The following is a 113,538-nucleotide window of genomic DNA, read 5'->3' as shown; positions in this document are numbered from 1 at the left end:
GCCGGACCGGTCCGCGTGGCGCGCCCGCTCCCGGCCGCGCAGGTGCGACGCCCGCTCCGACTCGCTGCCGGGCCTGATCGGTTCGGCGGCCCGCTTCAGCCGGGTCGGATCGAGCCGGACGTCCCCGCCCAGGCGGAACTCCACGCCGTCGATGATGGCGCGCTGCCGCCCTTCCAGGTCACGGCCCACCTGGTGCAGGATCGAGTACGCGCCCCCGCCCGGCCCCTTGGCCAGGGTCCGTCCGTCGATGGTCGGCCCCTGTGTCCAGCCCACGCCGTAGTGGGCCAGCGGATCGGTGGCGCGGTGCGCCGGAGCGGCCCGCGTCACGCGCGCGTTCTCCTCGGCCAGCCGGTCGTCCAGCCGGTGCAGGGCGGCCAGGACGGGTTCGATCGCCCCCGGGGCCAGGCGGTCGAGGTCGGTTTGGGCGCGCGCCGACAGTTCGAGGTGGGCGAACGCCTCGACCCGGCTCCGCGCGGGCCGCTGGTCGAGGTAGTAGGGCTGATGGGTGGCGAACCGGTCGGGCGCCAGCCAGCGCCGCCGTTCCGTTGCGTCGGGTACGCGCTTGGACTCCACCCGCCCCCTCCTCGTCGTGTCCGCCGGACCGGTGGCCGCTTCGGACCGGCAACGTAGTCGTCCGGCCGCACCGGGTCAACGCCGCGTCAGAGTCGCGGCTTCCGCACGGGCGACTCATTGCGCTCCGCGCGGCGCCCGGCTGCGTGAGGCTCCGGCCGCGGCAGGCGGGGATCGTCGGACTGCCCCGATTTCGGACTGCGGTGCTTGACGAGGCTCACCCGGCCGGCGCGGAGGGCTTCGGCCGCCGTCCGCGCCGGCGACACGGACGTGACCGGGCCCACCGCTGGGGCCGGCCCCTCGGCACGGGCGGGAGCGGGCGGACGGGAGGCGGCGCGGCGCTGCGCGGTCTCGGCGGAAACGTGTGCCCGCGCGGTCTCCTGCGCCGCGGCGAGCCCGATCCGCCACGCCGGCTCCGGGTGCGGCTCCCCCTTCTTCCGCTTCTGCCACGGCTCCCGCATCTCCGCCGCCACGGCGCGCACCTCCGGCGGGTCGACAAGGCGGTCCTTCACCGAGAAGAACTGGTTGACGGCCACAACCCAGCCGTAGAGGGCCGCGAACACGGTCGCGACGAGGGCCCCCACCATACGGAGCCCGGTGTTCAGGGCCGCGGGGATGGCGCCGACGCTTTCGAGCGCGACGATGGGAAAGGAGATCCCGAGGATGCCGCCTCCCACGCCGAGCACGCGCACCCCCCTGCGGGCGTAGCCCCTCCGGGCAAGGCGCCGTGCTATCCGCTGCTTCTCCCCGGAGGGGTAGCGGAACCACGCGTCGGCCAGTTCCTCCTTGAACCGCCGGTAGTCCGGATCGGTCTGTGCCTCAACCATGCGACTTCCCCTCTACGCGTCCTTGCGCTGCCGGTTCAGGAGATCCGCCTGGTGGCGGGGCGCGCGGTGGCCCTGCGGCGAGCGGCCACGGTTTGAGCGGCCGCGCCGGTCTGGGCGGCGGCTCCGGCCGCCTGCGCCGCCGACCGCCGGCGTGCGCCGGAGGGGTGGTCGGCGGTGGGGTGGCGCACGGCGACGCGGTCGACCACGGCGCGCTGGAAGGCGACCAGGTTGGTGCCGATCCGGTGCTCCACCACGACCAGGCCGGGGGCCTTGGCGGTACCGGTGAACTTCTGCTTCAGCGCCTGCGGACTGCTCCATTTCACGTAGTCCGGATGCTGGGCCATCGCGTCGTGGTACCCGCCTCGGCTGAGATCCAGCAGGTGATTCGTCCGGCCGACGCGCTTGTCGAGTTCGACCAGGGCGTTTACGGCGCGGGCGCGCTCCCGGGGCGCCAGCTCCGCCAGGTCCGCCTGAGCACGCGGGGACAGTTCCAGGTTGGCGAACTCCGTGGACCCGTGGCGGTCGGCGTGCGTGGCCAGTTGCTCGGCGGTGAGCCACCGCGCCCGCTCCCGGTGCGGGGGGGCAGTCCGCCGGGGTGCCAGCGCCTTCTCCCACTCGACGTAGTGGACGCCGGCCCACAGCAGACCCCGCTCACTGGCACTCTGCCGGTACCCCAGTTCGACGGTCCCCCATCCGGCCTCACCCGCCCAGACCTCCTCGCTGCGTATCGGCGCGAACCCGTGCCTGGGCACGGCGTGGGGGCCGGGCGGGACGTTCGCGTTGTGCTCGGCGAGTTCGGCGTCCAGCCGCTCCAGCATCGCCAACGTCCGCGTCCGGGCGTTGGGCGGCATCCCGTCGAGGGTCTCCCGTGCTGCCGGGCCGATCTCCACGTTCGCGAAACGGGTGCCCGCGTACTCGGGGGTGAATTCCTCGCGGCCGGTGAAGTAGGGGAACTCGTCATTGGGGCGGGAGTCCATGTCCACGGGTGACCTCGCTGTCACATCGGGTGGTTCGCAGGCGGTGCCGGGCGACGGACGGGGCAGGGTGCGGCGAGGCGATCATAGCCCCGCGCGCGCCCGCGCCCCAGGGGGCGGACGCGCGCGGGCGGCGGGGGAGTCGGCGGGGGAGGGGGCGCGGAGCGCCGCCGGGGGCACCTCAGACCGGCAGGCCCGGCATCTTCTCCGTGCGGTTCCAGAACGCCGTGAGCGCCTGGGCCGTGGTCTCGGGCGCCTCCACGTTGGGCGAGTGGGCCGCGCCGGGCACCACCACGCGCTCGGCGCCCAGGGTTTCGGCCATCGCCGCCTGCGCCTCCGGCGGCCAGGCGTCGTCGTTCTCGCCGTAGAGCACCAGCATGGGCAGCTCGGCCCGGCGGGCGAGGTCGGCGGTGCGGTCGGGCGCGGCCAGCAGCGCCTCGGCCATCCGCACCAGCCCCTCGGGGTGGTTGGCGAGCATGCGCCGGCGCAGGAAGGCGTGGATCTCGGGGTCGACGCCGCTGGCGCGGGTGGGCTCCTCCAGGTGCTGGGTCCAGACCTCCTCCAGCCGGGCGCGCGTGCGTTCGGCGCCCAGCGCGGCCACCAGGCCGCCGGCGTCGCGGGCGCGGGAGCCGCCGATGGCCGAGGGCCCCGAACTCATCAGCGTGTAGGACAGCAGCGGTACGGCGCCCTCGATGACGGTCTCGCGGGTGACCAGCCCGCCGAAGGAGTGGCCGAGCAGGTGCACCGGGCCGTCGTCCAGGGTGAGCGCGACCTCGCCGATGACGCGGCCCAGCCCGGCCGGGGTGTACTGCGCGGGGTCGGGCAGGCCGGGGGACTCGTACTGGCCGGGCATGTCGATGGCGGTCACCGACCGCCCGGCCCGCGCCAGGGTCTCCAGCAGCGCGATGAAGTCCTCTTTGCTCCCGGTGTAGCCCGGCACCAACAGCGCGGGCTGGTGCTCGGCGCCGCCCGAGGCCGGTGTGGCCCGGAGCGCGGCCACCGCGCCCAGCGGGGTCTGGATGTTGAGGGGGCGCACGCAGGCCGGAAGGTCCAGGAACCGAGGAATGCTCACATTAGCGACTATATTCGCCGAGGTCCGCGACGCCAGGGGCGGGCCGCGGCCCGTGGCGGCCACTGCCGATACCGGCCACCGGCGCACCGGGACGCCGCCCGCGCGCGTCCCGCGCGGCCTCGGCCGGTCGCGGACGGCCGCGCGCCGCACCGGTCCCTGTGCCACCGCGCCACCCGGCCCCCGCCGAGGGCGCGGCCACGGCGGCCGCCCGTGGGCGAAAACACGGACGGCCCGCGCGGACGCGGGCCGAGGGTCGGCGGAGGCGACCGCGGCCGGCCCCGGGTGGAGGGCCGTGTGCCGCGTGCCGTGTACGGTGCCGCTCCGCGCTGTCGGCGGCCCAAAGGCCGCCGCCGCGCGGGCGGCGGCTGCTAGTCCTGGCTGCTCTGCGGCAGGTCCACCCCGCCGCGGGTGCGCCGGCGGCGGCGCCGGCGGGAGGAGGAGGCGGCCGGAGCGGAGTCGTCGCCCGCGCCCGCGCCACCCGATTCGGTGGCGGCGGCGGGTTCGGCGGCGGCAGGAGCGCCCTGCTCCCGCCCGCCGGAGCGCCGGCGCCGGTTGCGCGACCGGCCGCCGCGGCCGCCCTGGCCGCGCTGCTCGCGCCGGTCGCCACCGCGATCGCCGCCCCGGTGCGGGCCGGTGTCGCCGATGTCCTCGATCTCCTCGGCCTCAAGGCCGGCGCGCTCGCGCCGCTCGACGGCGAGCCGCCCCTTGGTGCCGGCCGGGATCGACAGCGCCTCGAAGAAGTGCTCGGAGGTGGAGTAGGTCTCGGGCGGGTCGCTGTGCGGCAGGTCCAGCGCGGTGTTGATCAGCTTCCAGCGCGCGATCTCGCGCCAGTCGATGAACGTGACCGCCGTGCCCGAGCGCCCGGCCCGGCCGGTGCGGCCGATGCGGTGGGTGTAAGTCTTCTCGTCCTCGGGGCACTCGTAGTTGACGACGTGGGTGACGTCGTCGACGTCCAGGCCCCGCGCCGCGACGTCGGTGGCGACCAGGACGTCGATCTTGCCGCTGCGGAACGCCCGCAGCGCCCGCTCGCGCTGGCTCTGGCCGAGGTCGCCGTGCACGGCGGCGGCGGCGAACCCGCGGTCCTGGAGTTCGGCGGCGACCTTGTCGCAGGCGCGCTTGGTCTGGCAGAACACCATGCTCAGCCCGCGCCCCTCGGCCTGGAGCAGCCGGGCCAGCATCTCGGGCTTGTCCATCTGGTGGGTGCGGAACACGTGCTGGACGATGTCGTTGACCCGGGTCTGGCCCGGTTCGTCGTCGTCGCCCGCGCGCACGTGGGTGGGCCGGCGCAGGTAGCTGCGCGACAGTTGGACGATCTCGCTGGGCATGGTCGCCGAGAACAGCATGGTCTGCCGCTGCTCGGGGGTCTTGGTGAGGATGCGGGTGATGTCGGGCAGGAAGCCGAGGTCGAGCATCTTGTCGGCCTCGTCAAGCACCACGGCCTGGACGTCGCCCAGGTTCAGGTGCTTCTGCTTCTCCAGGTCGAGCAGGCGCCCGGGGGTGCCCACGACGATGTCGATGCCGTTGCGCAGCCCCTCGATCTGGGGCTCGTAGGCGCGGCCGCCGTAGACGGTCAGGATCCGCGCGCCGGTGCGCTTGCCGGCCGTGGTGAGGTCGGCGGCCACCTGGATGGCGAGTTCGCGGGTGGGCACGACCACCAGCGCGCGCGGGCGCTTGGGGTCGGCGGGGGACGCCTGGACCCGCTGGAGCAGGGGCAGGCCGAAGGCGAAGGTCTTGCCGGTGCCGGTGCGGGCCTGGCCGATGATGTCGGAGCCGGCCAGGGCCAGCGGCAGGGCCATGGTCTGGATCGGGAACGGTTCGACGATGCCCTCGGCTTCGAGGGCGTCGGCGATCTCGGCGCTGACGCCGAGTCCGCGGAAGGTCTGTCGTGCTTGGGTGGTGGTTTCTGCGCTGGTCAGGGCTCATGCCTCCATCTGGGCGGGCCGCGATTGTCGGTGCGTGGCCTGGGTTGGTGCGGCGGACAGGGCCCGGGGCGGGGCCTGCTGCTCGGCGCGCCGCGACCGCCTGCGTGGGCGGTGCGGTGCCGGCGCGGCTCGGGGACCGGTTCGGTGTGGTCCCCGGCGCGGTCCGGTCGGCGCGGTGGGGAGCGCTGGGCTGTCCGCTGTCGTGGCGTGGGCGCCCACGGCCCTACGGGTGACGGTCGGCGCGGCTGGGGCGGGTGGGATGATCATCCGCACGCTCACGCTCCTCGCCTGCCGTGGTACCGGCACGTTCGGGCAGTCGACGTCGACGCTCGCTCGGTCACCTTCGGTCGGTGACGGTGTTGTCGTGGTGCGCCGCGGAGCGCCGCGCGGTGCTCCGGCGAAGGAGCCGCGCGGGGTCTGCCGCGCGCGCGAGCCGGCAGGGGCGCCCGCGCCCCGAGGGGCGTGCGCGTCCGCGGCGAGGGCTCCGCGCGATGGCCGACTGGTGGCGGCCACTGAGGGAGAGTGTATCCTGCCGCTCCTTGCGCTGGATATGCCGTGTTTCGCCGCGCGGCGCACGAGCGCTGTCAGCCCCGGCGGTGTCCCACCGGTGGAACACCGCGGCGGCGCGGAATAGTCCGCCCCCGCGCCGGGTCCGCCGCCGGCGCGGGGGCGATAACCTGTCGGCCATGACCGCCCGGACACCGGGCGCCGTCCCCCGGTCCGCAAGGGAGCAGTGGTGAGCGAGCAGCAGACCTCCGCGGCCGCCGGTCCCGCGCCCGCCGCGGGCGCCGGCGTCATCGACCTGCTGGGCCTGCTGGCCTACGCCCGGCTCGTGGCGTTCTTCCGGCTGGCCGGCGACGCCGAACTCGCGCCCACTTTGGCGGGCAAGGGCGAACTCGCCGAGATCGCGGTCTCCGAGCAGGCCAACTACCGGCGGCTGCACGACCGGCTGCGCGAACTGGGCGCCGACCCCGAGGAGGCCATGCGCCCCTTCGTGGTGCCGCTGGACGCCTGGCACGCCCGCACCGAGCCGCAGAGCTGGCTGGAGAGCCTGGTCAAGGCGTATGTGGGCGACGGGATCGCCGACGACTTCTACCGCAGGCTCGCCGAGCTGGCCGACCCCGAGACCCAGGCGCTGGTGCGCGACACCCTGGTGGAGTCCGGGCGCGCGGAGTTCGTGGCCGCCCAGGTGCGCGCGGCCATCGCCGACGACCCCCGGCTGGCCGGCCGGCTGTCGCTGTGGGCGCGCCGCCTGGTGGGCGAGGCGCTGAGCCAGGCGCAGAGCGTGGCGGCGCGGCGCCCCGACCTGGCGGCGCTGCTGGGCGGCGGCGCGCGGGAGGCCGCCCCGGGCGGGGCCGAGGCCGACGCCGCCGAGCCGGGCGACCTCGCGATGGTGAGCCGGATGTTCGCCGACCTGACCGACGCCCACGCGGCGCGGCTGGAGGCGATGGGGCTCAGCGGCTGAGGCCGGGAACCCCAGCGCCGGCGGCGATCGGGGTCGGCGCGGCCCCGCGACCTGCGGGTTCGATCGGGAGGACCCGCGAGGCCGGTCGGCTGCATTGTCACAGTTTCGTCTATCTTCCTTCTATTTTTCGTATATAGTCGGTCCAGTTCTCACCCCGTCCCCGGCTCCGAGGTATCCATCCATGCGTCCTGGGTTCTTCGCGGAAGGGCCGCTCGCCCGGCTGTCCCGCGAGTTCGGACTGCTCGGTCCCCTGAGCGGGGCAACGGAACCCTGGCTCACCGCTGAGCTGGACCAGCACGCCGCGGCCGTGCGGGACTCCCTGTCCGCCGACGGCGGCCGCATCACCCACCGCAGCCTCACCCGGTACCTCCACGGCTTCGTCGACGGCTGCCGCGAGCGCGGCTGGCACTCGGCGTCCGACGGCTACGACTGGGAGACCCTGCGCGTGCTCGCCGTCTGCCGGCTGGCGAAGGAACACGGTTTCGTCCGCTAAGTTTGATCTCACCCTTGGGCGGCGGATCACGTCCCGGCGCGGCGACGACGATCCGCGAAGTCACCCCACGGGTGTGATGACTGAGCGTAGGCTGAGCCATATCCGGGGTGTGGCCACGCCGCTGCTCGCGGCGGCGGAGCACGGGCGCGTCGGCGCACCGGTCCACACCGATGCCCGGCGGCGGTCAACGGAGCCCGCCACGGCGCGAGGAGCACCCCCCGGGACGAAAAACGCGGTGAGATGCTGCCGCAAGAAAGGAAGATCGCATGGGGAGCGGCCGGCATGGGGCGGCGCGTCCACCGATCGGCGTCCTGATTCAGCAGGACCGCGTCGACTTCTCTCTTTTCGCCTCGATCATCGTGATCGCGCTGGCGGTCATGGTCTTCATCGGAATCGACCTCGCGTCGGTGGCCTTCTGGATCGCCATGATCCTGGTCGGGGTCAGCGTCGCGCTCATCGTCCGTCGCCTCAACCGCCTCTCACGCGAGGAACTGGCCGACGACGAACTGCTGTGAGGGCGCCGTGGGGCGCACCGCGCCGCTGAGCGCCGCCGCGGGGGCGGGATGCCCGCCCGCGCGCGGCACCCGCGGCGGTCCGGGAGGACAGGAAGAAGGGGGCGGGCCATCGGCCGCGCCCCCTCAGTGCTTTCCGTAGAGTTCGGTGCTTTCCCGGCGTCCGGCGCATTCGGTGCGGGGCTGTGCGCCCGCGCCGCGCGCCACCCGGGTTTCAGGCCCGGGCCGCCGCGGCCGTCACGCCGGCGGGCGGTGCGGCGGCTCCTCGCCCATGCCGCCCCGGCCCATCGCCGGGCCGCCCGAGGCGCCGCCGGCGGCGTGCGCCCCGTGCTGGGCGGGTTCGCGCGGTGCCTGCTGCGGCGCGCCCATGGCGTCGGAGCGGCCCGCGCGGTAGTTGGCGTCCTTCACCCGGCCGGTCTCGCGCTCGGCGGCCGCCAGCCAGTTGGACCAGCGGTCCTGCATGGGCCGCACCAGGCCGCCGCCCACACCGACCACCAGGATGCCGCCGACGGTGGCCAGCACCGCGATCAGCACCGGCTGGGTGACGGTGGTGGCCACGCCGATCTGGTTCAGCGCGGCGATCACCCCGAGGGCCATGATGAACACGCCCACCGCGTTGGCCAGGAAGCGGCCGTAGCTCAGGCCCGCCAGGGCGCTGGAGACGATGTCGCGGGCGGCCTTGGCGATCATGGCGGCCACGACGACGATCACCAGGGCGACGATCGCGAGCGGGATCCAGCTCACCACGTTGTTGAGGAGCTGGGTGATCGGGTTGGTGGGCCCGAACACGCTGAACGCGAGCTGGAGGACGATCAGCAGGCCGACGTAGTAGACGATCTTGCCGCACAGCTCACTGGCGCTGTAGCGGCTGCGCTGGAAGTACTCGCCCACGCCGCTGCGGTCCAGGCCGCGGTCGAGGCCGACCTTGGCCAGGGCCTTGCCGACCATGCGGCCGACGAACTTGGCGATGATCCAGCCCAGGATCAGGATCACCAGGAAGGCCGCTAGGCGTGGCACGAACGTGGCGACGGCGCCCCAGGCGTCCGACAGCCCTTGCTGGATGTTCATCTCTTCACCCCCGATGGCGCCCCGCCGGTACCCGGGATCCGGCCCGCGTCCGTCCGGCGAAACCGAGACGACTCGTTCTCTTACCGGCGATTACCCGAAAAGGGGCATACCGAATCACCGTAGAGTGACCACTGGCTACGCAAAGTGAGATTTGGGGGTGCCGTTGCCGTCCCTTGGTAAACCCGCGGCGGCCGCCGGACGTCGCCGGGCGGCAGGGAGCGGGAGCGGGGCGGGGGCAGGGGAGCGGGAGGACGAGGGGGCGCGGCCGACCGGCCCCGCACACGCGGCGGCGCGGCACGGGGGCCGGGGGTGCGTGCGAGGGGTGGCGCGCCCGGCGCGGCCGGGTCAGCCGCCCCGGGTGAGGTCCCAGCCGCTGATGCCGCGCCAGGCCAGCCGGGCGATGAGCTGCTCGGCGGCCTCCTGCGGGATGGTGCCGAAGTTGCTCAGCCAGTAGCGGGCGCTGGTCTCGGCCATGCCCACCAGGCCGATGCTGAGCAGGTGCGCCTCCTCGTCGGAGATGCTGGTGTCCTGGCGGATGACGTCGCTGATCAGCTCGGCGCACGCCTGGAGGGTCTGCTCGGTCTTCTCGCGGACCGCCGGGACGTTGCGCAGGTCGGACTCGAAGACCAGGCGGAACGCCTCGCCCTCGCCGGCGACGAAGTCGAAGTAGGCGCGGAAGCTGGCGGTGACGCGCTGGCGGTTGTCGTCGGTGCTCTCCAGCGCCTCGCGCTGCTTCTCGACCAGGGCGTGGGAGTGCTGCTCCAGCAGCGCCAGGTACAGCTCCTGCTTGCCCGGGAAGTGCTGGTAGAGGACCGGCTTGCTGACTCCGGCGCGGTCGGCGATCTCGTCCATGGCGGCGGCGTGGTAGCCGCGCGCGACGAAGACCTCCTGGGCGGCGGCCAGCAGTTGGCGGCGGCGCGCCAGCCGGGGCAGCCGGGTTCCCCGCGGGCGGGCGTCTGAAGGAGCTGTCACACCCACACCCTCCGAACTCCTCGCGGCGTTGTGCGGCTGCCGCGCTCGATGGTCCTGCGATGGGACGCGCCGCCGAGATCAGGGGATCGCCGGCATCACTGGGCGACACCGCCCGGCGCGACACCACCATCCTACTTACTCGCACGTAGCCCGGCGCTTCCGGGCGGTGCGCGGCCCCGGGCGGGCGCCCGAGGACGCGCCGGCGCGGGCACGCCGACCTGCGCGGATCTCCCGCACAGGACGGCCTGCGCGGACGACCTGTCCGGACGGCCCGCGCCGGGCGCGGGGACGCCTCAGCGGTACTCGTCCTCGTCCAGCTCCACCTCGCGGAGCTGCTCCACGGCGTCGGCCTCGGACACCTCGGGGTCGGCGAGCGCGGCGCCGCGGGCCCAGTCCTCCTCGCCGGGGGCGACCTCGGCGCGCTGCTCGGAGAAGTCGGCGTCGGTGGTCTCCAGGGAGCGCTCGTCGTCGTCCTTCGGCGCGGTGTCCTGCGGTTCGGTCACCATTCCCCCTCTGCGGGTCGAGTGCTCCTGACGGTCTGCTCCGCCGCCGCCCACGCTACCCGCGCGGGCGGCGGCGCTGCCGTGCGAACTGCCCCTACCCGGTTGTCCACAGGTGTACGCGGGCGGTTGCGCGGGCGGTGCGCCGCCAGCAGCATGGTCCTGCGGGGCTGGTGCGCGCGGCCGCGCCCGCCGCCACCGCCCACCACCCGACGGGAGGAGCACAGCCATGCCGGAGCCGATCGCGCAGTGGCCGGGCGAACACGTCACGGTGGCCGGCCGCCGCGTCTTCGTCCGCCGCGACCACCCGCCGGCGCCCGGCGCCGGCCTCGACCCCGGCGCGCCCGCCGAACGCCGGCGCACCGTCTACGTCCACGGCCTGGGCGGGTCCTCCACCGACTGGACCGACCTCATGGGCGCCCTGTGCCGCGACTGCGCCGGCGAGGCGCTCGACCTCCCCGGGTTCGGCCACTCCCCGCCCCCGCCCGACGGCGACTACACCCTCGACTCCCACGCCCGCACCGTCGCCGCGCTCATCTCCGCCGGCGACGGCCCCGTGCACCTGGTGGGCAACTCCCTGGGCGGCGCGGTGGCGGTGCGGGTGGCCGCCCAGCGCCCGGCCCTGGTGCGCTCGCTCACCCTGATCTCCCCGGCGCTGCCCGACCTCTGGCCCCGCCTGGTGCCCTACCAGATGGCGGGGGCGCTGGTGCCCGGCGTGGGGCGCGCGGTGTTCACCCTGGTGCAGCGCCGCCCGCCCGAGGTCCGGGTGCAGGACATGTACGACACCACCTTCTTCGACCCCGCCTCGGCGCCGCCGCAGCGCGTCATGGAGGCGCTGGAGGCCCAGCGGCTGCGCGACACCCTGCCCCACGCCCACACCGCCGTGCTGGAGTCCCTGCGCGGAATCGTCACCGAGTACCTGCGCCGGGGCGCGGGCTCGCTGTGGTCGCAGGCCCGGCTGGTGCGCTGCCCCACCCTGCTGCTCTACGGCACCGCCGACCGCTTCGTGAACCCCCGCACGGCGGCGCGCGCGGCGCGGGCGTTCCGGGGCAGCCGCACGGTGCTGATGCCCCGCACCGGCCACGTCGCCATGATGGAGTGCCCCGACCGCGTGGCCCGCGAGGTCCGGCCGTTCCTCCTCAGCGCGCAGGCCCGCACCCACGCCGCCAAACCTCGGCCCGCCCCGGGAATGCCAAACCCCACCCCGTAGGTTGGGTATGAGTGCAAGCTCGTCACGTGCCCGTTCGCCCCAGCGTCCGCCGGCGACGCTCCGGGGACGTGACACCAACGAGGAATGCTGAGGAGCTGCTGTGTCGTTGCCGCCGCTGGTCGAACCAGCCGACGAGCTGACCGTCGACGAGGTTCGCCGCTACTCCCGCCACCTGATCATCCCCGACGTGGGCATGGCCGGGCAGAAGCGCCTGAAGAACGCCAAGGTGCTGGTGGTGGGCGCCGGCGGGCTCGGCTCGCCCGCGCTGCTCTACCTGGCCGCGGCCGGGGTGGGCACCCTGGGCATCATCGACTTCGACGTGGTCGACGAGTCCAACCTCCAGCGCCAGGTCATCCACGGGCAGAGCGACGTGGGCAAGCCCAAGGCCGAGTCCGCGCGCGAGAGCATCGAGGAGATCAACCCCTACGTCAAGGTGATCCTGCACAAGGAGCGCCTCGACTCCGACAACGCGCTGGAGATCTTCTCCGGCTACGACCTCATCCTCGACGGCACCGACAACTTCGCCACCCGCTACCTGGTGAACGACGCCTGCGTGCTGCTGAACAAGCCGTACGTGTGGGGGTCGATCTACCGCTTCGACGGCCAGGTCAGCGTCTTCTGGAACGAGTACGGGCCGCAGTACCGCGACCTCTACCCCGAGCCCCCGCCGCCCGGCATGGTGCCCTCGTGCGCCGAGGGCGGCGTGCTGGGCGTGCTGTGCGCGTCCATCGGCTCGGTCATGGTCAACGAGGCGATCAAGCTGATCACCGGTATCGGCGAGCCGCTGGTGGGCCGGCTGCTCATCTTCGACGCCCTGGAGATGAGCTGGAAGACCGTCAAGGTCCGCAAGGACCCCGAGGGCGAGCCCATCACCGAGCTGATCGACTACGAGGCGTTCTGCGGCGCGGTGTCGGAGGAGGCCCAGGAGGCCGCCGCCGGCTCCACCATCACCGCCACCGAGCTGAAGGAGATGATGGACCGGGGCGAGGACTTCTACCTCGTCGACGTCCGCGAGAAGAACGAGTACGAGATCGTCAACATCCCGGGCTCGGTCCTCATCCCCAAGGGCGAGTTCCTGAACGGCGAGGCGTTCGCCAAGCTGCCCCAGGACAAGCGCGTCGTCCTGCACTGCAAGTCCGGCGGCCGCTCGGCCGAGGCCCTGGCGGCGCTCAAGGGCGCCGGCTTCAGCGACGCCGTCCACGTGGGCGGCGGCGTACTGGCCTGGATCAAGCAGGTCGACCCCAGCCTGCCGGAGTACTGAGGACTTCGGTCACCGGGTCTTCGCAAGGCCGCCGCGGCAGGGTCCGCGGCGGCCTTCGCCGTCTCCGGCGCGCACGGGCGCGGCACGTCGGGTGCGCACGCGCGCCGTTGGAACCGGTCGGGTGTGGGTACGGGAAGGGAGCGACGGCAGGGTTTCCGAGCGGAGCGAGGTGGGGTACACGATGGGATTCATGCGGCGTGCCGGCGACTGGCTGGTCCTGGTGGCCGGGTGCGCGGTGGCGGTGAGCCAGTTCTGGCACCAGATGATCGGGCTGGGCATGGTGACGCTGTTCCTGCTCGGCACCCTGCTGGTCTTCCTGGGCACGCTGTCGGTCATCCACCCCCAGTTGTACGTCACCGAGGCGGTCACCGTGCTGACCGGCATCGGACTGATCGCCCTGCCGTGGATCTTCGACTTCGTGGACACCCCCTCGGCGGCCTGGACGTCCTGGATCGCCGGCGCGATCGCGGTCGTCGTCGGCGCCGTCAACGTCGGCCCGGCCCTGGCCCTGTACCGCAAGGTGGTCCCACCCCAGGCCGGCACCGGCCAGCTCCGCCAGGCCAAGCCCTAGCCTCCGCCGGCCCGACTCCCGGGCCGGCCCGCGCTCACCGGCGGCCCCCCGGTCCGCGACCGGGGGGCCGTTCGCATGCCGCCGCGCGCCGGCGGACGGTCCCGCTATCGTCGCCCCATGTCCCCTTCTCCGGCGTTCAGCCGACCCAGCGAGTACGTGGAGCGCGTGTTGGAGGTCGTGGAGCGGATTCCGCCCGGGAAGGTGATGAGCTACGGCGACATCGCCGAGTACCTGGGCGAGGGCGGCCCCCGCCAGGTGGGCGCGGTGATGGCGGCGTGGGGCGGGGGAGTGCCGTGGTGGCGCGTCATCCGCGCCGACGGCAGCCCCCCACCGGGCCACGAGGCGGAGGCCGCCGCCCACTACGCCGCCGAGGCCACCCCCATGCGCCCCGGCACCGGAAGAGTCGACATGCGCGCGGCCCGCTGGGAGGGGGACACCCCAGCCCACATGGGCCAACCCGAAGAGGACGCGTGGTAGCGCCGGCCCGGCCTCCGCCCGGCGGCGGCCGTAGCCGCCGGGCGAGGGCCGGGGAGCGGTGGTCGGCCCCGGGCGCGTCAGCGCTCGTCGGGGCTGAGGGCGGGGCCGTGGTGGAAGGGTGCCGGTGCCGACCGCAGGGTGGGGACCTGCGGGTAGGGCGGGCGCTGGGGTGCGGGCAGGGCCCGGGTGGACAGCCTCTCCCGCCCGGCCGCCGCGAGGCGGGCGCCGACCTCCTCGCGCAGTTGGGGCAGCATCGCGTACAGGCGGTCGCCCGGGCAGATCGTGGCGTTGAAGTCGCGGTGCCCCGTGATCGCCGCGACCGGCAGGGCGTAGGTCGCGCACAGCCACGCGCACGTCTCCACCAGCGAGTCCCACAGCGCGGCGGTGGGCTCCTCGGTGATGTAGGTTCCCTCGTTCTCGATCCCCACCGCGACGTCGTTGTAGCTCGCGGTGTGGGCGCCCATCACGTGCATGCCCTGGTCGATGGCGTTCAGCGACTCGTTGCGGCCCTCCATGATGTGGCCGCCCCGGCTGATGGTGAGCTGCTGGCCGGTGTCGTCCCACCCGTTGGTGTCCATGTGCAGGTCCTGGATGGTCCGGGACAGGTCGAAGGCGTGGGCGCGGGAGTGGTCGGTGCTGTTCTCCGAGGCCGTGTGGTGCACCACGATGTAGCTCGGGGCGTGCCTCAGGATCTGCGCCGGCTGCACGGGCGGGCGGGCCAGCCAGTGCTCGCGCGTGTAGACCCAGGGCCGCGCGGAGGCTGAGGCCGCCGATGCGCCGCCGGTCGTGCCGACCAGCGCGCCGGCGGCGAGGGCCCCGCCGAGGAGGAGCGCGCGGCGCCGGGTGGTCGCGAAGGGGGTGACGGGGGCGCGGTGCTCCCGGCCGCTGCGAGGGGTGTGCGGGTGGTTCATTGGCTCCTCTGCCGAGGTCGGGGACGTCAGGGAAAACGGTCAAGGGGACGGGAAACGGGTTCGACGCGGACCGGGGTTTCGGGCCCGCCCCGCCATCCTGGGGGAAGTCTGGGGGAAAGATGTGTGCTCACGATGGTGATGCGCCCGCTGTTACCGCTTCGTTTCTTTCCGTCCTCTGTTGAGAGCGCGGTGCGGCCCCGGAGCGGGTGTCCGCTCCGGGGCGCGGGTGAGGCTGGTGGGGACGGGTCAGCGCTCGTGGCGGTTGGAGTCTCCGGCGCCGACGGCGGGGCCGTGGTCGAACGGCTCCGGGGTGGCGCGGGAGGTGGGGACCTCGGGGAACGGCGGACGCTGGCGGGCGGGCAGCTCCTCGGTGGACAGGGTCTGGAGCCCGGCGGCCGCGAGGCGGGCGCCGACCTCCTCGCGCAGACGCGGCAGCATCGAATAGAGGCGGTCCCCCGGGCAGACCGTGGCGTTGAAGTCCCGGTGGCCCCGGATCGCCGACACCGGGCGCCCGTAGGCCGAGCACAGCCAGGCGCACGTGGCCACCAGCGACTCCCACAGTGCCCCGGTGGGCGAGGCCGAGATGTAGGTGCCCTCGTTCTCGATGCCGATCGCGACGTCGTTGTAGCTCTCCACGTGCGCGCCCACGGCGTGGTTGCCGTCGCGGATCGCGACCAGGGAGCGGTTGCGGCCCTCCATGATGTACCCGCCGCGGCTGATGGTGAGCTGCTGGCCGATGTCGTCCCACCCGTTGTTGTCCATGTGGTGGTTCTGGATGGACCGCGACAGCGCGAAGGCGTGCTCGCGCGAGTAGTCGGTGCTGTTGGGCGTGGCCGTGTGGTGGACGATGACGTAGGTCGGCGCGCGGTCGAGGACCTTGGCGTAGAGGACGGGCTTGCGGGCGTTCCACGAGGCGCGGCTGTAGACGTAGGGCTTCTCGGCCGCGAACGCGGGCGAGACACCGAGGCCGGCCGCCCCGAGGACGGCCCCTGCGGCGATGGCGCCGCCGAGGAGCACGGCTCTGCGGCGGCTGAGGTCTGCGGGTCCGGCCGTTCCGGCGGCGTCGCCCTGGGGGGTGAGGGAGTGGTCCATCGGCACCTCTGTCATGGCAGGGAAGTGGGGGACCGGGTTGCGGTCCCCCACAATCCTGGAAGCCAAGTGTCCGCAGGCGGTACCGGTTTTGTGAAGAATTCCTAATGATCCGAGGGGCGGGCGGCGGCCTCCCCGCCGGGGAGGTCGGCCACCTCCACGCAGTTGTCGCGGTCTAGGCAATCTCGTCGGCTTCCTCCAGACAGAGGCTGTTCGACCGGGTACGGCGGCGAGGGCCGTTTCGGGGCGCCTCCGGTGAGCGGCGGAGAGGGCGGGCGGTGCCCGCTCCCATGGTCTGACCTGCGGGGACACCGAATCGGCGAGATGCTTTCGCGGTCGCGTCACACCGGGGTGCGACGCGGCTGATACCGAGGATGGCCCCGGACTGTCGTGGGGATCTGGTGAACTAGGGGAGGTGAACTCATCCCCGTACCGTCTTGTGCGGCGTGTGCTTGCCGAGGCGCCGCCGCCGAGCCTGGATGAGAACCAGCAGCGGGTCGTCGCGCACACGGGCGGGCCGATGCTGGTCCTCGCCGGGCCGGGGACCGGTAAGACCACCACCATCGTGGAGGCGGTGGTCGACCGCATCCAGAACCGCGGGGTCGACCCCGCGCGCGTGCTCGTCCTGACCTTCAGCCGCAAAGCAGCCCAGGAACTGCGCGAACGCATCACCGCCCGCCTCCGCCGCACCACCCGCGAACCCCTCGCCCTCACCTTCCACAGCTACGCCTACGCCCTCATCCGCCGAGAGTTCGGCCGCATCGAGGAGCAGCCGCCGCGCCTGCTGTCCGGCCCCGAGCAGTTGATGGAGATCCGCGAAATCCTCGCGGGCGAGGCCGCCGACGGCGCCGAGATGTGGCCTGAGCGCCTGCGCCCCGCGCTCACCACCCGCGGGTTCGCCGAGGAGCTGCGCGACTTCCTGATGCGCGCCCAGGAGCGCGGTCTCGACCCCGCCGACCTCGACCGCCTCGGGCGCGAGCACCGGCGCGACGACTGGGTGGCCGTGGGCGACTTCATGGACCGCTACACCGGCCGCTTCGACGTCGCGCCCGTCCCCACCTTCAACTACGCCGAACTCGTGCGCGTCGCCGCCAACCTGCTCAACGACCCCGAGATCCAGGCGCGCGAACGCGCCAACCGCGAGGTCGTGTTCGTGGACGAGTACCAGGACACCGACCCCGCCCAGGAGGAGCTGCTGCGCGCGCTCGCCGGCGACGGCCGCGACCTCGTCGCGGTGGGCGACCCCGACCAGTCCATCTACGGCTTCCGGGGCGCCGACGTGCGCGGCATCCTGGAGTTCCCGCAGCGCTTCCCCGCCTGGGACGGCACGCCCGCCCCGGTCGTCGCGCTGCGCACCTGCCGCCGCAGCGGCGCCGCCCTGCTCGCCGCCTCGCGCGGGGTGGCCCGCCGCCTCCCGGCGGCGCCCGCGCCCGGCGGCGGCCCGGTCAACTCCCACCGCGCGCTGACACCCACCGACACCGCCCCCCAGGGCGAGGTCAGCGTGCTGCTGGCCGAGAGCCCCGCGCAGGAGGCCGCCGTCATCGCCGACACCCTGCGCCGCGCGCACCTGGTCGACGGCGTCCCGTGGTCGCGCATGGCGGTCCTGGTGCGCTCGGCCGTCCGGCAGTTGCCCACCCTGCGCCGCGCGCTGCTCGCCGCTGGGGTGCCGGTCGCCGTGGGCGGCGACGAACTCCCGCTGGCCGTGGAGCCGCTGGTGCGGGCGATGCTGCTGCTCATCCGCTGTGCGCTGCGCCCCCACACGATCGATGAGGCCGCGGCGCACGAGCTGCTGACCAGCCCGTTCGGCGAGGCCGACACCATCCGGCTGCGGCGGCTGGCCCGCGCGCTGCGCCGCCTCGACCTCGACTACCGCGCGGCCGAACGCAAGGCCGCCGAGAAGCGCGCCGGGCAGGCGGGGAAGGGTGCGGGAGGCGGCGGCGCCGACTCCTCCGCCGGTGACCTCCCCTCCGGCGGTGCCGCTTCCGCCGACACGTCCGCCGCGACTACGGTCGGTGGCGCGGGCGCCGACCGCCCCGGCGACACCGCTCCCGACGAGCCGACCGCCACCGGCGACCCGGCCGACGACCCCGCCGACCTTGCTACCGACCCCACCGACCTTGCTACCAACCCCACCGACCCCACCGACACCGCGCCCCTCGGCGAACCACCCCACGGTCACCGGCGCGGGCACCGCCCCTCCTCCGCGCTGCTCGCCGACGCGCTGCGCGACCCGCGCGAGCTGACCCTGGTCGACCCCGAGGTCGCCGCCCCCGCCCGCCGCGTGGCCTCCTACCTGCGGCTGATCCGCGATCGCGCCGCCTCCGGCGCCTCCGCCGAGGACGTGCTGTGGGAGGTGTGGCGGGCCAGCGGCCTGGCCGACCGCCTCCTTCGCGCCAGCCAGGCAGGCGGGCGGCGCGGCGCAGCCGCCGACCGCGACCTCGACGCCGTCGTCGCCCTGTTCGAGAGCGCCGCCCGCTACACCGACCGCCTGCCCCCCGGCGTGCCCGAGGGCTTCCTGGACGACCTCGAAGCCCAGGAGATCCCCGGTGACAGCCTCGCCGAGCGCGCGCCCGAGGGCGAGGCGGTGCGCATCCTCACCGCGCACCGCTCCAAGGGCCTGGAGTGGGACCTCACCGTGGTCGCCGGAGTCCAGGAGGGCGACTGGCCCGACCTGCGCCTGCGCGGCTCCCTGCTCGGCGTCGAGCAGCTCATCGACACCGCCACCGGGTTCGCCGACGGCGACACCCCCGGCGCCGCCGTCGCCTCCAAGCTGCTGGACGAGGAGCGCCGGCTGTTCTACGTCGCCGTCACCCGCGCCCGCAGCCGGCTCGTTGTCACGGCGGTCGGCGGCGAGGACACCGAGGAGCGCCCCTCCCGCTTCCTGTCCGAACTCGGCGCCGGCGACCCCGAGCGCGTCACCACCGGCCGCCGCTGGCTGTCCCTGCCCGCCCTCGTGGCCGACCTGCGCTCCGTCGTCACCGACCCCCAGCGCCCCGACCCCCTGCGCCGCGCCGCCGCCGCCCACCTGGCCCGCCTCGCCGACGAGGGCGTGCGCGGCGCCGACCCCGCCGAGTGGTACGCCCTCACCCGCGTCTCCGACGACCGCCCCCTGGTCGAGAACCCCGACGACGGCGCCATCCGCGTCTCGCCCTCCCAGGTCGAGCGCTTCACCACCTGCGAGCTGCGCTGGCTGCTGGAGAACGCCGCCGGTGCCTCCTCGATGGAGATCTCCTCGGCGCTGGGCAGTATCGTGCACGCGGTCGCCGTCCTCGTCGCCGAGGGCGCCGACATGGCAGAGATCCGCCTGCGCATGGACGAGATCTGGTCCGAACTGGACTTCGGCGGCCCGTGGTTCGCCGGCAAGGAGCGCGAGCGTGCCGACGAGATGGTCCGCAAACTGGTCGACTGGCACGAGACGGGCGAGCGCGAACTGGTCGTCACCGAGGAGGGGTTCAAGGTCGACATCGGCGGGATCGAGATCACCGGGCGCGTGGACCGGCTGGAGAAGGACGCCCAGGGCCGCGCCGTGGTGGTCGACATCAAGACCGGCAGCGGGCGGCCCAAGGACGAGGAGCTGGGGCGCCACCCCCAGCTCGGCGTCTACCAGCTCGCCGTGCTGCGCTCGGCCTTCGCCCAGTTCGGCCTGACCGAGCCCGGCGGCGCCGAACTCGTGCAGGTCGGCAAGGCCGCGCTGACCCACAAGGCGCGCACCCAGGGCCAGGGCGCCCTGGGCGAGGACCCCGACCCCCAGTGGTCGGAGCGGCTGGTGCGCGACGTCGCCGAGGGCATGTCCGGATCCCGCTTCCAGGCGGTGCGCAACAGCTTCTGCGACTCCTGCGCCGTGCGGTCCAGTTGCCCGGTCCACGACGAAGGGAAGCGTGTGTGACCGCCACGGAGCACTACGGCGCTCCGCCGGCCGGCCGGCGCGCGCCCGCGTTCAACCCCGCCGAGCTGGCCCGCCTGCTCGGCCAGCCCGAACCCACCGCCGAGCAGGCCGCCGTCATCTCCGCGCCGCTGGGACCGGGCGTGGTGGTGGCCGGCGCCGGGTCGGGCAAGAGCGAGACCATGGCCGCGCGCGTGGTGTGGCTGGTGGCCAACGGCCTGGTGCGCCCCGAGCACGTGCTGGGCCTGACCTTCACCCGCAAGGCGGCCGCCGAGCTGGCCGAGCGCGTGCGCCGCCGCCTGGACCAGTTGCGCGCCACCGAGCAGGTGCCCGAGGAGGTCCTCGACGGCGACCCCACGGTCTCGACCTACAACTCCTACGCCGCCCGCCTGGTCGGCGACCACGCCCTGCGCGAGGCCATCGAGCCCACCACCCGGCTCATCAGCCAGGGGCAGTCCTACCAGCTCGCCTCGCGCATCGTCGCCGACTACGACGGCCCCATGGACGCCATCACGGTCGGCCCGCGCACGGTCACCGACCGCGTGCTGGAGTTGGCCGGCGAACTCGCCGACCACCTGCGCACCCCCGACGACGTGCGCGGCGTGGGCGCCTGGATCACCGAGCGCGTCGCCGCGCTGCCCAAGGTCGGCGCCGAGACCCGCAGGCTGGTGGCCGCGCAGCGCCGCCGCGAGCAGCTCCTGCCGCTGGTCGAGCGCTACATCGCCGCCAAGCGCGACCGCGAGGTCATGGACTACGGCGACCAGGTGGCGCTGGCCGCGCGGATCGCCCTGCGCCACCCCGAGGTCGGGCTGATCGAGCGCAGCCGCTTCAAGGTCGTGCTGCTGGACGAGTACCAGGACACCAGCCACGCCCAGTTGCTGCTGCTGCGCGCGCTGTTCGGCGGCGGCCACCCCGTCACGGCCGTGGGCGACCCCTGCCAGTCCATCTACGGCTGGCGCGGCGCCAGCGCGGGCAACCTCACCAGCTTCCCCACCGACTTCCCGGAGTCGCCCGGCCGCCCGGCGCCGGTGCGCAAGCTGGCCACCAGCTTCCGCAACGGCGAGCGGGTGCTGGCGGTGGCCCGCCGCATCGCCGAGCCGCTGCGCGAGGAGTCCGACTACGTGCCCGTGCTCTACCCCTCGGCGGCGCGGCGCGGCCGGGGCGCGGTGGCCGCCGGGCTGTTCACCACCGAGACCGAGGAGGCGCACTGGATCGCCGGCACCCTGCGGGCCGCCCTTGACCAGCCCGGCCACCTCGCCCCCGACGGCGCGCCCTGGCCGCCCGGCGAGGGCGGCGACGGCCCCGGCGGCGCCATCACCCCCGGCGACATCGCGGTCCTGTGCCGCAAGCGCTCCCAGTTCCCGCTGCTGCGCGAGGCGCTGGAGGAGCGCGGGATCCCCGTCGAGGTGGTGGGCCTGGGCGGGCTGATGACCGTGCCCGAGGTCCGCGACATCGTCGCCACCCTGCGGGTGCTGCACGACCCCACGGCGGGCAACGAGCTGGCGCGGCTGCTCACCGGGCCGCGCTGGCGGCTGGGGCCGCGCGACCTGGTGGCCCTGGGCGAGCGCGCCGCCGAACTCGCCAAGGAGACGCGGCGGGACCTCGCGGCCTCGGCGCCCGAGCCCGACCCCGAGCCCGGGACGGGCGACGAGGACCTGCTGCGGCGCACCGTGCTCGACCTCACCGCCGAGAGCGGCAGCCTGGTCGACGCCCTCGACGACCCCGGCGAGGCCGAGCGCTACTCCGCGACCGGCTACGAGCGGCTGGCCGCCCTGGGCGCCGAGATGCGCGCCCTGCGCCGACTGGCCGCCCAGCCGCTGCCCGACCTCGTCGGCGAGGTCGAGCGGATGCTGGGCCTGGACATCGAGGTCGGCGCCCGGCCCGGCCGCGACCCCGTCGCCGCCCGCGCCGACCTGGACGCCTTCCTCGACGCGGCGGTGCGGTTCGTCGGCAACAGCGAGGACCCCACGCTCGGCGCGTTCCTCAACTACCTGCGCTCGGCCGAGGACGCCGAGAAGGGCCTGGAGCCGGGCGAGCGCGTGGGCGGCAGTGACACCGTCAAGCTGATGACCGTGCACGCGGCCAAGGGGTTGCAGTGGGCGGTGGTGGTGGTGCCGGGCCTGGCGGGCGGCACCGGGTCGCCGGTGTTCCCGACCCGCTCGCGCGACACCGGCGCGTGGGCCCGCCAGGAGCAGAAGCTGCCCTTCCCGCTGCGGGGCGACGCGGGCGGGCTGCCGCGCCTGGTCGACGTCGACAAGGACAGCATCAAGCAGTTCGAGGCCGCCGACCGCGAGCGCCACCTCATGGAGGAGCGGCGCCTGGCCTACGTCGCGGTCACCCGCGCCTCCTACGCGCTGGTGTGCACCGGGCACTGGTGGGGGCACGCCTCCGCGAGCCTGCGCGGGCCGTCGCAGTTCCTGGAGGAGGTGCGCGAGGCGTGCGCGGCGGGCGCCGGACGCGTGGTGCGCTGGGCCGACCCGCCGGAGGAGGGAGCGGAGAACCCGCAGACCGCGCAGGTCGCGTCGGTGGCCTGGCCGCAGACGCCGGAGGACTACGACGACGCGGCGGCCCGCCGCTACCGCGAGATCGTCGAGGGCGCGCGGCTGGTGGAGTCGGCGCGCGCCTCGGCGGGGGAGGGCGCCGCCGGGGCGGCCGGTGCGGGCGTCGGCGGCGGCACGCGGAGCGCGGGCGCCGGTGGTGGTGCCGGCGGTGGGGGCGCTGGCGGGGGTGTCGGCGCTGTCGGCGGTGGTGAGGACACCGCCGCTGCCGAGGGAGCCGGGCAGCCCCCGGCCGAGACGGTCGGCGAGCGCTGGCTGGCCCTGCTCGACCGCGCGTCAATGCCCACCGCCATGCGGCGCCGCCTCGACGGCTGGGAGCGCGACACCACCCTGCTGCTGGCCCACCGCGACCTCCCGGCCTCCGAGGGCGACGGCGCGGTGCAGGTCGAACTCCCCGCGCACCTGTCGGTGTCGTCGCTGGTCTCCCTGGCGCGCGACCCCGCCCTGCTCGCCCGCCAGATCCGCCGCCCGCTGCCGCGCCCGCCCGCGCCGCACACCCGGCGCGGCACGGCGTTCCACACCTGGCTGGAGCAGCGCTTCGGCCAGGAGTCCCTGCTGGTGCCCGACGAACTGCCGGGAGCGGCCGACGACGGCGCCGGAGCCGACGACGACCTCGCCGAGCTGCAACGCCGCTTCGAGGCGGGGGAGTGGGGCGGGCGCGTGCCGCTCGACGTCGAGATCCCGTTCGAGACGGTCATCGGCGACCGCCTGGTGCGCGGCCGGATGGACGCCGTGTTCCACGACCCCCAGACCGGCCGCTACGACGTGGTCGACTGGAAGACCGGCCGCCCCCCGGCCACCGAGCGGGAGCGCCGGGCCGTGGCGGTGCAGTTGGCGGCCTACCGGATCGCCTGGGCCGACCTCGCCGGGGTGCCCCTGGAGCAGGTGCGGGCCGCCTTCCACTACGTCCGCGCCGACGAGACGGTCCGCCCGGCCGACCTGCTCGACGCCGAGGGCCTCGCCGCGCTGCTGGCCGACCTGCCGGTGGTGGAGTAGGCGGCGCGGCACTGCGGCCGCGCCCGGTTGTGGGCCTTGGGTCGGGTTTTGGCGGTTTCTGGTTGTTTGCGACGCTTTTCGGCTGGTTGCGCCCGCCTTCGGCCGGGCGGGCGCGGGGCGTTCCCGGAACCCGCATGCCCGAGCGGGCCGGAAGTTGCGCCGCGCGGTGCCGCCCCGCCGGGCGGCGCCGGGGTTGAGCCGTTCCAGGTGGGTAGTGATCCGGGCTGCCGCTATGGCACAACAGAGTTTGCTACAGAGGAGACCCCCGTGATCGTCAGCGAGTGCCCGTTCTGCGCCATCGCGCGCGGCGACGGCGAGGCCAGCGTCGTCTACGCCGACGACGCGGTCATGGCCTTCATGGACACCGCCCCGGCCGTGCCCGGCCAGGTGCTGGTCGTGCCGCGCGAGCACGTGTCGGGCCTGGAACTGCTGGACGAGGAGCTGGGCGCCCGGATGTGGGCGGCGGCGCACCGGATCGCCCGCGCGCTGCGCCGCTCGGAATTGCGCTGTGAGGGCGTCAACCTGTTCCTGGCCGACGGCCGGGCCGCCTTCCAGGAGGTCTTCCACGTGCACCTGCACGTGCTGCCCCGCTTCGCCGAGGACGGGTTCCGTCTCGACGCACGGCGGGGCAACCCCGCCCGCGCCGAACTGGAGACGGACGCGGCCGCCGTCCGCGCGGGGCTGGCGGCCCTGGCCGCCGAGAAGGGATAGATGGTCGGTCGGTGATGGGCGTTCGGTGGCCAATGGCTGTCCGCCCCGGCCGCTTGCCACACTCGGTGCCTCGTCGCCTGCGCCAGCCACTGGTGCGCGGTTCGATGGGCGCCCGCCCGGACCGTCCGCCGCCGTCGCCGCACCCGTTACCCGCATCGCGGCCGCCCCCACCATCCGCCCCGAGGGCCGACCGTCCCCATGGCCGTATACGATCACAACGTTTAGAATGTACTGAACGAAGCGAACGTTGGTGGCCATGACCGGAATACCACCCGAAGAAGCCGAACTCCTCAACCGCGTCGGCCTGTTCTTCGAGATGGTCGGCGCGCCCCGCACCATGGGGCGGATCTACGGGCGGCTGATGGTGTGCGACCCGCCCGAGCAGTCCCTGACCGAACTCGCCGAGGCGCTGGACATGAGCAAGGCGTCCATCAGCACCGCCGTCCGCCCCATGCAGGAGGGCGGCCTGGTCGAGCGGCTGCCGTCCTCGGGGCGCAGCCACCGCTACCGGATCACGCCCGGCGGGTTCACCCAGGTGCTGAACGTCCAGCTCGCGCGCATGCGCCTGGGGGCCGAAGCGGCGGAGTTCGGGCTGTCGGTGGTCGGCGAGGACCGGCCCGAGCAGCGGGAGCGGCTCGCCGATCTCCGGGACTTCTGCGAGTTCTGCGCGACCGTGGTCAACGACGACTTCCTGCGGCAGTGGGATGAGTACCGCGCTCGGAAGAGGAGCAGCCGATGAGCGACCGGATCGACGCGGACTTCACCGGGGTGGAGTCCACCATGCTGATCACCCTGTACCTGCGCGCCCTGGAGACCCGCTCCGCCGAGCCCGTCCTCAACGACCCCTACGCGGCCGACCTGGTGGACCGGATCGACGTCGACTTCGCGCGGCTGCTGCCGCGCGGCGCGTCGGGCAACCGCTACACCGTGGCCGTGCGCGGGCGCCGGTTCGACGACTGGGCGGCCGACTTCCTGGCCCGCCACCCCGACGCCGTCGTGCTGCACCTGGGCTGCGGCCTGGACAGCCGGGCGTTCCGGCTGGGGCCGCCGCCCGGCGTGCGGTGGTACGACGTGGACCTGCCCGACGTCATCGCCCTGCGCGACCGCCTCTACCCCCAGCGCCCGGAGGGCTACACCGCGCTCGGCGCCTCGGCCGCCCAACCGGACTGGCTCGCGGAAATCCCCGCCGACCGGCCGGTGCTGGTCGTCGCCGAGGGGCTGCTGATGTACCTCGGCGAGCCCGACATCCGGCGCCTCCTGGGCGCGGTCGCCGACCGGTTCCCCTCCGGCGAGCTGCTGTTCGACGGCTTCGCCCCGTGGGTGGTCGGGCTGACCCAACGGCTGGCGCCCCTGCTCGACCGCCGGGGCCTCCCGCACTACACCACCGCCACGGCCGACGGCGGCGTCATCACCCGGTGGGACCCCCGCTACCGGCGCCTGGCCGCCGTGCCCATCCTCGACGGCCTGACCCGGGTCTCCGAGCGCGGGCCGCGCGCCACCTACCAGGCGCTGAACGCGATCCCCGGGTTCCGGAACTTCTACCGGCTGTGCCGGTTCGCGTTCTGAGCGCCCGCCGGTACCGCACCCGCCGGTACCGCCACGACGTCCGGCCCCGCCGCAGCCTGCGGCCCCGCCGCCTGCGGCACGCCCTCCGCCGCGCGGTCGCCGGCGACGGCGCTCTACTCCACCTCCAGCAGCGCGCGGCCGCCGGCGATCCCGCCGGCGGCCGGCGCCGAGCCCGCCGCGATCCCCGCCGTCACCGCCAGGGACGCGCTGCCGGGCTGGTAGTAGTCGGTGTGCCCGGTGATGTCCCCGGCGGAAAAGATCCGCGCGCCGAAGCCCGGGGCCATCGGGTCGCCGCCCAGACCCACCGGCCCCAGGCGCACGCTCGGCACGAACCGGATCCAGTCGCCCCGCGCCCGCGTCGCCCACACCCGCGCGCGGATCTCCTCGGCGCGGGCCACCCCCATGCCCGGGCTGGCCAGCGCCACCACGTCGTCGGCCACCCCCGGTGAGCGGGCCGCCAGGCCGCACACGGCCGTGCCGTAGCTGTGGCAGACCAGGGTGGTGTGCCGGTCCTCGGCCAGCACCTCCCGCGCGAAGCGCGCCAGCTCCCGCGCGCCGTGGCGGGCGCGCGCGATCCCGGCCAGTTCGGCGTCGACCTCTTGGGGCGGCAGGTAGCCCAGCCACACCACCACGGCGACGCGGCCGTGCGGGGAGCGCTCGCGCATCGCGGCGTACAGCGCCTGGCCGTCGGCCATGGGCACGGTGCCCGGCCGCCGCGCGGTGCCGGCGCCGTTGTGGACACCACGGAAGTTCTCCCGGTTCTGGCCGGAACCGGGCACGACCACCGCGACGTCCTCGGCCTCCCGCAGCTCGCCGATCACCGCCACCACCCGGCCGGAGCCCGCCGGGTCCTCGGCGAGCAGGCCGCCGACCGGGGCGGCGCGGTAGCTCAGGGGGGCGGGCGCGGCGCCGCCGGCGGCCCCGGCCGCCCCGCAGCAGCCCAGGACCGCGAACGCCAGCAGCGCGCCGAGCAGGGGCCTGGCCCACGCGGTTCGTCGTGTCATGGGTCACGACGCTAGGAACCGGGCACCCGAAGGCGCGTCCCCTTCCAGGGCCAACCCGGGCCTACCCCCGGGGAGGGAGGGCGCGGCGGTTTGCGCGGCCGCGCCGCACTTGGACCGCGCAGCGCCCTGCCCCAGCCCGCGCCGCGCCGTGGATCACACCGCGCCTAGACCACGCCGTTCTCGTAGGCGAAGACGACCGCCTGCGTGCGGTCGCGCAGCTCCAGCTTGGCCAGGATCCGGCCCACGTGGGTCTTCACCGTCTGCTCGGCCAGGAACAGCTCGGCCGCGATCTCGGCGTTGGACAGCCCCCGGGCCATCTGCCGCAGCACGTCGGCCTCGCGCGGGGTGAGGCCGCCGAGGGCGTCGGGGCGGGCGCGGACGCGGTCGCGGCGGCGCCGGGCGATGTCGGCGATCAGCCGGCGGGTCACCGAGGGGGCGAGCAGGGCGTCGCCCTCGGCCACCACGCGCACGGCCGCGCGCAGGTCGGCGACCGGGGCGTCCTTGAGCAGGAACCCGCTGGCCCCGGCGCCCAGCGCCTCGTACACGTACTCGTCGAGGTCGAAGGTGGTGAGCACGAGCACGCGCGGACCGGCCTCGCCCGCGCCGTCGACGATCTCGCGCGTGGCGGTCAGCCCGTCCATGGTGGGCATGCGGACGTCCATCACGACCACTTCGGGCGCGTGCCGGCGGGCCAGGGCCACCGCCTCGGCGCCGTCGGCGGCCTGGGCCACCACCTCGATGTCGTCGGCGGCGTCGAGCAGGGTGGCGATCCCGTCGCGCACCATGGCCTGGTCGTCGGCGACTATCACGGTGATGGGCACGGCCCACAGACTAGTGCGGCGGCGCCGCCAGCGGCAGTTCGGCGACGACCTCGAACCCGCCCTCGGCGGTGGGTCCGGCACTCAGCCGCCCGCCGAGCATGGCCACCCGCTCGCGCATCCCGACCAGGCCGTGCCCGCCGGAGTCCACCGCCGGTACCCGCTCGCCCGCCGCCCCCGGATCCGGCGGCCCGTTGACCACCCGCACCGTGACCTGCGACGGCGTGCGGGACAGCGTGACCGCGACCGCCGCACCGGGCGCGTGCCGGCCGGCGTTGCTGACCGACTCCTGCACGATCCGGTAGGCCGACAGGTCCACGGCGTCGGGCAGGCCCGGCGCGCCGGGGTCGGCGGCGGTGTCCGCCGGCGCCGCCAGGGTGATGTCCATGCCGGCCTGGTGCGCCTGGGCCACCAGGTCGGGCACCCGGGCCAGGCCCGGCTGGGGCGCGCGCTCGGGCGCTCCGTCCTCGTCCTCCTCGCGCAGCAGCCCCACCACCCGGCGCATCTCCGCCAGCGCGTCGCGGGCGGCGTCGCGGATGGCGTGGAACGTCTCGGTGGGACCCGGCTCCAGGTCGGCGAACTTGTAGGGGGCGGCGTCGGCCTGGATGGCGATCATCGACATGTGGTGCGACACCACGTCGTGCAGTTCGCGGGCGATGCGGGAGCGCTCCTCCAGCACCGCCTGGCGGGCGCGGTCGCGGCGGCGCAGCCGGCTCTCCTCGGCCAGGCGCCGCTGGGCGGCGCGCCGGCTGTGCACGTTGTAGCCCAGTAGCAGCACGGCCGCCGCGACCGCCCCGATCCAGGCGGTCTGGGCCGGGTGGGTGCCGGCCAGCGGGTAGGCGGCGGCGATGTCCAGGCCGACCGTGACCACGGCGACCCCGGCGGTGATCCGCCCCGGGTAGGCCGCCGCCACCGCGTAGAGCACCACCGGCAGGGCCACGAGCGCGGCCACCGGCCACGGCCACAGGTCCAGGGGTGGGTCGCCGTAGGCGCCCACCGCGTAGAGGACGACGGCCAGGCCGCCGGCCGTGATCCGCCAGGTCAGCAGCGGCGCGACGGGCAGCAGCGCGAACGGCAGGCCCACGACCAGCCCCAGCAGCACCGACGGCAGGACCGCCAGTTGGTGGAACAGGGCGAGCTGGACGGCGACGAGCGCGGCCAGGCCGCCGGCGACGGCCGTCAGCAGCACCCACGCGGTGACCTCGCGGGGCAGCGGGGTGGGGGAGGCGGGATCCTCCCCGGTCTCGGCGCGGGTCTCGGGGTCGGGCGCGGGGTCGCCCTCGGCGGGCAGCACCAGCCACAGCAGCAGGTAGACGACCACCCCGAGGGGGAAGCCGACCAGTACGAACACGATCCGCAGGGTGAGGGCGGCCGGCTGCGAGCCGCGCGCGAGCCCGGCGCACACCCCGCCCGCCAGCCTGGCGCCCGCCGTGCGGCCGCCGGCCGGGCGGCGCGGCCCGGCCAGCAGCCGCAGCGGACCGCCGGGCCGCCGGGCGGGCCACCGCCACAGCGCGTCGAGGACCGCGCCCACCAGCGGGACGCCCAGCCCGCGCCGAGCCGCCGCCACCGCCCGCCCGGCGCCCCCGGCCCCACCCGACGCCGCCTCCCGCACCGCCTCTTCATCTCCCACCATGACCGCCCCGCCGCCCTCCCGCCTCCGCGCCGCCGCCCCCGGCCCTTCACCCTAGGCCGGGAGTGCGTCCACGACATGGCCCTGAAGAGCCACCCGAGCCTCCCCCGCAGGTAGGGGGCGGGCCTGTGCACGTTGGGGCGGGTCATAGGCTCGATGGGGTGCCCGGCGGACGGTGCCGGGGGGCCTGGGTGAAGGAGCGGTCGGGATGGATGTGCGGGAGTTCGTGGAGGGGCACCGGGACGACTTCGTCGCGGCGCTGAAGGAGTGGGTGGCCATTCCCTCGGTCTCGGCCGACCCCACCCGCCACGGCGACGTCCGCCGGTCCGCCGAGTGGCTGCGCGGGCACCTGCTGGCGGCCGGGTTCCCCACGGCCGAGGTGTGGGAGACCGGCGGCCTGCCCGCCGTCTTCGCCGAGTGGCCCGCCGCCGACCCCGCCGCGCCCACCGTGCTCGTCTACGGCCACCACGACGTCCAGCCCGCCCGCGCGGCCGACGGCTGGGACACCGACCCCTTCGTCGCCGAGGAGCGCGGCGACCAACTGGTGGGGCGCGGCACCTCCGACGACAAGGGGCAGGTGCTGTTCCACGCCCTCGGCGTGAAGGCCGCGATGGCGGCCTCGGGCGCGGACGCGCCGCCGGTGACCGTGCGGCTGCTGGTGGAGGGCGAGGAGGAGTCGGGCTCGCCCCACTTCGCCGAGTTGCTGCGCGCCCGCCGCGACCGGCTGGCCTGCGACGTCGTCGTCATCTCCGACACCACCATGTGGGGCGCCGACACCCCCTCGATGTGCGTGGGCATGCGCGGCCTCACCGACTGCGAGATCACCCTCACCGGCCCGCGCGCCGACGTGCACAGCGGGTCCTTCGGCGGCGCGGTCCCCAACCCCGCCCGCGCGCTTGCCGTGCTCCTGGCCCAGTTGCACGACGCCGACGGCCGGGTCGCGGTGCCCGGCTTCTACGACGACGTCGTGGAGATCAGCGACGCCGAGCGCGCCCTCATCGCCAAGCTGCCCTTCGACGAGGCCGAGTGGCTGCGCACCGCCGGCGCCGGGGCGGCGGCCGGCGAGGCCGGCTACAGCACCTTGGAGCGTGTGTGGGTGCGGCCCACCGCCGAGGTCAACGGCCTGTGGGGCGGCCACACCGGCGCCGGCACCAAGACGATCGTGCCGCGCTCGGCCCACGCCAAGGTCAGCTTCCGGCTGGTCCCCGACCAGGAGCCCGCCCGCGTGCAGGAGGCGGTGCGCGCCTTCGTCGCCGAGCGGGTGCCCGCCGGGCTGCGCGCCGAGGTCGTCTTCAACGGGCCGGGCGTGCGCCCTTGCGCCTCCGACCTGGACTCCGCCGCCCTGCGCGCCGCCCGCTCCGCCATGGAGCGCGCCTTCGGCACCGAGGTGCTGTTCACTCGCGAGGGCGGCAGCGGCCCCGAGGCCGACATCGCCGACATCCTGGGGGCGCCGCTGGTGTTCGTGGCGGTGGGCCTCAACGACGACCGCATCCACGCGCCCAACGAGAAGGTCGAGATCCCGCTCCTGCTGAAAGGCGCTGAGAGCGCCGCCTATCTGTGGGAGCATCTGGCCGTCGGGGCGCCCCACGCCGGCTGAGCACGCCCGCGCCGCCCCCTCCCGCCGCGGCGTTGCCCTCGCGCCGTCGCGCCCGACCCGCTCCCAACGCCGAGAAGGACCCATGCTCCCACCAGAAGAGATCCCCGCCCTCTCCCGCGGCGCGGTCGACCTGGCCGGGCACCGCCGCACCGACGACGCCTGGCTGGACAAGACCTGGGCCGACCCCGGCACGCGCGTGCTCGTCCTGGAGGGCGGCGACCCGGCCTCCTACGGCTGGCAGGCGCTGCTGGCGCGCCAGTCCCGCGCCCTGGTCGCGGGCGGCGCCGGCGAGCGCCCCCGCCTGGTGTTCGCCTCGCCCGGCGAGGCGCCCGAGGGCGAGCGGTTCCTGCTGGGCGTGGACGAGCGCGACGGCACCGCCTACTTCGCGGTGCTCTCCGCCGCCGAGAACCCCTTCCCGCGCGTGCCCGGCGCGGCCCCGGCGTCGCTGCGCGAGGTCGGCGCGCTGCTGGACGACCGCGACGCCGGCCTGTTCACCCACGCCGTTGCCCTGGCCAACTGGAACGCCACCCACCGCTTCTGTCCTTCCTGCGGCGGCCCCACCGAGCCCTCGGCGGCCGGGCACGTGCGCGTGTGCGTCCGCGAGGGCCGCGAGAACTTCCCCCGCCTGGACCCGGCCGTGATCATGCTGGTGCACCGCGAGGCCGACGGGGTCGAGGAGTGCCTGCTGGGCCACAACCCGCGCTGGCCCGAGCACCGCTACTCCGTGCTGGCGGGGTTCGTGGAGCCGGGGGAGTCGCTGGAGCGGGCCGTGGTGCGGGAGGTCGCCGAGGAGGTCGGCATCGCCGTGGAGGAGCCGCGCTACCTGGCCTCGCAGCCGTGGCCGTTCCCGCGCAGCCTGATGCTGGGGTTCCTCGCGCGCGCCACGGGGCCGGCGCGGCGCACCGACGCCGAGGAGATCTCCGAGGTCCGGTGGCTGAGCCGCCCGGCGCTGCGCGCGGCGGCGGAGTCGGGCGAGGTGCTGCTGCCGGGGCCGGTGTCGATCGCGCGCGGGCTGATCGAGCACTGGTACGGCGGGCCGCTGCCCGGCGGGTTCTAGGACGCCCACCGCACGGCCGCTCCCCCGGGCGGCGCGGTCGCGGCGCGCACGGCGGGGCACGGCGAGCCGGGCGGGCATGCCCGAGCGCGGCCCCCGCCCCCGAACCCCGGCGCCTCGGCCGGGCGCGGCGCCCGGCGGCCCGTGCCCGACCGAGGGGGGTCAGCGCCGCCGGGGTGGTGCGGCCTGCGCCACCGCGCCGTCGCCGGCGAGTTCGCCGGGCAGCACGGTCAGCGGGTTGGTGCAGCTCGCCACGACCTCGCGGGCCATGTCGGCGACCTTGCGCCCGCGCGAGCGCGAGGCCGACCGCAGCAGCTCGAACGCCTTGCGCGGCGTCAGCCGGCGGCGCTCGGCCAGCACGCCGATGGCCTGCTCGACCACCACGCGGGTGTGCAGCGCGTGCTGGAGTTGGGCGACGGTCAGCCGCAGCCGCTCCTCGTCGGAGGAGTCGGCCTCGGCGCGCGGGGGAGCGGGCGGGGCGGACGCGCGCGGCCGCTCCTCGGCGGCCAGCAGGTCGGCCAGCACCATGGCGTTGAGCAGGTCTGGAAGCTCCTCGCCGCTGTGCACGCGCCAGCCTGTGGAGGTGCGCTGGATAACGCCGAACGCGGTATCGGTGTCGTTCGCCGTGCTCTTCGACGTCACGTCATTCCCCACTTCCATACTCCCCCGCTCAGGGCGCCGCGCCGCCCGGCGGGCGGCGGCGGTGTCACTCGGTGTGACTCTGGGTGGCCCGGTGCCACGCGGTCACGAGGACGACGCCACCAACTTCTCCTTGACCTGAGCCAGCGACGGGTTGGTCATGGCCGTACCGTCGGCGAACAGGACGGTCGGTACGGTCTGGTTGCCGCCGTTCACACGCATGACGTAATCGGCCGCAGCGGGGTCCTGTTCGATGTCGACCTCGTTGACGGCGATGCCCTCACGCGCGAGCTGACTCTTCAACCGCTTGCAGAAGCCGCACCAGGGGGTGGTGTACATGGTGATCTGCCCGTTGGCCTGAGTGGTCATGGCAGCCCTCTCCTTCGACCGCGGGGGAACCGGGTGTCCCGCACCCCCGTATCCAACACGTGGGAACCGACAACACTGCCCTAGTCCAACACGGCCGAGGGTTGGGTGCTTCCCCTGGTACCGCTTCATGTCAGCCTGTGGGACGTGCCGAACGCAATCCCGGTTCCGGGAAAAACCGGACGAGCGCGGCGGGTGTGCCGGAATTCGCCCAGAAAGAGCCAGTTTAGGCCGGTCGGGACCCGCGCGACACGTTGTCCACAGTCGGCCCGGACCGCTTCGCTCCGGCACGCGCGCCGCCTGATACTTGAGAGACTTGAGCGGTCGGCTGAGATCGGCGCGGCCGACGCGTACCGGCGAGAGCCCGGTGGTTGACGGAGCCGGCAGGACACCCACCACACCCAGCCGCCCCCGCGCGCGGGGCCCACGGCGGAAGGGAGCGACCAGCATGGACCCGGACCGCATCCTCGACGGGCTCGACCCCGAGCAGTTGGAGGCCGCCCGTGCCCTGCGGGGCCCCGTGTGCATCCTCGCCGGGGCCGGAACCGGCAAGACCCGCGCCATCACCCACCGCATCGCCCACGCCGTGCACAGCGGGGTCGTCGCCGAGCAGCAGGTCCTGGCCGTCACCTTCACCGTCCGCGCCGCCGGCGAGATGCGCGGCCGGCTGCGCGCGCTGGGCGCCCCCCGGGTCCAGGCCCGCACCTTCCACTCCGCCGCCGTGCGCCAGCTCTCCTACTTCTGGCCCCAGGCCATCGGCGGCCCCATGCCCACCCTCATCGACAGCAAGATCCAGGAGGTCGCCCGCGCCGCGCACTCCTGCGGGCTCCAACTCGACCGCACCGGCCTGCGCGACCTCGCCGGCGAGATCGAGTGGTCCAAGGCCACCCAGGTCCGCCCCGCCGACTACGAGGCCGCCATCGGCAAGGCCGGCCGCACCGCGCCCATGCCCGCCCACGACGTCGCCCGCGTCTACGAGGCGTACGAGGAGCAGTGCCGCGACCGCAACCTTCTCGACTTCGAGTCCCTGCTCGAACTCACCGCCGGCATCATCATCGAGCACCCCCAGATCGCCGACCGCGTCCGCGACCAGTACCGCTACTTCGTCGTGGACGAGTTCCAGGACGTCAACCCGCTCCAGAAGCTCCTGCTCGACGCCTGGCTGGGCGACCGCGACGACCTCTGCGTGGTGGGCGACCCCAACCAGACCATCTACTCCTTCGCCGGCGCCACCCCCAGCTACCTCACCGGGTTCTCCGCCGCCTACCCCCACGCCACCGTGGTGCGCCTGGTCCGCGACTACCGCTCCACCCCCCAGGTGGTGCGCGTGGCCAACGGCGCCCTGCGCCACGCCCGCGGCCCCGCCGCCGAGCACCGCCTCGAACTCGTCGCCCAGCGCCCCGACGGCCCCGACCCCGTCTACACCGAGTACGACGACGAACCCGCCGAGGCCACCTCGGTGGCCCGCCGCATCGCCGCCCTCATCGACTCCGGCGTGCCCGCCCGCGAGATCGCGGTGCTGTTCCGCACCAACGCCCAGTCCGCCGCCTACGAGCAGGCGCTGTCCGACGCCGGGGTGTCCTACACCGTGCGCGGCGCCACCCGGTTCTTCGAGCGCCAGGAGATCAAGCAGGCCGTGCACACTTTGCGCGGCGCCCGCCAGGACCCCGGCGACGACCCCCTCGCCCGCACCGTCCACCACATCCTCGGCCCGCTGGGGCTCACCCCCCAGCCGCCCGAGGGCCGCCAGGCCCGCGAGCGGTGGGAGTCCCTGGCCGCGCTCGCCCAGCTTGCCGAGGACGTCGCCGCCGCCCGCCCCGGCGCCACCATGGCCGACTTCGTCAACGAACTCGACGCCCGCGTCGCCACCGAGCACGCCCCCGAGTACGAAGGCGTCACCCTGGCCTCGCTGCACTCCGCCAAGGGCCTCGAATGGGACGCCGTGTTCCTCGTCGGCCTCACCGAGGGGCTGATGCCGATCGTCTTCGCCGAGTCCCCCGAGCAGGTCGAGGAGGAGCGTCGGCTGTTCTACGTCGGCGTCACCCGCGCCCGCGAGCACCTGTCGCTGTCGTGGGCGCTGGCCCGGTCGCCGGGCGGGCGCAAGTCACGCAAGCCCTCCCGCTTCCTCGACGGCCTGCGCCCGGCCTCGCCCTCGCTGGCGTCCTCCCGGCGCGACTCCCGCCGCCAGTCCCGGGTGGTGCGCTGCCGCATCTGCGGCACCACCCTGACCGACGCCGCCGAACGCAAGCTCGCCCGCTGCCTGGACTGCCCCGCCGACTACGACGAAGCCCTGCTGGAGCGGCTGAAGACCTGGCGGCGCGCCTCCGCCGAGAAGCAGAAGGTCCCCGCCTACGTGATCTTCACCGACTCCACGCTCCAGGCCATCGCCGAACACGTGCCCGACGACCTCGCCCAGCTCTCCCGCATATCCGGCGTGGGGGCCGTCAAGCTCGAACGCTACGGTGAGGCGGTGCTGGCCCTGTGCGCGGGCCGGGAGCCGGCCGACGACGGAGAGGAACACCCCGATGGCGGATCAGCACAGCGGCAGACCGACTGACCCGGCCGCCGACCAAGCGGTGCGGGCCCAGACCGTCGACGGCCTGCTGGGCATCCTCGACCTCGAACGCATCGAGGACAACATCTTCCGCGGGCGCAGCCCCGACGGCGGCCCCCAGCGGGTGTTCGGCGGGCAGGTCGCCGGGCAGGCGCTGGTGGCGGCCGGGCGCACCGTGCCCGAGGAGCGCCACGTCCACTCCCTGCACGCCTACTTCATCCGGCCCGGCGACCCCGCCGTGCCGATCGTCTACGACGTCGACCGCGTGCGCGACGGCCGCTCGTTCACCACCCGCCGGGTCACCGCCATCCAGCACGGCAAGGCGATCTTCACCCTGTCGGCGTCCTTCCACAAGAGCGAGCCCGGCCTCGCACACCAGGTCGACATGCCCGAGGCGCCCGCGCCCGACGACCTCCCCTCCATGCGCGACCGCCTCTACACCGCCTTCGGCAAGGTCCCGCGCTTCGCGAGCTGGCACCCCATCGAGCTGCGGCCGGTCGGCCCGCTGTCCTTCGAGGTCGAACGCGACCCCGGCCTGCGCACCACCCGCAACCTGGTGTGGCTCAAGGTCAAGGGCACCCTGCCCGACGACCCCATGCTGCACGTGTGCCTGATGACCTACGCCTCGGACATGACCCTGCTCGACACCGTGCTGCTGCGCCACGGCCGCTCGTTCGCCGGGCTGTCCATGGCCAGCCTCGACCACGCCATGTGGTTCCACCGCCCCTTCCGCGCCGACGAGTGGCTGCTGTACGCCCAGGAGACCCCCAGCGCCGGCGGCGCGCGGGGGCTCGCGCGCGGTCTGGTGTTCACCCGCCAGGGCGAACTCGTGTGCTCGGTGGTGCAGGAGGGCCTGCTGCGGGTGGTCGAGGACCGCCCGGCCGGCTCCTGAGACCCGCGCGGGCGGACGCCGCGCGGCCGCGCCCGGTTCCGCCCGCCCACGGCCGCATCCGGCCGCCCCACAGCGTCATCGCAGGTCAAAAATAAGTTGCCCGTTCTTCGGAGCCCCCTCTACTCTTGTCCCATCAGCGCCCGCGCCGGCCTCGGACGGAAGTCCACGGCCCGACTGTGAAGGAGGTGTCTCATCAAATGATCGTTAACTCCAAGCTCGGTTTGATCGCCGTGTCCGGCGAGTTCTCTGGCATGCGCTGGGGCACCGCCGTTCGCATGGGCGCCATGTGCGGTGAGTCGCGGCAGTCCGGCGTGCTGGGAGGTGCTCTGCGGAGCCTCATCCAGACCCAGGCAGCCGGCGGTCAAGGGGCCACGTATGCCCACTTCGCCCGCACGGCGGATATCAGCCGACTGGAAACCCAGTTCGCAGCAGGAACCCCGCGCCCCAAGGGCGTCGTGGGGGAGTGTCCACGGGGCATTCCGGCTTAACGAAACGGCCGGGTGTCTTCCCGTGGCCGCGGACCCCACATCGGGGCCGCGGCCATTTTGATCTCACCGGAGAACCCCCTCCAGGGGCGGTACTCCCGGGATCGCTTCGCAGGTCTTGGCCCCACCGCCGGATCACCGATCCGGCAGATGTAGTCGCCAACCGCGTTCGAGACCATCTTTGATCAGGGAGGACACCGATGCTTGCGTCGGTCCTGGAGACTTCGACCTTCGGGGACGCCGAGATCCTGTGCCGTACCGAGCCCGACCTCTTCTTCGCCGAGGCCCCGGCGGACGTCGAGGCGGCCAAGGCCATCTGCCAGGACTGCCCGGTCCGCGAGCAGTGCCTGGCCGATGCGCTGGAGCGCCGGGAGCCCTGGGGTGTCTGGGGTGGGCAGCTGCTCGTCGCCGGCAAGGTCGTGCCCCGCAAGCGGCCCCGCGGCCGGCCCCGCAAGGACGCCGAGCCCGTCGCGGCCTGACCCCGGTCGCACGCCACGCCCTCGTCCCCACCGCCCAAACCACTCACCGCACGACTTTGCTGAAAAGGACACCGCCGAAAATGCTGCTCTACGAACTCGTCCGCTTGCAGCGGACCGTCGACCACGACCGCGACCGCCAGCGCCACCGCCTCACGGCCCGGCAGGTCCGCGCCGAGCGCCGCGAGCGCGAGCGGGCCGAACGCGCCCTCATGGAACTCGCGCGGTCACGCCTGTGTTGACGGCTTGAGCCGACCCTGGTGGGCGGGGGCCGCACCCTGAGTCCACGCCACGCCCACCGCCACCGCGGGGCCGCCTCGACGAGGCGGCCCCGCCGCCTTTTCGGCATGGCCGGATCCGGCCATGCGGTTTGGCTGAAGCGCGCCCCAGGTCAATGCGGATTGCGCTAAACGGCCGGGTCTTCCGGGCCCTGCGGAATGGCGGAAAACGGTGCGTTCGCATGAAAAAGCGGCACCGCCGCCCTGTGACGGTTGTCAACCTTGGGCTAACGTGAATTCGTGCCTCCGAACACCAAGATCGAGGTACGCCGAAGCTCCCGCCGCAGGCGGACCGTGTCCGCCTACCGCGACGGCGACAAAACGGTGGTCCTCGTTCCCGCGACGTTCTCCCGCGCTGAGGAGCAGCGCTGGGTGGACCGCATGCTGGAGCGGTTGGAGGCACGCGAGGAGCGCCGCCGCCCCGACGACGACGCCCTGCACGCCCGCGCCCGCGACCTCGCCGACCGCTACCTCGATGGCCGCGCCCGCCCGGCGACCGTGCGCTGGGTCGACAACCAGCGGGCCCGGTGGGGCTCCTGCACTCCTGAGAACCGGTCGATCCGGCTGTCCAAGCGGCTGGCCGGAATGCCCGCGTGGGTGGTCGACTACGTCCTCGTCCACGAACTCGTGCACCTGCTCATCCCGCACCACGGCGCGGAGTTCTGGGAACTCGTGCACCGCTACCCCAAGGCCGAACGCGCCCGGGGCTACCTGGAGGGCGTGAGCGCCGCCGCGCGCACCGACCCCGGCGGCCCCGAGGCCGCCGAACTGGACGACGACGTCGAGGACCTGCACCCCGACGAGAGCGCGGACCTCGCTGCCCACGGCCGCCCGGCGGCCGACCTCCACCCGGCCGACGACGCCGGGATGGGCGGCAGTTGAGGAGCTGAGGTGCGGGCTTCGGCCGCGATCATCGGTCCTCGTGCCGGTGATGGGGGTGGCCACAGGGGCGGCGAGGGCGGGTGGGGGTTCGGGCGTGCGGCCCGGTGTGCGCCCGCCCGGGACGTCCGCTGCCGTTGCCGCCCTCGTCGCCCACACCGACCACCGCACGGCAGGGCGGTGACCGCTCGCACGCGCCACCGGCCGCCATCGGTGCTCCGTCGCCGACATCGACCACGCGCGGCCACGATGGCAGGCGGCCCGGGCCACCGGCCGGCCCCGGCTGCCCGCTCGGCGACCCGGCGGTCGCGAGCGGGGACAGCGGGGGCAGGTCAGATCAGGTCCGGGCGGCGCGGGCCGCGTGGGCCGCTGCGCGGATCAGGGTGCGGCAGGCGTCGTCGCTGGGGTCGGGTACGGCCTCCACGGGGAACCAGCCGAGGTCGGCGGACTCCTCGGCGTCCAGTGCCAACGGGGCGTCGCCCGCCAGGGCGACGGCCGCGTACTGCACGTCCAGATGCCAGGTGCCGCCGCCGCAGCCCACCCAGTGCCGGTCCAGCCGCACCGGACCCGGCAGCAGGCGCAGCCCGGTGATCCCGGACTCCTCGGCGGCCTCGCGCAGGGCGGCGGCGCCCAGCGAGGAGTCGCCCTCCTCGCAGTGGCCGCCGGTCTGGAGCCACTTGCCGATCTTGCGGTGCAGGGTGAGCACCGCCCGCGTGCCGTCGGGGTCGACGATCGCGGCGCTGGCGGTGAGGTGCCCGGCCAGGCAGCCGCGCGACATGGCGTCGGGGTGGCGGTCCAGGTGGTCCAGGTAGGCGCGGCGCAGCCGCTCCTGGGCGGGGTCGGGCGCCTGCCAGGAGGACAGGACCGCGCGGGCGTCGTCGTGCAGCGCGGTCAGGCTCACGCGGCCCCCGGGCCGCCTGGACCGGAGCCCTTGCCGCGCTCGGGACCGTCCTCGCCGCCGTCGCCGTCGGCCTCGCCGCTGCCGCCGCTCTCGGCCCCGGCCTGCCCGGTGCCCGCCGCACCCTCAGTTCCACCGGTGCCCTCGGCGCCCCCGGCGGCCTCCTCCGCTGCCTCCGCCGCCTCTGTGAACCGGCTGATGTCGAGGTCGTCGCCTTCGCCCTCGGCGCGGCCCCGCACGAACGGCTCGGGGTTGTCGAGGTCGTCGCTGGAGGGCATGAGGTCGGGGTGCTCCCACACGGCGTCGCGGCCCTGGACGCCGCGCGCGTCGGTCAGCGCACGCCACAGCGCCGCCGCCTCACGCAGGCGGCGGGGCCGCAACTCCAGGCCCACCAGCGTGGCGAAGGTGTGCTCGGCCGGGCCGCCCGTGGCGCGGCGGCGCCGGATGGCCTCGGCCAGCGAGGCCGCGTGGGGCAGCCGGCCGCTGACGGAGTCGTCCACGACGACCGACAGCCAGCCCTCCACCAGCGCCAGCGTGGTCTCCAGCCGCGCCAGCGACGCCTTCTGCTGCGGGGTGTCCTGCGGCTGGAACAGGCCCTCGCCGTCGGCGCCCGCCAGCGCCTCCTGGAGCGCTTCGGGGTTGCCGAGGTCGACCTGGCCCAGCCGCTCCTCCAGCGCGCTCATGTCGAAGGACATGCCGTTGGCGTACTCCTCGACCAGGCTGAAGACGTGCGCGCGCAGCCACGGCACGTGCCCGAAGAGGCGGTGCAGCGCGACCTCGCGCGCCGCCAGGTACAGCCGGATCTCGTCCTGGGGGATGCTCAGGCCCTCGCCGAAGGCGCGCACGCCGTCGGGCAGCAGCGCCGCCGTGCCCTCGCCGGCCAGCGGCACCCCGACGTCGGTGGAGCCCACGACCTCGCCGGCCAGCTCGCCGATGGCCTGGCCCGCCTGCTGGCCCACCAGCATGCCGCCCATCTGGCGGACCATGCCCACCAGCGGCCCGGCCATCGACTGGACCTCGCCGGGCAGGTTCTGGCCCATGGACTCCACGAGCCGCGCGGTCAGCGGCGCGCACAGCCGCGACCAGGTGGGCATGGTCTTCTCGACCCACTCCGCGCGGCTCCACGCCTGCATGGTGTGCACGCCCGAGGGCAGGGCCGTGGCCTCGTTGGCCCACAGGTCGGCCAGCCGCAGCGCCTCCTGCACCTTGGCGTAGTCGTGCGCGCCGACGCTGGAATCGCCCTTCTGGGAGACGGTGTGGCGGGCGATGTTCTTGGCCATGTCCCAGTTGACCGAGCCCGCCTGGGGCTGCTGCCCCGAGGGCGCGGACTGGGCGGCCATCATGTCGGCGAACTGGCGCAGCATCTGCGCCATCTGCTGGGGGTCCCCGAAGGGGAACCCGCCCGGCATTCCGGGGTCGCCGCCGCCCGGGAGGCCGCCACCCGGGACGCCACCGCCTGGGCCGCCGCTGCCGGCACCCGGGCCGGAGTCGCCCGACCGGCGCCCGGACTCGTCGTCGGGATCGTTCGGCATGCTGAAACCAAAGGGAAGGTCGCTCACGATTAGACCTCAGGCAGGATTAGGTTTGTCTCCACTGTCACGTTAGCTGGGAGCCGCCCGGAGTGAATACCGAAAACAGCCAGGTTCGCCCACAGCACACCACCAGTCACGGCGCACCCGTGGTGGCGGTCACCGGCGCTGACTGGGGCGTCGGCCGCTTGCTGGTGGAACGCCTGGTCACGGCAATGGGTTCCGGGCGGGTCCGGGAAATCGTCGCCATCACCGGGCGGCCGGCGGCCGAGGACGGCGGCGGCGCCCCGGCGGCACCGGGCCTCACCTGGCGCACCGCCGACGTCCGCAGCCCCGCGCTCGCGCAGTGCCTGGCCGGCGTCGACGTGCTGGTGCACACCGACGTGGACCGCTCCCTGGAGGTCCCCGGCACGAAGCGGCGGGCCGGCAACATCCGCGCCGCCCAGACCGTGCTCACCGCCGCCGCCGCGCTGCGCGTGCCCCGCGCGGTGCTGGTCACCGGCACCGCCGTCCACGGCGCCGGCCCCGCCAACCCGGTGCCCATGCCCGAGGACTCCGAGGTCGGCACCGAGACCGGCGCCGGGCTGGTCGGCGACCTCGTGGAGATCGAGGACCTCGCCCAGCGCGCCCGCCGCGCCCACCCCGGCCTGTCGGTCACCGTGGTGCGCCCGGCGCCCCTGGTGGGCCCCGACCTGGACACCGCGCTCACCCGGCACTTCGCCGCGCCCCGGCTGCTGACGGTGCGCGGCCACGAGCAGAGCTGGCAGTTCTGCCACGTCGAGGACCTCGCCGACGCGCTGGCGTTCGTCGTCGTCAACGGCGTGGAGGGCAAGGGCGGCGCGCTGGCGGTGGGCTGCGAGGGCGCCCTGCCCCAGCGCGCGGCCGAGGAGATCGCCGGGCTGCGCCGGTTCGAGCTGCCCGCCAACGTGGTCTTCGGCGCCACGCACCGGCTGCACCAGGTCGGGTTCACCCCGGCCACGGCCCAGGAGATGAAGTTCCTGGTCTACCCGTGCGTGGTCGACTGCACCACCCTGCGCGAGGCCGGCTGGCGGCCCTCCTACGACAACGAGGCGGCGCTGCGGGCGCTGCTGGAGGCGCGCGGCGGCAAGGCCGCGCTCGTGGGGCGCCACGTGGGCCGCAAGGAGGTCACCATCACCGCCGCCGGCGCGGCCGGGGCGGCGGCCGCCGCCATCGGCACCGCCGCCGCAGTCCACCACCTGCGCAAACGCCGCTCCCGCTGACCGGGCCCGGCACCGCCGCCCGGCCCGGCGGGCGGGTCGGCCCGCCCGCCGGGCCGCGCGGGTGCGGCCGACACCGGCCCCGCACGGCCCTCGCGGGGACGAGCCGGGTTGATACGGTCGAAACCGTGGATGCAATCACCCTGGTAGGACTGCGCGAAACCCCCCTCTCCATCGACGAGGTCGTCTCGGCGGTGGGCGACCCCCGCGCGGGCGGCACGGCGTTCTTCGTCGGGACCGTCCGCGACCACGACCACGGCCGCGACGTGGTGCGGCTGTCCTACTCCGCCCATCCCAGCGCCGAGTCGGAGATGCGGCGCGTGATGGAGAAGGTCGTCGCCGACACCGCCGGCCACAGCCGCCCGGTGTGCCGGGTCGCGGCGCTGCACCGCGTCGGCGAACTCCGCATCGGCGACACCGCGGTGGTGGTCGCCGCCGCGGCCGGCCACCGCGACGAGGCGTTCGCGGCCTGCCGCCGCCTCATCGACGACATCAAGGCCGAGGTCCCCATTTGGAAGCACCAGGAGTTCTCCGACGGCGGCGCCGAGTGGGTGGGCGCCGAGTAGCCGCACCAGGGCGGGGCCGGGCGGTGCCGGGCGGTGTCGGCCGATGCCGCCCGCGGCCGGCCGGCCGCGGGCGGGTGGTGAGGCCGGTCCCCACCGGGCACCTTTAGGCTGTGCAGCATGTTCCGTCGTGCTATGACCCTGATCGCCGCGGTCGTGCTGCTGGTCGGCTTCGGTGTCGCGGGGGCCTTCCTCCCCGTGCCCTACCTCGTGGCCTCCCCGGGCGTCGCGCTGGACACCCTGGGGGAGTCCGACGGCGGCGAGCAGGTCATCCAGATCGACGGCACCCGCAGCTACGAGCACGAGGGCGAGCTGTCCATGGTCACCGTGCAGTACGCCGGCGGACCGGGCACCCGCATGGACCTGTTCACGGTGCTGGGCGCCTGGCTGTCGCCCAGCCAGGCCGTGCTGCCCCAGGAGGCGCTGTTCCCGCCGGACCAGACCGTCGAGGAGATCTCGGAGTCCCAGACCCTGGAGATGAACGACTCCCAGATGAACGCCACGGCGGCGGCGCTCAACGAACTCGGCGTGGACTACGAGACCCGCGCCTACGTGGCGCGGGTGGTAGAGGACATGCCGGCCCACGGCGAGCTGCGCGAGGGCGACGTCATCACCGAGGTCGACGGCGAGCCGGTCGGCGACAAGGACGAGGCCGTGGAGCTGGTCGGCGACCGCGAGCCCGGCGACCCCGTGCGGCTGGTCCTGCGGCGCGACGGCGAGACGGTGCGCACCGAGCTGGAGACCACCGAGAACGAGGAGGGCGACCCCGTCATCGGGGTGCTCATCGCCGACCGGATGGACTTCCCCATCGACGTCGACATCAGCGTCGGCGAGATCGGCGGACCCAGCGCGGGCATGATGTTCGCCCTGGGGATCATGGACCGCCTCAGCCGGGAGGGCCTGACCGGCGGCCACGACATCGCCGGCACCGGCACCATCACCCCCGAGGGCGAGGTCGGCGGCGTCAGCGGCGTGGCGCAGAAGATGGTCAGCGCCGAGCGGCTGGGCGCGGAGTACTTCCTGGTGGCCGAGGACAGTTGCGCCCAGACCTTCGACTCCGCCGCCACCGGCGACATCGAGGTCGTGCGGGTGGCCGACCTGGGCGAGGCGGTCGCGGCGCTGGAGACCATCCGCTCCGGCGAGAACCTGGACGACCTGCCGCGCTGCACACCGCAGTAGGCCCGGCGGCGCCGCGCGGGCGGGCCGGCGCCCAGGCGAGAAATGTGCGGACGGCGGCCGGCGCCCCGCACGAGGCGGGCGCGGACGGCGCCGGCGCGGCGAACGCGCCCGGTGCGCGCCGAACGCCCGCCTCGGCGGCTACTCGTCCTCTACTCGTCGTCCTCCAGGGTCAGCGCCAGCGCCGACGTCAGCGCCGGCACCAGGTCCTGGCCGTTGAGCACCTGGTCGTCGGAGTCGTGGCTGCGCATCCGCAGCGCCGAGTGGCGGCTGCCGTCGCGCAGCACCCCCGCGACCATGCGGATCTCCTCGGCGCCCTCCTGCGCGCCCGCCCACTGCGCGGCGTCGGCGCCGCGCGGCGGCTCCAGGGTGACGTCGGAGCCCTTCAGCACCAGGCGCTCCATCACCAGCGCGCACCCGGTGACCGCCTCGGGCCAGGCCATGCGGCCCAGCGCCTCCTCCAGCGGGATGTCGGGCGGCAGCGGCTCCTGCTCCACCGGGGTGAGGTCGTCGGCGTCGACCGCCCCGCTCAGCCCCAGCATCTCGGCCAGCGCGGGCTCGCGCTCCAGCAGGACGGTGGTGGCCACCAGCGCGTAGACGCGGATCGGCTGGTCCCAGCCCTGCCCGGCGGCGTGGCGCTCCAGCTCCATGACGGCGTCGCGAATGTTGAAAGGCACCCCTCCATGGTGGCGCAGCGCCGAAGCGGAACCGACCGGAACCAGCGGTTCCCCAGGAGTAAAGTCGGACACCAGCGCGTCCGATGCGGGGCCGAATCCCGGTTGATGTCATGTTGTCATCGCTTCGGCGGGCGGCTTCGGGAACCCCGGACCCGCCCAATAAGTTGCCGATACCAGGGACATCTCGTCCGCGTGCGGACGCGGTGTCCGAACGCAGTGCCACTCAACGTGCCAATCAAGAGGGGGAGGCGTGACCTTCCGATCGCCCGGCGCACCGTCTGCGCGTATGCCTCGACGATCTCGGTTGCTCGCGCCTGTCGCGGTGGCCGTGGTCGTCATCGCCGCGGGACTGCTGACCGCCGCGAACTTCTGGACCGACTACCTGTGGTTCGACTCCGTCGGGTACACGTCCGTCTACCTCACCGAACTGCGCACCCGCGCGCTGCTGTTCGCCGTCGGCGCGGTGCTCATGGGCGTGGCCGTGGGCGTGAGCATGTACGTCGCCTACCGCACGCGCCCCCTGGCGCCGCCGCTGAGCCCCGAGCAGCAGGGCCTGGCCCGCTACCGGATGTCCGTCGACCCGCGCCGCAAGGTGTTCTTCTGGGTGATCGTGGCGGGCCTGGCGCTGCTGACCGGGGCCTCGGCCAGCGGTGAGTGGGGCACCTACCTCCAGTTCGCCAACAGCCAGCAGTTCGGGGTCGCCGACCCCCAGTTCGAGCGCGACATCTCGTTCTACACCTTCGTCTACCCGTTCCTGCGGGTGCTGCTGGCCTACGCCTTCGCCGCCGTGGTGCTGGCGTTCATCGCCGCGGTGGTCGTGCACTACCTCTACGGCGGGGTGCGGCTCCAGAGCCAGGGCCAGCGCGCCACCCCGGCCGCGCGGGTGCACCTGTCGGTGCTGCTGGGCGTCTTCGTGCTGCTGCGGGCCGCCGCCTACTGGCTGGACCAGTACGGCCTGGTGTTCTCCGACCGCGGCTACACCTTCGGCGCCTCCTACACCGACGTCAACGCGGTGCTCTACGCCGTGGTCATCCTGGCGGTGATCTCGGTCGTCTGCGCCCTGCTGTTCTTCGCCAACATCTACGTGCGCAACGTGATGATGCCGGTGGCCAGCCTGGGCCTCCTGGTGCTGTCGGCCATCCTGATCGGCGGCATCTACCCCGCCATCGTCCAGCAGTTCCAGGTCAGCCCGAACGAGCAGCGCGCCGAGCGGCCGTTCATCGAGCGCACCATCGAGGCCACCCGCGCCGCCTACGGCATCGACAACGCCGAGGTCATCGACTACGACGCCCAGACCGAGCTGACGCCCGAGGAGCTGTCGGCCGAGGCCGCGACCATCCCCAGCGTGCGGCTGATCGACCCCTCGGTGGTCTCCCAGACCTTCCAGCAGATGCAGCAGGTCCGCGGCTTCTACCGGTTCCCCGAGGTGCTGGACGTCGACCGCTACACCGACTCCGAGGGCAACAGCGTCGACACCATCATCGCCGCCCGCGAGCTGGAGGGCCCGCCCTCCGACCAGGACAACTGGCTGACCCGCCACACCGTCTACACCCACGGGTTCGGCATCGTGGCGGCGGCCGGCAACCAGGTCGACGACCAGGGCCGCCCGGTCTTCACCGAGTACAACATCCCGCCCGAGGGCGAGCTGAGCGACGTCGTCGGCGAATACGAGCCGCGCATCTACTTCGGCCGCGAGGGCGCCGAGTACGTGATCGTCAACGCCGAGCCCGAGTACGACTACCCGCTGGGCGGCGGCGGTGAGGACGTCCCCACCACCGAGGACGCCGGCACCCCCGAGGGCGACCCCTCGCCCGACAACGCCAACGCCCCGGCCCAGGCCGACACCGAGGGCGACCAGGGCGGCGGAGCCGAGGAGTCCCCGCAGGAGTCGCCCGAGGGCGGCGCCACCGAGGGCGCCGAGGAGTCCCCGGCGGCCGAGCAGGAGGGCGGCGGCGGAGCCGGCGACCCCGAGAGCAGCCAGGCCACCAACCGCTACGACGGCGAGGGCGGCGTCCAGCTCAGCAACTTCTTCGTGCGGATCCTGTACGCGCTGCGCTACCAGGAGCCCGACATCCTGCTGAACAACGCCATCACCTCGGAGTCGCAGATCATCTACGAGCGCGACCCCGCCGACCGCGTGGAGCAGGTGGCGCCGTTCCTGACCGCCGACGGCAAGCCCTACCCGGCGATCGTCGACGGCCGGGTGCTGTGGATCGTGGACGCCTACACCACCTCCAACATGTACCCCTACTCCGAGCGGATCGACCTCGCCGACGCCACCGAGGACACGTTCACCCAGAGCACCGACACCGTCAACGCGCTGCCGGGCCACCAGGTGAACTACATCCGCAACTCGGTCAAGGCCACGGTCGACGCCTACGACGGCACGGTGACCCTCTACGGCTGGGACGAGGAGGACCCCGTCCTCCAGACCTGGTCCAACGCGTTCCCGGGGGTCATCACCGACCGCGACGAGATCGACGACGAGCTGATGTCGCACCTGCGCTACCCCGACGACCTCGTCAAGGTGCAGCGCGAGATGCTGCGGCGCTACCACGTCACCGACCCCGACGCCTTCTACGGCGGCCAGGACTTCTGGAACGTCCCCTCCGACCCCACTGCCGAGGGCGAGAGCGCCAGCCCCGAGCCGCCCTACCGGCAGACCATCGGGTTCCCCGGCCAGGAGGAGCCCGCGTTCTCGGTGACCTCGACGTTCGTGCCCCGGGGCCGCGAGAACCTCGCCGGATTCCTGTCGGTCAACAGCGACGCCACCTCCGAGGACTACGGGTCGCTGCGCATCCTGAGCCTGCCGCAGGACACCGTGGTCATGGGTCCGGGGCAGGTGCAGGCGCAGTTCGCCGCCGACGACGCGATCCGCGACGAGCTGCTGCCGCTCCAGCAGAGCGACCAGTCGCGGATCATCTACGGCAACCTGCTCACCCTGCCCTTCGCCGACGGCCTGCTCTACGTCGAGCCGCTGTACGTCCAGGCCGAGGGCAGCCAGACCTCCTACCCGCTGCTCCAGAAGGTCATGGTGGGCTTCGGCGAGCAGGTGGCCATCGGCAACAACCTCCAGGAGGCGCTGAACAACCTCTTCGAGGAGGGCGGCCCGCTGGAGGAGGAGCCGCCGCCCGGCGACGGCGACACCGGCGAGGGCGACGGCGGGGGAGGCGGCGGCGACCTCGCCGCGGCCCTGGAGGACGCCTCGCAGGCGTACGAGGAAGGCCAGGAGGCGCTCCAGGACGGCGACTTCACCGCCTACGACGAGGCCAACGACCGCCTCGCCGAGGCGCTGGAGCGAGCCGAGGACGCCGCCAACCAGGAGTGACCGGCGCCGGACGCGGCCCGGCGGCCGGACGGGGAGTCCTTCCCCGTCCGGCCGCCGGGTTTTCGATTTGGCGTTGGCGTGCGGAAACGATAGTGTGAAGACATCGCAACGCGGGGTGGAGCAGTTCGGTAGCTCGCTGGGCTCATAACCCAGAGGTCGCAGGTTCAAATCCTGTCCCCGCTACCACGTCGAAGCGGCCCGGATCACTCGGTCCGGGCCGCTTCACGTCGCGCGGCGGGGCCATCGGTAATCGATTTGGTGGTGCGGCGCGAAAGCGATAAAGTAAAGACACACCGACGCGGGGTGGAGCAGTTCGGTAGCTCGCTGGGCTCATAACCCAGAGGTCGCAGGTTCAAATCCTGTCCCCGCTACCAGCGAAAAGTGGCCCGGCGCTCATCTGAGCGCCGGGCCACTTGTTTTGTCGGGCACGTGTTTATTCGCGCCGTGTTCTGGCCCACACCCGGTGCGGTGCTTCCCATGTTTCCCGCGCCCCGGCCGCGTATTCCCCCGTGGCCGCCGCGCGTTTTCCGCCCGCCTTTGCGCGGCCCGTCCGCAGCCCACTCCTTTCGCCGCGCCCGGCGGTTCGCGGGGATCGGCGGGGGCCGGGCGCGCCGCCGCGCCGCGCGGGCGCGGCGGCGCCGGCCGCTACTTCAGCCGGAACCCGTCGCAGGCGATGAACGCGCCGTCCTCGGTGGTCCACACGACCGTGTACACGCCGCCGGGCGCCGACTCCGGCGGCTCCGGGAAGTCGCCGGGGAAGGTGATCCGCACCCAGTCGGTGCCCGAGGCGGTGGCGGGGGCCTCGTACGCCTGGTCGTCGGGGCCGGTGACCCGGGCGGTCACGGCGACCTCGCCGCCGCCCTCGGTGTCGCGCACGCCGATCTCGGCGCCCGTGTCGGCCTTCTCGCGCGGCGCCGAGGTCTCCCACGCGCCGGGGGCGTCGCCGCTCAGCCGCGGCTCGCAGGCCATGGTCTCGGCGTTGAAGCGCAGCTCGGCCAGTGCCGAGGGGTCGGCGGCCGGGCCGGAGGAGCCGCTGCTGGGGGCGATCATCGTCTCCAGCTCCTCCATGCTGGGACCCGGCTCGGAGCCGCACGCGCTGAGCGCCAGGCAGCCGGCCAGGGCCACGGGAAGCAGGACACGACGGGAGAACACAGGAGGGAGGTGTTGGGGCACGAGCGGCAGACTACTACGCGTTCGCGCCCGTTCGGGCCGGTATCGCCCACCCCGCCGGCCCGTCCACCAGGCCGGGCGCGGGCCGGGATCGGGCTGCCCGGAGGGGCTAGGTCAGGCGCAGCGGAGCCGGGCCGCCGCCGGGGGTGGGGCCGCCGTTGAGCCAGGTCAGCACCTGGTCGTGCAGGACGCCGTTGGTGCACACCAGCGCACCGCCGTCGGCGAACGCCTGCCCGCGCAGGTCGGTGGCGCGCCCGCCGGCCTCCTCCAGGATCACCGACAGCGGCGCGGCGTCCCACAGCGACAGTTCGGGCTCGGCGGAGATGTCGACCGCGCCCTCGGCCACCATCACGTGCGACCAGAAGTCGCCGTAGGCTCGGGTGCGCCACACCGACCGGGTGAGGTTGAGGAAGGTGTCCAGCCGCTGCTGGGCCTCCCACTCCGACAGCTCGGAGAACGACAGGGAGGCGTCCTCCAGCGCCGAGACGCCCGAGACCCGGCAGCGCGTGGCCTTGGTCAGGCTGCGGCCGGTCCAGGTGCCCCCGCCCAGCGACGCCCACCAGCGGCGCGTCAGCGCCGGCGCCGACACCACGCCCATGACGGGGCGGTCGCCTTCGAGCAGCGCGATCAGGGTCGCCCACACCGGCACGCCCCGCACGTAGTTCTTGGTGCCGTCGATGGGATCCAGGACCCACACCCGGTGGCTGACGCCGGTCTTGCCGTACTCCTCGCCGATCACGGCGTCGCGCGGCCGGGCGCGGGAGAGCACGCCGCGCAGCGTCTCCTCGACCGACCGGTCGGCCTCGGTGACGGGCGTGAGGTCGGGTTTGGTGTCGACCTTGAGGTCGAGCGCGCGGAAGTGCCGGAGGGAGATGTCGTCGGCCGCGTCGGCGAGGACGTGGGCCAGACGCAGATCATCGTCATAGGACGCCATGGCGGCTAACGCTACCTTTCCAAGGGCCGGTGCGGGCGGGGGCGCCCCCCGCCGGTCCGCCCGGTCAACGGGCGGGAAGGGCGCGAGCCGGCGCGCCTACCGTGACAGTATGACCGCATGACCCACGCGAAGGGGCGGCCGACTCCGCCGCCGGAGGGCTCCGCCACGCGGACCCGGCTGCTGGACGCCGCCTACGTCGAGGTCGTCGCCGGGCGGTGGGCGCGGATGCGCATGGCCGACATCGCCGCCGCCGCGGGGGTGTCCCGCCAGACCCTCTACAACGAGTTCGGCAGCAAGGAGGGCCTGCTCCAGGCGGTGGTGGTGCGCGAGGCCGGGCAGTTCCTCGACACCGTCGAGCGCATCCTCACCGGCAGCGGCGAGCACCCCGCGCACGCGGTGGCGGAGTCGGCGCGGTGGGCGCTGACCGCCTCGGCGGAGAACCCGCTGCTGGGCGCGGTCATCACCGGCGACTCCGAGCTGCTGCCGGTGCTGACCACCCGCGCCGAGCCGCTGCACGTGGAGCTGGGCTCGCGCATGACCGACTGCCTGCTGGAGCGGCTGCCGCAGATCGGGCGCGCCGACGCCGAGGCGGTGGCCGAGGTCGCGCTGCGGCTGATCCTGTCCTACGTGCTGCTGCCCACCGACCCCGACCAGGCGGCGCGGCGGGTGGAGTTGGCGGTGCACAGCATGATCGGGGCGGTCTGCGGCCACGTCCGCGGCTGAGCGGCCGGCCCGCCGGCGGTCCCCGGGGCGCGCCGGGCGCCCCGTGCGCCCGCGCGGGTGCCGGCGGGCACCGGATGAGAGGGTGGGTGCGTGAGTGAGACGACCGCCATCCAGTACCCGGCCCCGGAGCCGCCCGCGTTCCTGTTCGACCTCGACGGCACCCTGGTGGACAGCGTCTACCAGCACGTGATCGCCTGGCGCGCCGCCCTGGCGGCCATGGGCATCGACCTCGCGGTGTGGCGCATCCACCGCCGCATCGGCATGAGCGGCGGCCTGTTCGTGTCGGCGCTCATGCGCGAGACCGGGCTGGAGCTGTCGCCCGAGGAGGTCGAGGACATCCAGCGGCTGCACGCCGAGGAGTACCTGCGCCAGCACGAGTCGGTGCGCCCGCTGCCCGGCGCGCCCGAGCTGCTGGCCGCGCTGACCGAGCGGGGCGTGAAGTGGGCCATCGCCACCAGCGGGCGGGCCGAGACCGCGCGGACCGCGCTGGGCATCCTGGGCCTGCCCGAGGACACCCCCATGGTGACGCGCGACCAGGTGCGCCACGCCAAGCCCGACCCCGACCTGTTCCTGGCCGCGGCCGCCCACCTGGGCGTGGACCCGCGCGGCGCCATGGTGGTCGGCGACAGTGTGTGGGACCTGCTGGCGGCCCGCCGCGCCGGCGCGCTGGGCGTGGGCGTGCTCTCGGGCGGCTACGGCCGCGACGAGCTGGAGCGCACCGGCGCCTACCGGGTCTACCGCGACACCGGCGACATGCTGGACCGCCTGGACGAGCTGGGGATCAGACGACCAGGCCCAGCAGGGTCGAGATGAGCAGGACCACGCTCACCGCCAGCAGCACGAAGGCGAAGTACTGCATGGGCACGAAGAAGAACGTGTGCTGGTTGCGGTAGAGGACCGGCTGGCCGGTCTGGGGGTGGAACCCCTGCCGGGGGGCGTTGAGCCGCTGGCCGATGAAGAAGACGGCCACGCCTGCGACCACCAGGCCGCCCGAGACGCCGAAGAGCGCCAGGTCGGCGCCCAGCACGGCCTCGGTGACGAGCCCGCCCGGCACGCAGCACAGTCCGGTGATCAGGAGGACGAGAATGCCCCATCCGCGCCAGATGATCATGAAATAAGTCCAAAGGGGTGGAAAACGGAAACAGCGGCACAGGAATATATACGTACCCCAGCGGCCGCACGCGCCCCGTGATCCACCCGTGACCGCATTCGGCCAGGTCGGAGGGGGTCAGGCGCGGTCGTCGCCGGACTCGCGGCTGCTGAGCAGCCGGCGCAGCGACGCCACCCGGTCGGGGTCGAGGGCGCCTTCGGCCACGCCGGCGTCCAGCGCGCAGCCGGGCGCGCCCGCCGTGTGCGGGCAGCCCGGCGGGCAGGCGGCCACCGCGTCGGCGAGGTCGGAGAACCCGGCGACCACGTCGTCGGGGCTGATGTGGGCCAGCCCGAAGCTGCGCACGCCCGGGGTGTCGATGATCCAGCCGCCGTCGAAGGGCAGCGCCACCGCCGAGGTGGAGGTGTGCCGGCCGCGCCCGGTGACCGGGTTGACGTCGCCCACGGCCCGCGCGGCGGCCGGCACCAGCAGGTTGACCAGGGTGGACTTGCCCACGCCCGACGACCCCACGAGCACGCTGGTGCGCCCGGCCAGGCGGGCGGCGAGGGAGTCGAGGCCGCGGTCGCGGCGCGTCACCACGTGGGCGACGTCCAGGCCGGCGTAGGTGCGCAGCAGGTCCTCAGGCCCGGCGAGGTCGGCCTTGGTCAGGCACAGCAGGGGCGCCAGCCCGGCGTCGAAGGCCGCCACCAGGCAGCGGTCGATGAAGCGCGGCTGGGGGTCGGGGTCGGCCAGCGCCGCCACGATCACCAGTTGGTCGGCGTTGGCCACGATCACCCGCTCGACGGGGTCGGTGTCGTCGGCGGTGCGGCGCAGCACCGAGCGGCGCTCCTCGACCCGCACCACGCGGGCCAGGGTGTCGGGGCGGCCCGACAGGTCGCCCACCAGGGCCACGCGGTCGCCCACGACGATGCTGCCGCGCCCCAGTTCGCGCGCCTTCATCGCGACGACGGGGCGGTCCGCGACCAGGCAGCGGTAGCGGCCCCGGTCGACGGCGGTGACGAACCCCTCGCGGGCGTCCTCGTGCTTGGGGCGGGTGCGGGTGCGCGGGCGGGAGCCGCCGCGCGCCCGGATCCGGACGTCGTCCTCGTCCAGGGGGCGCCGCCCGCCGCTCACCGCGCCACCTCGGCCCACAGTCCGGGGAAGTCGGGCAAGGTCTTGGCGGTCGTGGCGATGTTCTCCACCTCCACCCCGGGCACCGCCAGGCCGATCACCGCGCCGGAGGTGGCCATCCGGTGGTCGTCGTAGCTGTGGAAGACCCCGCCGCGAAGCGGGCGCGGCCGCACCACCAGGCCGTCGGGCAGTTCCTCGGCGTCGCCGCCCAGGGCGTTGATCTCGCGGACCAGGGCCGCGATGCGGTCGGTCTCGTGCCGGCGCAGGTGCGCGATCCCGGTCAGCCGGGAGGGGGAGGAGGCCAGCGCCGCCACGGCCGCCACGGTGGGGGTGAGTTCGCCGACCTCGCGCAGGTCGGCGGTGATGCCGCGCACCTCGCCGGTGCCGCGCAGGGTCAGGCCCTCGGCGGTGCGGGTGACCTCGCCGCCCATGCGGGCGAACAGGTCGCGCAGCGCGTCGCCGGGCTGGGTGGTGCGCTCGGGCCACCCGGCCACCGTGACGCGGCCGCCGGTGACCAGCGCGGCGGCCAGGAACGGCGCGGCGTTGGAGAGGTCGGGCTCGACCACCACCTCGGCGGCCTTCACCGGGCCCGGCGCCACCCGCCAGACGTCGGGGACGGCGGTGTCGACCGCCACGCCCGCCGCGCGCAGCATCTCCACGGTCATGTCCAGGTGCGGGCGTGAGGGCACCGGCGGGCCGTCGTGGCGGACCTCGACACCCTGCGCGAAGCGCGCGCCCGACAGCAGCAGCGCCGAGACGAACTGGGAGGACCCGGAGGCGTCCAGGGTGACCGCGCCGCCGCGCACCGACCCGGTGCCGCGCACGGTCACCGGCAGCGCGCCGCGCCCGCCGTCGTCGAGGTCAACGCCCAGCGCGCGCAGCGCCGCCAGCAGCGGGCCGACCGGGCGTTCGCGCGCCCGGGGGTCGCCGTCGAACTCCACGGGGCCGTCCGCCAGGGCGGCGAGCGGCGGGGCGAAGCGCATCACCGTTCCGGCGTTGCCGACGTCGACCCGGGCCGGGCCGCGCGGCGGGGCCGGCACCACGGCCCAGTCCCCGCCCTCGGGGGTGATACCGATGCCCATGGCCCGCAGCGCGGCGGCCATGAGGTCGGTGTCGCGGCTGCGCAGCGGGCGGCGCACGATACTGGGGGTCTCCGACAGCGCCGCGATGATCAGCGCGCGGTTGGTCATCGACTTGGAGCCGGGCAGCGTGACCGTGGCGTCCACGGGCGTGCGGGCGACGGGGGCGGGCCAGTGCGGCGCGGAGTCGGGCATGCCTCAAGGTTAACGGCCGCACGTGGACCCCGCTGTGGGTCGCGGCGGCGCGGCCGGGCAGGCTGGAGGACAGAGGGACAAGAGCGCGGGATGGCAGCGGGCGGCGGCGCGGGCCGCCGCCGCGCGGGCGCGAACCAGGAGGGCGGGGCCATGGGAGACAAGAGCCACCACTACGAGGTCGCGGTGCGCTGGACCGGCAACACCGGGTCGGGCACCGCCGGCTACCGCGCCTACGAGCGCGCCCACGACGTCACCGCCGAGGGCCGGCCGGTGATCCACGGATCGGCCGACGCCGCGTTCAGGGGCGACCCGCGGCGGTGGAACCCCGAGGACCTGCTCGTGGCCGCCCTCAGCGAGTGCCACATGCTGTCCTACCTGGCGCTGTCGGTGGCGGCGGGGGTCAACGTGGTGGACTACACCGACACCGCGACCGGGACCATGGTGACCCACCGCGACTCCTCCGGGGAGTTCACCGAGGTCACGCTGCACCCGGTGGTCACCGTCGCCGAGGAGGGCATGGTGGCGGCCGCCACCGAGCTGCACGAGCGGGCGCACCGGGCGTGCTTCATCGCCCGCTCGGTGAACTTCCCGGTGCGCCACGAGGCCCAGATCCGGGTGGCGGGCGCGGCCTGAGGCGCCCGGCGCCGCCGGGGCGCCGGACCGGGGCGCAGCCGCGCCCCGGAGGCCGGCTCAGGCCGCACGGGGGCATCCGCCCAGGTGGTACGGGGTGCGCCCGGAACGGTCCGCGCGCGCGGCTAGGCTGATCGCCATGTGCGGACGCTACGCCCAATCCCGCAACGCCCACGAACTCCAGTTGGCGTTCGACTTCCCCGAGTCCGACGCCCCCGCGGCCGAGGCGGGGCAGGAGACGGGCGCGGCCGGCACCCGCGCCTGGCCGCCGCTGGAGGAACTGGCGCCCGACTACAACGTCGCCCCCGGCAAGACCGTCTACGCGGTCCTGGGCACCCCGCCCGGCGAGGCCGCCGCGGGCGCCGCGCCCGCCCACCGGGGGCCGCGCTCGCTGGGCACCCTGCGCTGGGGCCTGGTGCCCTCCTGGGCCAAGGACCCCAACGTCGGCTACAAGATGATCAACGCCCGCAGCGAGACCGTCGCCGAGAAGCCGGCCTACCGCGCCGCGTTCGCCCGCCGCCGCTGCCTGATCCCCGCCGACGCCTACTACGAGTGGCAGTTGCTGCCCCAGGACGCCCCCGGCACCGCCGAGGCCGGCACCTCCCCGGCCACCGACCCCGCCCACCAGCGGCGCAAGGCCAAGTCCCGCAAGCGGCCCTTCGCCATCGGCTACGCCGACGGCGCCCCGCTGGCGCTGGCCGGGCTGTTCGAGCGCTGGCGCGACCCCACCCGCGCCGACGACGACCCCCGGGCGTGGCTGTGGAGCTGCACCGTGGTCACCACCGAGGCCGCGCCCGAACTCGCCGCCATCCACGAGCGCATGCCCGTGGTGGTGCCGCCCGACCTGTGGGCCACCTGGCTCGACCCCACCTCCGGGCCTGAGGACCTCCAGCGCGCGCTGTCGGCCACCCCCGCCGCCGACTTCGAGGTCCGGCCGGTGAGCACCGCCGTCAACAGCGTCCGCAACAACGGCCCCGAACTGCTGGCCCCCGCCGCCGAGCCGCCCGCACCCGAGACCGCCACCCTGTTCTGACCGGCACACCGCGCCCCGAGGGCGCCCCCGGCCCCCGCCTCCGCCCCACCCGTCCCAGCGGTCACTTCCGTCCCCGATCCCGGCCCGGGGCTTTAACCCGCGCGCCCGGCGTGGGTATGGTGGCCCCGGTCCTGTGGGCGATCACGCACCGTGGCCACGGTGCTCCGCTCCGCAGGACCGGTACAACCCCGCGCCCGCCGGCGGCCGACGGCGGCGCGCGGCGCATAGCGACCACCGCGGGAGCTCGCGCCTTGGCGGGCTGAGAGGGCGGCTGCCCCGAGAACGGGGCCGGCGCCGCCGACCGCAGAACCTGTTCGGGTAATTCCGACGTAGGGAGGCGTGCCTTGACGGCGCTCGACGACCGCAGTGTCCAGCCCACCGTGACCACCGGCCCCATCATGGGCTCGGAAAAGGTCTACCTGGAGGTCCCCGCACCCGCCGACGGCGGCCGGGCGCTCCGGGTCCCCCACCGGCGGGTGGCACTGGCCAACGGCAGCCACATCGACCTGTACGACACCTCCGGCCCCTACACCGACTCCGCCGCCGCGAGCGGCATCGACGTGCACGCGGGCCTGCCCCGGCTGCGCGCCGACTGGATCGGCGACCGCGCGCCCGTGGGCGGGGCGGTCACCCAACTGGCCCACGCCAGGGCCGGCACCATCACCCCCGAGATGCGCTTCGCCGCCGCCCGCGAGGGCGTCGACCCCGAGTTCGTGCGCGCCGAGGTGGCCGTGGGCCGGGCGGTCATCCCGGCCAACCGGTGCCACCCGGAGTCCGAGCCGATGGTCATCGGCAAGAACTTCCTGGTGAAGGTCAACGCCAACATCGGCAACTCCGCCGTCACCTCCTCGGTCGCCGAGGAGGTCGAGAAGATGGTGTGGGCCACCCGCTGGGGCGCCGACACGATCATGGACCTGTCCACCGGCCGGCGCATCCACGAGACCCGCGAGTGGATCCTGCGCAACTCCCCGGTGCCCGTGGGCACCGTCCCGATCTACCAGGCGCTGGAGAAGGTGAACGGCGACCCCGCCGCGCTGAGCTGGGAGGTCTACCGCGACACCGTCGTGGAGCAGGCCGAGCAGGGCGTGGACTACATGACCGTGCACGCCGGCGTGCTGCTGCGCTACGTCCCGCTGACCGCCCGCCGGGTCACCGGGATCGTCTCGCGGGGCGGCTCGATCATGGCGGCCTGGTGCCTGGCCCACCACCGCGAGAGCTTCCTCTACACCCACTTCGAGGAGCTGTGCGAGATCTTCCGGGCCTACGACATCACCTTCTCGCTGGGCGACGGCCTGCGGCCCGGCTCCATCGCCGACGCCAACGACGAGGCGCAGTTCGCCGAGCTGCGCACCCTGGGGGAGCTGACCCACGTGGCCCGCTCCCACGACGTGCAGGTGATGATCGAGGGGCCCGGCCACGTGCCGCTGCACAAGATCGCCGAGAACGTGCGGCTGGAGGAGGAGCTGTGCGGCGAGGCCCCGTTCTACACCCTGGGGCCGCTGGCCACCGACATCGCGCCCGGCTACGACCACATCACCTCGGCCATCGGCGCGGCGCAGATCGCCTGGCACGGCACGGCCATGCTCTGCTACGTCACCCCCAAGGAGCACCTGGGGCTGCCCGACCGCGACGACGTCAAGACCGGGGTCATCACCTACAAGCTGGCTGCGCACTCGGCCGACCTCGCCAAGGGCCACCCCCGGGCCCAGGAGTGGGACGACGCGCTGTCGGCGGCCCGCTTCGAGTTCCGCTGGCAGGACCAGTTCCACCTGGCCCTGGACCCCGAGACGGCGCAGGCGTACCACGATGAGACGCTGCCCGCCGAACCGGCCAAGACCGCGCACTTCTGCTCGATGTGCGGCCCCAAGTTCTGCTCGATGAAGATCACGCAGGACGTGCGCCGCTACGCCGAGGAGAACGGCCTGTCCACGGTGGAGGCCATCGACCGGGGCATGCGCGACAAGTCGGCGGAGTTCGCCGACCGCGGCAAGCGGGTGTACCTGCCCATGGCCGAGGGGACGGCGCCGGGGCGGGCGGAGCAGCCGGAGTAGCCGGAGGAGCCGCATCGGCGGCCGTCGCGGGCGCGCGCCCGCGACGGCGGCCCGCCCCCGTCCCCGTAGCGGGGGCGGGCGGCGGGTCGCCGCCGGCGGGTGTCAGCCCGGTTTGCGGGCGCCGGCCAGCAGGTGCACGCCCACGTAGTCGTCGGACTCCGCGGCCCGCAGCTCCATCTCGACCAGGCGGCCCATGGCGTGGGGGTCGCGCGCCAGCATCCCCTCGACCGTGGACGCCGACAGCACGGTGCGCGGGCGCACCCACTCCGGTTCCAACCCGCAGTCGGTCAGCACCTCGCACAACTGCTCGCCGGTGAAGCAGCGGGTGATCGAGCCGTCGGGCCAGGGCACCAGCAGCACGTCGGCGCTGGGGGCGAAGCTCAGCTCGGGCCAGCAGTCCTGCTCGGCCAGCAGCGCCATGCCCAGCACCACGGAGTCCACGCACAGCAGCACCCGGCCGCCCGGCCGCAGCACGCGCGCGATCTCGACCAGGGACGCCTCGGTGGCCAGGTGCCGGGAGAGCACCCGGTTGTCGGCGACCACGCCGTCGAAGGCGTCGGACGCGAACCCCGACAGGAAGGTGGTGTCGCCCACCACCGCCCGCAGGCGCCCCGGCGCGGTGCGGCGCGCGGTGCGCGCGTGGCCGTTGACCAGGGTGAGGGGGCGGCGCGGCCGGGAGTCGGCCGAGGGCAGCAGGGTGACCACGTCGTGGCCGGCGGCCACGGCGCGGGGCGCGCCCCGGAAGTCGGGGCCGGACAGGTCCAGGATGCGGCCGGGCTCGGCGGGCAGCCACCGGGCGAGCTGGGCGTCGGCCACCGCCCAGTAGAACCGCCAGTAGGCGGACAGGGAGTCGCCCGAGGCGAAGTGCGCGGCGGCCGAGCGCGCCTGGTGGGCCTCAGCCACCGGATCGGCGCCGGCCGGCGCGGCCGCAGGGCCCGACGCGGAACTGGAGGACGGTCGCACGCATGCTCCTCTCCCACGTCTTTGCAGAGGGTTTTACCCGGACTCCCGCGGGGGTCACCTTCGCGGTCGGGCGGAAACCGAAAGATCTGTGCCGCACCTAACCGCACCTTAGGCGGAATCAGTGCGCTCGGCACGTTGTTGGCATGCACATCACCATCCGGCGGGCCGCCGGAGGCGTGCCGCGGTGCTGCCCCGCCGCGTCGCCCGACGGCCAGACCAGGAGAGTAAAGGCAGGTCAATGCCTACGGCTACCGCTGACTTCGCTGCCGTCCACCCGGGCCAGGCCCCGCCCGGCGCAAATGTGCCCTCCGCTTCCGCGGCGTCGTATCGTGAGGCTACGGTTGCCCCACGGGAGGCCAGCACAAGGAGGCAGGCGGGCTTGAATCAGGGCCAGGAGACACTCGACGAGCAGGGGGCTCGGTTCGAGCGGGACGTGCTCCCGTACTTGGACCAGCTCTATTCGGCGGCACTGCGGATGACCCGCAACCCCTCCGACGCCGAGGACCTCGTCCAGGAGACGTTCGCCAAGGCGTTCGGTTCGTTCCACCAGTTCAAGGAGGGGACGAACCTCAAGGCGTGGCTGTATCGGATCCTCACCAACACCTTCATCAACTCCTACCGCAAGAAGCAGCGCGAGCCCCGGCAGGCCGGCACCGAGGACGTCGAGGACTGGCAGCTCGCCCAGGCGGCCTCGCACTCCTCCTCCGGGCTGAAGTCCGCCGAGGCCGAGGCGCTGGAGCACCTGCCCGACACCGACGTCAAGCGGGCCCTCCAGGAGCTGCCCGAGGACTTCCGGATCGCCGTGTACCTCGCCGACGTCGAAGGGTTCGCCTACAAGGAGGTCGCCGAGATCATGGAGACCCCGATCGGCACGGTCATGTCGCGGCTGCACCGCGGTAGACGCCAGCTTCGCTCGATGCTGGAGGAGTACGCGCTGGACCGCGGGATCCTCCAGGCGTCCGAGGGCCAGGGCATGGCGATCGACGGTTCGGGCAACGGCGGGGCGAATCGGGGGGACCAGCGATGAGCTGCGGTGGAGAGCACGCTACCCCGTGCTCGGAGGTGCTGGCGAAGGTCTACGCCTACATCGACGGGGAGCTCGACGATCACAACTGCTCCGACATCCGCGAGCACCTGGACGAGTGCTCGCCGTGCCTGGCGGAGTACGGCCTGGAGGAGGTCGTGAAGAAGCTCGTGGCCAAGCACTGCGGCTCCGACCCCGTGCCCGCCGACCTGCGGGGCAAGGTCCTGCACCGGTTGGCGGCCGCCCGCGCCGACCTCCAGGTGCGCGAGGGCGTCGACTAGTCCGACCGGTCCGACCCGCCTTCGGCCGGCGGTGACCGGCCGCGATCGGCTCCGGCGCGGCCGGGCCGCGTTTCGGCCCCTTTTCGGCCGACCTCCAGGTGCGCCCGCGCGCCCGGACGGACCGGCCCACCGGTTTCACGCGCGAGCGGCCGGCCGCCCACCGCGGCCGGCCGCTCGCGTTGTGCCGGGGTGCCCGCGCGCCGCCGGGCCGGGGAACCGCCCGGACCCTCCGGAATGGCGGTGCGGGGCGCCGCCGGTCCTCGGGCGGCCATTCCACCGCTACTTCGCGGCGTGTTCGGCGCGCGTTCCGTCCGCCTATTTTCTGGTGCTTTCACGGACAATGCGCCGATTGCTGTTCATCGGGACCGGGCATCCGGTTTTTGGTCGCCGGGCGCCTCGGGAAGTGGCCGCGACACGCCCGGGCGTGCTCCCGGTTTTGGTCAAAAGTTGGACGAGTCGGTGTGCGTGCGCTACTCCGCCCCCTGTGGCGCATGTGACTACACAGCGTCATAATCCGAGGTTGAGAGGGTCGCGGTAAGGGGGCGTTCTTCGCGGAATGGGCGGCGGAAAGCGCGGGGAGGCGGGTCCGAGGCCCGTGGCGGAGCGTGATCAGCATATCTACGATGCCGATTCGGATTTCCCCATTCCGCTGAATCGGGGCGGGGCGTTTCCCGATCCCGGCCGCCGGGCCGGTCCGGGGAAATCGGGGTGCCCGCGCCGCCCGTTAAACTGGCCAACATATTCACCGTATGGGGCAATTCGCGCGCCGCGCCCATGGGGGAGCGCGACGGCCGCGGCCGCGCGGATCGCTAAGAGGGGGGACGACCATGGCCGCACTCAACGCCGAAATGGTCCGGATGGCTTTCATCGCGAGCGGGTTGGCGACGACCGTGAACGGCTGGACCTGGTGGTAGAACGGAATCGATGAAACGATGACGGTTCGGTCGGCTTTGGGGTGGGAGGTACCAGAAATTGCGTTCGCTTCCTGGAGCGGCGCGGTTGTACGTCGGCCTCGTCGTTCTCGGCGCCATCGCCGTCATGGCGCTCGGGCCGTACGAGGGCATCGATCCCGCCACCCTGGTGCTGCTCATCATCCTGATGGTGGTCGCCGAGACCATCGGCACCACCATCGACACCGGCCGAGCCGGAATCTCGCCCAGCGTCTCCGTGTCCCTGGCCGCCATCGTGCTGGTGGGACCGGTGGGCGTGGCGGTGGCGACCTTCTTCTCCACCCCGTTCATCCTGCGCCGGCAGAACTTCGTCAAGCGGCTGTTCAACGGCGGCCAGTACGCGCTGGCCGGCTACGCCGCCGGGCACGTCTACCTCGCGCTGGGGGGTGAGCTGGGCCCGCCCCAGCACGACGACTTCCCGTGGGCGCTGGTGCCCTTCTGCGCCGCGCTGCTGGTCCACTCGGCCATCAACGGCGCGCTGATGGGCGGCCTGATGTGGTACCTCGGCGTGGTGCACCTGCGCCGCCCGCACCGCATCCGCTGGCGCACCCTGGCCACCCTGGAGCTGGCCTCGCTGGGCTACGGCATGCTCGGCCTGTTCATCGCCGCCATCTGGGGGGTGGTCGGCGCCCTGGCCATCCTGCTGGTGATGCTGCCGCTGTTCATCGCGCGGTGGGCCTTCGACCAGTGCGTGGCCGAGCAGCGCGCGCACGAGGCCACCCTGGCCACCCTGTGCCAGGCGGTCGAGACCAAGGACTACTACACGCGCGGCCACTGCATGCGCGTGGCCAAGGCGTCGGCCATGATCGCCCAGGAGCTGGGCATGCACGCCGAGCGCGTGCAGACGATCCGCTACGCCGGCATGCTGCACGACGTCGGCAAGCTCGGCGTGCCCACCAAGGTGTTGCAGAAGCCCGGCAAGCTCACCGAGGAGGAGTACGCCGCCATCCAGCTCCACCCGATGCGCGGCTACGAGATCGTCCGCGAGATCGGGTTCCTGGACGAGGCGCTGGCCGGGATCATGCACCACCACGAGCGCATGGACGGGCGCGGCTACCCCATGGGGCTGGCCGGCCACGACATCCCCGAGTTCGCGCGGATCATCTCGGTGGCCGACGCCTTCGACTGCATGACCTCCACCCGGTCCTACCGCAAGGCCCGCTCGATCGAGGAGGCCATAGACGAGCTGCGGCGCGGCGCCGGCCCCCAGTTCGACCCCACCATGGTCGACGCGCTGATCGCGGCCGTGGACGAGCAGGGCTGGGAGTCGCCCGACATCGTGGAGCCGCCCACCGACGACGACACCGCCGAGGTCGCCAGCCAGGACCACGACGACCCCAGTGTGCCGCTGCGCGTCGCCGGGGAGGCAGAGTGATGATGACCCGCGACGCGCAGGGCACCCACCCGCCGCGCACCGCGCACCGCTGGGGGGTGCGCGAACCGGTGCGCTCGCTGGTCATCGTGGTGGCGGCGGCGTTCTCCGGCGGGTCGCTGCTGTGGACCCTGGTCACCGGGTTCGTGGACCCCCGCACCGCGCTGGCGTTCGGCGTGCTGATCGCCGTGGGCGAGCTGGCCCGCATCACGCTGCCGGGCCACCGCGAGGTCGCGCCCGTGGCCTCGGCCGGCGCCATCGGCTACAGCTTCCTGCTCAGCATCGGCGGCCACGCCGTCCACCACTCCTCCTGGCAGGTGCTGGCGGTGGTCACCATGGGGTTCGCCCTGGGCGAACTCCCGCACATCGCCGCCGGGCGCACCCCCGACTGGGGCGACCTCGCCCGCCGGGTGATGATCATCGTGGTGATCACGCTGCCGTTCCGGCCCTACGTCTCGGAGCTGGCGCCCACGCCGCAGAAGATCGACTGGTGGCTGGTGCTGGTGATCATGGCGGGCCTGGTGCTCGCCGGGTGGCTCACCGACGCCGTGATCGCGGCCGCCATCCGCGCCGAGCCGCTGCGCGGCCGGTTCGCCGTGGCGCTGCGCGACGAACTGCACGCCCACTTCGGCCTGGGCATGGCCATCGGCTCCTCGGGCATCCTCATCGCGCTGGCCAGCTCGGTCACCGGGCTGGCCGGGCTGCTGGTGTTCACGGCGCCGCTGCTGGTCACCCAGGTGGCGTTCCGCCGCTTCGCCGAGATCCGGCTCACCTACCTCCAGACCGTGCGCGCGCTGTCGCGCGTCACCGAGGTCGGCGGGTACGTGGCCACCGGCCACTCCCGGCGGGTCAGCCGGCTGGCCAAGACCATCGGCACCGAGCTGGGCATGCGCGAGTCGGAGCTGCTGGAGCTGGAGTACGCGGCGCTGATGCACGACATCGGCCAGCTCTCGCTGCGCGATCCCATCGCCAACGGCGCCACCGTCTACGCCCTGCCGCGCGAGCAGCGCCGCATCGCCGAGCTGGGCTCGGCGGTCATCCGCGAGACCGGGGTGCTCGACACCGTGGCGGAGCTGGTGCGGCGCCAGTGCGAGCCGTGCACGGGCGACGGCGAGAGCGACCCGCCGCCGCTGGGCAGCCGGATCATCAAGGTCGCCAACGCCATCGACGACCTGGTGAGCGACTCCACGGACTCCGAGCGCGTGCAGTCGGCGCTGGAGCGGCTGCGCATGGACGCCGGGACGGAGTACGACCCCGAGGTGGTCGAGGCCGCCGCCCGCGTGATCGCCCGCTCCAGCGAGCGCCGCTGAGCCGGGCCGAGTTCGCCGGCGTGCCGGGCGTTGTCCCCGGCGCTGGGCCCTGCCTGGGAGTCGTGCCTGAAGCCGTGCTCCGCGTGCCCGGGGCCCGAGGGGGTAGTCCCTAGGGGCGAAGCCGACGAGACCGGGTGGAGGAGGACGCGATGGCCGAGATCCGCGCCGAGATGGTGGCGAACGTCTACCGGGTGGCCGCCGCCGAGGGCGACCGCGTGGACGAGGGCGACACCCTGTTCGTGCTGGAGTCCATGAAGATGGAGATCCCCGTCCAGGTCGAGGACCCGGGGCGCGTGATCAGCATCGAGGTGGACGAGGGCGACGTCGTGCAGGAGGGCGACCTGCTGGCGGTCGTGGAGACCTGACGCGCGGTGCGGCCGGGGCGCGTCCCGGGAGGGCGGGCCGGGGGCCGTTGGGCCGTAGTCCCCGGGCGGGACACGGGCGGTGCGCGGCTGGGGTAGGTTCGTGCGCCATGGCCATCACCGAAGGACTCCGGGGCGCCGCCGAACTGCGGGTGGGCGCCGAGGACACCGCCGCGGCCCTGGGCAGCGGCGACGTCGACGTGCTGGGCACACCGCGCGCACTGGCGCTGGCCGAGGCCGCCACCGTGGACACCGTGGCCGCGCACCTGGCCGAGGGCCAGACCACGGTGGGCACCGAGGTCGCGCTGTCGCACCTGGCCGCCTCGCCCGTGGGCGCCGAGGTCCGCGCCGAGGCGCGGCTGCGCCAGGTCGACGGCCGCCGCCTGGTCTTCGACGTCACGCTGGCCCACGCCGACGGCCGCGTGGTGGCGCGCGGCACGGTTGAGCGGGTGGCGGTCGACCGCGCCCGCTTCACCGCGAACGCCCGCCCCTGAGGCCCGGCCCGCCCCGGCCTCTCCCGCCACCCGGACCGCACCTGGATCGGTCCGGCCGCGCTCGCCGCCCCGTCGCCAACCCCGGCCACCGCCGGGCGGCCCGCTGTCCGCCGGCCCCGGGTCACCCGATTCCCGTCAACGGTCTGCCGGTCAGCCGGCTGCCTCGACGCTTGCCCCCGTCTACACACCCATGGTCTTGCGCGGGTAGACGTTGCCGGGGTCCGTGGCGATGTTGACCATGTAGGGCACCCCGGAGTCGAAGGCGCGGCGCAGGGCGGGGCCGATCTCGGCGGGGTCGGTGACCAGTTCGCCGCCGCCGCCCAGGGCGCGGACGACCTCGTCGTAGCGGGTCTGGGGGGTCAGTTCCGCGATCACGTCGTAGCCGTAGATCATCTGCATGGGTGCCTTCTCCAGACCCCAGATGCCGTTGTTGCCGCACACCATCACCACCGGCAGCCGGTGGCGCACCAGCGTGTCCACGTCCATCAGCGAGAACCCGGCGGCGCCGTCGCCCAGCAGGGTCACCACCTGCGAGGAGGGCCGCGACAGGCGGGCGGCGATGGAGTAGCCCATGCCGGTGCCCAGGCAGCCGAAGGGGCCGGGGTCCAGCCACTGGCCCGGGTGCCGGGGCTCGATGTACTTGCCCGCGTAGGAGACGAAGTCGCCGCCGTCGCCGATGACCACCGCGTCGTCGTCGAGCACCCGGTTCAGCTCGCCGTAGACGCGCGCCGGGTGGATGGGGTCGGCGTCGCTGGCCAGGGCCTCGGCGTCGGCGGCGACGGCCGCGGCCGCCGCCTCGGCGATCTCAGTGCGCCAGCGGGCCGCGGCGGCGCCGGGCTTGGCGGCCTCGGCGATCCCGCGCAGCGCCGCCGACAGGTCGCCGGAGACGGCGGCCACCGGGGTCATGTGCCGGGTGAGCTGCGCGGGGGAGTCGGCGATGTGCACCACCTTGGCCAGCGGGGCGCCGTCCTTGCCGCCGAACAGGCCGTGGCTCAGGCGGAAGTCCAGCGGGGTGCCCACGACCACCACGAGGTCGGCGCGGCCCAGCGCGGCGCCGCGCGCCCGGGTGGCCAGCAGCGGGTGGCCGCCGGGGAGCACGCCGCGCCCCTGGCCGTTGGTGATCACCGGAACGCCCAGCTCCTCGGCGGCCTCCAGGGCGGCGCGCTCGGCGCCGTCGAGCCAGACGTCGGAGCCGTAGACCAGCACCGGGCGGTCGGCCTCGCTGAGCAGTCGGGCGACCTCGGCGACGGCCTCGGGGTCGGGGGTGCGGTCGGCGGGCGCGGCCGCGCCGGGCAGGTCGGTCTCGGCCTGGTCGTAGAGCCGGTCCATGGGGATGTCGAGGAAGACCGGACCCCGGTGCGCGGAGTTGGCCAGCAGCGCGGCCTCGTCCACGGCGGCGCCGATGCCGTCGGTGGCGTGCACGGTCCAGGCGCGCTTGGTGATGGTCTCCAGCAGCGGCGGCTGGTCCAGTTCCTGGAGCAGCCCCTGGCCCCACCGGCCGTCGGGCGCCCGGCCGCCGACCACCACCAGCGGCGAGCCGTTGAAGTGGGCGGTGGCCACGCCGCTGACGGCGTTGGTGACCCCCGGACCGGCGGTGACCACGGCCAGCCCGGCGCGGCGGGTGAGCTTGCCGACGGCCTCGGCCGCGAACACCGCCGTCTGCTCGTGGCGGACGTCCAGCAGCCGCATGGTGGGCTCGGGCTTGACCGCGCCGTCGTAGAGCGGGAAGACGTGGCCGCCGCTGAGTGTGAACATCGTGTCGATGCCGTGGTGGCGGGCGACCTCGACGGCGTGGGCGCCGCCGTGTCCGGTGAGGCGGCCGTGGAAGGGGGTCGGCGGAGAGGGCGGCGGCGTGGGCATGCTGGGCGGCACACTCCTTCGAGCGCGGTGGGGCCGGTGCGGGCGGACCGCCGATGCTACCGGCGGGTAGGTCGCCCCGAGCCTAGTGACCCCGCCCACACCCGGGCAAGGGGGCGGCGGCGCGGGGGGAGGGGGTGAAGCCGCCGGTCACCCGCCCGTACCCGGGCACGCGGGCGGGGGGCCGGGCCGAGGAGGCGAACCGGCCCGTCACTCCGCCTCGGGTGGGCGCAGGCGGGTGACGAACTTGTACCGGTCGCCCCGGTAGAGCGAGCGCACCCACTCCACCGGGTGGCCCTCGCCGTCGAAGCTGCGCTGGCAGTGCAGGACCAGCGGCAGGCCGACGTCCACGCCCAGCAGCCGCGCCTCGTTGGGGGTGGCCAGCACGGTCTCGATGGTGGCCTCGGCCTCGACCAGGCGGACCTCGTAGGCGCTGGCCAGCGCCTCGTACAGCGAGGCGTAGCGGTCGAGCTGACGGCGCAGGCCGGGGAACCGGCGCGCGGCCAGGTGCGCGGTCTCCACCGCCATGGGCTCGCCGTTGGCCAGCCGCAGCCGCTCGATGCGCAGCACCCGCCCGCCCGAGCGGATCGCCAGCAGCTCGGCGAGTTGGTCGTCGGCGTTGATGTAGCTGACGTCCAGGATCCGGGTGGCCGGGTGCAGCCCGTGGGAGCGCATCTCCTGGGTGTAGCTGGTGAGCTGGAGCACCTGGGCGACCTTGGGCTTGGCCACGAACGTGCCCTTGCCCTGGATGCGCAGCAGCCGGCCCTCGACCACCATCTCGGTCAGGGCCTGGCGCACGGTCGTGCGCGAGGTGCCGAACTGGGCCGCGAGCGCGCGCTCGGGCGGGACCGGGTTGCCGGCCGGCATGGCCTCGATGAGTTCCAGGAGCAGCTTCTTGACCTGGTAGTACTTTGGAACTCGGTGACCGTCTTCGAGCGTTCGCTGACCCGTCACGTCGGACCCCTCCACCGCTTCCCCGGACACTATTGGTTTGGACCACTGGTCGAGTGCATTCCTATGAGTATGCCCGCAACCGTGGGATGATTTGTTAGTGCCTCACCTCAGTGATCTCATCCGACGCTATACGGCGCTCAAGACCGCCGATCTGGAGTGGTTCCACTCCCTGGTGTCGGACTGGCAACTCCTGGCCGACCTCTCCTTCGCCGACCTGGTGCTCTGGGTGCGGCTGCGCGACGACACCGGGTGGGTGGCGGTCTCGCAGATGCGCCCGACCACGGGTCCCACGGCCTTCCAGGACGACCTGGTCGAGACCGTGCTGCGCGACGGCGACGTGACCGAGATCGCGCCGGTGCCCGAGCCCGCGCGGGTGTCGGGCCGGCGCGGGCTGATCGACCGCGCCTGGACCGAGGGCCGCATCTGCCGCGAGGGCGACCCCGACTGGTCGGGCGGGGTGCCGGTGCGCGAGGAGACCATTCCGGTGCGCCGCGACGGCAAGCTGATCGGGGTGATCCAGCGCAGCACCAACCTCAGTTCGGCGCGCACGCCCAGCCGGCTGGAGCTGACCTACCTCCAGAGCGCCAGCGACCTCGCGCAGATGATCGCCGAGGGCGCGTTCCCCTTCAGCGACCAGGGGCCGCTGATGGTGCGCTCGCCCCGCGTGGGCGACGGCCTGCTGCGGCTGGACCAGGACGGCGAGGTGGTCTACGCCAGCCCCAACGCGCTGTCGGCCTACCGGCGCCTGGGCCTGACCGCCGACCTGGTGGGCACCCGGCTGGCCCAGACCACGCTGGAGCTGGCGGCGGCCGGCGACGCCCGCGACGAGTCGCTGACCTGGACGGCCGGGGGCCGCGTGCCCCAGGAGGCCGAGGTCGAGGCGCGCGGGTCCACCATCCAGCTTCGCTCCATCCCGCTGGTGGTGGGCGGGGTGCGGATCGGCGCGCTGGTCATGGTCCGCGACGTCACCGAGCTGCGCCGGCGCGAACGCGAGCTGATGACCAAGGACGCCACCATCCGCGAGATCCACCACCGGGTGAAGAACAACCTCCAGACGGTGGCGGCGCTGCTGCGGCTCCAGTCGCGGCGGCTGCACGTGCCCGAGGGCCGGGCCGCCCTGGACGAGGCGGTGCGCCGGGTGGGCTCCATCGCCATCGTCCACGAGATGCTGTCGCACACCCCCGACGAGATCGTGGACTTCGACGACATCGCCGACCGGGTGATCGAGATGGCGGCCGAGGTGTCATCGACCGAGGCCGCCGTGGTGCCGCGCCGCTCGGGCCACTTCGGGCTGCTGTCGGCGCTGGTGGCCACCCCGCTGTCGATGGTGCTAACCGAGCTGGTGCAGAATGCCGTGGAGCACGGGCTGTCCTACGGTCCCGGGCGGATCGAGGTGCGCGCCCAGCGCGTGGACCCGCCGCTCGGCGCCGAGGAGAAGGGCGGCCGGCTGCTGATCGAGGTCACCGACAACGGGGGAGGGCTGCCCGACGACTTCGACATGGAGAGCACGGCCAGCCTGGGCCTCCAGATCGTGCGCACGCTGGTGGTCGGCGAGCTGGGCGGGTCGCTGGAGGTCAAGCCGCGCGAGGACGGCGGCACCCGGGTGGCCATCGAGCTGCCGGTGGAGCACCACACCGCCGTCCTGCCCTAGGGCGGGCGCGGGCGGCGCGGGCCGGGACCGGCCGAGGGGTCCGCGTGCCGCGGTTCTCCCGGCGATCCCGCTTCTGTGGCCACGTCCGGGCCGGTGTGCGGGCGGACGTGATAACAGAGGCAGGGTCACCGCGCGGGCGGCGCGCGGCGCCGGGCCGGTGCCCGGCGGCGCCGGATCAGGCGCGGAGCATGGCCCCCACGGGGGTGCGGCGGCGCTTCAGCGCGCGGCGCTCGTCCTCGCTCATACCGCCCCAGACCCCGCCGTCCTGGCCGGTCTCCAGAGCCCAGCGCAGACACGCGGCGCTCACCGGACAGGCGCGGCACACGGCCTTGGCCTCTTCGATCTGGAGTACGGCCGGACCGGAGTTGCCGATGGGGAAGAACAGCTCGGGGTCCTCGTCACGGCAGGCGGCGTGGTGGCGCCAGTCCATGCGGATCACTCCTCACAGTGAGGGAAGCGTGCGCTTGTGAACGAATTGTGAACGGATTCACTAAGTCATGGACGACCGACGGGTCGCTGTCGTCGTTGACGCCTGGTCCGGCATACCCGGTCAGACGGGCGTGCAGGGAGAGTCGGCAGGGCCGCACAAAGCCGCGCCGCGCTCTGTGACCTGGTAACACTCTTTTACTCGCCCGTAACGTGCGGCGACACTTTGAGCGTGACAGGGTTGATCGGCGCATGCAAGAGTGCCGCTGAGCCAACCTGGGCTTCGGCGTGTCGTGTGCGTCACAGGTGTTATCGACGCGATATTTCCCGCGGATTAACCGACGATTCGTAATGCCTTTGGAACGGCTTGGAGATTGACCCGCCGCCGGTGGCCGAGGTACTCGCCGTCGATCTGGAACGCGCGCGGCGAGCGTGAGGTAATGGTCACCTCGGACTGGTCGTGCCAGGTCACAAAGCCCGGACCGTAGGGCGGCACGCCCTTGTGCGACAGCATCTGGCGCAGCAGTTGCGCGGTGCGCGCGGTGTTCATCTGGGTGAGCGCGAACAGGTCCAGCCCCAGCTCGAAGCGCGAGCGGGGGGTGGGCTGCACCGGCACCGCGCCGGCGTAGGTCCAGGGCGTGGTGTTGGTGACCAGCGCGAAGTACAGGTCGCGCACGGGGTCGCGGCCGGGCGCCTCGATCCGCAGCGAGCGCACCGCGACCTCGCCGCGCAGGAACTTCTTGAGCGCCAGGGCCATGTAGAGCGCCGGCGAGGCGCGGCGGCCCTGGCGGCGCTGCCGCTCGACCTCGTGCACCACGTCGGCGTCCCAGCCGAACCCGGCGCAGAAGGTGAAGTAGCGGTCGTCCTGGTCGGTGAGGACCCGGCCCAGGCCCACGGTGCGGCGCTCGCCCGAGCGCACCGCCTCCAGCATCGCGCCGGTGGCCTCGATGGGGTCGGCGGGCAGGCCCAGCGCCCGGATGAACACGTTGGCGCTGCCGCCGGGCAGCGCCGCGAAGCTCGGCCGGGGGAGGTCGGCGGGGGTGGTGAGCAGGCCGTTGACGACCTCGTTCACGGTGCCGTCGCCGCCGAGGCTGATGACCAGCTCATAGCCCTCGCCGGCGGCCTGCTGGGCGAGTTCGCGGGCGTGGTCGCGGTACTCGGTCTGGGCGACGTCCAGCTCCATCTCGCGGGCGATGGCGCCGACCAGCACGTCGCGCGAGCGCGGGGTGGTCGTGGTCGCCTGCGGGTTGACGATGAAGAGGGCGCGCACGGGACCCAGTGTAGTGATCACCGGGGAGTGGCCCGCCGCGCGGCGGCCCCGGCGGCACCGGCGTTCCCGTGCCGTGGGGGACGGCGGGGGGCCGGGCGGTGCCGCGCGGGAGGCGGGGCGGGCCGCGCCGCCGGTGCCGCTAGGCTGGAACGTGTCTTCACGCCCCATCACCATCACCCTCGCCGCCGCCGTCCAGGCCCTGGTGGCGGCCGCGCTCGCCGTGGGCGGCGGCTACGTCCTGATCGGCACGCTGCTCGGCGAGGCCGCCGACGCGGGCTCGGCGCTCCCGCTGGCCGTGCTGGCGTTCGGCGCCGCCGCGGCCGTGGGCTACACCGCCTGGGGCTTGTGGACCCTGCACAACTGGGCGCGCACGCCGGTGGTGCTGACCCACGTGTTCGTGCTGGTGGTGGCCTACTACATGGTGACCAGCGAGCAGTACGCGATCGCGGCGGTGCTGGCGGCGGCCGCGGCGGCCGGGATCGCGCTGGTGCTGGCGCCGGCCACCACCGCCACCCTGTTCCCGGCCGAGGGGCACGACGGCGGGCGGGGCGGGCCGAGCGCCCGGTAGGAAGCAGGGCGGACCCGGGGCCGGGACCCGCGTGGCCGCGCGGCGGGCGCCGCACGGCCGCACGCGGCGTCAGTCGTCGGTGGTGAGCGCCTGGCGAAGCTGGGCCAGGGTGCGGGCCAGCAGCCGCGACACGTGCATCTGGGAGATCCCCAGCTCCTGCGCGATCTGCGACTGGGTCATGTTGCCGAAGAACCGCAGCAGCAGGATGCGCTTCTCGCGCGGGGGTAGCTGCTCCAGCAGCGGCTTGAGGGACTCGCGGTACTCCACGCCTTCGAGGGAGTCGTCGATGATGCCCAGGGAGTCGGCGACCGCCGGGGCGTCCTCGTCGCCGCTGTCGGGGGCGTCCAGCGACACCGTGGAGTAGGCGTTGGCGGACTCCAGGCCCTCCAGCACCTCCTCCTCGGTCATGCCCAGGTGCTCGGCCAGCTCGTGGACGGTCGGGGCGCGCCCCTCGCGCTGGGAGAGGTCGCTGACGGCCTTGGTCAGCGACAGCTTCAGCTCCTGGAGGCGGCGCGGCACCCGCACCGCCCAGCCCTTGTCGCGGAAGTGCCGCTTGATCTCGCCCACGATGGTGGGGGTGGCGTAGGTGGAGAACTCCACGCCGCGTTCGAGGTCGAAGCGGTCGATCGACTTGATCAGGCCGATCGTGGCGACCTGGGTGAGGTCGTCGAGCCACTCGCCGCGGTTGCGGAAGCGCCGGGCGAGGTACTCCACGAGGGGAAGGTGCAGTTCGACAAGCTCGTCGCGGATGCGCTGCCGTTCGGGAGCGTCCTCGGGAAGCTCGCTCAGGCGCTCGAACAGCTCGCGCGCACGGGCACGGTCGGGTACCGCGTGCTCAGTCTTCGCCGTCAGAGCGGGCCCCCTTTCGCTCACGCCGACTCCACCATGCCGCGGCGTTTGTGCAGGACGATGGAGACGCGGTCGTCAGGGCCGACGCCGGCGTCGACCTCTCCGGCAAGCGCCGAGAGGACGGTCCAGGCGAACGTGTCGCGCGCGGGGAGCCGGCCGTCGGCGGTCAGCACCGAGACGGAGATGCGCATGCCGTCGCCGGTGAGTTCGAAGTCGGTGGTGAGGTCGGTGCCCGGAAGCGCCTGGGTGAGCAGCATCGCGCAGGCTTCGTCGACCCCGATGCGCAGGTCCTCGATCTCGTCGAGGGTGAAGTCGAGTCGGGCCGCCAGGCCCGCCGTGGCCGTGCGCAGCACGCTGAGGTAGGCGCTGTCGGCCGGCATCCTGACGGTGACAGCGTCGCGCACCTCGGTGGCACCGGCGGACGACGGTGCGGCGGTTTCTTCGGTCACGTCCCTCCTTCGGGCAGCGGGTTTGCCGCTTGAAAGCAATCTATCTTGTTTCGGTCCGGCGCCGGTGCACACGCCTGCGCCCGTGTCATCGCACCGTCCCCGACTAGTCTCGGACAGCCGCGCGGGCGGGGGCTAACCGGCCAGCGAGCGCAGCGCCGGGCCGTCGACGCGGAACACCGTCCACTCGTCCATGGGGCGGGCGCCCAGGGAGCGGTAGAACTCGATCGAGGGGGTGTTCCAGTCCAGCACCCACCACTGGAGGCGGTCGTAGCCGCGCTCGACGCAGACGCGGGCCAGCTCCACCAGCAGCGCCTTGCCGTAGCCCCGGCCCCGGTACTCGGGGCGGACGTAGAGGTCCTCCAGGTAGACGCCGGGGTTGCCGGTCCAGGTGGAGAAGTTGCGGAACCACAGCGCGAACCCGGCGACCACGGCCGGGCCGCCGTCGTCGGGCACGTGCTCGGCGATGTGCACCCAGGCGGCGGGGTCGTCGCCGAAGAGCGCCGCGCGCAACTGCTCCTCGGTCGCCACGGCCTCATCCAGCGACTTCTCGTACTCGGCGAGTTCGCGGACGAGCCGGTGGATCTCGGGGACGTCGTCGGGGCGGGCGGGGCGGATCACGGCACTCCTCGGTGGGCGCGGCGGGGCCGGCACGGAACGATCACCTGAAAACCAGGAAATAGTAGTGGATTATCGGCCAATCCGGACGCGGGTGGGGCGTCCGGCCGCTCCCGCGGGCCGGGCGCCCCACCCGCGCGGCCCTCAGAGGACCTTGGAGAGGAACGCCTGGGTGCGCTCCTGGCGGGGGTTGGTCAGCACCTCGCGGGGGGCGCCCGACTCCACCACCACGCCGCCGTCCATGAAGACCAGGCTGTCGCCGACCTCGCGGGCGAAGCCCATCTCGTGGGTGACCACGACCATGGTCATGCCCTCCTCGGCCAGGTTCTTCATGACGTCCAGCACCTCGCCGACGAGTTCGGGGTCCAGCGCGCTGGTGGGCTCGTCGAACAGCATCAGGTCGGGGCGCATGGCCAGCGCCCGCGCGATGGCCACCCGCTGCTGCTGGCCGCCCGAGAGCTGGCGGGGGTAGGCCCCGGCCTTCTCCTCCAGGCCCACGCGGGCCAGCAGCCGCAGCGCGTTCTCACGCGCCTCGGCGCGGGGCTCGCGGTTGACCTGGACCGGCGCCTCCATCACGTTGCCCAGGACGGTCATGTGCGGGAACAGGTTGAAGTTCTGGAACACCATCCCGATCCCGCGCCGCTGGCGGGCCACCTGGGTGTCGTGCAGCTCATACAGCCGCCCGCCGCGCTGGCGGTAGCCCATGAGGTGGCCGTTGACCCACAGCCGCCCGGCGGTGATCTTCTCCAGGTGGTTGACGCAGCGCAGGAACGTGGACTTGCCCGAGCCCGACGGCCCCACCACGCACATCACCTCGCCGCGCCGCACCTCCAGGTCGATGCCGCGCAGCACCTCCAGGCGCCCGAAGCTCTTGTGCACGTTCTCGGCGACCACCATGCGGTCGTCGCCCGGACCGGTCACGACAGCGTTCTCCGGGTTCTCCGTGCTCTGGGTGTTCTCGGTGCCCTCCGCGCCCGCGCCGGCACCCGTGTCTCGCGTCAACTCGCCGCCCTACTCTTGATCCGCCGCACCTGCTCCTGGGCGCCCCGGTCGCCGCGGGTGAAGCTGCGCTCCAGGTAGTGCTGGCCCACCATCAGCACGCTGGTGATCATCAGGTACCACAGGCAGGCCGCCACCAGCATCGGGAACAGGTTGAAGGTGCGCGCGCCCACCTGCTGGAGCTGGAAGAACAGCTCCGTGGTGAGCGGGATGGCCGACACCAGCGAGGTGTCCTTCAGGATGGCCGACGCCTCGTTGCCCGTGGGCGGGACGATCACCCGCAGCGCCTGGGGCAGCGTGATGCGGCGCAGCACCTGGCCGCGGCTCATGCCCAGCGCCTGGGCGGCCTCGCTCTGGCCCTTGTCGACCGACAGCAGGCCCGCGCGCACGATCTCGGCCATGTAGCCGCCCTGCGAGAGCGACAGCGCGATCACGGCCGCCACGAACGGGCTGAGCAGGGTGGCCATCGGCACCGAGTAGAAGCGGGCGTCGCCCTCGATCCCCAGCAGCGGCAGCCAGTAGTTGTCGAAGGGGATCCCCAGCTCCAGGGTCTGGTACAGGATCGCGATGTTGCCGAACAGCACGCACAGCACGATCCGGGGCACCGCCCGGAAGAACCAGGTGTAGAGCCAGCCCAGGCCCACCAGGATCGGGTTGTCCGACAGCCGCATGATGGCCACGACGATCCCGATGACGATGCCGATCAGCAGCGACACCGCCGCCAGGATCAGCGTGGTGCGCACGCCCACCAGCACCGGCGGGGAGAACATGTTCTCGAACAGGAAGGGCCAGTCGAAGGCGTCGTTCGTGACCAGCATGTTTACGAACATCGCGGCGAACAGCAGCAGCACGGCCGCCGCCACCCAGCGCCCCGGGTGGCGCACCGGGACCGCCTTGATGGCCTCGGGAGGGGACTGCCCGGCCGCCGCGCCGCCCGCCGGCCGGGAGCCGGCGGGGCCTGCGGGGTTGGCAGAGTGGTCGTCTGGAGTGCTCACGCGCGACTAACCCTCAAGCTCCGGGTTGACCTCGGCCTCGTCCAGGGTGCCCTGCTCGTCCAGCTCCCAGTTGGCGAGGATCTCGGTGTAGGTGCCGTCGTCCATGATGCTCTGGTAGCCGGCGGCGATGGCCTCGGCCAGTTCGGTGTTGTCCTTGGCGACCACCGCGCCGTAGGGGGCGGCCTCGTACTGCTCGCCCAGGGTCTCCAGTTGGCCGCCGGTCTGCTGCACCGCGTAGACCGCCACCGGCATGTCGGCCAGGCCGGCGTCGTTGCGGCCGGAGATGATCGACTCGGTGGCCTGGTCCTGGCCCTCGAACTGGTTGATCTGGATCGGCTCCTCGCCGTCGTCCTCGCACTGCTGGCTGCGCGCCTGGATGTCCTCGACCTGGACGGTGTCGGCCTGCACGGCGACGTTGAGGCCGCAGGCGTTGTCGGGGTCGACACCGGAGGGGTTGCCCGCGGCGGTGAACCACTGGGTGCCCACGGTGTAGTAGCTGGTCATGTTGACCTGCTCCAGGCGCTCCTCGTTGATGGTGAACGACGAGACGCCGACGTCGTACTTGCCGGTGTCCACGCCCTCCACGATCGTGCCGAAGGAGGAGCTCTCCCACTGCGGCTGGAGGTCGAGCTTGGCCGCCACCGCGTTGAACAGTTGCACGTCGAAGCCGACGATGGTGGAGCCGTCGGCGGCGAGGAACTGCGAGGGGGCGTAGCTGGGGTCGGTGCCGATCTTGATCGTGCCGGCGTCGCGGAGGTCCTGGGGGACCATCTCGGCGAGTTCGGGGTCGGCCTCGACGGAGGGGGTCTCGGTCGGGATGGCCGTGGGGTCCTCCTCGACTCCGCCGCCACCGCCCGACCCGCCGTCGCCGCCGCCGCAGGCGGACAGCGCCAGGACGGCGGCCACCGCGCCCGCCAGGTACGGGGCGCGTCTGAGGTGGACTGCCGGCACGGTCAGGTGCTTCAGCATGGCCACGAGATCTCCTTCTTCTGGGCGGACGGCGGAAGGCTACCCGCCGTCCGCGGTTCCCGGCTCTTGGGCGCACCGCACGGACGTTCGTGCGAACGTGAAAACTTTATGGTCGCCGACCCGGCATGTGCGTGCGGTTACCGTTGTGAGAGGATTGGATAACGGGTCACCCCCGGTTACACACGGCGGCGACGCGCTCGCATACGAGCCGCGGAGCCCGGCTCCTTCTACCGTATCTGCCCAGGTCGGCCGCTTGTTTCGCGAGAGCCCCCTAGCACCGGTGTCCTCCGCGCGCCGCCCCGCCACCTGCCAGGCATCCCAGGCGCCCCGTCATGGCCGGCGCGGGCGCACTGACCTTGAGGGGTTTGCACAGTAATGTCGATCACTGATTCCCATTCCCGGCTGGACGACGATCCGGCGTTCGCGCTGCACCGGGGCGGCAAGCTGCACGTGGAGCCGTCCGTGGAGGTCACCGACCACGAAGGGCTCGCCCTCGCCTACACCCCCGGCGTCGCCCGGGTGTGCACCGCGATCGCCGACACCCCCGACCTCGTCAACACCTACACCTGGAAGAGCTCGGTCGTGGCCGTGGTCACCGACGGCTCGGCGGTGCTGGGCCTGGGCGACATCGGCCCCGAGGCGTCCCTGCCGGTGATGGAGGGCAAGGCGCTGCTCTTCCGCCAGTTCGCCGGCGTCGACGCGGTGCCCATCGCGCTCTCCTGCGGCGGGGTGGACGACATCGTCGAGACCGTGGCGCGCATGGCCCCCTCCTTCGGCGGCATCAACCTGGAGGACATCTCCGCGCCGCGCTGCTTCGAGATCGAGCGGCGGCTGCGCGAGCGCCTGGACATCCCGGTGTTCCACGACGACCAGCACGGCACCGCCATCGTCACCGTGGCCGCCCTGCGCAACGCCGCCCGGCTGACCGGGCGCACGCTGGCCGACCTGCGGGTGGTGGTCTCGGGCGCGGGCGCGGCCGGGGTCGCGGTCACCAAGATGCTGGTCGACGGCGGGGTCGGCGACATCGCCGTGGCCGACAGCAAGGGCGTCATCTACGCCGGGCGCGAGGGCCTGACCCCCGTCAAGGAGGAGTTGGCCGCCATCAGCAACCGGGCGGGGCTCCAGGGCTCGATCGAGACCGCGCTGGAGGGCGCCGACGTCTTCATCGGGCTCTCGGCGGGCGAGGTCCCGGAGTCGGTGGTGGCCACCATGGCGCCCGAGGCGATCGTGTTCGCGATGGCCAACCCCAACCCCGAGGTCCACCCCGAGGTCGCGCGCCGCCACGCCAGTGTCGTGGCCACCGGGCGCAGCGACTTCCCCAACCAGATCAACAACGTGCTGGCGTTCCCCGGGGTGTTCCGCGGTGCGCTGGACGCGCGGGCCACCGACATCACCGAGGCCATGAAGCTGGCCGCGGCCGACGCGATCGCCGACCTGGTGGGCGACGACCTGTCGGCCGACTACATCATCCCCAGCACCTTCGACGAGCGCGTGGTGCCGGCCGTGGCCGCCGCGGTCGCCGAGCAGGCGCGCCGCGACGGCGTTGCCCGTTCGTAGTGGAACGGTCGTTTTGAGTAGCCGATCCGGAGCGGGGTTCTCCCGCTCCGGATCACCGACCCCCGGGGGGACCAGGGGGTTTTCGGACTCCCAGCCGTCGGGGTGCTAGAGGTCCTCGCGTACGGCGGCCTCGATGAAGGCCGCCCACGCGTCAGCGGGGAAGCTCAGCACCGCCCCTTCGGGCACCCGGGAATCGCGCACCCAGACACCGGCGTGCCGCTCGGTCACCTCGACGCACTGCCCACCTCCCGTTCCGCTGTAGGTGCTTCGGCGCCACCGCGCCCCCGCCGCTTCCTTCGGTCCGGCAACCTCGCTCACCGCGCCTCGCTCGCTGCGCGAACGCGGCGGGCAGGTTGTGCGGAGGGTCGTGCCCCATCCGCCGGTTCACCGGATTCAGTCGCGGACATGCCGCGCTCCTCTCATGTCTCAACATCGTTCCCCCTCTCCATCTCCGCCTGAAGACGCCGCTCCACGTCGCTGATGACCTCGCGGGTGCGCTCGGGATTCAGCGCCGCGGTGCGCAGGTACTCGAACGCGACTGTGTAGAAGCGCACTTCTTTGGCCTTTTCGATGTAGAGGCTGCTTGTCAGATTCTCCACATGTACGAGGCGCGGCGCGTGGATGTCGGACTCTGGGAACTCAAGGATGTCGAAAGATCCGTTAAGACCTGAATGAGCACCGGCACTGAACGGCACGATCTGTAGGGTTACGTGGGCTTTTTCGTGGATTTCCAGCAGATGTCGCAGTTGGGCGGCCATGACCTGCGGACCGCCGATTGGTCGGTACAGCACTGACTCGTCCAGAAGAGCCCATATGTGCGGCGGTGTCTCGCTGAAGAGCAGTTCCTGGCGCCGGATGCGCAGCTCGGTGCGGCGCTTGACCTCGTCGTCGGAAACCGGGGCCGGGTGCGCCTGCATCAGCGCCTCGGCGTATTCCGCGGTCTGGAAAAGGCCCGGGACGATCTGGGACTGGAAGAACCGCAGCGCGGTCGCCTCGGGTTCGAGGCCCAAATACACCTCGAACCGCTCGGGCATCACGTCGCCGTAGACGTGCCACCAGCCGCGGCGGCGGGACTCCCGCGCGAGCATCACCAGCGTCTGGCGCAGTCCGGCGTCCTCCACGCCGTAGAGTTCGAGCAGGTCGCGGACGTCGTCGGAATTCGTGGCGACTTGGCCGCGCTCGATGCGGGACAGCTTGCTGCCCGACCACGCCATGCGCTCGGCGGCCTCTTCACCGGTCATTCCGGCGTTTTCCCGAAGACGGCGCAATTCGACACCAAGGCGGCGTCGGCGGGCCGTGGGGTTGTGGGCGGGTGCCACGGGAGCCTCCTATTCGGGGGGAGAGGCCGAAGCGGGATGGGGGAAGGCTACTCGACGGGGAGAGCCCACACGGTCCGGCCGAAACGCCGATTGTGGTCAGGGGGAGCGGGACGGTGCCGGCCGCGCCGCCGGGTCCCAATGCCGTCGTGCCCCGAGCCGTCGATTTCCACCCGGGAATGTCTCTTGGTGGACATTCTATGAGTATCCGATACCCCGACCAGGTGTCCGAGATGGGGAAGCGGGGACGTCCGGGGCGCGAATGCCCACGCGGGCCGCCGTGCCCGGCCGGGGCGGCAGTGGTTAGGGTCGGGGCCATGTTCGCTATCACCGCCGCACGCATCGACGACACGAACCCCCTGTCCGGTCTTGAGGCGGGGGAGCGCCCCGATCCCGCGCCGCCGGAGGGCTGGACCACGGTCACCGTGAAGGCCGCCGCCCTCAACCACCACGACCTGTGGAGCCTGCGCGGCGTGGGGCTGTCGCCGGACCGGCTGCCCATGGTCCTGGGGTGTGACGCCGCCGGCGTGGACGAGGACGGCAACGAGGTGATCGTGCACGCCGTCATCGGCGACCCCGACGCGGGGGGCGGCGACGAGACCCGCGACCCCCGCCGCTCGCTGCTGTCGGAGGTCCACCCCGGCACCCTGGCCGAAAAGGTCGCCGTGCCGCGCCGCAACCTCGTGCCCAAGCCGCCGGAGCTGTCGTTCGAGGAGGCGGCCTGCCTGCCCACCGCCTGGCTCACGGCCTACCGCATGCTCTTCACCAAGGCCGGGCTGGGACCGGGCGCCACCGTGCTCGTCCAGGGCGCGGGGGGCGGCGTCAGCAGCGCCCTCATCCGGCTCGCGAGCGCGACGGGCCACCGGGTCTACGCCACCAGCCGCGACGCCGCCAAGCGCGACCGCGCGCTGCGCCTGGGCGCCTACCAGGCGGTGCCCGCCGGCGAGCGGCTGCCCGAGAAGGTCGACGCGGTCTTCGAGAGCGTCGGCGCGGCCACGTGGGCGCACTCGGTGCGCGCCCTGCGGCCCGGCGGCTCGATCATCGTCTGCGGCGCCACCAGCGGCGACGCCCCGCCGGCCGAGCTGACGCGGACGTTCTTCCTGCAACTGTCGGTCATCGGCTCGACCATGGGCACCCGCGACGAGCTGCGCCGCCTGGCGGAGTTCTGCGCCCGCACCGGGGTGCGCCCCGAGATCGACCGCGTGCTCCCGCTGGAGCGCGCGGCCGAGGGCTTCGCCGCGATGGAGGCGGGCGAGCTGTTCGGCAAGGTCGTGTTCCGGGTCGGGGACTGATCCGGGGCCGCCTCCGGCCGCACGCACTGGCGGGCGCCGGCCGGGGACGGCGCCCGCCGCGTGGGGTGCTCCGCTGGATCGTTTCGGGGCCGCTCCGGGGCGTTCCGGATGGTTCCGGGCCGCCCCGCGGTGCCCGGGGCCGCCGGTGCGGCCGGTCGTTGAAGTAGCCGACCTGGCCGCCGCGCGGCGGCCTCCCGTGCGGCGCGCCGCCGCACACGCCGACGGGCGCCGTCCGGAGACGGCGCCCGCCGCGCGCGGTGCCGTGTTGGGCCGCTCAGGGCCGCCCTGCGGCGCCCGGGGCGTCGGCTCGGCCGGTCAGCCGGCCGCGCCGCCGTCCCCGCGCCCGTCGCGCCGGTCCTTGTCGGCGTCCTCACCGACGGCCGTGCCCCACGGGTCCCCCGGGGAGCCGGCCGTGCCGGTGCCCTCGGCGGGTCCGCCGGTCGGCGGCGCGGCGTCCGGGCCGCCACCGGCGGGCCGGTCCTGGGGGTCCTCGCTCACGGCGGTGCCCCAGGGGTCGCCCTGGGCCGCCCCGGAGCCCGTGGCGCCGCCGGTGCCCGCGGCTCCGCCGGAGCCCTCGCCCGGGTCCCGCACGCGCTCGGTGCCCGGCCGTGCGGCGTCCTCGCCGACGGCGGCGCCCCACGGGTCGCTCGGCGGCGCCTGCGCACCGGCGGCGCCGCCGCCGGCGGGCGCGTCCGGTCCGGGCCGCTCCGCGCCGCCGGCCGGACCGGTGGCGTCACCGGCGCCCGGCCCGGCGGCCGTGCCGGGGGCCTGCGCCCCGGTGTCGGCGCCGGACTCGCGCGGCCCCCACTGCGCGACGTCGCGGCGGATGACCTCGATGGTGTCGTCGAGGATGCGCCGCAGGTCGTGCGCCGCCGACTCGCCCACGTGGCCGGCCTCGCGGACCACGGTGCGCACCCGGTCGGTGAAGTCCCGCAGGGCGTCGTCGAACTCGGGGCGCTCGCCCGAGGAGCGCTTGCCCCAAGGTCCGAACCCGGTGGCGAACTTCTCCCAGTCGCGGCCCCACCAGGACCCCGACCGCGATCCGCCCGCACCCTCGCCGGCGCCGGAGTCCGCGCCCGGCGCCGAGGCGCCCTCAGCGCCTTCGGCGCCGGCGGAACCGGCCGCCGCGCCCGCGGCACCGGCACCGGTGCCGGCTCCGGAGCCGGCACCGCCCGTGGCGCGCCGGTCCTCACCGCGCGGGCGCCGCCCGGCGGACTTCAGCTCCTGGCGCAGCGAGCTGATGGTGTGCCGGACGTCCTCCTTGACCGCCTGGGCGACGTCGCGCACCGAGTCGGTGATCTCGCGCTCGAGGTCGTCCAGGTCGGAGCTGCGGGTGCGCAACTCCTCGCGGCCCTTGTCGGTGAGGCGGTAGACCTTGCGGCCGTTGACCTCCTCGTGGGTGACCAGTCCCTCCTCCTCCAGGCGCGCCAGGCGCGGGTAGATGGTGCCGGGGGAGGGGGAGTACACGCCCAGGAAGCGGTCGCGCAGCAGGCTGATGATCTCGTAGCCGTGCCGGGGGCTCTCGTCCAGCAGTTTGAGCAGGTAGAGCCGCAGGCGGCCGTGGCCGAAGATGGTGCTCATGCGTCGGTCCCCCTCGGGATGGCGGCGGGGGCGTCGGGCTCGCGGCGCAGCAGCGAGACCGTGCCCGAGACGGTGGTGGTGGAGATGGCGGCGGGGTCGACGCCGCTGCCGATCTTGCCGCTGAGGCCGCCGCGCCCGGGCCGGTCGCGCCGGTCCAGGGTGAAGTCCGAGGACAGCTTGCCGCTGGCCGAGCGCAGCTCCACGGTGGCCGAGGTGTCGGCGGGCACCCGCAGGGCGATCTCGCCGGAGACCGAGCCCAGGCGGACCCGCCCCGACGGCGCGACCTCCACGTCGGCCAGGAACATGCCCGAGGCGGTCTTGCCGGTGAGGTCGGACAGCCGCCCGCCGGCGACCGCGACCTGGCCGCTGACGGTGTTGAACCGCAGGTTGCCGTGCAGGTCGCGGGCTGACACGCTGCCGGAGACGGTGTTGACCTCGACCTCGCCGCCCAGGCCGTCGGCGGTGATGTCGGCCGAGGCGGTGCGCAACTGGGTCCGGGCGGTCAGCCCGGCCACCACCACGGGCGCCGAGAGCGTGGTCACCTCGACCGGGCAGTCGCGCGGCACCCGCAGGTTCACGGTGGCCGAGCGCCGGTTCACCCCCAGGTACCCCGAGAGCTGCACCGGCCGCAGCCGGTCCAGCAGCCCGCTGCCGGTGAGGTCGTCGTAGGTGACGGTGAGGATGCCCGCCTCCTGGGTGAGGAGCACCGGCTCCCCGACGATGTCGGAGACCTCCACGGTGACCGGATCCTCCGTGGGCAGGATGTTGACGTGACCGCCGATGATACGGACGCGCAGCGCCACGATCCCGTCCAGGGTCCGTGTCGTCGGCTGGTCGATGGTCCAACGCGCCATCGCGATACCTCTCGCCTTGAAGTGCTGATGCAACTCACGTTATGTCGCGAGTGCCGCGCTTTCAAGATATGTCGCGATTATCAGGGGCAGGACCAGGGTTCCCCCGGACCGCCCCCCGACACGCCGAACGGGCCCCGGGCGGGTGCCCGGGGCCCGTGCTCAGGTGGTGGGCCCCTCAGTCCTCGGCGTCGTCGGGGTCGTCGTCGAGGCGGGCCAGCCAGGTGGCCAGCCGTTCCACGGGGGTCTCGAACTCGGGGTGGAGGTCGGTGAAGATCCGCAGTTGCTCCGCGAGCCAGGCGAGGGTGACCTCCTCCTCGCCGCGGCGCTGCTCCAGCTCCTCGATTCCACGGTCGGTGTAGTACATCGCGCTGTCCTGTCGCCGGTGGCCCCGGCCGGCGCGGCGACGCCCGCGCGGGGCGGGCCGGGCGCCGGTATGGCGCCCGGCCCGCCCCGGTGCGGAGGTCAGTCCGCCGGCGGGAACACCGTGTTGATGAGGGCCTGCTGCTCGGCGTCGTGGCGCTTGCCGGAGCCCGCGGCGGGCGCCGAGCCGGCCGGGCGCGAGACCCGCGTGAACGGGCGGTCCAACTGCTCGGAGAACACCAGGGCCACGAACGGCCAGGCGCCCATGTTGGCGGGCTCCTCCTGGACCCACAGCACCTCGCCGGCGTTGGGGTAGGCCGCGAGGATCTGGCGGATCTCGTCGATCGGCAGCGGGTACAGCCGCTCCACCCGCACCAGGGCGGTGCTGGTGTCGCCGGTGCGCTTCCGCGCGGCGGCCAGTTCGTAGTAGACCTTGCCCGAGCACAGCACCACGCGGCGCACGGCCTTGGGGTCGATCCCCGAGGTGTCGGGGATGACCGGCTGGAACGCGCCCGAGGTGAAGTCGCTGACGGGCGAGGTGGCGGCCTTGAGGCGCAGCATGACCTTGGTCGTGAAGACGATCAGCGGCCGGCGGTACTGCGACTTCACCTGCCAGCGCAGCAGGTGGAAGTAGTTGGCCGGCGTGGTCGGCAGCGCGACGGTCATGTTCTCCTGCGCGCACAGTTGGAGGAACCGCTCGATGCGGGCCGAGGAGTGGTCGGGACCCTGGCCCTCGTACCCGTGCGGCAGCAGCAGCACGACGCTGGAGCGCTGGCCCCACTTCTGCTCGCCGGCGCTGATGTACTCGTCGATGACGGTCTGGGCGCCGTTGACGAAGTCGCCGAACTGGGCCTCCCAGGCCACCAGGGCCTCGGGCCGCACCACGGAGTAGCCGTACTCGAAGCCCAGCGCCGCGTACTCGCTCAGCAGGGAGTCGTGCACGTAGAACTTCGAGGTGCCCTTGTCGAACTTCTTCAGCGGGGTGTGGACCTCGCCGGTCTTGCGGTCGACCAGCGCGGCGTGGCGCTGGCCGAACGTGCCGCGCCGGGTGTCCTGGCCGACCAGGCGCACCGGGTGCTCCTCGATCAGCAGGGAGCCCATGGCCAGCATCTCGCCGGTGGCCCAGTCCAGGGCGTCGTCCTCGACCATCTGCGCGCGCCGGTCCAGTTGCGGCTTGAGGCGCGGGTGCACCGTGAAGCCCTCGGGCAGGCTCACCTGGGTGTCGATGACCTGCTTGACGACCTCGGCGCTGATGGCGGTGCCCACCGACGCGTGGTCGATGCGGACCTCGTCGAAGACCTCGGGCTTGATCACCGCGCCCGGCTCGACCGGCTTGCGCACGGCCTCGCGGGTCTCGGTGAAGGCGCGCTCGAGCTGCTGCTGGTAGTCGCGCAGCGCCTGTTCGGCCTCCTCCAGGGTGATGTCGCCCCGCCCGATCAGCGCCTCGGTGTAGAGCTTGCGGGTGGACCGCTTGGCGTCGATGACGTCGTACATCAGCGGCTGGGTGAACGCCGGGTTGTCGCTCTCGTTGTGGCCGCGGCGGCGGTAGCACACGAGGTCGATCACGACGTCCTTGTTGAACGTCTGCCGGTACTCGAACGCGAGCTGGGCCACCCGGACGACCGCCTCGGGGTCGTCGCCGTTGACGTGGAAGATCGGCGCCTGCACCATGCGGGCGACGTCGGTGGCGTAGACGCTGGAGCGGCTGTCGGCCGGCGAGGTGGTGAAGCCCACCTGGTTGTTCACGATGACGTGCACCGTGCCGCCGGTGCGGTAGCCGCGTAGCTGCGACAGGTTGAGGGTCTCGGCCACCACGCCCTGCCCGGCGAACGCGGCGTCGCCGTGCACCAGCAGCGGCAGGACGGTGAACCCGTGCGGGCCCTTGTCCAGCACGTCCTGCTTGGCGCGGACGATGCCCTCGGCGACCGGGTCGACGGTCTCCAGGTGGCTGGGGTTGGCCGCCAGCGAGATCGCGATCTTCTCGCCGTCGGGGGTCTCGAACGTGCCCTCGGTGCCCAGGTGGTACTTGACGTCGCCCGAGCCGTGCGCGCTGCGGGGGTCGAGGTTGCCCTCGAACTCGCCGAAGATCTGCGCGTAGGACTTGCCGCAGATGTTGGCCAGCACGTTGAGGCGGCCGCGGTGGGCCATGCCGATGACGACCTCGTCGAGGTCGGCCTTTGCCGCGCGGGTGATCACGCCGTCGAGCAGCGGGATCAGGGACTCCCCGCCCTCAAGCGAGAACCGCTTCTGGCCGACGTACTTGGTCTGGAGGAAGGTCTCGAACGCCTCGGCGTTGTTCAGCCGCCGCAGGATGTGCAACTGCTCGTCGCGGCTGACCTTCTCGTGCTCGCGCTCGACATGCGCCTGGATCCACTCCCGCTCTTCGGGGCTCTGGATGTGCATGTACTCGATGCCGACGGTGCGGCAGTAGGTGTCGCGCAGCACGCCGAGCACGTCGCGCAGCTTCATGACCGGCTTGCCGCCGAACCCGCCGGTGGGGAACTCGCGCTCCAGGTCCCACAGGGTCAGCCCGTGCTGGAGGATGTCGAGGTCGGGGTGGCGGCGCTGGTGGTACTCCAGCGGGTCGGTGTCGGCCATGAGGTGGCCGCGGACCCGGTAGGCGTGGATCAGCTCCTGGACCCGGCTGGCCTTGTCGAGCTGGTTGTGGCCGGTGACCGCGATGTCCTGGACCCAGCGCACCGGCTCGTAGGGGAGCCGCAGCGACCGGAAGATCTCGTCGTAGAAGCCGTCCTCGCCCAGCAGTAGCTGGTGGATGCGGCGCAGGAACTCGCCCGACTGGGCGCCCTGGATGATCCGGTGGTCGTAGGTGGAGGTCAGCGTCATGACCTTGCTGACCGCCAGGTTGTTCAGGGTCTCCGGCGCGGCGCCCTGGAACTCGGCGGGGTACTCCATGGCGCCCACGCCCAGGATGGCGCCCTGGCCGGGCATCAGGCGGGGCACCGAGTGCACCGTGCCGATGCCGCCGGGGTTGGTCAGGCTGATGGTGGTGCCCTGGAAGTCGGCGACCGTCAGCTTGTTCCCGCGCGCCTTGCGGACGAGGTCCTCGTAGCCGTTCCAGAACTCCTTGAAGTCCATGGTGTCGGCGGCCTTGATGCTGGGCACGACCAGTTGCCGCGAACCGTCGGGCTTCTGGAGGTCGATGGCCAGCCCGAAGTTGACGTGCTCGGGCTTTGCCACGCCCGGCTTGCCGTCGATCTCGGTGTAGGAGTGGTTCATCTCCGGCATCGACTCCAGGGCCTTCACCATGGCGTAGCCGATGATGTGGGTGAAGGACACCTTGCCGCCGCGGCCGCGCCGCAGGTGGTTGTTGATGACGATGCGGTTGTCGAACAGCAGCTTCACCGGCACCGCGCGCACGCTCGTGGCGGTGGGCAGGGTGAGGCTGGACTCCATGTTGGTCGCGGTGCGGGCCGCGGCGCCGCGCAGGCGCTCCTCGGTCACCTTCAGCGCTTCGTCGACCGGCTTGTCGGACTCCGCGGCGGGCGCGGCCTTGGCGGCCTTGCCGTTGGCGGATCCGCCGGACTTGGCCGGGGAGCCGGGGTCACCGCTCGGTGCTCCCTTGGCGGCGCCGTCGGCGCCCTTGGCGGCCTGGGTGCCCGTGGCCGAAGCACCCTTGCCTGCTCCGTTGCTCTTCTGCTTCTGGGGAACGCCGGACTTGTAGTCGGCGAAGAAGTTCCACCATGCCTTGTCAACGGAGTTGGGGTCGTTCAGGTACTTCTCGTAGAGCTCCTCGACCAGCCACTCGTTTGGGCCGAAATCTGTCAGGGGTTGTTGAGACGCCTCAGACGACACGGCGGAGATCGCCCTCTTCCGCAGCTCGCTTGTGAATGTGTGTATACCGAGATGGCCGCTACTCAGGGCGGGCTCAAGGCGTGACGGCTCCACAAGGCCGCCGGGACACGCGCCCGGGTCAGCAATCTCGGGTAACAGGCTACTTGTCCAGGCAGGGCAATGGGGAACCGAGACCGGTACCGGACTGGGAGATACCTAACAATCCTTCACACGCCGGTGAACCCGGCTTGACCGCCGGCGGACCTCCGCGTGACCTGGCGGGCGCCGGGGCGACGGCGGAAGACCAGGTCAGGACGGGGTCCGCGGCGGCAAGTCGGCGCTGTGCCCGCGGCGGTGACCGGGGGTGCGTGCCGCACACCATGCCCGCTCCCCGGCCCGCTCAACCCTCCCGGCGGCCGCCGATCGCGCCGGAACCGGTCCGGCGCCGCCCGCGTCTCACGTCATGTGCGCGGCCCGGACAGGACGGCTGGTCCCGAGTCCGGCGGAACACGGGGGTTCCGCCGGGCGAGGGGGCAGGTCCGGGCCGCGTCCGGTGTTCACCCGCTTTCCCCCGCGCGGGCACGGTGAGAGCGGCGAACACCGGCGAACACCGGCGAACACCCAGGACGGGCGGAACCCCGGGGGCCGCCCGGCGTGGCGCCGCCGGCGCCGCCGGGGACGTCCGCCACGCTGGGCGACGTAGGGTGACGGCCGGGACCACCGCACCACCCCTGTTGGGACACCGCGGCGCAACGGGGTAGAAAACCCCTAGAGCCCGCGGCGGCGGGGCGGGATCCCGCCACAGCCCCCGGTCCGCCGGACCAACCACCCCCGACCCCCCAAACCCCCCTCACCCTGAACTACGGCGCCCAACGCACACTCGTGGAGGAAGACAAATGCCGGAGCTGCGCTTCGACGGGCGTGTCGCGATCGTCACCGGCGCGGGGCGGGGCCTGGGCCGCGCGCACGCCGCCGAGCTGGCGCGACGGGGCGCCAAGGTGGTCGCCAACGAGTCCGGCGGCGCCTCGCCCGACCCCGGCACCGCCGACACCGCCGCCGAGTCCGTCGAGACCACCGCCGAGCGCATCCGCGCCAAGGGCGGCGCCGTGGCGGTGAGCACCGACGACATCACCACCGAGGACGGCGCCCAGGCGCTCGTGGAGACCGCGCTGGACGCCTACGGCCGGGTCGACATCCTCGTCAACAGCGCCGGCATGCTGCGCGACCGCGCGTTCGTCAACATCGGCACCGCCGACTGGGACTCCGTGGTGGGCGTGCACCTGCGCGGCACCTTCCTGGTGACCCGCGCCGCCTTCGGCCACATGCGCGGCAACGGCTACGGCCGCATCGTCAACACCACCTCGCCCTCGGGCCTGTTCGGCAACTTCGGGCAGAGCAACTACGCCGCCGCCAAGATGGGCGTCATCGGGCTCACCAAGACCCTGGCCATCGAGGGCGCCAAGTACGACATCACCGCCAACGCCATCGCGCCCGTCGCCTACAGCCCCGAGGCCAAGGGGCTGTACCCGGCCGGCGCCGAGACCCTGCTCAGCCCCGAGCGCGTCAGCCCGGCCGTGGTCTGGCTGGTCCACGAGGACTGCGAGACCACCGGCGAGGTCTACTCCGTGGGCGGCGGCCGGGTGGCGCGGGTGTTCGTCGCCGAGGGCCCCGGCGCGGCGCTGGGCGAGGGCAGCGCCGAGGACCTGCGCGACCTGTGGCCCGACGTCAACGCCGAACGCCCCTACGTGGTGCCGCGCGACCTCGGCGAGCAGACCCGCGCCTACCTGTCCGAGATCACCGGCCGCCCGGTCTGAGGCCCTGGGGCCGCCCGGCGGCCCGCCCGGCGGCCCGCCCGGCGCCCGCGCGCGCGAATACTCGGTAGAGGTGCACCCGTGCACAGCGGAACGCAACCTCGCGGCCCCGCCCGCCGCCGGATCTGCGCGCCGCTGCGCGTTCCACCCCCCGGCCGCCCCCGGCGCTTCTAGCATGACGCCCAGACGCAGGCGGTCCGGTGGGGTGCGAAGGGGGAGGGGCGGGTGGCGATCCGGGAGTTCGGGGAGCTGGAGTCGGCCATCATGGACGCGCTGTGGCGGGCCGACCGCCCGCTGTCGGTGCGCGAGGTCCGCGAGTCCATGGACTACGACCGCGACGTCGCCTACACCACGGTCATGACCGTGACCAACATCCTCTTCCACAAGGGCCTGCTGGACCGCCGCAAGTGCGGGCGGGCCTGGCAGTACTGGCCCCGGGAGTCCCGCGAGGAGCACACCGCCCGGGTCATGAGCGAGGTCTTCAGCGGCTGCGGCGACCCCCACACCACCATGCTGCGGTTCGTGGAGAGTTGCAGCGACGAGGACATGGCCCGGCTGGGCGCCGCGCTCAGCCAGGTCCGGGCCCAGCGCGCCCGCGCCTGCTGACACCTCCCGGCGTCGGCGGCGCGCCGCCCGGTGCCCGCGCCGCCCCGTGAAGCCGGGACCCGGACGTCTATGCTGCCCGGTGTGGACGAACCCCTAGTTGCGCGCATGCGCCCGTTCGGCGAGACCATCTTCGCCGAGATGAGCCGGCTGGCCGCCGAGACCGGCGCCATCAACCTCGGCCAGGGCTTCCCCGACACCGACGGCCCCCGCTCCCTGCTGGACGCCGCCGCCCGCCACATCCGTGAGGGCGTCAACCAGTACCCGCCCGGCCCCGGCCGGCCCGAGCTGCGCGCGGCCGTGGCCGCCGACCGGCGGCGCCGCCACGGCATCGAGCTGGACCCCGACTCCGAGGTCTACGTCACCGTGGGCGCCACCGCAGGGATCGCGGCCGGTGTGCTGGGGCTGGTGGAGCCCGGCGACGAGGTCGTCCTGTTCGAGCCGATGTACGACTCCTACGCCGCGGTGGTGGCGCTGGCCGGCGGCGTGCGGCGGCCGGTCACCCTGCGCCCCGACCCCGCCGGCGGCGGCCGGTTCACCTTCGACCCCGCCGAGCTGCGCGCCGCCGTGGGGCCGCGCACCCGGATGATCGTGGTCAACACCCCGCACAACCCCACCGGCACCGTGTTCACCCGCGCCGAGCTGGCCGAGATCGCGGCGGTCTGCCGCGAGCACGACCTCATCGCCCTCACCGACGAGGTCTACGAGCACCTGGTCTTCGACGGCGCCGAGCACGTGCCCCTGGCCACCCTGCCCGGCATGGCCGAGCGCACCCTGTCGGTGTCCTCGGTGGGCAAGACGTTCTCCGTCACCGCGTGGAAGACCGGCTGGGTGATGGGCCCCGAGCCGCTGGTGCGCGCGGCCCGCACCGTCAACCAGTTCCTCACCTTCACGGCCAACGGCGCCCTCCAGTTGGCGGTGGCCGAGGCGCTGGAGGGCGAGTCCGCGTGGGTGCGCGCCCAGCGCGACGCGCTCCAGGCCAAGCGCGACCGGCTGTGCGCGGGCCTGGCCGCCGCCGGGCTGGGCGTGCTGCGCCCCCAGGGCACCTACTTCGTGCTGGCCGACATCCGCCCGCTGGGGCTGACCGACGGCATCGAGCTGGCCCGCTCGCTGCCGCACCGCGCCGGGGTGGCCGCCGTGCCCGCCCAGGTGCTATACGACAACGTCGAGGAGGGCCGCCACCTGGTGCGCTTCGCGTTCTGCAAGCGCGACGAGGTGCTGGACGCCGCCGCCGAGCGGCTGGTGGCCGCCCTGAAGCCCGACGGCGAAAAGGGGGAGAACGCGTGAGCACCGCCGCGACCGAGGAGGCCGCCGCCGGGATGCCCGCCGATCTGGTGCGGGTGGCCGAGGCGGCCAAGGGATTCATGCCCACCGACGAGGGGCTGGTCCTGTACCGGGCGGCCCGGGAGCACGCCGCCCTGGGGCCCGTGCTGGAGATCGGCACCTACTGCGGGAAGTCCACCGTGTTCCTGGGCGCCGCGGCGCGCGCGGCCGGCGGCACGGTCGTGACCGTCGACCACCACCACGGCTCCGAGGAGCACCAGGAGGGCTGGGAGTACCACGACCCCGAGCTGGTCGACCCGCGCACCGGCCGCATCGACACCCTGCGCGAGTTCCGCCGCACCATGGCGGCGGCCGGCCTGGAGGAGCACGTCGTGGCCGTGGTGGCGCGCTCGGCCGCCGCCGCCCGGCTGTGGTCGGTGCCGCTGGGCATGCTGTTCATCGACGGCGGGCACACCGAGGAGGCCGCCCAGGCCGACCTGGCCGGCTGGAGCCCGCACGTGGCGCCCGGCGGGGTGCTGGCCATCCACGACGTGTTCCCCGACCCCGCCGACGGCGGCCGGCCGCCCTACAACATCTACCGCCGCGCCCTGGAGGGCGGGGCCTTCACCGAGATCGGCGCCCACGGGTCGCTGCGGCTGCTGCGCCGCACCGGCTGAGGCCGCGCCGCACGGGGCCGAGGCCCGCCGGGCGCGGACCCGCCCGCCGCACCGGCGGAGCCGCCCCGGCGGGCCGGCCCGCCCTCCTCCGGCGTCTCGACTGCCCCGCCGCCCCGACCGCTCCGGCCGCCCGACGGCTCCGACCGGGCGGCCCGGCCGCCGCGCGCGGTGCGCCGGGGACCGGTGCGCCGGCTGGGGCGCACGCGCCCGGATTGGCGCCCCCGCCGGCCGATCCGGTGCCGCGATCCCGTATCCCCGCGCGGGCGCTTCGGGGACAATGGCGGCCATGGGCACCATGGGTAGACGCTCCCTCCCGATGGCGCTCGCCGCGGGCGCCCTCGCCGTCGCCGTGGGCGGCTGCGTCAGCGCGCCCGAGGGCGGCGCCGCGGACCCCTCGGGTTCGGCCTCCCCCTCCGCCGAGGGCTCCCCGCGCCCTTCCGGCGACCCCCCGGCCCCGCCGGAGTCGGGCCCCACCGCCGGCGACCCCGACACCCCCATCCCCACCCCCGAGGCCACCCCCGAGGACCCCCAGGCCCTGGTCGACGCCGTCGAGGAGGCCGTGCTCACCCGCGGCACCGCCCGCTACACCGCCACCGCCTCGCTCGGCGGGGTGCGCCGCGCCGGCGCCGAGGGCGGCTACGCCTTCCACTCCGCCGAGGACTTCGACTTCACCGCGCGCCTGGACATGACCAGCCGCGACGGCGACGACTACTCCGCCCGCGCCGTGGCCGTGGGCGACGCGTTCTTCCTGCGCCCGCCCACCACCGAGGGCATGCCCGAGGGCACCACCTGGATCCGGCGCTCCCGCGCCGACTTCGAGGACCCGCCCGAGCCGCGCGCCCTCTACAGCGAGGCCATCCGCGCCATCGCCGGCATCCGCGACTGGAGCATGATCGCCGGGGCCGGCGATTTGGTGCCCGCCGGCGGGCGCACCGTCGACGGCGTGCGCACCAGCGGCTACCGCGCCACCTTCGCGGTGGTCGACGGCATGGCCCACGTCGGCGGCACCGGCGGCGCCTGGCGGGTGCTCCAGGACCTTTACGCCCAGGGCGTGCGCGAGATCAGCTTCACCGTGTGGATCGACGACCACTACCTGCCGCGCGCGGTGCTGGCCGACATGGACACCGACGACGGCCCCGGCCACGTCGAGATGGAGTTCAGCGACTGGGGCGCCGAGGTCGACCTCACCGCGCCCTCCGGCGACGAGGTGTGGCGGCGCTCGTGAGGCCCGCGCCCGCGCCGCCGCCCGCCGGCCCTCGGTCGCACAGCGCGATTTCCGTGTGCGTCCCGTACCCGCGCGGGCGCGCGAGGACATAGGCTCGGGGCACAACGACGACTGCCGGACGACCAGTGGGCAAGGGGTGCGAGAACAGGTGACCACCAACGGTGCGGCGCGACGGGTCAGCCAATTCACGCTGGACAACGGACTACGCCTGGTGTCCGCGCCGGCGGCGACCCCCCAGGTGGCCGCCGTGAACCTCTGGTACGGCGTCGGCTCCCGCCACGAGCGCCCCGGCCGCACCGGGTTCGCCCACCTCTTCGAGCACCTGATGTTCCAGGGCAGCGGCAACGTCGCCAAGGGCGAGCACTTCGACGCCGTCGAGCGCCTGGGCGGCGACATCAACGCCTCCACCTCCACCGACCGCACCAACTACTACGAGACCGTGCCCGAGCACGCCCTCGACCTGGTGCTGTGGCTGGAGGCCGACCGCCTGGCCACCCTGCGCGAGGGCATGTCCCAGGAGGTCCTCGACAACCAGCGCGACGTCGTGAAGAACGAGCGCCGCCAGCGCTACGACAACCAGCCCTACGGCACCGCGCTGGAGCGCATCCTGCGGCTGGGCTACCCCGAGGGCCACCCCTACCACCACTCCACGATCGGGTCCATGGCCGACCTCGACGCCGCCGACCTCGACTACGTGCTGTCCTTCCACGGGCGCCACTACGGCCCCGACAACGCCGTGCTGACCGTGGTCAGCAACCTCGACCCCGCGGACGTCCGCGACCGCGTCGAGCGCTACTTCGGCGCCATCCCGGCGCGGCCCTCGGCGGCCGAGGCCCCCGACGCCGCCCTCACCGGCCCCATCGGCGGCCCGGTGCGCGACCACGTCGTGGAGGCCGTGCCCGCCCCCGGCGTGTTCCTGGGCTACCGCACCGCGCCCTACGGCGAGCGCGACTTCGACGTCCTGCACCTGGCCTCGGCCGTGCTGGGCCAGGGCCAGGGCAGCCGCCTGTACCGCCGCCTGGTGCTGGAGCGCGGCCTGGCCGCCGACGACGGCGGCGCCGCGGCCGACCTCCTGCCGTTCCGCTACACCCCCAGCCTCATGCTGGTGAACATGATCGCCCGCGAGGGCGTCAGCGGCGACGACCTTGAGGCCGCCATGATCGAGGAGACCGAGAAGCTGGCCGAGGGCGTCACCGACGAGGAACTGGAGCGCGCCCGCGCCGTGCTGGAACGCGACCACCTCCAGACCCTGTCCCACCCCAGCGGGCTGGCCGACAGCATCAGCGCCTGCACCCAGCTCTTCGGCGACCCCGAACTCGCCTACACCTGGCCGCGGCGCTGGGCCGAGGTCACCACCGACGACATCGTGGACCAGGCCAAGCGGGCGCTGGTGCCCGAGAACATGCTCTCGGTGCGCTTCGACCCCGACGACACCGAGGCCGGCGAGCGGCCGGCCGCCTGACACCGCCGGCGCCGCGCCCCGCACCCCGAGTCCGCCGCCGGGCCGCGCCCGGTGCCCTCATCGCGAAGAGAGAGTCCGACCCGCATGCTCCAGACCCGCCCCGTGCTCGGCGACCCGAAGTCCTACGCGTTCCCCAAGCCGCGCCGCCTGCGCGTGAACAACGGCACCGTGGTGGCCATCGACGCCCCCGGCCAGTTGTTCGCCTCGGTCCGCCTGGTGCACCCGGCCGGCGGCGGGAGCGAGCCGCTGGACCGCATGGGGGTCGCCGCGCTCACCAACGAGGCGCTGGAGGACGGCGTCCAGGGCAACAGCTCGCTGGCGCCCGCGCTGGAGCGGCACGGCGCCGAGTGGGTCTCGCGGGTGACCTGGGACAGCTTCGTCACCGGCGTCGACGCGCCAACCAACCGGCTGGCCGACGCCACCGCGCTGCTGGCCGAGGCCGTGCGCACCCCGGCGCTGCGCGACGACGACGTGGTGCGCCGCCGCGACCAGATCCTGGAGCGGTTCTGGCTGGACGCCTCGGTGCCCTCCACCCTGGCCACCCGCGCCATCGGCGGGCAGTTGTTCACCGGCCGCTACGCCACCCCGCTCAGCGGCGCGCCGGTCCGCCTCAAGGACATCACCCCTGAGGCGGTGCGGGAGTTCCACGCCGCCTCGGTCGCGGCGGTGGCGGGCACCCTGGTGGTGGTGGGCGACCTGTCGGGCGTGGACCTGGAGCAGTTGGGCGCGCTCGTCTTCGGCGGCGCCGCGGCGACCCCCGACCTCCCGCGCACCGCGCCCGACTCCGCGCCGGGCGAGCTGCCCCGCGTGCTGATCGTCGACCGCCCCGACTCCGTGCAGTCGGCGCTGATCATGGCGCACCGCGCGCCCTCCCGCGCCGACATCGACCTGCCTCGGGCCGACGGGGTCGGCGACGTCCTGGGCGGCATGTTCACCTCGCGGCTCAACCTGGAGCTGCGCGAGCGCCTGGGCTACACCTACGGCGCCGGCTGCCGGTTCGACCTGCGCCGCGACAGCGGGGTGTTCCTGGTGAGCACCCAGGTCGAGCGCGACACCACCGCGCACTCCATCACCGCCACGCTCGGCGAGATCGACAAGCTGCGCCGCGACGGCGTCACCGAGGCCGAGCTGTCGGCGGTGCGCGAGTCCAACACCGTGGGCCTGCCGGTCACCTACTCCACGCCGCGCAGCCTGGCCGCCGCCCTGGTCGACATCGTCGTGCACGACCTGCCCGACGACCACGTCGACCGGCTGCGCGCGGGCTTCGAGGCGATCACCGCCGACGACCTCGCCGAGGGCGCGCGGGAGTACCTGCGGCCCGAGGAGCTGGTGACCATCGTGGCCGGCGACGCCAAGCGCCTGGAGGGCCCGCTGGGCGAGCTGGGGATCGGCCCCGTCACGGTGCGCGACCCCGAGTCCCTCTGGAGCTGACCCCGGAGGGCGGGCGGCGCCGGGCGCGCCGCCCGCCGGCGGGCACATAACGAAACCGAACCTAATCGACTGTGATCCGGCAACCACCTGCTTCAACGCCGGTTCCGCCTGGTATAAACGATGATCCGTGCATGTGCAGCGCGGCACGCGCAGCGACCGCAAGAGCCCGCAGGAGGCCGCCGTGGCCCGTGACGAGACCCGCTGACTGACCGTGTCCTCCATCGAGAAGCCCGAAACGGACCGGCCGGTGCGGCGGTCCGACTCCGTGCTCCCGGCGGACCCCGCCGCCACGGCGGCGGGCCGCGTGCTCGCGGGCCGCTACGAACTCCGCGGCGAGATCGCGCGCGGCGGTGTCGGCACCGTCTGGCTGGCCACCGACCTCGTCCTCGACCGCCAGGTCGCGGTCAAGGAGCTGCGGCTGCCCAGCGACGTCAGCTCGGCCGAGCGCGAGTCCCTGCTCCAGCGCACCACCCGCGAGGCCCGGGTGGCCGCCCGGCTCACCCACCCCGGCGTGGTCACCGTGCTCGACGTGGTGGACGAGGACGACCGCCCCTGGATCGTCATGGAGTACGTCGAGGCGCGCACCCTGGCCGACATCGTGCAGGTCGCCGGCCCGCTGCCCTACCAGCGCGTCGCCGAGATCGGCCTCCAGTTGATCGACGCGCTCAAGGTCGCCCACGACGAGGGCATCGTGCACCGCGACGTCAAGCCCGAGAACGTCATGATCAGCGAGTCCGGGCGCGTCGTGCTCACCGACTTCGGGCTGGCCGCCTGGACCGGGGAGTCCGCGCTGACCGCCTCGGGGCGCATCATCGGCTCGCCGTCCTACATCCCGCCCGAGCGCGCCAAGGCCGGCCCCGTGGGTCCGGAGTCCGACCTGTGGTCGCTGGGCGCCACGCTCTACGCCGCCGTCGAGGGCCACCCGCCCTACGACCGCAAGGGCTACATCCGCATCCTCAAGGGCGCCGACCTGGAGGAGCCCGCCATCGCGCAGAACGCCGGGCCGCTGGCGCCGGTGCTCGCGGGGCTGCTGCACGTCCAGCCGGGCGACCGGCTCACCGCCGAGAACGCCACCAAGATGCTGCGGATCGCGGCCCTGGCGCCGTGGGCGCCCGAGACCAGCCCCGAGACCGCCGCCAAGTCGGCCGAGCAGTCCGGGCCGCGCCCGGTCGTGCCGCCGCCGGCGCGCGAGGGCCGCCACGAGCGACGCGGCGCCTCGACCGCCGCCGCGCACCCCGGCGGGCGCCACGGGCAGGGCGCCGAGGACTCCGACTCCGGCGGCGAGGACGGCGACCCCGACCCCGGCGACCCGGCCGCGGCCGACACCGAGAAGGGCATGGAGGCCGCCCGCGAGCACTTCCGGCAGGGCGCGCAGGTGCTGCGCACCTCCCTCCAGGAGTCGGTGAGCGAATTCCAGGACTCCGTCTCGGACTCGGTCTCGCACATCCAGGAGCGCCTCCAGCGCCACCGGCCGGAGTCGGTGGGCCACCTGCTGACCTCCATCCGCGACTCCACCGACACCCTCGGATTGACCAGTTCGGGCCGGCACCGCACCGGCAGCCCGCTGCCGGTGGTGGCGGCCGTGGTCCTGGGCGTGCTGGCGCTGCTGGCGGTCGTGCTGTGGGCGCTGCTGTTCCGCCCCTGAGCCGGGCGGGGGCGGCGCGGGGCATCGGCCCAGGTGGGCGGCCCGCCGCCGCGCGGTGCGGGTTGCGGCGGAGTTAAACCCGCCACAGCGGAGGTAAGTGGGGCTCCATGAGCGTCACGACCGACATCCCCGCCCGACTCGACCGACTCCCCTGGGCGCGCTGGCACTGGCTCATCCTGCTGGGCCTGGGCAGCGTGTGGATCCTCGACGGGCTCGAGGTGACCATCGTCGGGTCGATCGGTTCGCGCATCACCGAGGACGCCAGCGGCCTGGGGATCTCCGAGGGCCAGGTCGGCACGGCGGCGTCGGTGTACGTGGTGGGCGCCTGCCTGGGCGCCCTGTTCTTCGGCCACCTCACCGAGCGGCTGGGCCGGCGCAAGATCTTCCTGGTCACGCTGGGGGTGTACCTGGCGGCGACCGTGCTCACCGCGTTCTCGGGCAACGTGTGGTGGTTCTACGCCTGCCGGTTCTTCACCGGGTTCGGGATCGGCGGCGAGTACGCCGCCATCAACTCCGCGATCGACGAGATGGTGCCGGCGCGGCTGCGCGGGCGGGTGTCGCTCATGGTCAACGGCTCCTACTGGCTGGGCGCGGCGGTGGGCGCGGCCATGGCCTACCCGCTGCTCAACCCCGACCTGCTGCCGGAGTTCTGGGGCTGGCGGCTGCTGTTCGCGGTGGGCGGCGTGCTGGGGCTGATCATCCTGGTGGTGCGCCGGGTCGTCCCGGAGAGCCCGCGCTGGCTGGTCATCCACGGGCGTGAGGAGGAGGCCGAGCGGGTGGTGCGCGGCATCGAGGAGGAGGTCGAGCGCGAGACGCACCGCGACCGGCTGCCGCCGGCGGGGGAGGACATCACGCTGGAGCAGCGCGAGCGCACGTCCTTCGCCGAGCTGGCGCGCACCTTCGCGCGGACCTACCCGCGCCGCACGGTGGTGGGGCTGGCGCTGTTCGCCGGGCAGGCGTTCCTCTACAACGCGGTGTTCTTCACCCAGGCGCTGGTGCTGACGGCGTTCTTCGACGTCACCTCCGACGTGGCGCCGCTGTTCATCATCCCGCTGGCGCTGGGCAACTTCCTGGGGCCGGTGCTGCTGGGGCCGCTGTTCGACTCGGTGGGGCGCCGGCCGATGATCGCGGGGACCTACGTGGGATCGGGGCTGCTGCTGGTGGGCACCGGGCTGCTGTTCCAGGCCGGCGCGCTCACGGCGGTGACGGTGACCGCCTGCTGGTGCGTGGTGTTCTTCTTCGCGTCGGCCGGGGCGAGTTCGGCCTACCTGACGGTCAGCGAGGTGTTCCCGATGGAGACGCGCCCGCAGGCCATCGCCCTGTTCTACGCGGTGGGCACGGGGCTGGGCGGCGTGGTCGGACCGGGCCTGTTCGGCGCGCTGGTGGCCACCGGAGAGGTGTCGATGGTGGCCTACGGCTACTACCTGGGCGCGGCCCTGATGATCGGTGCGGGCGCGGTGCAGTGGCTGCTGGGCATCGAGGTGGCCCGCCGCTCGCTGGAGAACATCGCCGACCCGCTGAGCAAGAAGCCGGTCGCATCGCCCTGAGCGGCGGGCGCCCGGACTGGGAACTGGGCTGCGACCTGGCCCGGGCAGCGGCGGGCGGCGGGCTGGAACGCGGTGTGGACCCTGAGGTGGGGCTGAGCTGTACGGGCGGGTGCCGCCGCGCGTCGGCGCGGCGGCACCCGGCGGACCACGGCTGCCGCCGGTGGGGCCGGCGGGATTCGAACCCGCACTGAACAGGACCTAAACCTGGTGCCTCCTGCCGTTGGGCTACGGCCCCCGATCGACCGGCGGCGCGGGCCGGTGCGGGCCGGGCGGCGGCGCCGGGTCGTCCGTCCGAGAGTGGCACCGCCACCGCCGATGCGCAAGTCGGTACGGACGCGGCCGGGGCGCACCGGGTGCGGGTGCGGCCGGTCCGATCCGCTGGTCAGCGCGGGTGGCGGTCGGCGGGCGGTTGGTGAGACGGCGGGCGGGGCGGTGGGCGGCGCCCACCGGGCGGCCCGGCCTGCCGGGGTGCCCCCGGGCGCCCGGCCGTCCGGCCCGCCGACCCGCGTCAGCCCAGGCCGAGTTCGCGCTTGATGCGCGCGACGTGGCCGGTGGCCTTCACGTTGTAGAAAGCCTTGGCCACGGTGCCGTCGGGGTCGATGACGAACGTGGAGCGGATGACGCCCTGCACCACGCGGCCGTAGTTCTTCTTCTCGCCGAAGGCCCCGTAGGCGCGCAGGACCGTCTTGTCGGGGTCGCTGAGCAGGGGGAAGGTCAGCCCCTCCTGTTCGCGGAACCGGGCCAGGCGCTCGGGGGCGTCGGGGGAGACGCCCAGCACCGCCACGTCGGCGCCGGAGAAGTCGCCGAGGCTGTCGCGGAAGTCGCACGCCTCGGTGGTGCAGCCGGGGGTCATCGCGGCGGGGTAGAAGTACAGCACCACGCGCTTGCCGCCGGCCAGCACCTCGCTGAGGCTGACCTTGCCGCCGTCGTCCGCGGTGAGGGTGAAGTCGGGCGCGGTGTCGCCGGGCTCAAGCCGGACGGTGGTCTCGCTCACTGGTCTCCTTGAACCGCTGGTCATGGGTTTCGCACGTCCACGTCCACCCTAGATCGTTGAGGGGGGTGGTGGCGGGGGCGGTGGCCCTGCGGAGGCCGCGGTGGCGGAGGCGGGCGGTCACCGGGCCGCGGGGTGGGTGGCTTGGGCGGCCGACGGGGCGGCAAGGGTGTCTCGTCAGGTGGACATTCCGGCCCGCATGGGGCCACTTATGTGCCGCCGCAGCCCACGTTGTACGAGGCACCGATACCCGCGCGCTCTCCTGCCTGCCCCACCCCACCCTGCCTTCCCCCATCCCTCCGGTGTCCTGTGTTGCGCAGCGGTGAACACGGCGCGCGTTCGGTTGCGAACAGAACTCGGTTGCCCCGGGGGTGGGGCGCCACGCGCGGACATCCCCTAGGGTGGTCGGCACCTGCGCGCTCGGTGCCCGCGACAGCGGCCGTGGGCTGCGTAGACTCGGGCGGCGTCCCCCGGCCGCCGATCGCGCCCGGCGGGCCGCGCAGGGTGGAAGCTCATCCGCTTCGCGTCTGGAGTTCATTCGACGATGTCTGGTTTCACGCTGGAGGAGGTCAAGGAGCGCACGCTGCGGACGCGTGACTCCTGGTGGACCGTCGCGTTCGCCGATCCCCTCGCCGTGCGCCTCGTCCGCGTGATCGCCAACCGGACGCGCATCACCCCCAACCAGCTCACCGTCAGCGCGCTGTTCCTGGGCCTGGGCGCGGCGGCGGCCTTCGCGGTGGCCTGGTGGCCGTTCCTGCTGCTGGGCGCCCTGCTGTACTACCTGTGCTTCGTGGTCGACTGCATGGACGGCAAGCTCGCCCGGCTCACCGACCGCGAGACGCTGTTCGGGTCGTGGATGGACTACCTCTTCGACCGGCTGCGGGTGCTGGTGTGCGCCATCGCCCTGATGGGCGGCCAGTACGTGCTCACCGGGCAGGTGGTGTTCGTCTGGATGGCGCTGGCCGTGGTGTTCGTGGACATGCTGCGCTACCTCAACGCGCTCCAGGTCTACAAGGTGCGGCGCGAGATGCGCTCGCGCATCGCCGGGGCTTTGGAGCGCGCCCGCGCCGAGCTGTCCATGCTGGAGCCCGACGACACCGGCGCCCGGCGCCCGCTGAGCGACCAGGGCGAGCAGGCGGTGCTGCGGCACGGGATCTCGGTGCTGGAGCACATCCTGCGCACCCAGACCGAGAAGGAGTCGCGCTACGACCGCGACGCCGGCAAGCAGCCCGACGTGCGGCTGCCCAAGGTCGACCTGCACCAGGAGTTCCGGTCGCGTTTCCCCTGGTACCAGCGGTTCTGGGAGTTCCTGCGCGCCCACCGGGTGCGCACCCACCTGGTCAGCGGCATCGAGTTCCAGATGGCGGTGTTCGTGCTGGCGCCCCTGGCCGGTGCCGCCGCTCCGGCCGCGATTGTCGCGATCGCCGTGATCGCGGGTGTTTTGCTCCTCGCCTTCGAGGTAGCCATCGTCTATAAACTGTGGTTGTCCACGCTGGACTTCTTCCGTGTCGTGGACGGAATCGAAGGCGCCCTGGGCTTCACGCGCTCCGACGACCCCGGAGCGGGTGCCTCAGAGCGGGAGGCCACCCCCGGCTCCTCTCAGGCGACCACCCTGCGGTAGCGGAAGGAAGCGCTTTATGGAGGAACGCGACCCCGCGGCGGCACCGCGCGACCCCGCGACTGTGCAGGCCGAGATCGAACGCGTGCAGCGCCGCCTGGCCCAGACGGTCGACGAGATCGCCGACCGCACCAAGCCGGCCAACGTCGCGCGGCGCGGCTGGCAGCGGGTCCGCGGCGCGGGCTCCCACCTGGCCGAGGAGGCCCGCGCGCTGGTCGTGGGCGGCGGCACTGTGCGGCTGGACAGCCACGTCGTGGAACCCCCGGAGGGCAGCGTGCTCGTCCAGGGCGACGACGAGGTCGTGTCCACCTACACCGCGCGCGCCCGGCTCTCGCCCGAGGTCCTCATCCTCGGCGCGGGTGTGGGGCTGGCCGTCACGGTCGGCCTGATCGCCATGGTGCGCAAGGCGCGCCGCGGCCGCTGATCCGCGAGCGAGCGGTACCGGCGAAGGGGAGGGCGCCCGCCCTCCCCTTCGCAGTCTCGTGCCCTTGATACCTCCGCCGCCGTCGCCGACCGCCCCGCCGCGAGACGACGCGCTACAGGAACGCCTGTCCCTCGCCCCGGTAGGTGGGCACGGCCGTGACGTCGTCGGGGTCCGGCCCTTCCACGAGGTGCAGTTCGTTGAACCGTTCGCACAGCTCGCCCGCCTTGGCGTGGCGCAGCCACACGCGGTCGCCGACCCGCAGCCCGTCGGCGGCGGCCCCCAGCAGCGGCGTCTGCACCTCGCCCGCCCCCTCGGTGGGGCTGTAGGACAGCCCCGCCGGCAGGTAGGGCTGGGGCAGGCGCGCCCGGTCGGGCGGCCCCGAGGCGAGGTAGCCGCCGCCCAGCACGGTCGCCACCCCGGGGCCGGGGCGGCGCACCACGGGCAGCGCGAACAGCGCGGCGGGCCGGCCGGTGAACCCGGTGAAGTGGTCGAACAGCACCGGGTGGTACAGCCCGGAGCCGGCCGCGACCTCGGTCACCGCGCGCTCGCGGCGGGTGGTGTGCACGCTGCCGGTCCCGCCGCCGTTGACGAACCGGATGTCGGCGACCCCGCGCACCGCCCGCACCAGCGCGGCGCGGCGGCGCGCCAGCTCCAGCCGGGAGCGGCCCTGGACCCAGCGCAGCGCGGCGCCGTAGAGCGGGCGCCCCGGCGGTGCGTCGCCCACGCCGGCGATCTGGGCCTCGTAGGCCATCACGCCCTCCAGCCGCAGGCCGGGGCGGGCGGCGACGGCGCGCGCCAGCGCGGCGGCCTGGGCCGGGGTGCGCACGGGGGAGCGGCGGGCGCCGATGTGGGTGCGCGGCCCCAGCGGCTGCCAACTGGTGTCCATGTCCAGGCACACCTTGACCGGGTGGGCGGGGTCGGGCGCGGCGGCGGCGATCATGTCGAGGTGGTCGGTGTGGTCGACCATGAGCGTGATGCGCGCGGCTGCCCGGGGGTCGGCGGCCAGCGCGGCGATCGCCTGGGTGTCGGCGGTTGGGTAGGCGACCAGGATGTCGTCGCTGAGGGGGCCGGCGGAGTCGCCGGCGGCCAGCCACAGCGCCTCGGGCAGGGTGAAGGCCATCACTCCGGCGAACCCGGGCAGGGCCAGGGCCTCGCGGATGAGGCGGCGGCAGCGCAGGGACTTGGTGACGACGCGCACCGGCACGCCGCCGGCGCGCCGCACGAGGTCGGCGGCGTTGGCGCGGAACGCGGCCATGTCGACGATGGCGAAGGGGGCGCTCAGCCGGCTGGTGGCCCCGTCGTAGTACTCGCGGTCGCTCGGCATCTCCCGAGGATCGCACACCAAGGTGAAAACCGTTCATGTCCGGTTCGGCGGCCCTTGGTGGGACACCGCCTGACATGGGCGTATCCGTCCGCGCGCGGTTGTCCACAGGCCGGCCGGACGGGCCGCGCGCGCCCCCGCGCGCCGCTAGGCTGAAGTTCCCGGCAACCTCGATGCCGACCGCGGACCCCTGGGAGTGCCCACCCATGAGCGCCGGTGCCAACGAGCGCGAATACGTGCTGACCCTGTCCTGCCCCGACACCCGGGGCATCGTGGCGGGCGTGGCCGACCTGCTGTACCAGCACGGCTGCAACATTACCGAGAGCCAGCAGTACGGCGACCCCTACGCCCACCGCTTCTTCCTGCGCACGCAGTTCACCGCCGCCGCCGCGCCGGACGGCGACCCCGGCGCCACCGGCGAGGACTCCTTGCGCGCCGCGTTCGCCTCGCTGGCCGCCGAGTTCGACATGGAGTGGGACCTCCGCGCCCGCGACGTCCGGCCGCGCGTGCTCGTCATGGTCTCCAAGTTCGGGCACTGCCTGAACGACCTGCTCTACCGCCAGCGCAGCGGGCTGCTCGACGCCGACATCGCGGCGGTGGTCTCCAACCACCCCGACCTGGAGTTCCTGGCGCGCTCCTACGGCCTGGACTTCCACCACCTGCCGGTCACCCCCGACACCAAGGCCGAGCAGGAGCTGCGGCTGCTGGAACTGGTCGACTCCTACGACATCGACCTGGTGGTGCTGGCGCGCTACATGCAGGTGCTGTCGGAGCGGCTGTGCGCCAAGATGTCGGGGCGCGTCATCAACATCCACCACTCCTTCCTGCCCAGCTTCAAGGGCGCGCGGCCCTACCACCAGGCCCACGCGCGCGGGGTCAAGCTGATCGGGGCCACCGCGCACTACGTCACCGCCGACCTCGACGAAGGCCCCATCATCGAGCAGGAGGTCGCGCGGGTCGACCACACCCACAGCCCCGAGCAGCTCACCGCGATCGGCCGCGATCTGGAGTCCGTGGCCCTGGCGCGGGCCGTCAACTGGCACGCCCAGCGCCGCGTGCTGCTCAACGGGCAGCGCACCGTCGTCTTCCGCTGAGTCCGCGCCGACCCGCCGGGGCATCGCCGGGCTCCGCCCGGCACCGTCCGGCGGCCCGGACGGTGCCGGCGCTACCGGCGGCGCGGACGGCCCGAGGTCCGGGTGTCGCGGGTGCCCCGCGCGCCGGCGCCCGGCCTCACCCCGCCGGGCCGCCGCGCACATCGGCCACCTCGATGTCCACCACCGCCACCTCCCAGCCCAGCCCCTCGCGGCCGGCCCGGCGCACCGCCTCGCGCAGCGCGCGCGCCGTCTCGGGGATGGGCGCGCCCGCGTCCAGCGCCGCGGCCACCTCCACGGCCATGCCGTCGGCCTCCTCGCGCAGGTCGCGCACGCGCACGTGCCGCACCCCGGGCACCCGCTCGGCGGCGGTGCGCAGCAGGGCCGCCGCCACCCGCCGGCGCACCCGCGTGGTGCCTGCCTCCTCACCGGGCAGCCGGTAGGCGCGGCGGGAGCGGGGATCGGCCCGGACGGCGGCCATGACGTCGTCCAGCAGGCGGGGCGGCGCGGTCACCCGCTCGCCGGCCAGGCGGTCGCGGGCCGCCAGCAGCGGCGCCGTTTCCGCCGCGGCGGCGCGGCAGTGCGGGCAGGCGCGTTCGTGGTCGGTGGGCTCGCCCGCCGCCAGGTGCTCGGCCAACTCCTGTGGGTCGGTGCCGCACGGCAGCATGCCGCCGGACACGGGGTCTACCGCCATGGCGCAAGCTCCTCCACGAGCCGGGCGCGGGCGCGGTGGATGCGTCCGCGCACCGCGTCCGGGCCGGCTCCGACGACGTCGGCGATCTCCTCATAGCCCATGCCCTCCAGTTCCCGCAAGACCCAGCAGGTCCGCTGGCCCGGCGGGAGCCCCGCCAGCGCCCGCGCGAGCGCGTGGCGCAGGTCGCCGGCCACGGTGTGCTGCTCGGGACCGGCCGGCGTGGCCGCCGCCTCGACGTTGTCGGCGGGGGCCTCGGGCGTGCGGGCGCGCGCCAGGTTGAGGGCGCGCCGGCCGGCGATGCGGTAGAGCCACGCCCGGAAGCTGACGGGATCGGCGAGGTCGGGCAGCCGGTGCCAGGCGGCGACCAGCGCCTCCTGCGCGGCGTCGGCCGCGTCGCCCTCGTCGCCCAGGACGCGCAGCGCGATCCGGTAGACGGTGTCCTGGTGGCGCCGCACCAGGACCTCGAACGCGTCGGGGTCGCCGTCCTGGGCGCGGGTCACCAGCGCGGAGTCGGGCGGATCGGGCGGGCGGGGCGGCGGGTGGGCCTCCGATGGCGGGGGCGACTCGAACATGGTCGGCGGCCACCCCACTTCATCAGGTGCAATTACGGCATGACCATTGTTGATTACCCTCGGTAGCGCTACAGTGAAATCCTACTCGGACAGGGATTTCTGTGGCGCACGTCACGCCCGTGGTGGCGTGAGCCCAGGGGATTCCCCGTGTCCTTAAGTGCGTGACATCGACGGCCGGCGGCCGCCGCCAGGGGGCGCACCGGCCGCGGGCCGGCGCTCAGACCGCCGCAGGCCCGCAGGCCGCGTGCCCACGGCGGACGGTCCGACTCGACCAGGGGGAACGACAGTGACGAACACCAGTGCGGAGCCCACCGTGCCCGGCGCCCGCGACAGCGGCACGCCCGGCGGCGCCCGGGGCGGCGCCGGACGCGAACTGGTCACCGCCAACGGCCGCACCACCATCGCCGACCACGTCGTCGCCAAGATCGCCGGCATGGCCGCGCGCGAGGTCGACGGCGTCCACCGCATGGGCGGCGGCTCGGCCCGCGCCTTCGGCGCGGTGCGCGACCGCGTCTCCGGCGGCGGCTCCACCTCCTCGGCCGCGCGCGGCGTGGCCGTCGAGGTCGGTGAACGCCAGGCCGCCATCGACATCGACCTGGTGGTGGAGTACGGGGTGGCCATCCCCGACCTCGCCGGCGCGGTGCGCCGCAACGTCATCCACGGCGTGGAGCGCATGACCGGCCTGGAGGTCACCGAGGTCAACATCACCGTCGACGACATCCACCTGCCCGACGACTCCGACGACTCCGAGTCCGGCGACGACTCCGAGCCCCGGGTGCGCTGACCGTGGCGGCCGGCGGCGCAGAGCCGGCGGGCGGCGTCCGCGACCCCGCCACGGCCGAGGCCGAGCGCATCGCCGCGCGGGTGCGGGCGCTGCCCGACATCGCGGGGCTGTCGGCCGGGGAGTTCGGCACCACCGCCACCCCCGGCCCCGGCGGCCGGGTCGAGGGCGTCGCCGTGCGACCCGAGGGCGTCGAGGTCGGCGTGGTGGTGCGCTACGGCCGCCCCATCCCCGACATCGCCGCCGACGTCCGCGCCGCCGTGCTGGCCGCGCGCGGCGGGGTGCCGGACTCCGGGGACGGCGTGCGGGTGTGGGTGGCCGACATCGACCTCGCCGAGGCGGGGACACGCAGGTGAACCCGCCGACTGAGAGGGGAACGCACATGTGGCCCATCGTTGGGCTGGCCTTCGGGTCCGTGCTGGGACTCGCGGGGGCCTTCGGCGGCTTCGGCGCCTTCGTGCTCGTCCTCGTGCTGGGCGCCATCGGCTTCCTGGCCGGGCGCGCGTTCGAGGGCGACCTCGACCTCCGGCAGCTCTTCGCGGGCCGCCGCGAATGACCCGCGGGCGGCGCGCGGGAGCGCGCCGGCCAGCACCCCGGGCCGGCGGCCCGGCGCACGGACAGCGTGAACGCGTGAGGAGGCGACCATGACGGCCACGACCGCCGCGGACCCCGCGCCGCCGCCGGAGCGGCCGGCGGACCCCGCACCCGCCGACCAGCGCGGCCGCACCGTCATCGGCGCCGACGTGGTCGCCGCGATCGCGGCCCGCGCCGCCTCCCGCGTGGCGGGGGTCGGCCGCGCCGGCGGGGGAGCGGGCGCGGCACCGGGCACCGGCCGCACCCGCTCGGTCGCGGGCGTGCGGGCCCGCGCCGGCATCAGCGGCAACGGCGACACCGCCACCCTGCGGCTGCGGATCGCCGTGCGCTACCCGCGCTCGGTGCGCGAGGTGACACGTGAGGTACGGGCGCACACCGCCCGGACCGTGCAGGACCTGACAGGCATGGCGGTGCGCCGCGTCGACATCGAGATCGCCGATCTGGTGCGCGGCGGCCGCGCCGACTGATTGGCCGCCCCCTCGGCGGCCCGGACCACTACTTCGGGGAGGGACGACTGGCATGACAACCGTTGAAGACGCGCTCATGCGCCCGGATCCCGCGACGGCGCGGCGGGCGCGCCGCGTTGCCGTGCACACCTTCCGCCCGCGCCGGTCCTGGCCGGCGCTGATCGTGGGGGCGCTGGTGCTGCTGGTCGCCGCCTTCGCCGCCGCCGAGGTCGTCTCGGCGCTGGTGGGCAGCCCCATGCGCACCGCCGTCACCACCACCGCCGAGGAGTACGCGGTGGGCGCGCAGTGGGGCGACCCCGCCGTGCAGGCCGCGTCCCTGCTCCTGGCCCTGATCGGGCTGGCCCTGATCGCGATCGCGCTCCTTCCCGGCCGGGGCCGGTTCGCGCCGCTGCGCACCGACGACCCCGACCTGGTGGTGGGGCTGTCGCGGTCGGCGCTGCGGCGCACCCTGGCCCTGGCCGCCCGCAGCGTCGGCGGGGTGCGGGGCGCCCGCGTCACCGTGGGGCGGCACCGCATCGGCGTGCGGGTGCACACCGACCTCATCGAGGCGCCCGAGCTGCGCGGGCAGGTCGCGGCGGCGGTGGAGCGGCGGCTCACCGAGATCGCCCCGCTGGGCGACTTCAAGGTGATCACCCACGTCCGTTGCGCGAAGGCGTGATCCCCGCCATGACCACCTCGCTTGGCCGCAGGGCGCGCAGGTCGGCGCGCGGCAACCGGTGGGGGCTGGCGCTCGTGGGGCTGGTGGTGACCGTGCTGGGCGCGGCGGCGCTGGCCGCCGGGCGCGGGCTGCTGCCGGTGGCCGGCCCCCGCGCCGCCCTCGCCGAGGCCCCCGGCGCGCTGGGGATCGGCGGCGCGTGGGTGCCCTACGCGGCGGCGGTCGCGGCCGTCGTGGTCGCGGTGCTGGCGCTGCGCTGGCTGGCGGTCCAGGGGCGCGGCGACACCGTCGACCAGGTCGCGGTGGAGCCCGACCCCAGCGGCGGCACCACCGACCTGCCCGCCCGCGCCGCGCGCGGCGCGTTCGAGGACGCGGTGCGGGAGTACCCCGGGGTGCGCCGGGCGCGGGCGCACCTGACCGAGTCCACCACGGCGCCGCACATGCGGCTCGACCTCACCCTGGACGACGACGCCGATGTCACCGCCGTGTGGCGCCGGGTGCGCGCCGAGGCGCTCGCCGACCTGCGCACCGCCCTGGACCTGGAGCGGGTGCCGGCGGTGGTGCGGGTGTCGATGGCGGCCCCGCCCCGCAACCCCCGGCGCGCCCTCGCCTGAGGGGCGCGCACACAGACCATCCCGGAAGAGCGGCGCTGGAGGACATCGGGGGGAACCTCCGGCGCCGCTCACCTCGTGCCGGCGGCGCTCAGCCCAGCAGCAGGTCCAGCACGGCGTCGGTGTCGGAGAGGTCGTCGAGCACGACCTCGGCGCCGGCGGCGCGGAGTTCGGCGGCCGAGACGATCCCGGTGGCCACCGCCACGATCCGCGCGCCGCCGTGCAGCGCGGCCATGACATCGTTGGGGCTGTCGCCCACCAGCACGGTGGTGTCGGCGGTGAACGCGATCCCGGTGGCCCGCTGCACCCGCTCGCGCGCGATGCGCACCAGTTCGGGGCGGTCGCGGTGGTCGTCGCCGTACCCGCCTATGGGGATCTCCACGAGGTGGTCCAGACCGAACGCGGCGAGCTTGCGCTCGGCGTTGCGGCGGGTGTTGCCGGTCAGCAGCGAGGAGATGATGTCGGGGTTGGCCGCGCAGCGCTCCAGCGCCTCGCGCGCGCCGGGCAGGACCTCGCCGCGCTCGGCGAACTCCGCCGCCCGCGCCTCGAACATGGCGTCCTGGATGCCGAGGAAGCGGGGGAAGCAGTCGTCGGTGGGCACGAGGTCGTTGGCGAGCTGGGTGTCCTGGAACCACTGCCACTCGGTGCGGCCGGGGCCGTGGGTGGGTCGGTGCCGGTCTAATCCGCTGAACTCCGCGAACGCCGCCGAGAAGATCTCGGATCCGAGGCCGTCGACGTCGATCAGGGTCTTGTCGATGTCCCACAGCACCAGCCGCTTGCCCACCCGGGTCCCCCTTGTCAGCGCGTGTTCTGCCACGTTAACCCACTGATTGGCACCGCAACCACCGGTTTCGCTCATTCGCCATCGGATCGTCGGCGGCGGGTCGCCCCGGGCGGGCGTGCGGCGTGTGGCACCGTTCGCGACCCCGGGCGCGGTATGTACGGTTCGTCCTTCTGAGGCTAGGCTTACCTACGGACACCCGGCCGGCGCCGCGCGCGCCGCGTCCGGGTGCGTCTTCCGTGCGCCGTGAAGGGAGCCGCATGGTGGGAGCCAGCAGCCATCCGCTCGCCGGGATCGTGGAGTGGGTCAACGAGCGCGACCTGTACTACAAGACCGACCTGCTGGCCCCCGGCGCGCCCGCGCCCGCCGGCCCCGAGTGGATCCGCGTGGACCGGCTGCCCGAGCGCGTCCCCGAGCTGATCGACACCCTCACCGAGCACTCCTGCCAGGGGCACCGCACCGCGTCGTCGGCGTTCCTCGCCGCCGACATGGGCCGCCAGGTGATGACGCTGGCGGCCATGGCCGCCTACCTCACCGGCCGGGCGCCGCTGCTGGCCGCGCACCTGCTGTGGGTGCGCCGCACCGAGACCGGCCGGCTGGACCGGCTCACACTGCGCCTGTCCGACGCCGCCGTCCTGCCCGGCGACCCGCTGGCCCACGCCCCCGGCGTGCGCGTCCTGGAGTCCGAGGCCGAACTGGACCGCTGGTTCGTGTCCTCGGCGGCGGCCGCGCTGGAGCCCGCGATCGCGGCGGTGCGGGCCACCACCCGGTTCGGCGCGCGCCCGCAGTGGAGCATGGTCGCCGACGCCCTGCACGAGGCCCTGCTGCTGGCCTCCGAGGAGGTCGGCGCCGACCAGGCGGACGCCTGGGAGCGCGCCAGGCGCATGGTGGCCTGCCTCAACCACGACCGCGACCGCGTGGCCCCGCGCCAGCGCCCGTTCCCGCTGGCCCTGCGGGGACGGCCGCGGCACCGGCCCGAGCGGATGTTCCTGGTGTCGGGCGGCTGCTGCTTCTACTACCGGTTCGGCGACGCCAAGTGCGCCAGTTGCCCGCTCTCCAGCGACGAGGACCGCGAACGCGCCCTGCGCGGCCACTACGAGGCCCCGACCCAGCCGGCCTGAGGCCGGGGCGCGATCGCGCGGGGAACCGCTGGGGTCGCTGTCAGCGCATCGCGGGGCAGCCGGCCCGCGCCCGGCCGCGCGGGGAGCCGCTACCCGCCCCCGGCATCTCCCGTGTCCGCCGTGTCGCCATCGTCCTTGCCCGCCGTACCCGTTGCCCCCGCCGCGCCGTCCGTGCGCTCGGGACCGCCCCCGCCGCCGTCGGTGCGCCGGGCGACCTCGCGCTCGTAGACGGCGAGCGTGTCCACGAACATCCGCCGCTCGGCCGGGCTCAGCGGCTCCAGCGCAACCCGCCACGCCTGGGCGCCCTGCGCCAGCCACGCCGTGATGGCCGGCCGGTGCTCCTCGGCGATGCTCACGATCATCCGCCGCCGGTCCGCCTGGTCCTCGCGCCGGTCCAGCACCCCCTGGCGGCTCAGGTCGCCCACCATCAGACTCGCGGTGGAGGGCGCCACCTCCAGCCGCCCGGCCAGCTCGTTCACACTCATCGGCCCGTCGAACAGCAGGTAGGCCAGCAGCGACAGGTGCCGGGGCGCCAGCGAGAACGACCGCAGCTCCTCGGGCACCGGCAGCCGCTTGGCCCGCCCCACCAGCCGCGGCATCAACAGCAGCAGCGCCCGGATGCCGTCCTCGACACTGGGACCCGCCGCCGAGCGCCCCTCAGATTCAGCAGCCACGGCGACTCCCGCCCTCCGCGACGAACCGCCCAAGCCCGGCGGCCACCACTCCCGGGGAGGTCGCACCCGCCTCGACCGCCATCACCACGCGCCTCCGCATCCGCTCATTGTGGCACCGCAACCCGCACGTCGCGGCCGTCCGCAGCCTGCACTCCCGCCTTCCCGAGAAGATCGCCTCGGCCGTCCACGAGTTCGCCGTCAGCCCGCTGGCGGACAACCCCCACCGGGTGGGAAAGCGGCTGCTCAACCCCCCGTTCGAGAACACCTGGTCGGCGCGGCGCGGCTCCTACCGCGTCCTCTACGAGATCGACGAGGACGCCCGCACCGCCACGGTCGTCGCCGTCGAGCACCGCTTCGACGCGTACCGCTCACGCTGATCCCCGGGGTCAGCACTCGACCACGGCGCGGGTGCCGCGTCCGGCTCACTCCCAGCCGCTGTCGTCGGCCTCCGTGTGGACGATCCGTTCCGCCTCCATCAGGACGTGGTCCTGGGGCGTTCGCATGAAGTAATGCTCGTCCTTCATCAGCCTGAGACCGTAGAAGAGCTGGCTCAGAAGCCGATGCCCCTCGAACTCTGCGGGGATCACGCAGGTGTTTTCCGTCAGCTCGACTTCGAACTCCGAGCTGGTGGCGGACCCGCCCTGTTCGGGCCTCGCCGAACCGTATACGGAGAAGGTCCAGCGGTTCCCGCCCCGAGCGCGCAGCATGTAGTACTCACTGCTGTTGAGGTGGACTTGCAGGGGGAGTCTGACGGCGAGGTCGGCGTTGATTCGCCGCCACGGCGGTTCGGGGCCGAAGTGAAGCAGGTCGGAGAAGAGCGCCTTGCGCAGGTCCCGGTATGACTCGGCCAGGTGCGTGAGGTCGGTGGTCACCGCGACCAGGTCCTGATCGTCGTCGCACCACTCGATGTTGTCGCGCATGCGCTCCCACTGCGAGATCACCCAGTGGTGGAGTTCCCCCTCCAGCGGTTGTGGGAGGCGGTAGCCGTTCTCGATGGTGTCGATGACGAATCGGACTCCGCTGTGGAGTTGGGCGTAGCTCTTTCGCACGTCCATGTGACCCACTTCCGTACCGATGGTGGGGGTTCCCTGTCGGTCTGACGTGGTGGGGCGGGCCGTGGTTGCGGACTCCCGGATCAGCACTCGATGACGTTGACCGCGAGACCGCCGCGGGAGGTCTCCTTGTACTTGTCCATCATGTCGCGGCCGGTGTCGCGCATGGTCTTGATGACCTTGTCGAGGCTGACGAAGTGGCTGCCGTCGCCGCGCAGGGCCATGCGGGTGGCGCTGACCGCCTTCACCGCCGCCAAAGCGTTGCGTTCGATGCACGGGACCTGCACCAGGCCGCCGATCGGGTCGCAGGTGAGGCCGAGGTTGTGCTCCATCGCGATCTCGGCGGCGTTCTCCACCTGGGCGGGGGTGGCTCCCCACGCCTCCGCCAGGCCGGCGGCGGCCATGGACGACGCCGAGCCGACCTCGCCCTGGCAGCCGACCTCCGCGCCCGAGATCGACGCGTTCTGCTTGTAGAGGATGCCGATCGCGGCGGCGGTGAGCAGGAAGCGGACCGCGCCGTCGTCGCCCGCGCCCTGGGTGAAGTGGGTGTAGTAGTGCAGGACCGCCGGCACGATCCCGGCGGCGCCGTTGGTCGGGGCGGTCACCACCCGGCCCCCGGCCGCGTTCTCCTCGTTGACCGCCAGCGCGTACAGCGAGATCCAGTCGGTGCCGCGCATGGGGTCGGCCGGGTCGCTGTGCGCGGGGCGGGCCAGGCCGGAGTCGTCGCAGGAGCCGCCCAGTTGGTGGTAGAGCCGGGGCGCGCGGCGCGGCACCTTCAGGCCGCCGGGCAGGGTGCCCTCGGTGGTGACGCCCCGGCGCACGCACGCGCGCATGGCCCGCCAGATCTCCAGCAGCCCGGCGCGCACCTCGGCGGCCGAGCGGCCGAACGCCTGCTCGTTGGCGAGCATGATCGCGCTGATGGACATGCCCGTCTCGCGGCAGCGCTCCAGCAGTTCGGCGGCCGAGGCGAACGGGTAGGGCAGCCGGGTGTCGTCGGGGGTGATGCGGTCGGCGCCCACGGCGGCCTCGTCCACCACGAACCCGCCGCCCACCGAGAAGTAGGTGCGCGTCCGAAGCTCCGCGCCCTCGGCGTCGAAGGCGAGGAAGCGCATGCCGTTGGGGTGGCCCGGCAGGCTCTCGCGGCGGCGGAAGTCGATCGCGGTGGCCGGGTCGAACGGGACCTCGCGCCCGCCGCCCAGGGCCAGCCGGCCGCGCTCGGCGACCGACTCCAGCAGGGCGGGGACCGCGTCGACGTCGACGCCCTCGGGGGTCTCGCCCATCAGGCCCAGCACCACCGCGCGGTCGCTGCCGTGGCCCTTGCCGGTCAGGGCCAGCGAGCCGTACAGCTCGGCGCGCACGGCGGCGGTGCGCTCCAGCAGGCCGTCGGCGGCCAGCCCCGACACGAACGTGCGGGCGGCGCGCATCGGGCCCACGGTGTGCGAACTGGAGGGGCCGATGCCGATGGTGAACAGGTCGAAGGCGCTGATGGCCATGTTGCCCTCCTGCGGGCGGGTGCGGGACGGGTGCGGCGCGGCCGGCGGCCCGGGGGGCGGTTGCGGGCCGCCGGGCGCGCCGAGGAGGGCGGTACGCCCGTT

107 protein-coding genes and 3 tRNA genes (1 of these 110 only partly in view) are annotated in these 113,538 nt (G+C 74.0%); 61 read left to right on the top strand and 49 right to left on the bottom strand.

The annotated features are described in order from the left end of the window. From LG943_RS01395 to LG943_RS01375, 5 genes are all read right to left on the bottom strand, one after another. Positions 1–573 carry the 5' portion of a hypothetical protein gene (locus LG943_RS01395; RefSeq protein WP_270070285.1) on the bottom strand. The gene continues 12 nt to the left of window position 1, outside the view, so the window shows 573 of its 585 coding nt (coding positions 1–573); the start codon lies at positions 571–573; its stop codon lies beyond the left edge, outside the window. An 86-nt stretch (positions 574–659) separates the two neighbouring features. Next, on the bottom strand, positions 660–1,397 hold the full coding sequence (locus tag LG943_RS01390; RefSeq protein ID WP_270070284.1) for a hypothetical protein: 738 nt from the start codon (positions 1,395–1,397) through the stop codon (positions 660–662). Between the two features lie 35 nt (positions 1,398–1,432). Next, a complete protein-coding gene (locus LG943_RS01385; RefSeq protein ID WP_270070283.1) occupies positions 1,433–2,380 on the bottom strand; it encodes a hypothetical protein in 948 nt (315 codons plus the stop codon). A gap of 172 nt (positions 2,381–2,552) precedes the next feature. After that, positions 2,553–3,443 carry an alpha/beta fold hydrolase gene (locus LG943_RS01380; protein ID WP_270070282.1) on the bottom strand — a complete coding sequence of 297 codons (891 nt, stop codon included), beginning with the start codon at positions 3,441–3,443 and terminating at the stop codon, positions 2,553–2,555. 368 nt (positions 3,444–3,811) lie between these two features. Beyond that, the gene (locus LG943_RS01375; RefSeq protein WP_270070281.1) at positions 3,812–5,239 is read right to left on the bottom strand and encodes a DEAD/DEAH box helicase; all 1,428 of its coding nucleotides are present in this window, start codon (positions 5,237–5,239) and stop codon (positions 3,812–3,814) included. Between the two features lie 862 nt (positions 5,240–6,101). On the opposite strand from LG943_RS01375, the gene LG943_RS01370 reads away from it, so the two are divergent. The 3 genes from LG943_RS01370 (at position 6,102) to LG943_RS01360 (ending at position 7,838) form a co-directional block, all read left to right on the top strand. Next, on the top strand, positions 6,102–6,830 hold the full coding sequence (locus LG943_RS01370; RefSeq protein ID WP_270070280.1) for a ferritin-like fold-containing protein: 729 nt from the start codon (positions 6,102–6,104) through the stop codon (positions 6,828–6,830). Between the two features lie 181 nt (positions 6,831–7,011). Further along, positions 7,012–7,323 carry a DUF6401 family natural product biosynthesis protein gene (locus LG943_RS01365; protein WP_270070279.1) on the top strand — a complete coding sequence of 104 codons (312 nt, stop codon included), beginning with the start codon at positions 7,012–7,014 and terminating at the stop codon, positions 7,321–7,323. Positions 7,324–7,589: 266 nt separating this feature from the next. Beyond that, on the top strand, positions 7,590–7,838 hold the full coding sequence (locus tag LG943_RS01360) for a hypothetical protein (RefSeq protein ID WP_270070278.1): 249 nt from the start codon (positions 7,590–7,592) through the stop codon (positions 7,836–7,838). Between the two features lie 234 nt (positions 7,839–8,072). Here LG943_RS01360 and LG943_RS01355 read toward each other — a convergent pair whose 3' ends face one another. The 3 genes from LG943_RS01355 to LG943_RS01345 form a co-directional block, all read right to left on the bottom strand. Continuing rightward, positions 8,073–8,903 carry a mechanosensitive ion channel family protein gene (locus tag LG943_RS01355; RefSeq protein WP_270070277.1) on the bottom strand — a complete coding sequence of 277 codons (831 nt, stop codon included), beginning with the start codon at positions 8,901–8,903 and terminating at the stop codon, positions 8,073–8,075. Between the two features lie 345 nt (positions 8,904–9,248). Beyond that, on the bottom strand, positions 9,249–9,875 hold the full coding sequence (locus LG943_RS01350; protein ID WP_270070276.1) for a TetR/AcrR family transcriptional regulator: 627 nt from the start codon (positions 9,873–9,875) through the stop codon (positions 9,249–9,251). Between the two features lie 293 nt (positions 9,876–10,168). Then, entirely contained in the window at positions 10,169–10,378 is a 210-nt protein-coding gene (locus tag LG943_RS01345; RefSeq protein ID WP_408648524.1) for a hypothetical protein, read from the bottom strand. A gap of 226 nt (positions 10,379–10,604) precedes the next feature. Here LG943_RS01345 and LG943_RS01340 point away from each other — a divergent pair, with 226 nt between their 5' ends. The 4 genes from LG943_RS01340 (at position 10,605) to LG943_RS01325 (ending at position 13,894) form a co-directional block, all read left to right on the top strand. Then, positions 10,605–11,585 carry an alpha/beta fold hydrolase gene (locus LG943_RS01340; RefSeq protein ID WP_270070274.1) on the top strand — a complete coding sequence of 327 codons (981 nt, stop codon included), beginning with the start codon at positions 10,605–10,607 and terminating at the stop codon, positions 11,583–11,585. Positions 11,586–11,685: 100 nt separating this feature from the next. Beyond that, positions 11,686–12,846 (top strand): adenylyltransferase/sulfurtransferase MoeZ, encoded by a 1,161-nt coding sequence (moeZ, locus tag LG943_RS01335; RefSeq protein ID WP_270070273.1) that lies wholly within the window; start codon positions 11,686–11,688, stop codon positions 12,844–12,846. 190 nt (positions 12,847–13,036) lie between these two features. Continuing rightward, the gene (locus LG943_RS01330; RefSeq protein WP_270070272.1) at positions 13,037–13,417 is read left to right on the top strand and encodes an SPW repeat domain-containing protein; all 381 of its coding nucleotides are present in this window, start codon (positions 13,037–13,039) and stop codon (positions 13,415–13,417) included. Positions 13,418–13,534: 117 nt separating this feature from the next. Continuing rightward, positions 13,535–13,894, top strand: a complete 360-nt coding sequence (locus LG943_RS01325; RefSeq protein ID WP_270070271.1) for an MGMT family protein — start codon at positions 13,535–13,537, stop codon at positions 13,892–13,894. 77 nt (positions 13,895–13,971) lie between these two features. Here the strand turns inward: LG943_RS01325 and LG943_RS01320 are convergent, their stop codons facing one another. Beyond that, entirely contained in the window at positions 13,972–14,805 is an 834-nt protein-coding gene (locus LG943_RS01320; RefSeq protein ID WP_270070270.1) for a peptidoglycan recognition protein family protein, read from the bottom strand. A 246-nt stretch (positions 14,806–15,051) separates the two neighbouring features. Next, complete coding sequence (locus LG943_RS01315) at positions 15,052–15,912, bottom strand: peptidoglycan recognition protein family protein (RefSeq protein WP_270070269.1); 861 nt, start codon at positions 15,910–15,912, stop codon at positions 15,052–15,054. 397 nt (positions 15,913–16,309) lie between these two features. On the opposite strand from LG943_RS01315, the gene LG943_RS01310 reads away from it, so the two are divergent. From LG943_RS01310 to LG943_RS01290, 5 genes are all read left to right on the top strand, one after another. After that, complete coding sequence (locus tag LG943_RS01310) at positions 16,310–19,780, top strand: ATP-dependent helicase (protein WP_270070268.1); 3,471 nt, start codon at positions 16,310–16,312, stop codon at positions 19,778–19,780. Continuing rightward, positions 19,777–23,331, top strand: a complete 3,555-nt coding sequence (locus LG943_RS01305) for an ATP-dependent DNA helicase (RefSeq protein WP_270070267.1) — start codon at positions 19,777–19,779, stop codon at positions 23,329–23,331. The genes LG943_RS01310 and LG943_RS01305 overlap by 4 nt, the downstream gene beginning before the upstream one ends. 267 nt (positions 23,332–23,598) lie before the next feature. Then, positions 23,599–24,042 carry an HIT family protein gene (locus tag LG943_RS01300; RefSeq protein ID WP_270070266.1) on the top strand — a complete coding sequence of 148 codons (444 nt, stop codon included), beginning with the start codon at positions 23,599–23,601 and terminating at the stop codon, positions 24,040–24,042. A 256-nt stretch (positions 24,043–24,298) separates the two neighbouring features. After that, a complete protein-coding gene (locus LG943_RS01295) occupies positions 24,299–24,781 on the top strand; it encodes a GbsR/MarR family transcriptional regulator (RefSeq protein WP_270070265.1) in 483 nt (160 codons plus the stop codon). Further along, positions 24,778–25,608, top strand: coding sequence for a class I SAM-dependent methyltransferase (locus LG943_RS01290; RefSeq protein ID WP_270070264.1), 831 nt, complete (start codon positions 24,778–24,780; stop codon positions 25,606–25,608). The genes LG943_RS01295 and LG943_RS01290 overlap by 4 nt, the downstream gene beginning before the upstream one ends. A gap of 113 nt (positions 25,609–25,721) precedes the next feature. On the opposite strand, the gene LG943_RS01285 is transcribed toward LG943_RS01290, so the two are convergent. The 3 genes from LG943_RS01285 to LG943_RS01275 all read right to left on the bottom strand — a co-directional run bounded on the left by LG943_RS01285 (position 25,722) and on the right by LG943_RS01275 (position 29,063). Further along, positions 25,722–26,612 (bottom strand): alpha/beta hydrolase, encoded by an 891-nt coding sequence (locus LG943_RS01285; protein WP_270070263.1) that lies wholly within the window; start codon positions 26,610–26,612, stop codon positions 25,722–25,724. Between the two features lie 164 nt (positions 26,613–26,776). After that, the gene (locus tag LG943_RS01280; RefSeq protein ID WP_270070262.1) at positions 26,777–27,433 is read right to left on the bottom strand and encodes a response regulator; all 657 of its coding nucleotides are present in this window, start codon (positions 27,431–27,433) and stop codon (positions 26,777–26,779) included. A 10-nt stretch (positions 27,434–27,443) separates the two neighbouring features. Beyond that, positions 27,444–29,063 (bottom strand): sensor histidine kinase, encoded by a 1,620-nt coding sequence (locus LG943_RS01275; protein ID WP_270070261.1) that lies wholly within the window; start codon positions 29,061–29,063, stop codon positions 27,444–27,446. Positions 29,064–29,268: 205 nt separating this feature from the next. Between LG943_RS01275 and LG943_RS01270 the strand changes: the two genes are divergently transcribed. Together LG943_RS01270 and nudC are read left to right on the top strand one after the other, a co-directional pair. Next, positions 29,269–30,657, top strand: coding sequence for a dipeptidase (locus tag LG943_RS01270; RefSeq protein ID WP_270070260.1), 1,389 nt, complete (start codon positions 29,269–29,271; stop codon positions 30,655–30,657). Positions 30,658–30,739: 82 nt separating this feature from the next. Next, complete coding sequence (gene nudC, locus LG943_RS01265) at positions 30,740–31,714, top strand: NAD(+) diphosphatase (protein ID WP_270070259.1); 975 nt, start codon at positions 30,740–30,742, stop codon at positions 31,712–31,714. Between the two features lie 159 nt (positions 31,715–31,873). On the opposite strand, the gene LG943_RS01260 is transcribed toward nudC, so the two are convergent. Both LG943_RS01260 and LG943_RS01255 read right to left on the bottom strand, forming a co-directional pair. Further along, a complete protein-coding gene (locus LG943_RS01260; RefSeq protein WP_408648523.1) occupies positions 31,874–32,371 on the bottom strand; it encodes an ANTAR domain-containing protein in 498 nt (165 codons plus the stop codon). Positions 32,372–32,455: 84 nt separating this feature from the next. Further along, the gene (locus tag LG943_RS01255; RefSeq protein ID WP_179769173.1) at positions 32,456–32,719 is read right to left on the bottom strand and encodes a mycoredoxin; all 264 of its coding nucleotides are present in this window, start codon (positions 32,717–32,719) and stop codon (positions 32,456–32,458) included. Between the two features lie 445 nt (positions 32,720–33,164). Between LG943_RS01255 and LG943_RS01250 the strand changes: the two genes are divergently transcribed. The 6 genes from LG943_RS01250 to LG943_RS01225 all read left to right on the top strand — a co-directional run bounded on the left by LG943_RS01250 (position 33,165) and on the right by LG943_RS01225 (position 38,283). Continuing rightward, a complete protein-coding gene (locus LG943_RS01250; protein WP_270070257.1) occupies positions 33,165–35,273 on the top strand; it encodes an ATP-dependent DNA helicase UvrD2 in 2,109 nt (702 codons plus the stop codon). Beyond that, on the top strand, positions 35,242–36,162 hold the full coding sequence (gene tesB / locus LG943_RS01245; protein WP_270070256.1) for an acyl-CoA thioesterase II: 921 nt from the start codon (positions 35,242–35,244) through the stop codon (positions 36,160–36,162). Before LG943_RS01250 ends, tesB begins: the two co-directional genes overlap by 32 nt. Before the next feature lie 197 nt (positions 36,163–36,359). Continuing rightward, complete coding sequence (locus LG943_RS01240; protein WP_270070255.1) at positions 36,360–36,650, top strand: hypothetical protein; 291 nt, start codon at positions 36,360–36,362, stop codon at positions 36,648–36,650. A gap of 197 nt (positions 36,651–36,847) precedes the next feature. After that, positions 36,848–37,126 (top strand): WhiB family transcriptional regulator, encoded by a 279-nt coding sequence (locus LG943_RS01235; protein ID WP_270070254.1) that lies wholly within the window; start codon positions 36,848–36,850, stop codon positions 37,124–37,126. 80 nt (positions 37,127–37,206) lie between these two features. Beyond that, positions 37,207–37,365, top strand: coding sequence for a hypothetical protein (locus LG943_RS01230; protein ID WP_270070253.1), 159 nt, complete (start codon positions 37,207–37,209; stop codon positions 37,363–37,365). A 276-nt stretch (positions 37,366–37,641) separates the two neighbouring features. Then, positions 37,642–38,283 (top strand): M48 metallopeptidase family protein, encoded by a 642-nt coding sequence (locus LG943_RS01225; RefSeq protein WP_270070252.1) that lies wholly within the window; start codon positions 37,642–37,644, stop codon positions 38,281–38,283. Between the two features lie 334 nt (positions 38,284–38,617). Here the strand turns inward: LG943_RS01225 and LG943_RS01220 are convergent, their stop codons facing one another. Continuing rightward, complete coding sequence (locus LG943_RS01220) at positions 38,618–39,175, bottom strand: NUDIX domain-containing protein (protein WP_270070326.1); 558 nt, start codon at positions 39,173–39,175, stop codon at positions 38,618–38,620. Positions 39,176–39,177: 2 nt separating this feature from the next. Continuing rightward, a complete protein-coding gene (locus LG943_RS01215; protein WP_270070251.1) occupies positions 39,178–40,710 on the bottom strand; it encodes a zinc-dependent metalloprotease in 1,533 nt (510 codons plus the stop codon). A gap of 146 nt (positions 40,711–40,856) precedes the next feature. Between LG943_RS01215 and LG943_RS01210 the strand changes: the two genes are divergently transcribed. From LG943_RS01210 to LG943_RS01200, 3 genes are all read left to right on the top strand, one after another. Further along, complete coding sequence (locus LG943_RS01210; RefSeq protein WP_270070250.1) at positions 40,857–41,948, top strand: NAD-dependent epimerase/dehydratase family protein; 1,092 nt, start codon at positions 40,857–40,859, stop codon at positions 41,946–41,948. 125 nt (positions 41,949–42,073) lie between these two features. Further along, positions 42,074–42,511, top strand: coding sequence for a molybdenum cofactor biosynthesis protein MoaE (locus tag LG943_RS01205; RefSeq protein ID WP_179769181.1), 438 nt, complete (start codon positions 42,074–42,076; stop codon positions 42,509–42,511). A gap of 117 nt (positions 42,512–42,628) precedes the next feature. Beyond that, a complete protein-coding gene (locus LG943_RS01200; protein WP_270070249.1) occupies positions 42,629–43,687 on the top strand; it encodes a YlbL family protein in 1,059 nt (352 codons plus the stop codon). A gap of 149 nt (positions 43,688–43,836) precedes the next feature. On the opposite strand, the gene LG943_RS01195 is transcribed toward LG943_RS01200, so the two are convergent. After that, positions 43,837–44,361 (bottom strand): PPA1309 family protein, encoded by a 525-nt coding sequence (locus tag LG943_RS01195; protein ID WP_270070248.1) that lies wholly within the window; start codon positions 44,359–44,361, stop codon positions 43,837–43,839. A 286-nt stretch (positions 44,362–44,647) separates the two neighbouring features. Here LG943_RS01195 and LG943_RS01190 point away from each other — a divergent pair, with 286 nt between their 5' ends. From LG943_RS01190 to LG943_RS01180, 3 genes are all read left to right on the top strand, one after another. Beyond that, on the top strand, positions 44,648–47,689 hold the full coding sequence (locus LG943_RS01190) for a UPF0182 family protein (RefSeq protein WP_270070247.1): 3,042 nt from the start codon (positions 44,648–44,650) through the stop codon (positions 47,687–47,689). A gap of 109 nt (positions 47,690–47,798) precedes the next feature. Then, positions 47,799–47,875, top strand: a tRNA-Met gene (locus LG943_RS01185). 111 nt (positions 47,876–47,986) lie between these two features. Then, positions 47,987–48,063 (top strand) — tRNA-Met (locus tag LG943_RS01180). Between the two features lie 271 nt (positions 48,064–48,334). On the opposite strand, the gene LG943_RS01175 is transcribed toward LG943_RS01180, so the two are convergent. Both LG943_RS01175 and hisN read right to left on the bottom strand, forming a co-directional pair. Beyond that, a complete protein-coding gene (locus LG943_RS01175) occupies positions 48,335–48,862 on the bottom strand; it encodes a hypothetical protein (RefSeq protein ID WP_270070246.1) in 528 nt (175 codons plus the stop codon). 106 nt (positions 48,863–48,968) lie between these two features. Then, complete coding sequence (hisN, locus tag LG943_RS01170) at positions 48,969–49,793, bottom strand: histidinol-phosphatase (RefSeq protein ID WP_270070245.1); 825 nt, start codon at positions 49,791–49,793, stop codon at positions 48,969–48,971. A gap of 117 nt (positions 49,794–49,910) precedes the next feature. Between hisN and LG943_RS01165 the strand changes: the two genes are divergently transcribed. Next, a complete protein-coding gene (locus tag LG943_RS01165; RefSeq protein ID WP_270070244.1) occupies positions 49,911–50,516 on the top strand; it encodes a TetR/AcrR family transcriptional regulator in 606 nt (201 codons plus the stop codon). 90 nt (positions 50,517–50,606) lie between these two features. Next, positions 50,607–51,329, top strand: a complete 723-nt coding sequence (locus LG943_RS01160; RefSeq protein WP_270070243.1) for an HAD family hydrolase — start codon at positions 50,607–50,609, stop codon at positions 51,327–51,329. Here the strand turns inward: LG943_RS01160 and LG943_RS01155 are convergent. From LG943_RS01155 to aroA, 3 genes are all read right to left on the bottom strand, one after another. Continuing rightward, the gene (locus LG943_RS01155) at positions 51,298–51,627 is read right to left on the bottom strand and encodes a hypothetical protein (protein ID WP_270070242.1); all 330 of its coding nucleotides are present in this window, start codon (positions 51,625–51,627) and stop codon (positions 51,298–51,300) included. The genes LG943_RS01160 and LG943_RS01155 overlap by 32 nt on opposite strands. 117 nt (positions 51,628–51,744) lie before the next feature. Continuing rightward, complete coding sequence (rsgA, locus tag LG943_RS01150; RefSeq protein ID WP_270070241.1) at positions 51,745–52,737, bottom strand: ribosome small subunit-dependent GTPase A; 993 nt, start codon at positions 52,735–52,737, stop codon at positions 51,745–51,747. Further along, entirely contained in the window at positions 52,734–54,008 is a 1,275-nt protein-coding gene (gene aroA / locus LG943_RS01145) for a 3-phosphoshikimate 1-carboxyvinyltransferase (RefSeq protein ID WP_270070240.1), read from the bottom strand. The genes rsgA and aroA overlap by 4 nt, the downstream gene beginning before the upstream one ends. A gap of 150 nt (positions 54,009–54,158) precedes the next feature. Between aroA and LG943_RS01140 the strand changes: the two genes are divergently transcribed. The 3 genes from LG943_RS01140 to thiC all read left to right on the top strand — a co-directional run bounded on the left by LG943_RS01140 (position 54,159) and on the right by thiC (position 57,722). Beyond that, complete coding sequence (locus tag LG943_RS01140; protein ID WP_270070239.1) at positions 54,159–54,641, top strand: OsmC family protein; 483 nt, start codon at positions 54,159–54,161, stop codon at positions 54,639–54,641. A 136-nt stretch (positions 54,642–54,777) separates the two neighbouring features. After that, positions 54,778–55,671 (top strand): SOS response-associated peptidase, encoded by an 894-nt coding sequence (locus LG943_RS01135; protein WP_270070238.1) that lies wholly within the window; start codon positions 54,778–54,780, stop codon positions 55,669–55,671. Positions 55,672–56,015: 344 nt separating this feature from the next. Then, positions 56,016–57,722, top strand: a complete 1,707-nt coding sequence (thiC, locus tag LG943_RS01130; protein WP_270070237.1) for a phosphomethylpyrimidine synthase ThiC — start codon at positions 56,016–56,018, stop codon at positions 57,720–57,722. Positions 57,723–57,824: 102 nt separating this feature from the next. Here thiC and LG943_RS01125 read toward each other — a convergent pair whose 3' ends face one another. Beyond that, on the bottom strand, positions 57,825–58,625 hold the full coding sequence (locus tag LG943_RS01125) for a class I SAM-dependent methyltransferase (RefSeq protein WP_270070325.1): 801 nt from the start codon (positions 58,623–58,625) through the stop codon (positions 57,825–57,827). A gap of 439 nt (positions 58,626–59,064) precedes the next feature. Between LG943_RS01125 and LG943_RS01120 the strand changes: the two genes are divergently transcribed. From LG943_RS01120 to LG943_RS01095, 6 genes are all read left to right on the top strand, one after another. Further along, positions 59,065–59,712 carry a sigma-70 family RNA polymerase sigma factor gene (locus LG943_RS01120; RefSeq protein ID WP_270070236.1) on the top strand — a complete coding sequence of 216 codons (648 nt, stop codon included), beginning with the start codon at positions 59,065–59,067 and terminating at the stop codon, positions 59,710–59,712. Next, on the top strand, positions 59,709–59,990 hold the full coding sequence (gene rsrA / locus LG943_RS01115) for a mycothiol system anti-sigma-R factor (RefSeq protein WP_270070235.1): 282 nt from the start codon (positions 59,709–59,711) through the stop codon (positions 59,988–59,990). The genes LG943_RS01120 and rsrA overlap by 4 nt, the downstream gene beginning before the upstream one ends. A gap of 1,038 nt (positions 59,991–61,028) precedes the next feature. Further along, positions 61,029–62,315, top strand: a complete 1,287-nt coding sequence (locus tag LG943_RS01110) for an HD-GYP domain-containing protein (protein WP_270070234.1) — start codon at positions 61,029–61,031, stop codon at positions 62,313–62,315. Next, the gene (locus LG943_RS01105) at positions 62,315–63,622 is read left to right on the top strand and encodes an HD-GYP domain-containing protein (RefSeq protein ID WP_270070233.1); all 1,308 of its coding nucleotides are present in this window, start codon (positions 62,315–62,317) and stop codon (positions 63,620–63,622) included. Before LG943_RS01110 ends, LG943_RS01105 begins: the two co-directional genes overlap by 1 nt. A 149-nt stretch (positions 63,623–63,771) precedes the next feature. Then, positions 63,772–63,987 (top strand): biotin/lipoyl-binding carrier protein, encoded by a 216-nt coding sequence (locus LG943_RS01100; RefSeq protein ID WP_270070232.1) that lies wholly within the window; start codon positions 63,772–63,774, stop codon positions 63,985–63,987. Positions 63,988–64,094: 107 nt separating this feature from the next. Beyond that, entirely contained in the window at positions 64,095–64,478 is a 384-nt protein-coding gene (locus LG943_RS01095; RefSeq protein ID WP_270070231.1) for a thioesterase family protein, read from the top strand. Between the two features lie 180 nt (positions 64,479–64,658). Here the strand turns inward: LG943_RS01095 and LG943_RS01090 are convergent, their stop codons facing one another. Beyond that, entirely contained in the window at positions 64,659–66,338 is a 1,680-nt protein-coding gene (locus tag LG943_RS01090; RefSeq protein WP_270070230.1) for an acetolactate synthase, read from the bottom strand. A 207-nt stretch (positions 66,339–66,545) separates the two neighbouring features. Further along, a complete protein-coding gene (locus LG943_RS01085) occupies positions 66,546–67,289 on the bottom strand; it encodes a GntR family transcriptional regulator (protein ID WP_270070229.1) in 744 nt (247 codons plus the stop codon). 97 nt (positions 67,290–67,386) lie between these two features. Here LG943_RS01085 and LG943_RS01080 point away from each other — a divergent pair, with 97 nt between their 5' ends. Then, positions 67,387–68,940: a sensor histidine kinase gene (locus LG943_RS01080; protein ID WP_270070228.1), complete on the top strand. Its 1,554-nt coding sequence runs from the start codon at positions 67,387–67,389 to the stop codon at positions 68,938–68,940. Positions 68,941–69,115: 175 nt separating this feature from the next. On the opposite strand, the gene LG943_RS01075 is transcribed toward LG943_RS01080, so the two are convergent. Together LG943_RS01075 and LG943_RS01070 are read right to left on the bottom strand one after the other, a co-directional pair. Further along, positions 69,116–69,370, bottom strand: a complete 255-nt coding sequence (locus LG943_RS01075) for a WhiB family transcriptional regulator (protein ID WP_270070227.1) — start codon at positions 69,368–69,370, stop codon at positions 69,116–69,118. Between the two features lie 330 nt (positions 69,371–69,700). Further along, on the bottom strand, positions 69,701–70,636 hold the full coding sequence (locus LG943_RS01070; protein WP_270070226.1) for a diacylglycerol/lipid kinase family protein: 936 nt from the start codon (positions 70,634–70,636) through the stop codon (positions 69,701–69,703). Positions 70,637–70,787: 151 nt separating this feature from the next. Here LG943_RS01070 and LG943_RS01065 point away from each other — a divergent pair, with 151 nt between their 5' ends. Next, positions 70,788–71,204 (top strand): hypothetical protein, encoded by a 417-nt coding sequence (locus LG943_RS01065; protein WP_270070225.1) that lies wholly within the window; start codon positions 70,788–70,790, stop codon positions 71,202–71,204. A gap of 69 nt (positions 71,205–71,273) precedes the next feature. Here the strand turns inward: LG943_RS01065 and LG943_RS01060 are convergent, their stop codons facing one another. The 6 genes from LG943_RS01060 to LG943_RS01035 all read right to left on the bottom strand — a co-directional run bounded on the left by LG943_RS01060 (position 71,274) and on the right by LG943_RS01035 (position 76,080). Further along, entirely contained in the window at positions 71,274–72,005 is a 732-nt protein-coding gene (locus LG943_RS01060; RefSeq protein WP_246425671.1) for an RNA polymerase sigma factor SigF, read from the bottom strand. A gap of 68 nt (positions 72,006–72,073) precedes the next feature. Next, positions 72,074–72,502, bottom strand: coding sequence for an ATP-binding protein (locus tag LG943_RS01055; RefSeq protein WP_270070224.1), 429 nt, complete (start codon positions 72,500–72,502; stop codon positions 72,074–72,076). A 132-nt stretch (positions 72,503–72,634) separates the two neighbouring features. Further along, positions 72,635–73,120, bottom strand: a complete 486-nt coding sequence (locus LG943_RS01050; RefSeq protein ID WP_270070223.1) for a GNAT family N-acetyltransferase — start codon at positions 73,118–73,120, stop codon at positions 72,635–72,637. Positions 73,121–73,261: 141 nt separating this feature from the next. Continuing rightward, positions 73,262–74,014 (bottom strand): amino acid ABC transporter ATP-binding protein, encoded by a 753-nt coding sequence (locus tag LG943_RS01045; protein WP_270070324.1) that lies wholly within the window; start codon positions 74,012–74,014, stop codon positions 73,262–73,264. A gap of 101 nt (positions 74,015–74,115) precedes the next feature. Continuing rightward, complete coding sequence (locus tag LG943_RS01040) at positions 74,116–75,111, bottom strand: amino acid ABC transporter permease (RefSeq protein ID WP_270070222.1); 996 nt, start codon at positions 75,109–75,111, stop codon at positions 74,116–74,118. 6 nt (positions 75,112–75,117) lie between these two features. Further along, the gene (locus LG943_RS01035; RefSeq protein WP_270070221.1) at positions 75,118–76,080 is read right to left on the bottom strand and encodes an ABC transporter substrate-binding protein; all 963 of its coding nucleotides are present in this window, start codon (positions 76,078–76,080) and stop codon (positions 75,118–75,120) included. 375 nt (positions 76,081–76,455) lie between these two features. Here LG943_RS01035 and LG943_RS01030 point away from each other — a divergent pair, with 375 nt between their 5' ends. Continuing rightward, entirely contained in the window at positions 76,456–77,637 is a 1,182-nt protein-coding gene (locus LG943_RS01030) for an NAD(P)-dependent malic enzyme (protein ID WP_270070220.1), read from the top strand. Positions 77,638–77,742: 105 nt separating this feature from the next. Here the strand turns inward: LG943_RS01030 and LG943_RS01025 are convergent, their stop codons facing one another. Both LG943_RS01025 and LG943_RS01020 read right to left on the bottom strand, forming a co-directional pair. Further along, on the bottom strand, positions 77,743–77,955 hold the full coding sequence (locus tag LG943_RS01025; protein ID WP_270070219.1) for a DUF397 domain-containing protein: 213 nt from the start codon (positions 77,953–77,955) through the stop codon (positions 77,743–77,745). Positions 77,956–78,056: 101 nt separating this feature from the next. Continuing rightward, positions 78,057–78,956: a helix-turn-helix domain-containing protein gene (locus tag LG943_RS01020; RefSeq protein ID WP_270070218.1), complete on the bottom strand. Its 900-nt coding sequence runs from the start codon at positions 78,954–78,956 to the stop codon at positions 78,057–78,059. A gap of 314 nt (positions 78,957–79,270) precedes the next feature. Between LG943_RS01020 and LG943_RS01015 the strand changes: the two genes are divergently transcribed. Next, a complete protein-coding gene (locus LG943_RS01015; RefSeq protein WP_270070217.1) occupies positions 79,271–80,245 on the top strand; it encodes a zinc-binding dehydrogenase in 975 nt (324 codons plus the stop codon). A 315-nt stretch (positions 80,246–80,560) separates the two neighbouring features. Here the strand turns inward: LG943_RS01015 and LG943_RS27655 are convergent, their stop codons facing one another. From LG943_RS27655 to LG943_RS00995, 4 genes are all read right to left on the bottom strand, one after another. After that, a complete protein-coding gene (locus LG943_RS27655) occupies positions 80,561–81,826 on the bottom strand; it encodes a PadR family transcriptional regulator (RefSeq protein ID WP_333486295.1) in 1,266 nt (421 codons plus the stop codon). Next, positions 81,823–82,680: a DUF4097 family beta strand repeat-containing protein gene (locus LG943_RS01005; RefSeq protein WP_270070216.1), complete on the bottom strand. Its 858-nt coding sequence runs from the start codon at positions 82,678–82,680 to the stop codon at positions 81,823–81,825. Before LG943_RS01005 ends, LG943_RS27655 begins: the two co-directional genes overlap by 4 nt. Before the next feature lie 175 nt (positions 82,681–82,855). After that, positions 82,856–83,044, bottom strand: a complete 189-nt coding sequence (locus LG943_RS01000) for a DUF6104 family protein (protein ID WP_270070215.1) — start codon at positions 83,042–83,044, stop codon at positions 82,856–82,858. A 98-nt stretch (positions 83,045–83,142) separates the two neighbouring features. Continuing rightward, positions 83,143–86,853 carry a multifunctional oxoglutarate decarboxylase/oxoglutarate dehydrogenase thiamine pyrophosphate-binding subunit/dihydrolipoyllysine-residue succinyltransferase subunit gene (locus LG943_RS00995; RefSeq protein ID WP_270070214.1) on the bottom strand — a complete coding sequence of 1,237 codons (3,711 nt, stop codon included), beginning with the start codon at positions 86,851–86,853 and terminating at the stop codon, positions 83,143–83,145. Between the two features lie 875 nt (positions 86,854–87,728). On the opposite strand from LG943_RS00995, the gene LG943_RS00990 reads away from it, so the two are divergent. The 9 genes from LG943_RS00990 to LG943_RS00950 all read left to right on the top strand — a co-directional run bounded on the left by LG943_RS00990 (position 87,729) and on the right by LG943_RS00950 (position 98,496). Further along, positions 87,729–88,646: an SDR family NAD(P)-dependent oxidoreductase gene (locus LG943_RS00990; protein ID WP_270070213.1), complete on the top strand. Its 918-nt coding sequence runs from the start codon at positions 87,729–87,731 to the stop codon at positions 88,644–88,646. Positions 88,647–88,874: 228 nt separating this feature from the next. After that, positions 88,875–89,249: a BlaI/MecI/CopY family transcriptional regulator gene (locus tag LG943_RS00985; RefSeq protein ID WP_270070323.1), complete on the top strand. Its 375-nt coding sequence runs from the start codon at positions 88,875–88,877 to the stop codon at positions 89,247–89,249. An 81-nt stretch (positions 89,250–89,330) separates the two neighbouring features. Beyond that, positions 89,331–90,533 (top strand): pyridoxal phosphate-dependent aminotransferase, encoded by a 1,203-nt coding sequence (locus LG943_RS00980; protein ID WP_270070212.1) that lies wholly within the window; start codon positions 89,331–89,333, stop codon positions 90,531–90,533. A gap of 32 nt (positions 90,534–90,565) precedes the next feature. Further along, positions 90,566–91,186, top strand: coding sequence for a class I SAM-dependent methyltransferase (locus LG943_RS00975; protein ID WP_270070322.1), 621 nt, complete (start codon positions 90,566–90,568; stop codon positions 91,184–91,186). Positions 91,187–91,472: 286 nt separating this feature from the next. Next, positions 91,473–92,411 carry a hypothetical protein gene (locus tag LG943_RS00970; RefSeq protein WP_270070211.1) on the top strand — a complete coding sequence of 313 codons (939 nt, stop codon included), beginning with the start codon at positions 91,473–91,475 and terminating at the stop codon, positions 92,409–92,411. Positions 92,412–92,559: 148 nt separating this feature from the next. Beyond that, positions 92,560–93,873, top strand: a complete 1,314-nt coding sequence (locus LG943_RS00965; protein ID WP_270070210.1) for a M16 family metallopeptidase — start codon at positions 92,560–92,562, stop codon at positions 93,871–93,873. Positions 93,874–93,957: 84 nt separating this feature from the next. Next, complete coding sequence (locus tag LG943_RS00960; protein ID WP_270070209.1) at positions 93,958–95,304, top strand: M16 family metallopeptidase; 1,347 nt, start codon at positions 93,958–93,960, stop codon at positions 95,302–95,304. Positions 95,305–95,569: 265 nt separating this feature from the next. Next, complete coding sequence (locus tag LG943_RS00955) at positions 95,570–96,949, top strand: serine/threonine-protein kinase (RefSeq protein ID WP_270070321.1); 1,380 nt, start codon at positions 95,570–95,572, stop codon at positions 96,947–96,949. A 107-nt stretch (positions 96,950–97,056) separates the two neighbouring features. Continuing rightward, on the top strand, positions 97,057–98,496 hold the full coding sequence (locus LG943_RS00950) for an MFS transporter (RefSeq protein ID WP_270070208.1): 1,440 nt from the start codon (positions 97,057–97,059) through the stop codon (positions 98,494–98,496). A 161-nt stretch (positions 98,497–98,657) separates the two neighbouring features. Here LG943_RS00950 and LG943_RS00945 read toward each other — a convergent pair. Next, a tRNA-Leu gene (locus LG943_RS00945) sits at positions 98,658–98,731 on the bottom strand. Between the two features lie 273 nt (positions 98,732–99,004). Further along, positions 99,005–99,490, bottom strand: coding sequence for a thioredoxin-dependent thiol peroxidase (bcp, locus tag LG943_RS00940; protein WP_270070207.1), 486 nt, complete (start codon positions 99,488–99,490; stop codon positions 99,005–99,007). A 541-nt stretch (positions 99,491–100,031) separates the two neighbouring features. Between bcp and LG943_RS00935 the strand changes: the two genes are divergently transcribed. Together LG943_RS00935 and LG943_RS00930 are read left to right on the top strand one after the other, a co-directional pair. Beyond that, the gene (locus tag LG943_RS00935) at positions 100,032–101,108 is read left to right on the top strand and encodes a CDP-alcohol phosphatidyltransferase family protein (RefSeq protein ID WP_270070206.1); all 1,077 of its coding nucleotides are present in this window, start codon (positions 100,032–100,034) and stop codon (positions 101,106–101,108) included. A 16-nt stretch (positions 101,109–101,124) separates the two neighbouring features. After that, the gene (locus LG943_RS00930; protein WP_270070205.1) at positions 101,125–101,529 is read left to right on the top strand and encodes a DUF3618 domain-containing protein; all 405 of its coding nucleotides are present in this window, start codon (positions 101,125–101,127) and stop codon (positions 101,527–101,529) included. Positions 101,530–101,641: 112 nt separating this feature from the next. Here LG943_RS00930 and LG943_RS00925 read toward each other — a convergent pair whose 3' ends face one another. Further along, positions 101,642–102,853: an alanine racemase gene (locus LG943_RS00925; protein ID WP_270070204.1), complete on the bottom strand. Its 1,212-nt coding sequence runs from the start codon at positions 102,851–102,853 to the stop codon at positions 101,642–101,644. A gap of 203 nt (positions 102,854–103,056) precedes the next feature. Between LG943_RS00925 and purU the strand changes: the two genes are divergently transcribed. Continuing rightward, on the top strand, positions 103,057–103,944 hold the full coding sequence (purU, locus tag LG943_RS00920; RefSeq protein WP_270070203.1) for a formyltetrahydrofolate deformylase: 888 nt from the start codon (positions 103,057–103,059) through the stop codon (positions 103,942–103,944). Between the two features lie 136 nt (positions 103,945–104,080). Here purU and LG943_RS00915 read toward each other — a convergent pair whose 3' ends face one another. Both LG943_RS00915 and LG943_RS00910 read right to left on the bottom strand, forming a co-directional pair. Then, complete coding sequence (locus tag LG943_RS00915) at positions 104,081–104,635, bottom strand: Asp23/Gls24 family envelope stress response protein (protein ID WP_270070202.1); 555 nt, start codon at positions 104,633–104,635, stop codon at positions 104,081–104,083. Then, entirely contained in the window at positions 104,626–105,207 is a 582-nt protein-coding gene (locus LG943_RS00910; protein ID WP_270070201.1) for an RNA polymerase sigma factor, read from the bottom strand. Before LG943_RS00910 ends, LG943_RS00915 begins: the two co-directional genes overlap by 10 nt. 286 nt (positions 105,208–105,493) lie before the next feature. Here LG943_RS00910 and LG943_RS00905 point away from each other — a divergent pair, with 286 nt between their 5' ends. From LG943_RS00905 to LG943_RS00880, 6 genes are all read left to right on the top strand, one after another. Beyond that, positions 105,494–105,991: an Asp23/Gls24 family envelope stress response protein gene (locus LG943_RS00905; RefSeq protein ID WP_408648522.1), complete on the top strand. Its 498-nt coding sequence runs from the start codon at positions 105,494–105,496 to the stop codon at positions 105,989–105,991. 2 nt (positions 105,992–105,993) lie between these two features. After that, on the top strand, positions 105,994–106,344 hold the full coding sequence (locus LG943_RS00900) for a hypothetical protein (RefSeq protein WP_408648521.1): 351 nt from the start codon (positions 105,994–105,996) through the stop codon (positions 106,342–106,344). Between the two features lie 26 nt (positions 106,345–106,370). Beyond that, positions 106,371–106,544 carry a hypothetical protein gene (locus LG943_RS00895; protein ID WP_270070200.1) on the top strand — a complete coding sequence of 58 codons (174 nt, stop codon included), beginning with the start codon at positions 106,371–106,373 and terminating at the stop codon, positions 106,542–106,544. Between the two features lie 88 nt (positions 106,545–106,632). Continuing rightward, complete coding sequence (locus LG943_RS00890) at positions 106,633–107,049, top strand: Asp23/Gls24 family envelope stress response protein (RefSeq protein ID WP_270070199.1); 417 nt, start codon at positions 106,633–106,635, stop codon at positions 107,047–107,049. Positions 107,050–107,101: 52 nt separating this feature from the next. Further along, entirely contained in the window at positions 107,102–107,707 is a 606-nt protein-coding gene (locus LG943_RS00885; RefSeq protein ID WP_270070198.1) for a DUF6286 domain-containing protein, read from the top strand. An 8-nt stretch (positions 107,708–107,715) separates the two neighbouring features. Beyond that, the gene (locus tag LG943_RS00880; protein ID WP_270070197.1) at positions 107,716–108,318 is read left to right on the top strand and encodes an alkaline shock response membrane anchor protein AmaP; all 603 of its coding nucleotides are present in this window, start codon (positions 107,716–107,718) and stop codon (positions 108,316–108,318) included. Positions 108,319–108,406: 88 nt separating this feature from the next. Here the strand turns inward: LG943_RS00880 and LG943_RS00875 are convergent, their stop codons facing one another. Continuing rightward, positions 108,407–109,132, bottom strand: coding sequence for an HAD family hydrolase (locus LG943_RS00875; RefSeq protein WP_270070196.1), 726 nt, complete (start codon positions 109,130–109,132; stop codon positions 108,407–108,409). 224 nt (positions 109,133–109,356) lie between these two features. Between LG943_RS00875 and LG943_RS00870 the strand changes: the two genes are divergently transcribed. Beyond that, a complete protein-coding gene (locus LG943_RS00870) occupies positions 109,357–110,217 on the top strand; it encodes a hypothetical protein (protein WP_270070195.1) in 861 nt (286 codons plus the stop codon). Between the two features lie 89 nt (positions 110,218–110,306). Here LG943_RS00870 and LG943_RS00865 read toward each other — a convergent pair whose 3' ends face one another. Further along, the gene (locus tag LG943_RS00865; RefSeq protein WP_270070194.1) at positions 110,307–110,891 is read right to left on the bottom strand and encodes a MarR family winged helix-turn-helix transcriptional regulator; all 585 of its coding nucleotides are present in this window, start codon (positions 110,889–110,891) and stop codon (positions 110,307–110,309) included. Positions 110,892–110,998: 107 nt separating this feature from the next. Here LG943_RS00865 and LG943_RS00860 point away from each other — a divergent pair, with 107 nt between their 5' ends. Next, complete coding sequence (locus LG943_RS00860) at positions 110,999–111,268, top strand: type II toxin-antitoxin system RelE family toxin (protein ID WP_270070193.1); 270 nt, start codon at positions 110,999–111,001, stop codon at positions 111,266–111,268. A 45-nt stretch (positions 111,269–111,313) separates the two neighbouring features. On the opposite strand, the gene LG943_RS00855 is transcribed toward LG943_RS00860, so the two are convergent. Beyond that, a complete protein-coding gene (locus tag LG943_RS00855) occupies positions 111,314–111,946 on the bottom strand; it encodes a hypothetical protein (RefSeq protein ID WP_270070192.1) in 633 nt (210 codons plus the stop codon). Between the two features lie 80 nt (positions 111,947–112,026). After that, on the bottom strand, positions 112,027–113,436 hold the full coding sequence (locus tag LG943_RS00850; RefSeq protein WP_270070318.1) for an L-serine ammonia-lyase: 1,410 nt from the start codon (positions 113,434–113,436) through the stop codon (positions 112,027–112,029). Positions 113,437–113,538 lie beyond the last annotated feature (102 nt).

The sequence above is a fragment of the Streptomonospora mangrovi genome, from assembly GCF_027604915.1.
Taxonomy (GTDB): domain Bacteria; phylum Actinomycetota; class Actinomycetes; order Streptosporangiales; family Streptosporangiaceae; genus Streptomonospora; species Streptomonospora mangrovi.
This window is presented reverse-complemented; position numbering and strand designations above follow the sequence as displayed.

Coding starts and splice junctions, on each gene's coding strand:
- aroA (WP_270070240.1), bottom strand. CDS start 54,008: ATGCCCGACTCCGCGCCGCACTGGCCCGCCCCCGTCGCCCGCACGCCC.
- LG943_RS01365 (WP_270070279.1), top strand. CDS start 7,012: ATGCGTCCTGGGTTCTTCGCGGAAGGGCCGCTCGCCCGGCTGTCCCGC.
- LG943_RS01390 (WP_270070284.1), bottom strand. CDS start 1,397: ATGGTTGAGGCACAGACCGATCCGGACTACCGGCGGTTCAAGGAGGAA.
- hisN (WP_270070245.1), bottom strand. CDS start 49,793: ATGGCGTCCTATGACGATGATCTGCGTCTGGCCCACGTCCTCGCCGAC.
- LG943_RS00930 (WP_270070205.1), top strand. CDS start 101,125: ATGGAGGAACGCGACCCCGCGGCGGCACCGCGCGACCCCGCGACTGTG.
- LG943_RS01140 (WP_270070239.1), top strand. CDS start 54,159: ATGGGAGACAAGAGCCACCACTACGAGGTCGCGGTGCGCTGGACCGGC.
- LG943_RS01355 (WP_270070277.1), bottom strand. CDS start 8,903: ATGAACATCCAGCAAGGGCTGTCGGACGCCTGGGGCGCCGTCGCCACG.
- tesB (WP_270070256.1), top strand. CDS start 35,242: ATGGCGGATCAGCACAGCGGCAGACCGACTGACCCGGCCGCCGACCAA.
- LG943_RS00870 (WP_270070195.1), top strand. CDS start 109,357: ATGGTGGGAGCCAGCAGCCATCCGCTCGCCGGGATCGTGGAGTGGGTC.
- LG943_RS01100 (WP_270070232.1), top strand. CDS start 63,772: ATGGCCGAGATCCGCGCCGAGATGGTGGCGAACGTCTACCGGGTGGCC.
- LG943_RS01260 (WP_408648523.1), bottom strand. CDS start 32,371: ATGGAAGTGGGGAATGACGTGACGTCGAAGAGCACGGCGAACGACACC.
- LG943_RS00890 (WP_270070199.1), top strand. CDS start 106,633: ATGACGGCCACGACCGCCGCGGACCCCGCGCCGCCGCCGGAGCGGCCG.
- LG943_RS00895 (WP_270070200.1), top strand. CDS start 106,371: ATGTGGCCCATCGTTGGGCTGGCCTTCGGGTCCGTGCTGGGACTCGCG.
- LG943_RS01075 (WP_270070227.1), bottom strand. CDS start 69,370: ATGGACTGGCGCCACCACGCCGCCTGCCGTGACGAGGACCCCGAGCTG.
- purU (WP_270070203.1), top strand. CDS start 103,057: ATGAGCGCCGGTGCCAACGAGCGCGAATACGTGCTGACCCTGTCCTGC.
- LG943_RS01030 (WP_270070220.1), top strand. CDS start 76,456: ATGTCGATCACTGATTCCCATTCCCGGCTGGACGACGATCCGGCGTTC.
- LG943_RS01005 (WP_270070216.1), bottom strand. CDS start 82,680: ATGGCGCGTTGGACCATCGACCAGCCGACGACACGGACCCTGGACGGG.
- LG943_RS01105 (WP_270070233.1), top strand. CDS start 62,315: ATGATGACCCGCGACGCGCAGGGCACCCACCCGCCGCGCACCGCGCAC.
- LG943_RS00935 (WP_270070206.1), top strand. CDS start 100,032: ATGTCTGGTTTCACGCTGGAGGAGGTCAAGGAGCGCACGCTGCGGACG.
- LG943_RS00910 (WP_270070201.1), bottom strand. CDS start 105,207: ATGTTCGAGTCGCCCCCGCCATCGGAGGCCCACCCGCCGCCCCGCCCG.
- LG943_RS01275 (WP_270070261.1), bottom strand. CDS start 29,063: ATGGTGGGAGATGAAGAGGCGGTGCGGGAGGCGGCGTCGGGTGGGGCC.
- LG943_RS00915 (WP_270070202.1), bottom strand. CDS start 104,635: ATGGCGGTAGACCCCGTGTCCGGCGGCATGCTGCCGTGCGGCACCGAC.
- LG943_RS01325 (WP_270070271.1), top strand. CDS start 13,535: ATGTCCCCTTCTCCGGCGTTCAGCCGACCCAGCGAGTACGTGGAGCGC.
- LG943_RS00855 (WP_270070192.1), bottom strand. CDS start 111,946: ATGGACGTGCGAAAGAGCTACGCCCAACTCCACAGCGGAGTCCGATTC.
- LG943_RS01045 (WP_270070324.1), bottom strand. CDS start 74,014: ATGGTGGTCGCCGAGAACGTGCACAAGAGCTTCGGGCGCCTGGAGGTG.
- LG943_RS01315 (WP_270070269.1), bottom strand. CDS start 15,912: ATGACAGAGGTGCCGATGGACCACTCCCTCACCCCCCAGGGCGACGCC.
- LG943_RS01035 (WP_270070221.1), bottom strand. CDS start 76,080: ATGCTGAAGCACCTGACCGTGCCGGCAGTCCACCTCAGACGCGCCCCG.
- LG943_RS01095 (WP_270070231.1), top strand. CDS start 64,095: ATGGCCATCACCGAAGGACTCCGGGGCGCCGCCGAACTGCGGGTGGGC.
- LG943_RS00950 (WP_270070208.1), top strand. CDS start 97,057: ATGAGCGTCACGACCGACATCCCCGCCCGACTCGACCGACTCCCCTGG.
- LG943_RS01340 (WP_270070274.1), top strand. CDS start 10,605: ATGCCGGAGCCGATCGCGCAGTGGCCGGGCGAACACGTCACGGTGGCC.
- LG943_RS01110 (WP_270070234.1), top strand. CDS start 61,029: ATGGCGCTCGGGCCGTACGAGGGCATCGATCCCGCCACCCTGGTGCTG.
- LG943_RS01250 (WP_270070257.1), top strand. CDS start 33,165: ATGGACCCGGACCGCATCCTCGACGGGCTCGACCCCGAGCAGTTGGAG.
- LG943_RS01235 (WP_270070254.1), top strand. CDS start 36,848: ATGCTTGCGTCGGTCCTGGAGACTTCGACCTTCGGGGACGCCGAGATC.
- LG943_RS01155 (WP_270070242.1), bottom strand. CDS start 51,627: ATGATCATCTGGCGCGGATGGGGCATTCTCGTCCTCCTGATCACCGGA.
- LG943_RS01135 (WP_270070238.1), top strand. CDS start 54,778: ATGTGCGGACGCTACGCCCAATCCCGCAACGCCCACGAACTCCAGTTG.
- LG943_RS01375 (WP_270070281.1), bottom strand. CDS start 5,239: ATGGCCCTGCCGCTGGCCCTGGCCGGCTCCGACATCATCGGCCAGGCC.
- LG943_RS01295 (WP_270070265.1), top strand. CDS start 24,299: ATGACCGGAATACCACCCGAAGAAGCCGAACTCCTCAACCGCGTCGGC.
- LG943_RS00885 (WP_270070198.1), top strand. CDS start 107,102: ATGACAACCGTTGAAGACGCGCTCATGCGCCCGGATCCCGCGACGGCG.
- LG943_RS01255 (WP_179769173.1), bottom strand. CDS start 32,719: ATGACCACTCAGGCCAACGGGCAGATCACCATGTACACCACCCCCTGG.
- LG943_RS27655 (WP_333486295.1), bottom strand. CDS start 81,826: ATGAGCACCATCTTCGGCCACGGCCGCCTGCGGCTCTACCTGCTCAAA.
- LG943_RS00880 (WP_270070197.1), top strand. CDS start 107,716: ATGACCACCTCGCTTGGCCGCAGGGCGCGCAGGTCGGCGCGCGGCAAC.
- LG943_RS00975 (WP_270070322.1), top strand. CDS start 90,566: ATGCCCGCCGATCTGGTGCGGGTGGCCGAGGCGGCCAAGGGATTCATG.
- LG943_RS01285 (WP_270070263.1), bottom strand. CDS start 26,612: ATGACACGACGAACCGCGTGGGCCAGGCCCCTGCTCGGCGCGCTGCTG.
- LG943_RS01015 (WP_270070217.1), top strand. CDS start 79,271: ATGTTCGCTATCACCGCCGCACGCATCGACGACACGAACCCCCTGTCC.
- LG943_RS01000 (WP_270070215.1), bottom strand. CDS start 83,044: ATGTACTACACCGACCGTGGAATCGAGGAGCTGGAGCAGCGCCGCGGC.
- LG943_RS01320 (WP_270070270.1), bottom strand. CDS start 14,805: ATGAACCACCCGCACACCCCTCGCAGCGGCCGGGAGCACCGCGCCCCC.
- LG943_RS01190 (WP_270070247.1), top strand. CDS start 44,648: ATGCCTCGACGATCTCGGTTGCTCGCGCCTGTCGCGGTGGCCGTGGTC.
- LG943_RS00970 (WP_270070211.1), top strand. CDS start 91,473: ATGGGCACCATGGGTAGACGCTCCCTCCCGATGGCGCTCGCCGCGGGC.
- LG943_RS01215 (WP_270070251.1), bottom strand. CDS start 40,710: ATGCCGAACGATCCCGACGACGAGTCCGGGCGCCGGTCGGGCGACTCC.
- LG943_RS01200 (WP_270070249.1), top strand. CDS start 42,629: ATGTTCCGTCGTGCTATGACCCTGATCGCCGCGGTCGTGCTGCTGGTC.
- LG943_RS01290 (WP_270070264.1), top strand. CDS start 24,778: ATGAGCGACCGGATCGACGCGGACTTCACCGGGGTGGAGTCCACCATG.
- LG943_RS01240 (WP_270070255.1), top strand. CDS start 36,360: ATGATCGTTAACTCCAAGCTCGGTTTGATCGCCGTGTCCGGCGAGTTC.
- LG943_RS00990 (WP_270070213.1), top strand. CDS start 87,729: ATGCCGGAGCTGCGCTTCGACGGGCGTGTCGCGATCGTCACCGGCGCG.
- nudC (WP_270070259.1), top strand. CDS start 30,740: ATGCTCCCACCAGAAGAGATCCCCGCCCTCTCCCGCGGCGCGGTCGAC.
- rsrA (WP_270070235.1), top strand. CDS start 59,709: ATGAGCTGCGGTGGAGAGCACGCTACCCCGTGCTCGGAGGTGCTGGCG.
- LG943_RS01270 (WP_270070260.1), top strand. CDS start 29,269: ATGGATGTGCGGGAGTTCGTGGAGGGGCACCGGGACGACTTCGTCGCG.
- LG943_RS00960 (WP_270070209.1), top strand. CDS start 93,958: ATGCTCCAGACCCGCCCCGTGCTCGGCGACCCGAAGTCCTACGCGTTC.
- LG943_RS00850 (WP_270070318.1), bottom strand. CDS start 113,436: ATGGCCATCAGCGCCTTCGACCTGTTCACCATCGGCATCGGCCCCTCC.
- LG943_RS01230 (WP_270070253.1), top strand. CDS start 37,207: ATGCTGCTCTACGAACTCGTCCGCTTGCAGCGGACCGTCGACCACGAC.
- LG943_RS01090 (WP_270070230.1), bottom strand. CDS start 66,338: ATGCCCACGCCGCCGCCCTCTCCGCCGACCCCCTTCCACGGCCGCCTC.
- LG943_RS00925 (WP_270070204.1), bottom strand. CDS start 102,853: ATGCCGAGCGACCGCGAGTACTACGACGGGGCCACCAGCCGGCTGAGC.
- LG943_RS01165 (WP_270070244.1), top strand. CDS start 49,911: ATGACCCACGCGAAGGGGCGGCCGACTCCGCCGCCGGAGGGCTCCGCC.
- LG943_RS01360 (WP_270070278.1), top strand. CDS start 7,590: ATGGGGAGCGGCCGGCATGGGGCGGCGCGTCCACCGATCGGCGTCCTG.
- LG943_RS01330 (WP_270070272.1), top strand. CDS start 13,037: ATGCGGCGTGCCGGCGACTGGCTGGTCCTGGTGGCCGGGTGCGCGGTG.